93 protein-coding genes and 6 pseudogenes (2 of these 99 only partly in view) are annotated in these 115,343 nt (G+C 40.6%); 40 read left to right on the top strand and 59 right to left on the bottom strand.

What is annotated here, in order from left to right; all coding sequences use genetic code 11:
* A protein-coding gene (gene prfC / locus CAL6303_RS14070) for a peptide chain release factor 3 (protein WP_015198469.1) crosses the window boundary here: on the bottom strand, nucleotides 1-1,487 show its 5' portion. 139 nt of this gene lie to the left of the window's left edge; only the first 1,487 of its 1,626 coding nucleotides appear in the window; the start codon lies at nucleotides 1,485-1,487; its stop codon lies beyond the left edge, outside the window.
* Between the two features lie 132 nt (nucleotides 1,488-1,619).
* Here prfC and CAL6303_RS14065 point away from each other — a divergent pair, with 132 nt between their 5' ends.
* From CAL6303_RS14065 to CAL6303_RS14050, 4 genes are all read left to right on the top strand, one after another.
* A complete protein-coding gene (locus CAL6303_RS14065; RefSeq protein WP_015198468.1) occupies nucleotides 1,620-1,961 on the top strand; it encodes a DUF4870 domain-containing protein in 342 nt (113 codons plus the stop codon).
* A gap of 550 nt (nucleotides 1,962-2,511) precedes the next feature.
* Nucleotides 2,512-3,495 (top strand): porphobilinogen synthase, encoded by a 984-nt coding sequence (gene hemB / locus CAL6303_RS14060; RefSeq protein ID WP_015198467.1) that lies wholly within the window; start codon nucleotides 2,512-2,514, stop codon nucleotides 3,493-3,495.
* Nucleotides 3,496-4,310: 815 nt separating this feature from the next.
* A complete protein-coding gene (locus CAL6303_RS14055) occupies nucleotides 4,311-5,090 on the top strand; it encodes a PIG-L deacetylase family protein (protein WP_015198466.1) in 780 nt (259 codons plus the stop codon).
* A 220-nt stretch (nucleotides 5,091-5,310) separates the two neighbouring features.
* Complete coding sequence (locus tag CAL6303_RS14050) at nucleotides 5,311-6,423, top strand: glycosyltransferase family 4 protein (protein WP_015198465.1); 1,113 nt, start codon at nucleotides 5,311-5,313, stop codon at nucleotides 6,421-6,423.
* A gap of 102 nt (nucleotides 6,424-6,525) precedes the next feature.
* Here the strand turns inward: CAL6303_RS14050 and CAL6303_RS14045 are convergent, their stop codons facing one another.
* From CAL6303_RS14045 to CAL6303_RS14025, 5 genes and pseudogenes are all read right to left on the bottom strand, one after another.
* The gene (locus CAL6303_RS14045) at nucleotides 6,526-6,999 is read right to left on the bottom strand and encodes an ArsC/Spx/MgsR family protein (RefSeq protein ID WP_015198464.1); all 474 of its coding nucleotides are present in this window, start codon (nucleotides 6,997-6,999) and stop codon (nucleotides 6,526-6,528) included.
* A gap of 12 nt (nucleotides 7,000-7,011) precedes the next feature.
* On the bottom strand, nucleotides 7,012-7,596 hold the full coding sequence (locus CAL6303_RS14040; protein WP_041739595.1) for a cupin domain-containing protein: 585 nt from the start codon (nucleotides 7,594-7,596) through the stop codon (nucleotides 7,012-7,014).
* Between the two features lie 183 nt (nucleotides 7,597-7,779).
* Nucleotides 7,780-8,256 (bottom strand): hypothetical protein, encoded by a 477-nt coding sequence (locus tag CAL6303_RS14035; protein ID WP_015198462.1) that lies wholly within the window; start codon nucleotides 8,254-8,256, stop codon nucleotides 7,780-7,782.
* A 116-nt stretch (nucleotides 8,257-8,372) separates the two neighbouring features.
* Nucleotides 8,373-8,960 (bottom strand): heme-copper oxidase subunit III, encoded by a 588-nt coding sequence (locus tag CAL6303_RS14030; RefSeq protein WP_015198461.1) that lies wholly within the window; start codon nucleotides 8,958-8,960, stop codon nucleotides 8,373-8,375.
* Between the two features lie 95 nt (nucleotides 8,961-9,055).
* Nucleotides 9,056-10,453, bottom strand: a pseudogene (locus CAL6303_RS14025) (cytochrome c oxidase subunit I); the annotation flags it as partial.
* A 471-nt stretch (nucleotides 10,454-10,924) separates the two neighbouring features.
* On the opposite strand from CAL6303_RS14025, the gene CAL6303_RS14020 reads away from it, so the two are divergent.
* Together CAL6303_RS14020 and CAL6303_RS30370 are read left to right on the top strand one after the other, a co-directional pair.
* A complete protein-coding gene (locus CAL6303_RS14020) occupies nucleotides 10,925-12,469 on the top strand; it encodes a S8 family peptidase (RefSeq protein ID WP_015198459.1) in 1,545 nt (514 codons plus the stop codon).
* A gap of 310 nt (nucleotides 12,470-12,779) precedes the next feature.
* Nucleotides 12,780-12,920, top strand: a complete 141-nt coding sequence (locus tag CAL6303_RS30370) for a hypothetical protein (protein ID WP_015198458.1) — start codon at nucleotides 12,780-12,782, stop codon at nucleotides 12,918-12,920.
* A 269-nt stretch (nucleotides 12,921-13,189) separates the two neighbouring features.
* Here the strand turns inward: CAL6303_RS30370 and CAL6303_RS14010 are convergent, their stop codons facing one another.
* Nucleotides 13,190-14,179, bottom strand: a complete 990-nt coding sequence (locus CAL6303_RS14010; protein ID WP_015198457.1) for a hypothetical protein — start codon at nucleotides 14,177-14,179, stop codon at nucleotides 13,190-13,192.
* 362 nt (nucleotides 14,180-14,541) lie between these two features.
* Nucleotides 14,542-14,753 (bottom strand): annotated as a pseudogene (locus CAL6303_RS31730) (IS4 family transposase); the annotation flags it as partial.
* A 51-nt stretch (nucleotides 14,754-14,804) separates the two neighbouring features.
* Between CAL6303_RS31730 and CAL6303_RS31645 the strand changes: the two are divergent.
* Both CAL6303_RS31645 and CAL6303_RS29295 read left to right on the top strand, forming a co-directional pair.
* Nucleotides 14,805-14,918 carry a DUF5615 family PIN-like protein gene (locus CAL6303_RS31645; RefSeq protein WP_321572278.1) on the top strand — a complete coding sequence of 38 codons (114 nt, stop codon included), beginning with the start codon at nucleotides 14,805-14,807 and terminating at the stop codon, nucleotides 14,916-14,918.
* Between the two features lie 112 nt (nucleotides 14,919-15,030).
* Nucleotides 15,031-15,841: pseudogene (locus CAL6303_RS29295) on the top strand (IS5 family transposase).
* Nucleotides 15,842-15,896: 55 nt separating this feature from the next.
* On the opposite strand, the gene CAL6303_RS13990 reads toward CAL6303_RS29295, so the two are convergent.
* From CAL6303_RS13990 to CAL6303_RS13975, 5 genes are all read right to left on the bottom strand, one after another.
* Nucleotides 15,897-16,277, bottom strand: a complete 381-nt coding sequence (locus tag CAL6303_RS13990) for a transposase (RefSeq protein WP_015198456.1) — start codon at nucleotides 16,275-16,277, stop codon at nucleotides 15,897-15,899.
* A gap of 137 nt (nucleotides 16,278-16,414) precedes the next feature.
* Nucleotides 16,415-17,875, bottom strand: coding sequence for an Asp-tRNA(Asn)/Glu-tRNA(Gln) amidotransferase subunit GatA (gene gatA / locus CAL6303_RS13985; RefSeq protein WP_015198455.1), 1,461 nt, complete (start codon nucleotides 17,873-17,875; stop codon nucleotides 16,415-16,417).
* Nucleotides 17,876-18,908: 1,033 nt separating this feature from the next.
* Complete coding sequence (locus CAL6303_RS13980; RefSeq protein WP_015198454.1) at nucleotides 18,909-19,739, bottom strand: metallophosphoesterase; 831 nt, start codon at nucleotides 19,737-19,739, stop codon at nucleotides 18,909-18,911.
* Between the two features lie 156 nt (nucleotides 19,740-19,895).
* A complete protein-coding gene (locus CAL6303_RS30360; protein ID WP_158333155.1) occupies nucleotides 19,896-20,033 on the bottom strand; it encodes a hypothetical protein in 138 nt (45 codons plus the stop codon).
* 475 nt (nucleotides 20,034-20,508) lie between these two features.
* Nucleotides 20,509-22,860 (bottom strand): WD40 repeat domain-containing protein, encoded by a 2,352-nt coding sequence (locus tag CAL6303_RS13975; RefSeq protein ID WP_015198453.1) that lies wholly within the window; start codon nucleotides 22,858-22,860, stop codon nucleotides 20,509-20,511.
* Nucleotides 22,861-22,897: 37 nt separating this feature from the next.
* Here CAL6303_RS13975 and CAL6303_RS29945 point away from each other — a divergent pair, with 37 nt between their 5' ends.
* Nucleotides 22,898-23,092 carry a hypothetical protein gene (locus CAL6303_RS29945; RefSeq protein ID WP_144051054.1) on the top strand — a complete coding sequence of 65 codons (195 nt, stop codon included), beginning with the start codon at nucleotides 22,898-22,900 and terminating at the stop codon, nucleotides 23,090-23,092.
* Nucleotides 23,093-23,228: 136 nt separating this feature from the next.
* Nucleotides 23,229-23,861, top strand: coding sequence for a hypothetical protein (locus CAL6303_RS13970; protein WP_015198452.1), 633 nt, complete (start codon nucleotides 23,229-23,231; stop codon nucleotides 23,859-23,861).
* 143 nt (nucleotides 23,862-24,004) lie between these two features.
* Here CAL6303_RS13970 and CAL6303_RS13965 read toward each other — a convergent pair whose 3' ends face one another.
* Nucleotides 24,005-25,012: an NAD(P)-dependent alcohol dehydrogenase gene (locus CAL6303_RS13965; RefSeq protein ID WP_015198451.1), complete on the bottom strand. Its 1,008-nt coding sequence runs from the start codon at nucleotides 25,010-25,012 to the stop codon at nucleotides 24,005-24,007.
* A gap of 192 nt (nucleotides 25,013-25,204) precedes the next feature.
* Between CAL6303_RS13965 and CAL6303_RS13960 the strand changes: the two genes are divergently transcribed.
* Together CAL6303_RS13960 and CAL6303_RS13950 are read left to right on the top strand one after the other, a co-directional pair.
* Entirely contained in the window at nucleotides 25,205-25,873 is a 669-nt protein-coding gene (locus tag CAL6303_RS13960) for a TetR/AcrR family transcriptional regulator (RefSeq protein WP_015198450.1), read from the top strand.
* A 537-nt stretch (nucleotides 25,874-26,410) separates the two neighbouring features.
* A complete protein-coding gene (locus CAL6303_RS13950; protein ID WP_015198449.1) occupies nucleotides 26,411-27,514 on the top strand; it encodes a cellulase family glycosylhydrolase in 1,104 nt (367 codons plus the stop codon).
* Nucleotides 27,515-27,577: 63 nt separating this feature from the next.
* Here CAL6303_RS13950 and CAL6303_RS31725 read toward each other — a convergent pair.
* The 12 genes and pseudogenes from CAL6303_RS31725 to CAL6303_RS13895 all read right to left on the bottom strand — a co-directional run.
* Nucleotides 27,578-27,685 (bottom strand): annotated as a pseudogene (locus CAL6303_RS31725) (hypothetical protein); the annotation flags it as partial.
* 227 nt (nucleotides 27,686-27,912) lie between these two features.
* Nucleotides 27,913-29,100 carry a SpoIIE family protein phosphatase gene (locus CAL6303_RS13945; protein ID WP_015198448.1) on the bottom strand — a complete coding sequence of 396 codons (1,188 nt, stop codon included), beginning with the start codon at nucleotides 29,098-29,100 and terminating at the stop codon, nucleotides 27,913-27,915.
* Nucleotides 29,101-29,505: 405 nt separating this feature from the next.
* Entirely contained in the window at nucleotides 29,506-29,976 is a 471-nt protein-coding gene (locus tag CAL6303_RS13940) for an ATP-binding protein (RefSeq protein ID WP_015198447.1), read from the bottom strand.
* A complete protein-coding gene (locus tag CAL6303_RS13935) occupies nucleotides 29,977-30,975 on the bottom strand; it encodes a sugar transferase (RefSeq protein ID WP_015198446.1) in 999 nt (332 codons plus the stop codon).
* Nucleotides 30,976-31,034: 59 nt separating this feature from the next.
* Nucleotides 31,035-32,258 (bottom strand): ISAzo13-like element ISCasp1 family transposase, encoded by a 1,224-nt coding sequence (locus CAL6303_RS13930; protein WP_015197703.1) that lies wholly within the window; start codon nucleotides 32,256-32,258, stop codon nucleotides 31,035-31,037.
* Between the two features lie 90 nt (nucleotides 32,259-32,348).
* The gene (locus tag CAL6303_RS13925; protein ID WP_015198445.1) at nucleotides 32,349-32,840 is read right to left on the bottom strand and encodes a glycosyltransferase; all 492 of its coding nucleotides are present in this window, start codon (nucleotides 32,838-32,840) and stop codon (nucleotides 32,349-32,351) included.
* On the bottom strand, nucleotides 32,837-33,292 hold the full coding sequence (pssD, locus tag CAL6303_RS13920; RefSeq protein WP_015198444.1) for a PssD/Cps14F family polysaccharide biosynthesis glycosyltransferase: 456 nt from the start codon (nucleotides 33,290-33,292) through the stop codon (nucleotides 32,837-32,839). Before pssD ends, CAL6303_RS13925 begins: the two co-directional genes overlap by 4 nt.
* A gap of 19 nt (nucleotides 33,293-33,311) precedes the next feature.
* Nucleotides 33,312-34,367 carry a glycosyltransferase family 2 protein gene (locus tag CAL6303_RS13915; protein ID WP_015198443.1) on the bottom strand — a complete coding sequence of 352 codons (1,056 nt, stop codon included), beginning with the start codon at nucleotides 34,365-34,367 and terminating at the stop codon, nucleotides 33,312-33,314.
* Nucleotides 34,368-34,715: 348 nt separating this feature from the next.
* A complete protein-coding gene (locus tag CAL6303_RS13910) occupies nucleotides 34,716-35,702 on the bottom strand; it encodes a glycosyltransferase family 2 protein (RefSeq protein ID WP_015198442.1) in 987 nt (328 codons plus the stop codon).
* The gene (locus CAL6303_RS13905; protein WP_015198441.1) at nucleotides 35,699-36,976 is read right to left on the bottom strand and encodes a lipopolysaccharide biosynthesis protein; all 1,278 of its coding nucleotides are present in this window, start codon (nucleotides 36,974-36,976) and stop codon (nucleotides 35,699-35,701) included. The genes CAL6303_RS13910 and CAL6303_RS13905 overlap by 4 nt, the downstream gene beginning before the upstream one ends.
* Nucleotides 36,973-37,971 (bottom strand): glycosyltransferase family 4 protein, encoded by a 999-nt coding sequence (locus CAL6303_RS13900; RefSeq protein ID WP_015198440.1) that lies wholly within the window; start codon nucleotides 37,969-37,971, stop codon nucleotides 36,973-36,975. Before CAL6303_RS13900 ends, CAL6303_RS13905 begins: the two co-directional genes overlap by 4 nt.
* The gene (locus CAL6303_RS13895) at nucleotides 37,968-39,029 is read right to left on the bottom strand and encodes a polysaccharide pyruvyl transferase family protein (protein WP_015198439.1); all 1,062 of its coding nucleotides are present in this window, start codon (nucleotides 39,027-39,029) and stop codon (nucleotides 37,968-37,970) included. Before CAL6303_RS13895 ends, CAL6303_RS13900 begins: the two co-directional genes overlap by 4 nt.
* A gap of 741 nt (nucleotides 39,030-39,770) precedes the next feature.
* On the opposite strand from CAL6303_RS13895, the gene CAL6303_RS13890 reads away from it, so the two are divergent.
* Nucleotides 39,771-41,183 carry a GumC family protein gene (locus CAL6303_RS13890; protein WP_015198438.1) on the top strand — a complete coding sequence of 471 codons (1,413 nt, stop codon included), beginning with the start codon at nucleotides 39,771-39,773 and terminating at the stop codon, nucleotides 41,181-41,183.
* A gap of 37 nt (nucleotides 41,184-41,220) precedes the next feature.
* Complete coding sequence (locus CAL6303_RS13885; protein ID WP_015198437.1) at nucleotides 41,221-42,567, top strand: hypothetical protein; 1,347 nt, start codon at nucleotides 41,221-41,223, stop codon at nucleotides 42,565-42,567.
* A gap of 473 nt (nucleotides 42,568-43,040) precedes the next feature.
* Here the strand turns inward: CAL6303_RS13885 and CAL6303_RS13880 are convergent, their stop codons facing one another.
* The 10 genes from CAL6303_RS13880 to CAL6303_RS13835 all read right to left on the bottom strand — a co-directional run bounded on the left by CAL6303_RS13880 (nucleotide 43,041) and on the right by CAL6303_RS13835 (nucleotide 61,331).
* The gene (locus tag CAL6303_RS13880; protein WP_015198436.1) at nucleotides 43,041-45,716 is read right to left on the bottom strand and encodes a DUF4114 domain-containing protein; all 2,676 of its coding nucleotides are present in this window, start codon (nucleotides 45,714-45,716) and stop codon (nucleotides 43,041-43,043) included.
* A 414-nt stretch (nucleotides 45,717-46,130) separates the two neighbouring features.
* Nucleotides 46,131-46,595 carry a PepSY-like domain-containing protein gene (locus CAL6303_RS13875; protein ID WP_015198435.1) on the bottom strand — a complete coding sequence of 155 codons (465 nt, stop codon included), beginning with the start codon at nucleotides 46,593-46,595 and terminating at the stop codon, nucleotides 46,131-46,133.
* 15 nt (nucleotides 46,596-46,610) lie between these two features.
* On the bottom strand, nucleotides 46,611-48,155 hold the full coding sequence (locus tag CAL6303_RS13870) for a sensor histidine kinase (protein WP_015198434.1): 1,545 nt from the start codon (nucleotides 48,153-48,155) through the stop codon (nucleotides 46,611-46,613).
* 76 nt (nucleotides 48,156-48,231) lie between these two features.
* On the bottom strand, nucleotides 48,232-49,098 hold the full coding sequence (locus CAL6303_RS13865; protein ID WP_015198433.1) for a hypothetical protein: 867 nt from the start codon (nucleotides 49,096-49,098) through the stop codon (nucleotides 48,232-48,234).
* Nucleotides 49,099-49,559: 461 nt separating this feature from the next.
* On the bottom strand, nucleotides 49,560-51,914 hold the full coding sequence (locus tag CAL6303_RS28535; RefSeq protein ID WP_015198432.1) for a choice-of-anchor I family protein: 2,355 nt from the start codon (nucleotides 51,912-51,914) through the stop codon (nucleotides 49,560-49,562).
* 305 nt (nucleotides 51,915-52,219) lie between these two features.
* Nucleotides 52,220-53,725 (bottom strand): pentapeptide repeat-containing protein, encoded by a 1,506-nt coding sequence (locus CAL6303_RS13855; RefSeq protein WP_015198431.1) that lies wholly within the window; start codon nucleotides 53,723-53,725, stop codon nucleotides 52,220-52,222.
* A 123-nt stretch (nucleotides 53,726-53,848) separates the two neighbouring features.
* Nucleotides 53,849-56,044: a pentapeptide repeat-containing protein gene (locus CAL6303_RS13850; RefSeq protein WP_015198430.1), complete on the bottom strand. Its 2,196-nt coding sequence runs from the start codon at nucleotides 56,042-56,044 to the stop codon at nucleotides 53,849-53,851.
* 286 nt (nucleotides 56,045-56,330) lie between these two features.
* The gene (locus CAL6303_RS13845) at nucleotides 56,331-58,400 is read right to left on the bottom strand and encodes a glycosyltransferase (protein ID WP_041740563.1); all 2,070 of its coding nucleotides are present in this window, start codon (nucleotides 58,398-58,400) and stop codon (nucleotides 56,331-56,333) included.
* 188 nt (nucleotides 58,401-58,588) lie between these two features.
* The gene (locus CAL6303_RS13840; RefSeq protein WP_015198428.1) at nucleotides 58,589-59,986 is read right to left on the bottom strand and encodes a calcium-binding protein; all 1,398 of its coding nucleotides are present in this window, start codon (nucleotides 59,984-59,986) and stop codon (nucleotides 58,589-58,591) included.
* Nucleotides 59,987-60,290: 304 nt separating this feature from the next.
* Nucleotides 60,291-61,331, bottom strand: a complete 1,041-nt coding sequence (locus CAL6303_RS13835; RefSeq protein WP_015198427.1) for a calcium-binding protein — start codon at nucleotides 61,329-61,331, stop codon at nucleotides 60,291-60,293.
* A gap of 1,512 nt (nucleotides 61,332-62,843) precedes the next feature.
* On the opposite strand from CAL6303_RS13835, the gene CAL6303_RS13830 reads away from it, so the two are divergent.
* The 6 genes from CAL6303_RS13830 (at nucleotide 62,844) to CAL6303_RS13805 (ending at nucleotide 73,447) form a co-directional block, all read left to right on the top strand.
* Nucleotides 62,844-65,870, top strand: coding sequence for a peptidase domain-containing ABC transporter (locus CAL6303_RS13830; protein WP_015198426.1), 3,027 nt, complete (start codon nucleotides 62,844-62,846; stop codon nucleotides 65,868-65,870).
* Between the two features lie 194 nt (nucleotides 65,871-66,064).
* Nucleotides 66,065-67,663 carry an HlyD family efflux transporter periplasmic adaptor subunit gene (locus CAL6303_RS13825; RefSeq protein ID WP_015198425.1) on the top strand — a complete coding sequence of 533 codons (1,599 nt, stop codon included), beginning with the start codon at nucleotides 66,065-66,067 and terminating at the stop codon, nucleotides 67,661-67,663.
* A gap of 422 nt (nucleotides 67,664-68,085) precedes the next feature.
* Complete coding sequence (locus CAL6303_RS31165; RefSeq protein WP_015196004.1) at nucleotides 68,086-69,255, top strand: transposase; 1,170 nt, start codon at nucleotides 68,086-68,088, stop codon at nucleotides 69,253-69,255.
* Between the two features lie 294 nt (nucleotides 69,256-69,549).
* Complete coding sequence (locus tag CAL6303_RS13815; RefSeq protein WP_015198424.1) at nucleotides 69,550-71,100, top strand: sensor histidine kinase; 1,551 nt, start codon at nucleotides 69,550-69,552, stop codon at nucleotides 71,098-71,100.
* Nucleotides 71,078-71,746, top strand: coding sequence for a response regulator transcription factor (locus tag CAL6303_RS13810; RefSeq protein ID WP_015198423.1), 669 nt, complete (start codon nucleotides 71,078-71,080; stop codon nucleotides 71,744-71,746). Before CAL6303_RS13815 ends, CAL6303_RS13810 begins: the two co-directional genes overlap by 23 nt.
* A gap of 1,344 nt (nucleotides 71,747-73,090) precedes the next feature.
* Nucleotides 73,091-73,447, top strand: a complete 357-nt coding sequence (locus tag CAL6303_RS13805; protein ID WP_015198422.1) for a response regulator transcription factor — start codon at nucleotides 73,091-73,093, stop codon at nucleotides 73,445-73,447.
* A gap of 1 nt (nucleotide 73,448) precedes the next feature.
* On the opposite strand, the gene CAL6303_RS30350 is transcribed toward CAL6303_RS13805, so the two are convergent.
* The gene (locus CAL6303_RS30350; RefSeq protein ID WP_158333153.1) at nucleotides 73,449-73,607 is read right to left on the bottom strand and encodes a hypothetical protein; all 159 of its coding nucleotides are present in this window, start codon (nucleotides 73,605-73,607) and stop codon (nucleotides 73,449-73,451) included.
* Between the two features lie 119 nt (nucleotides 73,608-73,726).
* On the opposite strand from CAL6303_RS30350, the pseudogene CAL6303_RS29285 reads away from it, so the two are divergent.
* Nucleotides 73,727-74,533: pseudogene (locus CAL6303_RS29285) on the top strand (IS5 family transposase).
* A 473-nt stretch (nucleotides 74,534-75,006) separates the two neighbouring features.
* Here the strand turns inward: CAL6303_RS29285 and CAL6303_RS13790 are convergent.
* Entirely contained in the window at nucleotides 75,007-75,525 is a 519-nt protein-coding gene (locus tag CAL6303_RS13790; RefSeq protein ID WP_015198421.1) for a DsbA family protein, read from the bottom strand.
* On the opposite strand from CAL6303_RS13790, the gene CAL6303_RS31160 reads away from it, so the two are divergent.
* Together CAL6303_RS31160 and CAL6303_RS13780 are read left to right on the top strand one after the other, a co-directional pair.
* Entirely contained in the window at nucleotides 75,524-76,693 is a 1,170-nt protein-coding gene (locus CAL6303_RS31160) for a transposase (protein ID WP_015196004.1), read from the top strand. The genes CAL6303_RS13790 and CAL6303_RS31160 overlap by 2 nt on opposite strands.
* Before the next feature lie 68 nt (nucleotides 76,694-76,761).
* Nucleotides 76,762-77,247, top strand: a complete 486-nt coding sequence (locus tag CAL6303_RS13780) for a DUF4079 domain-containing protein (RefSeq protein WP_015198419.1) — start codon at nucleotides 76,762-76,764, stop codon at nucleotides 77,245-77,247.
* 49 nt (nucleotides 77,248-77,296) lie between these two features.
* Here the strand turns inward: CAL6303_RS13780 and CAL6303_RS13775 are convergent, their stop codons facing one another.
* Both CAL6303_RS13775 and CAL6303_RS13765 read right to left on the bottom strand, forming a co-directional pair.
* Nucleotides 77,297-79,969 carry a cation-translocating P-type ATPase gene (locus CAL6303_RS13775; RefSeq protein WP_015198418.1) on the bottom strand — a complete coding sequence of 891 codons (2,673 nt, stop codon included), beginning with the start codon at nucleotides 79,967-79,969 and terminating at the stop codon, nucleotides 77,297-77,299.
* A gap of 249 nt (nucleotides 79,970-80,218) precedes the next feature.
* A complete protein-coding gene (locus CAL6303_RS13765) occupies nucleotides 80,219-80,575 on the bottom strand; it encodes a Crp/Fnr family transcriptional regulator (protein WP_015198416.1) in 357 nt (118 codons plus the stop codon).
* A 427-nt stretch (nucleotides 80,576-81,002) separates the two neighbouring features.
* On the opposite strand from CAL6303_RS13765, the gene CAL6303_RS13760 reads away from it, so the two are divergent.
* Both CAL6303_RS13760 and CAL6303_RS13755 read left to right on the top strand, forming a co-directional pair.
* Nucleotides 81,003-82,955: an ATP-binding cassette domain-containing protein gene (locus CAL6303_RS13760; protein WP_015198415.1), complete on the top strand. Its 1,953-nt coding sequence runs from the start codon at nucleotides 81,003-81,005 to the stop codon at nucleotides 82,953-82,955.
* On the top strand, nucleotides 82,952-84,058 hold the full coding sequence (locus tag CAL6303_RS13755) for an ABC transporter permease (RefSeq protein WP_015198414.1): 1,107 nt from the start codon (nucleotides 82,952-82,954) through the stop codon (nucleotides 84,056-84,058). Before CAL6303_RS13760 ends, CAL6303_RS13755 begins: the two co-directional genes overlap by 4 nt.
* A 57-nt stretch (nucleotides 84,059-84,115) precedes the next feature.
* On the opposite strand, the gene CAL6303_RS30770 is transcribed toward CAL6303_RS13755, so the two are convergent.
* Nucleotides 84,116-84,346: a phage integrase N-terminal SAM-like domain-containing protein gene (locus CAL6303_RS30770; RefSeq protein ID WP_255348464.1), complete on the bottom strand. Its 231-nt coding sequence runs from the start codon at nucleotides 84,344-84,346 to the stop codon at nucleotides 84,116-84,118.
* Between the two features lie 165 nt (nucleotides 84,347-84,511).
* Here CAL6303_RS30770 and CAL6303_RS13745 point away from each other — a divergent pair, with 165 nt between their 5' ends.
* The 3 genes from CAL6303_RS13745 to CAL6303_RS13735 all read left to right on the top strand — a co-directional run bounded on the left by CAL6303_RS13745 (nucleotide 84,512) and on the right by CAL6303_RS13735 (nucleotide 87,409).
* Entirely contained in the window at nucleotides 84,512-86,470 is a 1,959-nt protein-coding gene (locus CAL6303_RS13745; protein WP_015198413.1) for an AAA family ATPase, read from the top strand.
* Nucleotides 86,471-86,699: 229 nt separating this feature from the next.
* Nucleotides 86,700-87,017: a DUF433 domain-containing protein gene (locus CAL6303_RS13740; protein ID WP_015198412.1), complete on the top strand. Its 318-nt coding sequence runs from the start codon at nucleotides 86,700-86,702 to the stop codon at nucleotides 87,015-87,017.
* Complete coding sequence (locus CAL6303_RS13735) at nucleotides 87,017-87,409, top strand: DUF5615 family PIN-like protein (RefSeq protein WP_015198411.1); 393 nt, start codon at nucleotides 87,017-87,019, stop codon at nucleotides 87,407-87,409. Before CAL6303_RS13740 ends, CAL6303_RS13735 begins: the two co-directional genes overlap by 1 nt.
* A gap of 51 nt (nucleotides 87,410-87,460) precedes the next feature.
* On the opposite strand, the gene CAL6303_RS30345 is transcribed toward CAL6303_RS13735, so the two are convergent.
* The 3 genes from CAL6303_RS30345 to CAL6303_RS13725 are packed head-to-tail and all read right to left on the bottom strand — an operon-like array spanning nucleotide 87,461 to nucleotide 88,207.
* Nucleotides 87,461-87,601 (bottom strand): hypothetical protein, encoded by a 141-nt coding sequence (locus CAL6303_RS30345; protein WP_015198410.1) that lies wholly within the window; start codon nucleotides 87,599-87,601, stop codon nucleotides 87,461-87,463.
* 46 nt (nucleotides 87,602-87,647) lie between these two features.
* On the bottom strand, nucleotides 87,648-87,980 hold the full coding sequence (locus tag CAL6303_RS13730) for a DUF5615 family PIN-like protein (RefSeq protein ID WP_015198409.1): 333 nt from the start codon (nucleotides 87,978-87,980) through the stop codon (nucleotides 87,648-87,650).
* Nucleotides 87,977-88,207: a DUF433 domain-containing protein gene (locus tag CAL6303_RS13725; RefSeq protein ID WP_015198408.1), complete on the bottom strand. Its 231-nt coding sequence runs from the start codon at nucleotides 88,205-88,207 to the stop codon at nucleotides 87,977-87,979. The genes CAL6303_RS13730 and CAL6303_RS13725 overlap by 4 nt, the downstream gene beginning before the upstream one ends.
* Nucleotides 88,208-88,550: 343 nt before the next feature.
* Between CAL6303_RS13725 and CAL6303_RS13720 the strand changes: the two genes are divergently transcribed.
* From CAL6303_RS13720 to CAL6303_RS13675, 11 genes are all read left to right on the top strand, one after another.
* On the top strand, nucleotides 88,551-89,423 hold the full coding sequence (locus CAL6303_RS13720; RefSeq protein ID WP_015198407.1) for a hypothetical protein: 873 nt from the start codon (nucleotides 88,551-88,553) through the stop codon (nucleotides 89,421-89,423).
* Between the two features lie 252 nt (nucleotides 89,424-89,675).
* The gene (locus tag CAL6303_RS13715) at nucleotides 89,676-90,254 is read left to right on the top strand and encodes a PspC domain-containing protein (RefSeq protein WP_015198406.1); all 579 of its coding nucleotides are present in this window, start codon (nucleotides 89,676-89,678) and stop codon (nucleotides 90,252-90,254) included.
* Between the two features lie 61 nt (nucleotides 90,255-90,315).
* Nucleotides 90,316-90,516 (top strand): hypothetical protein, encoded by a 201-nt coding sequence (locus CAL6303_RS29930; protein WP_144051052.1) that lies wholly within the window; start codon nucleotides 90,316-90,318, stop codon nucleotides 90,514-90,516.
* 69 nt (nucleotides 90,517-90,585) lie between these two features.
* Nucleotides 90,586-90,846, top strand: coding sequence for a hypothetical protein (locus CAL6303_RS30340; protein WP_015198404.1), 261 nt, complete (start codon nucleotides 90,586-90,588; stop codon nucleotides 90,844-90,846).
* 171 nt (nucleotides 90,847-91,017) lie between these two features.
* Complete coding sequence (locus CAL6303_RS13710; protein ID WP_015198403.1) at nucleotides 91,018-91,836, top strand: CPBP family intramembrane glutamic endopeptidase; 819 nt, start codon at nucleotides 91,018-91,020, stop codon at nucleotides 91,834-91,836.
* Between the two features lie 131 nt (nucleotides 91,837-91,967).
* The gene (locus CAL6303_RS13705; RefSeq protein WP_238178459.1) at nucleotides 91,968-92,399 is read left to right on the top strand and encodes a DUF1772 domain-containing protein; all 432 of its coding nucleotides are present in this window, start codon (nucleotides 91,968-91,970) and stop codon (nucleotides 92,397-92,399) included.
* Nucleotides 92,400-92,502: 103 nt separating this feature from the next.
* A complete protein-coding gene (locus CAL6303_RS13700; RefSeq protein WP_015198401.1) occupies nucleotides 92,503-93,150 on the top strand; it encodes a DUF6064 family protein in 648 nt (215 codons plus the stop codon).
* 373 nt (nucleotides 93,151-93,523) lie between these two features.
* Nucleotides 93,524-94,372, top strand: a complete 849-nt coding sequence (locus tag CAL6303_RS13690; protein WP_015198399.1) for a DUF6920 family protein — start codon at nucleotides 93,524-93,526, stop codon at nucleotides 94,370-94,372.
* A 204-nt stretch (nucleotides 94,373-94,576) separates the two neighbouring features.
* The gene (locus CAL6303_RS13685) at nucleotides 94,577-95,476 is read left to right on the top strand and encodes a DUF3267 domain-containing protein (RefSeq protein ID WP_015198397.1); all 900 of its coding nucleotides are present in this window, start codon (nucleotides 94,577-94,579) and stop codon (nucleotides 95,474-95,476) included.
* A gap of 21 nt (nucleotides 95,477-95,497) precedes the next feature.
* Complete coding sequence (locus CAL6303_RS13680; protein WP_015198396.1) at nucleotides 95,498-96,622, top strand: ABC transporter permease; 1,125 nt, start codon at nucleotides 95,498-95,500, stop codon at nucleotides 96,620-96,622.
* A gap of 15 nt (nucleotides 96,623-96,637) precedes the next feature.
* Complete coding sequence (locus tag CAL6303_RS13675; protein WP_015198395.1) at nucleotides 96,638-97,933, top strand: HlyD family secretion protein; 1,296 nt, start codon at nucleotides 96,638-96,640, stop codon at nucleotides 97,931-97,933.
* Nucleotides 97,934-98,261: 328 nt separating this feature from the next.
* Here CAL6303_RS13675 and CAL6303_RS13665 read toward each other — a convergent pair whose 3' ends face one another.
* From CAL6303_RS13665 to CAL6303_RS13625, 9 genes and pseudogenes are all read right to left on the bottom strand, one after another.
* Nucleotides 98,262-98,477: a hypothetical protein gene (locus tag CAL6303_RS13665; protein WP_015198394.1), complete on the bottom strand. Its 216-nt coding sequence runs from the start codon at nucleotides 98,475-98,477 to the stop codon at nucleotides 98,262-98,264.
* Nucleotides 98,478-98,594: 117 nt separating this feature from the next.
* A complete protein-coding gene (locus tag CAL6303_RS13660) occupies nucleotides 98,595-99,353 on the bottom strand; it encodes a hypothetical protein (protein ID WP_015198393.1) in 759 nt (252 codons plus the stop codon).
* A gap of 30 nt (nucleotides 99,354-99,383) precedes the next feature.
* Nucleotides 99,384-99,596 (bottom strand): annotated as a pseudogene (locus CAL6303_RS13655) (DUF3891 family protein); the annotation flags it as partial.
* Complete coding sequence (locus CAL6303_RS13650) at nucleotides 99,577-100,683, bottom strand: iron-containing redox enzyme family protein (protein ID WP_015198391.1); 1,107 nt, start codon at nucleotides 100,681-100,683, stop codon at nucleotides 99,577-99,579. The gene CAL6303_RS13650 and the pseudogene CAL6303_RS13655, both read right to left, overlap by 20 nt.
* A complete protein-coding gene (locus tag CAL6303_RS13645) occupies nucleotides 100,673-102,190 on the bottom strand; it encodes an FAD-dependent oxidoreductase (RefSeq protein WP_015198390.1) in 1,518 nt (505 codons plus the stop codon). The genes CAL6303_RS13650 and CAL6303_RS13645 overlap by 11 nt, the downstream gene beginning before the upstream one ends.
* A 644-nt stretch (nucleotides 102,191-102,834) precedes the next feature.
* On the bottom strand, nucleotides 102,835-103,656 hold the full coding sequence (locus CAL6303_RS13640) for a potassium channel family protein (protein ID WP_015198389.1): 822 nt from the start codon (nucleotides 103,654-103,656) through the stop codon (nucleotides 102,835-102,837).
* Entirely contained in the window at nucleotides 103,653-103,964 is a 312-nt protein-coding gene (locus tag CAL6303_RS13635; protein ID WP_015198388.1) for a chaperone modulator CbpM, read from the bottom strand. The genes CAL6303_RS13640 and CAL6303_RS13635 overlap by 4 nt, the downstream gene beginning before the upstream one ends.
* Nucleotides 103,961-104,905 (bottom strand): DnaJ C-terminal domain-containing protein, encoded by a 945-nt coding sequence (locus CAL6303_RS13630; RefSeq protein WP_015198387.1) that lies wholly within the window; start codon nucleotides 104,903-104,905, stop codon nucleotides 103,961-103,963. Before CAL6303_RS13630 ends, CAL6303_RS13635 begins: the two co-directional genes overlap by 4 nt.
* 99 nt (nucleotides 104,906-105,004) lie before the next feature.
* Nucleotides 105,005-106,771, bottom strand: coding sequence for an ABC transporter ATP-binding protein/permease (locus tag CAL6303_RS13625; protein ID WP_015198386.1), 1,767 nt, complete (start codon nucleotides 106,769-106,771; stop codon nucleotides 105,005-105,007).
* A gap of 274 nt (nucleotides 106,772-107,045) precedes the next feature.
* On the opposite strand from CAL6303_RS13625, the gene CAL6303_RS31155 reads away from it, so the two are divergent.
* Nucleotides 107,046-108,215 carry a transposase gene (locus CAL6303_RS31155; RefSeq protein WP_015196004.1) on the top strand — a complete coding sequence of 390 codons (1,170 nt, stop codon included), beginning with the start codon at nucleotides 107,046-107,048 and terminating at the stop codon, nucleotides 108,213-108,215.
* A 69-nt stretch (nucleotides 108,216-108,284) separates the two neighbouring features.
* On the opposite strand, the gene CAL6303_RS13610 is transcribed toward CAL6303_RS31155, so the two are convergent.
* From CAL6303_RS13610 to CAL6303_RS13585, 6 genes are all read right to left on the bottom strand, one after another.
* Nucleotides 108,285-109,406, bottom strand: coding sequence for an Acg family FMN-binding oxidoreductase (locus tag CAL6303_RS13610; protein WP_041740552.1), 1,122 nt, complete (start codon nucleotides 109,404-109,406; stop codon nucleotides 108,285-108,287).
* 11 nt (nucleotides 109,407-109,417) lie between these two features.
* Nucleotides 109,418-112,087, bottom strand: a complete 2,670-nt coding sequence (mgtA, locus tag CAL6303_RS13605; RefSeq protein ID WP_015198384.1) for a magnesium-translocating P-type ATPase — start codon at nucleotides 112,085-112,087, stop codon at nucleotides 109,418-109,420.
* Nucleotides 112,088-112,369: 282 nt separating this feature from the next.
* Nucleotides 112,370-113,101 carry a ZIP family metal transporter gene (locus tag CAL6303_RS13600; protein WP_015198383.1) on the bottom strand — a complete coding sequence of 244 codons (732 nt, stop codon included), beginning with the start codon at nucleotides 113,099-113,101 and terminating at the stop codon, nucleotides 112,370-112,372.
* A gap of 134 nt (nucleotides 113,102-113,235) precedes the next feature.
* Complete coding sequence (locus CAL6303_RS13595) at nucleotides 113,236-114,348, bottom strand: ferrochelatase (protein WP_015198382.1); 1,113 nt, start codon at nucleotides 114,346-114,348, stop codon at nucleotides 113,236-113,238.
* A 105-nt stretch (nucleotides 114,349-114,453) separates the two neighbouring features.
* Entirely contained in the window at nucleotides 114,454-114,780 is a 327-nt protein-coding gene (locus tag CAL6303_RS13590) for a hypothetical protein (protein WP_015198381.1), read from the bottom strand.
* A gap of 299 nt (nucleotides 114,781-115,079) precedes the next feature.
* A protein-coding gene (locus CAL6303_RS13585; RefSeq protein WP_203225951.1) for an HdeD family acid-resistance protein crosses the window boundary here: on the bottom strand, nucleotides 115,080-115,343 show its 3' portion. It continues 159 nt past the right edge of the window; the window shows 264 of its 423 coding nt (coding positions 160-423); its start codon lies beyond the right edge, outside the window; its stop codon occupies nucleotides 115,080-115,082.

Genomic DNA, 115,343 nt, shown 5'->3' with positions numbered 1-115,343 from the left:
GTAGTGTTGAATAAGCGACCGATTTTTTCCAACACTTCCCAACCACCATCCACCCATCTAGCCACAGTGTAGGGCAAGATGTCCAAAATTGTTTCTACACCATACTCGTTTTGTAAGCGAAATTGCACCACCTCAAATTGTAATTGTCCCACTGCTGCCAAAATCGGCTCTCGTTTAGCTTCATCCACCGAGTACATAATTTGCACTGCACCTTCTTCCCGCAACTCCGAAACACCTTTTTGGAACTGCTTGAATTTGGAAGGATTAGGATTTCTCAACGTTGCAAATAATTCTGGAGAAAAGTAAGGTATCCCTTCATACTCCAATTTTTGCCCGGTGTAAATCGTATCCCCAATGGCAAACACCCCCGGATTATTTAAACCAATTACATCCCCTGCGTATGCTTCATCAATAGATTCCCGTTCTTGAGCAAACAACTTTTGGGGTCTTGATAACCGCACAGCTTTTCCAGTACGGGCATGATTTACAGTCATATCTTTTTCAAATTTACCCGTACAAACACGGATAAAAGCCACTCGATCTCGGTGCTTCGGATCCATATTTGCCTGCAACTTAAACACAAACCCCGAAAACTCCGGGTATGTAGGGGCAACCTCTCCCACGGTGCTGCGGTGGGTACCAGGTTTAAGTGCATAATCCAAAAAGTAGCGTAGAAATAACTCCACACCAAAATTCGTCATGGCACTACCAAAAAACACAGGAGTCATTTTCCCTGCATGTACCAAGTCCAAATCTAAATCTCCCCCAGCACCTTCCAACAGTTCCAGGTCATTTTTTAGTTGAAAATAAAGATCCTCATCCAAAAGCTGTTCAATTCCGGCATCTCCCAAATCCACCACCGTATTCACAGCTTCCTTACTACCATGAGCGCTACGCTCAAATAAGTGGATTTGTTGTTGATGGCGATCATAAACACCCTTAAATCTATCTCCCATCCCTATGGGCCAGTTTACAGCATATGTCTGTAAACCCAACTCCTGTTCAATTTCATCCAACAATTCTAGCGGTTCACGCCCTGGACGATCTAATTTATTGATAAAGGTGAAAATGGGAATCCCCCGCAACTTACACACCTCAAATAACTTCCGCGTTTGGGGTTCCAAACCCTTTGCAGTATCAATTAGCATCACCGCATTATCGGCAGCAGCCAATGTTCGATAAGTATCTTCACTAAAATCTTGGTGCCCAGGTGTATCCAATAAATTGATTTGGCACTCTTTATACTCAAACTGCAACACAGTCGAAGTAATGGAAATTCCCCGTTGCTGTTCCATTGCCATCCAGTCAGAAGTCGCTTTCTTTTGTGCCCTTCTTGCCTTTACAGCCCCAGCTTCGTGAATCGCACCTCCATATAATAGAAGTTTTTCGGTTAATGTTGTTTTCCCCGCATCAGGGTGGGAAATAATCGCAAAATTGCGCCGCTTTTCCACCGCCTGACCAATCTCTATCTCTAGTTCAGTTGACATAAATGTATTTGCTTGCTGTTAACTAACTTAACTTAATTTTTTCCAACTTAGGTAGGACTTTTAATCTTAAGGCAACAAGGGTCATGATAGGGTTTTTATAGCAATAAAATCTAATTCAGAAGGAAGACAACAATGTACGACAAGGATAAACGTAAATTATTGTCAGCACTGTGTCATGGTTCGATCTTTTTAAGTACTCTTTTCGTTTCTGTTGGCATCCCCATTTTTATCTTTTTTACATCTGATGATCCAGTCGTAAAGGCAAACGCCCAAGAATCAATCAATTTTCACCTGAATGTTTGGGTTTACGGCATAATTTTGAGTGTATTAATTTGGGTGACTCTTGGATTGCTTGTGCCACTTGCCGGACTTGGTTTCCTATTACATTGGGGGCTAACTCTATTAGCACTTTTTCATGTTCTTAGTGATACCGAAAAACCATTTCGTTATCCATTCATTTTTCGCCCATTGTAAGGTGAAACCTCTGAAAAACTTCGCTTCATTCTGTCTCACATCACCGGGGTAATTATGTAAACTTTATTTGGATAAAATAGTCATATTCCCGATTAGCAATCAACTGTAACCCGATTCACCGTCATTTCTCATCATTTATCATCTAAGTTATATGGCAAATAGAATACTTCTGTTTCAAAGCCATCTAACTTTTAACTACCGCCAAAATTCCGATGGGAGCAAATTTTAAATAATAATAATCATTATCATTCATCGCGGGTAATAAACTCTGAAAAAAGTGATAAATTACCCCAGATGATCCCTCCTGATTTGATTTTTTATTTCATTAATTGAGAAGCTACAGACATTGTTTAATATTCTTAATGTCATCTTCCGATAAATCTTTGCTTCCAAAGCTGTAAAATACAAAATTGCCCCACAACACTAAATAGTAGTAGGGCAACGGACAGTTAAGCGCTGCTTGTAGTCTGGCTGAGGCAAGCTTAATTTTTACCTACTTCTGTGACGCTTTGTGTTGTGTCCATTTGCATTTTTGAATTTATAAAACTTTATGTTTCCTACTCATCGTCCTCGTCGTTTACGTACCCATCCTCAACTTCGCCGGATGGTACGTGAAAATGTTTTGACAACAAACGATTTAATTTATCCACTATTTGCCGTACCGGGCGAAGGAATAGCAAACGAAGTCAAATCAATGCCCGGAGTTTATCAACTTTCTGTTGACAAAATAGTTGAAGAAGCGAAAGAAGTTTACGACTTAGGAATTCCGGCAATTATTTTGTTTGGAATTCCGGCTGATAAAGATGTCGATGCTACAGGTGCTTGGCATGATTGCGGAATTGTTCAAAAAGCCGCAACCGCAGTCAAAAATGCAGTTCCCGATTTAATTGTGATTGCTGATACTTGTTTATGTGAGTATACAAGCCATGGGCACTGTGGATACTTGGAATTGGGCGATTTAACTGGCAGAGTTTTAAATGATCCAACCTTAGAATTACTAAAGAAAACCGCTATATCCCAAGCCCAAGCAGGTGTAGATATCATTGCCCCATCAGGAATGATGGATGGTTTCGTGCAAGCAATTCGTAGTGGTTTAGATGGGGCTGGTTTCCAAGATATTCCTATCTTGTCATACGCAGCAAAATATGCATCAGCCTATTATGGACCATTTCGGGATGCCGCTGAATCCACACCGCAATTTGGAGACAGAAGAACTTACCAAATGGATCCTGGTAATACCCGCGAAGCCATCAAGGAAATTGAATTAGATTTAGCCGAAGGTGCAGATATGCTGATGGTAAAACCAGCATTGGCTTATATGGACGTAATTTGGCGCGTCAAGGAAGCAAGTAACGTTCCAGTGGCGGCATATAATGTGTCAGGCGAATATTCTATGGTCAAAGCAGCCGCACTTAATGGTTGGGTTGACGAAGAACGCATAGTATTGGAGACTTTGACTGGGTTTAAGCGGGCTGGCGCTGATATGATTTTGACCTACCATGCTAAAGATGCAGCACGGTGGTTAAAGTCATAAAAATCACTTCCCCGACTCCTAGATAAAGTCGGGGGTCTATACATTGTTACTTATCACACATTTAACTACTAGTTATTTATTTCTAATCAATACAATTTTAGACATTTATACCTTCTATATAATTTGTATTCTAGACATCATCTAGTAATGTCTTTACCAAAACTTTTATATTTGCATTGAGTCCTCAAAGGTCTATTGAATAAGCTTTAGGATATATTTTTTGTTTCGAGCAAAATTATTTTTTGGCTAACTATATAAAATTCTGGTATAAAAACTTGCTATTTATTTTGAGATGGCTTATCCTTTATTTTGGAAAGATGATTCAGTATAAACTCTTAGTAATTAGGAGCTACTCTATCTATGTTATTTCTGTGAAAATAGTGTGAAATCATCGTGTTTTATACGTAAAATCACTAATGAATGTTAAGCTACATATGTAGTAAATACCAGAAATAGGTGAGATAGTTAGCAGTAACTATTGAGTAGCTAGTAGGGTAAAACCGCTTGCAGACTAGGAGGATGAAAATTTTTTTCATGGTAACTGCCTCTACCTTTAGGGTTCCGTTGTGTAAAACCCACGACTGTACTGTAGTGATTTTGATTAACAATACAAGTGTGTCGTAAGGTACCAACTAGCCGCTGCCTTACGATAAATTCCCGTTGACTCAAAAACCTAAATTATTACGTAGTCATAACACAGCATACTTAATTTTTATTTTACAAATGCCACCTAAGTGGTCTACCGCATTTCATTTCTATTTTTCCTCCCCTTGATTCAAAATTGACAGAACTACTAAAGTGCTATTGGAATCTCTATGAATATCAAAAAAATTTTAAAATACTTCCAACAATTAATTCCCAGCAGTTGGCTTGAAGGTATGCAACATCTACATTCCAGCTTAATATTTGAATGGATTTTACATAATGGCAGTCAGCCGCTGGCATTGAGTCAAAAATCAGCGATGGTATTTTCTCCTCACCAAGATGATGAAACCTTCGGTTGTGGTGGAATTATTGCCCTAAAACGAGAACAAGGTATACCAGTGGTTGTGGTGTTCATCACAGATGGGCAAGGTGGAGGTGTTGCCAATCCTGCTTCCCAAAAGACAATTGCTGAAATTCGTAAAGAAGAGGCATTAACTGCATTAAGTATTTTGGGTGTGGAATCTTCAGAAATTTACTTTATGGAAAAGCCAGATGGGACTTTACCCTATCTAGAAAATAACGACAGACAACAAACTATTGAACAGATAGCTATGCTACTTGAAAGGCATCAACCGGAGGAGGTTTATGTACCTCACCGCAAAGACTGTCATCGTGATCATGAGGCTACCTATGAATTAGTCAAGGAAGCAGTAACGAAAGTAGGCAATAAAGTTGAGTTTTTAGAATATCCTATCTGGTTATTGTGGAGAGCGCCACTATTTATTTTGATCAAATTACAGGATATTAAGGCAGCCTACAGTTTATCAATTACATCTGTTCAAGATAAAAAGAATAGAGCAATCAATTCATACTGTTCTCAGATTGATAGTTTACCCCATAATTTTATTAAACGGTTCTTGGGGACAAATGAAATATTCTTTAGATCCTAGCTTGGATTGATTACAAAGAGAAACCTCATACCAAAACCTCTCTACAGTGTGGTAATTGGACAAATTCTGTTTTTTGTGTGCTGCTGTGGCTGTGTTTACCAATAGTTTTTAATTTCAAGTATTCAGAATTAATCCAAATATATCTCCTTCAAACTCTGCTTGATGAGAGTCAAAGTTTAGTCATACCTAAAATTATTCATACTTTTAATAGGAAACACAAATGCGCGTACTACACCTAACTAACCATATCCAAGAAATTGGTAACGGAATTGTCAATGTGGCAATGGATATAGCTTGTTTGCAAGCAAAAAGCGGTCATAATGTTGCGGTTGCATCGGCTGGGGGAGGATATGAAAAATTACTAGCAAGGTATGGTATTCAACACTTTCCATTAGATCAATCGAGAATGCCACTGAATATGCTGAAGGCTGTTGGACGTTATCGAAGGATAATACACGAATTTCAACCCGATATTGTCCATGCACATATGATGACAGGAGTTATACTGGCAGGAATTTTTCGGACAAGTTCTGAATATGGTTTAGTTTCTACTGTACACAATGAGTTTCAGCGTAGTGCAGTTTTGATGGGATTGGCAGATAGGGTGATTGCAGTCAGTGCTGCTGTTGCAAATTCGATGGTGCGACGTGGGATACCCAGAGAGAAGTTACGGGTAGTCGCTAATGGGACTTTGGATAGTCCTCGTCGTTGTGATATTCGTGATTGTGAACCAGTTTCTTTAAAGCGTCCAGCTATTACCACTGTTGCCGGGATGTATAGCCGTAAAGGGATTGTGGAGTTAATTGAAGCGTTTGTTAAAATTGGTGATGATTTTCCCGAAGCACATCTTTATTTAGTGGGAGATGGTCCGGAACGTTTAGATTTTGAGGAAATAGCTCAAAAAACACCTTTTGCAAATCGGATTCATTTTGAAGGGTTTCAGACGGAGCCACAGCGTTATATGCTGTCATCTGATGTTTTTGTTTTGGCTTCCCATTGTGAATCTTTTGGGTTGGTGCTGACGGAGGCAAGGGAGGCAGGTTGTGCGATTATTGCTAGTGATGTCGATGGTATTCCTGAGACTTTGGATAATCGGCAGGCTGGTGTTTTGGTACCAGCGAAGGATAGCGAGGTTTTGGCAAAGGCTATGTCAAGGTTGTTGAGTAATCCAGAAGAATTGGGAGAATGGAAACACCGAGCAAAACAAAATCTAGAAAGGTTCAGTGTGATGAGGGTAAGTGATGAAACATTGGATGTTTATTGTGATTTACTTAAGAGATCCAATGGAGTGTCATTGGTTAATAGGGTAAGTGCGTCGAAGTTGAGTGTGTAGTTAAACCTCGTTAACCCCTTGGGATGAGCGTAAACGATATTAGACTAAGCCCACTTGTGCGGGCTTAGGTTGGTGTATGGTGAGCAATAAATTACTAAATCCCTAATGCTTACATTTTCCACCCTCGTGGTGGTGTTCATGTTGATGTTCGTGATTGTGTGAACAACCTTGTAAGTTTTGGGTGAGTAATTCTGCGGCGATTGCAGCTTGAGATTCATCCACTGGTTTTAAACCGATCCAAGCATCAAGACTCTCTACATCAAATCCTACCTCACGGCGATCGCCTACTTGGATTAAGGGGCGACGAATCAATAAAGGATCTTGCAACATCAATACTAAAGCTGTGTCAGCATCGATTGTTTCGGGAACGATTTCCCCAGATTTTATTTTGGATGCGGATTTATTAAACCATTCGGAAACTGGTAGGGAACCAAAGAAGGAACGAAGTTTTTCTGCTGTCCAGGCTTCTGATAGTAAGCTGTAAGCTATAACGTCATGACCTGCTGTTGCTAATAGTATTTTTTGTTTGGCATTGCCGCGACAACCAGGTTTTTCATAAAAAATTACTCTTGCCATGGTGATTATTCCTTAAAAGTGTTTGGTGGTGTTGGTTTCGAGGTCAAATTCAAATCTTTGGCTAGGATTTGTTTCACCGTAAATGTTGAAGGTTACTGTTGGTTCGTCACCAATTGCTTCGATGCTGTGGATAGCCTCAGGTGTCAAACTGATGATGTCTCCAGGGTTGAGGATGATTTCTCCGGTTTTTTGGAGTTTTTGATTGGGGTTTTGCTGCCAAATTGTGTTTTTTTCTTTTCCTTGGAGTACAGCGATTACTGCCCAGGTTCCGTGGTTGTGAATGTTGGATTTGATTCCTGGTGCAAAGGTGACTGTTTGCACGGTGAGGGGAAATCCTAGTTCGTCGTATAGTTCGAGGACTGATGTTCCTGTTTCTGGTGATGCGTTTAGATGTCTGGTTTTAATCCAGTAGGAGTTGAGGATCAGTTTTCTAACTAGTCGCCGAATTTGGGGTAGATGGTTGGTTTGGTTGAGGGTGTCTTCGATTTCGGTGAGGAAACGGTAAAATCGATAGTTTTCTTGGAGGAGATTCCATTCGCGTTCTGGGTTGCTGGGTTGGAAGTTTTGCTTGGTTACAATCCAGTCTTGGTTTTTCATGGAATAAAGAGTTTTAACGCAGAGTGACGCAAAGGGAAGCGCTGAGGAGCGCAGAGAGAAGAAAGAGGAGAGGAATATAAGAGGATTTTTGGGGATGTAGAGAGGAGACATGTTGCACCTCTCTTTGTATTTTATGAAGATGCTATCTTAATTATTAATTTATCATTATTTTTCTCTGATTGTTTATTCGTCTTCTTCGGGTGGACGTGTCAGTATATCAAATAATATTGCGGCGCTGGAAAATTCGTTGGTGTTATCTATTTCTTTGATTTGGGCACATATAAGTGTGGCTTTTTCTAGTTGTCCGAGTTTGGCTAGGCTCATTCCAGCGGCGGCGTAGGCGTGGAGATAAAATCTAATTTGAGGGTTTTCTTTGCCTGATGTCAGTATTGGTTTTAGTTGTTGCCAATCTAATGGTAGTTTTTCGGATTGTTGAATTTTTTTTATTACTTTGTTGGCGATGTTTAAGGACATTGAATAGTTGTTTTTATAGTAGAAGTATCTATATGCTGCTACTAGGAGATCGGTGCAGTCTTCGGTTTTGGCTAGGGCTTGATTGATGTATTTTTCGGATTCGGCTGTGTTTTGCCAGTTTTCGGCAGCGAGAATCAGGAGTTGTTTGATTTCTGCTGGTGCTTGGAACCAAGAGTATTTATTCATGGTGAAGGTGGGGGAGTGAGGGAGTGAGGAAGTGGGGGAATATGGGGGAGTATTTATTATTTCCCCTTGTCTCCCTGCTCCCTGCCCTCTGCTCCTTTGCTGCGCTCCCTGTGTTCTTAAAATTTGCTGAGGATGTACAGGAGGGTGAACAAAATAATCCAGATGATATCGACGAAGTGCCAGTATATTTCTGCCATTTCGATACCAGTATGAGCGCTGGAACTATAGTGTCCTGTACGACGCGATCGCCATAAGACTCCAAGTATTAATAATATGCCGATGAAGACGTGTAAGCCGTGGAATCCTGTCATCAAGTAGAAGCAGTTAGCGAACAAATTGGTTGTTAAGCCATATCCCAGGTGCATATATTCGTATACTTGTCCACCCAGGAATACTATCCCCATGACGGCTGTGAGGAAGTACCAAAATCTCATGCCCCAAACGCTATTTTTTTTGATGGCAACATCTCCTAAATGGATGACGAAGCTACTGGAGACGAGGATGATGGTGTTGATGGTGGGTAGGTATAATTCGACTTCGGTTCCTGTGGGGGGAAAGGTGACGGTGGTTCCTTTGTAGAAGAGGTAAGCGGCGAAGAATCCACCAAACATCAAGGATTCGGACATGAGGAAGGTTAATAGCCCCAAGACTCGGAGGTCAGGGTGTTCCTCGTGGTGGGATGTATTTGTTGTTGCTACTGTCATATTTTCTTTGTGAGAATCTAATTGTTAAACAGTTATCAGTTAGAACGGAGGCTTTGTTTAGTTCTGTTCACTGATAACTGTCCACTATTAACTGATTACTGATTCAATCGTAATTCGGCTTGATGGGCATCGTATAACATGCCGTATTCGTAAGGTCCGTGGGTAACTACGGGGAGTTCTTCCCAGTTCTCAATAATTGGGGGTGATGCGGTTGTCCATTCTAAGGTGAGGGCATCCCAAGGGTTATCTCCGGCTAGTTTGCCTTTTGTCCAACTGTAAATGGCGTTGATGGCAAAAGGTATAACTGAGATGCCGAGGATGATGGAACCAACTGTACAAATTTGGTTCAAGGTGATGAATTGGGGGTCATACATGGCAACGCGACGGGGCATTCCTTGAAGTCCCAGTTCGTGCATGGGTAGGAATGTCAGGTTGGTGCCGATGAGGGTAAGAATAAAGTGGAGACGACCGAGTTTTTCGTTCATCATTCTTCCGGTCATTTTGGGGAACCAGTGGTAAATACCAGAGTAGATACCGAAGACGGAACCGCCAAAAAGTACATAGTGGAAGTGGGCAACGACGTAGTAGGTATCGTGAACGTGAATATCAAAGGGGGCAGTTCCCATTGTGACTCCGCTTAATCCCCCCATGACGAACATGGAGAGTAAACCGAGGGCAAATAGCATGGTGGTGGTGAAGCGGATTTTACCACCCCACAGGGTTGCTACCCAACCGAAGATTTTTACACCTGTGGGGACGGCAACAATTAAGGTGGAGATGGTGAAGAACATCCGCATCCAACCGGGGGTACCACTGGCAAACATGTGGTGAACCCAGACGAATAAACCCACGACGCAGATGGCTAAACTGGAGTAAGCGATCGCTTTGTAGCCGAAAATGGGTTTTCTCGCATGTACTGGGATAACTTCTGACATGATACCGAAGATGGGAAGTATCATCAAGTACACGGCTGGGTGGGAGTAAAACCAGAATAAATGTTGGTAAAGGACGACGTTTCCACCGTTTTCTGGTTTGAAGAAGGATGTGCCGAAGTTGATATCAAATAGTAATAATACTAAGCCAGCGGCTAAGACGGGTGTCGAAACGAGGGCAAGTATGGAAGTGGCTAAAATCGCCCAACAAAACAACGGTAGTTGATCCCATTTCATACTGGGGACTTTCATCTTCCAAATGGTGACGACGAAGTTCAAGGAACCCAAAATTGAGGAGGTTCCCACCAAAACAATCGCCAAAATCCACATGCTTTGGGCATTGGGGGCAGTAATTAAGCTCAAAGGTGGATATGCAGTCCAACCTGATTGGGAACCACCAAAGAAGAAGCTACCAAGTAAAAGTAGTCCAGCTGGGGGGTTTAGCCAGAATGCGATCGCATTCAGCTTTGGAAACGCCATATCCCTGGCACCCAACATCAAAGGTACTAAATAGTTACCAAATCCACCAATGGCACTAGGGACAATCCATAAGAAAGTATAGCTGTTTAGATGCCGTTATATTTATGCCCATATCAACTGCCTTGTTAAATCCCCATTACAAAACATACTTATTACTCATTACTTATTACTCATTACTTATTACTCATTACTTATTACTCATTACTTATTACTCATTACTTATTACTCATTACTTATTACTCATTACTTATTACTCATTACTTATTACTCATTACTTATTACTCATTACTTATTACTCATTACTTATTACTCATTACTTATTACTCATTACTTATTACTCATTACTTATTACTCATTACTTATTTTTTAATATAGTGTCCAAATATCCTTAGAATCAGCAACTTGTATTTATTTTGTAGAAATAATAGCAATTTAATATTTATTTTCATAGTAATTATTTCTTATAGCAGAAATAAAATAGAAAATATTTATCTTATCAAAACAAGGTGAATGGTTTCTGCTGTATAGAAATATATTTCAGAGGAAAAAGCTATGACATTAGATAATACTGGTGATAATTTCTCTGTTAGTAAAACCTTAAACTATACGAACTTATCTTTAAATGATAACTTTAATATTAACCCTGGATATAGTTTAAGATATACTTCTCGAAGCAGCCACCATTCAGACATTTCCACACAACAGTATAGTTCTAAAACTGGTTACGGTGGAGTTAATGCAGCGGCGGCTGTTGCCAAAGCAGCGGGTAAAGATACTTTCGCAGATACCCCCAATTTAGGTGGTGATTATTGGGGTGTAGATACTGTTAAGGCACCGGAAGCATGGGCAAATGGATATACAGGTCAAGGTGTAATTGTTGCAGTATTAGATACTGGGGTTGATCATAACCACGAAGATTTAAAAAATAATATTTGGAAAAACACTAAAGAAATTGAAAATAATGGTGTTGATGATGATGGTAATGGATACGTTGATGATATTTACGGATGGAATTTCGATAGTAATAACAACAATACTTTAGATAAAGATGGACATGGTACCCATGTTTCTGGAACGATTGCCGCTGAAAAAAATAACAAAGGTTTAACTGGTATTGCCTATGATGCCAAGATTATGTCAGTTAAAGTTTTGGATGATGAAGGTTCTGGCTCCTACGATTCTATTGCTGGTGGAATTCGCTATGCAGTAGATAATGGAGCAAAAGTAATTAATATGAGTTTGGGTGGTGGTGCTAGTAGTAAGACTTTAGAATTAGCAATCGAATATGCTAGTGCTAGAGGTGTAATTGTCGTAATGGCAGCAGGAAATAGTGGGGGTTCATCACCAATTAATCCTGCTAGCTATGCAAATAAATATGGAGTTGCAGTTGGTGCTGTGGATAGGGATGGTAGCTTGGCTAACTTCTCAAATCGGGCTGGAAGTAATCAATTAACTTATGTGACAGCTCCAGGAGTGAGTATTTATTCAACTCTACCTAACAATAATTATGCATCCTATAGCGGAACTTCTATGGCTGCTCCCCATGTTGCGGGTGTGGTTGCGCTGATGCTAAGTGCAAATCCCAATTTAAGTGATGGACAAGTAAGACAAATTCTCGCAGAAACATCAGTTAGTTCTTCAGAATCCAATAATCCTGGATTTGATTTTGATGATATATTCAGTGGGTTTAATGGATATAATTTCCCATTCTCTAATTTTGGGAATGAAACTCAGCAGGGTTATTTTGGCGAGAAATATACTAGTGGTTTTGGTAACGAAAACCTAAAAAGTTCTAGCAGTAACTGGGTAGTGAATTCTCAGCTTTCGAGAATCCAAGATGAAAACGTTAGCAAAACAGACACGGTTTCATTCGATCCTAATCATAATGGTTCTACATCTCCCAGTAATGGAGTTTCGGTCGTCACACCTCGGTTAGCACCATATTGGAATCAGGAATCTGGCTCATCAGATTACAATATAATTTCCATGACGAATGCTGCTGATCCCCTTGATCCCAAAGAATTTATGAGACGCTATGAGGAAGCGATGGCTCCTTATCAAGATATGTTTCGTTTTTTCAACTATAGCGGTTCTTAACTGGTAGTCTGTCAATTTTATTTTGACGAATCGCTAACCGCTGGAAGTATGGTTTTACATCCTCCCCACCTTACTTCCTTGTAGCTTGCTTCTGCGAAGTAGTAGGTGGGGATTCTGAGGTTGCAGAGCAACTGTAACCACGCCAAACACTTTACCAAAATACTCAACCCATTCGCGGAACAGTGACCAAGAAGCGTCACTAATCGATTGGGTGCGGCTCGTGTCATGATACTGTATTCTGATAAAGAGTAGAAACAAGAGTATTGTTATCAAAGGCTTTAAAGCAATAATCCCAAAAAAAGACAGACTCATGTTTCTTAACACAGAGTCAATTTTTGGAGGTGGTATATGGAAGCGTCTACGATTAACTAAGGGAGAAAAACGTAATTTCAAACGGATGGCAACGGTCGCCTCAGTTTATAGTAGAATGCTCGAAACCCCTGATTTATAGGTGAGAAGTAGGGGTAAGTGTGAAAGGTTACGTTACTAATTGGGTACATTGCAGTTTTTATTTTACAAGCAGAGAATAAAACCCTAATCTCCCTACCATCGAAGATTTGACAATTGTATTTTTGAGGTACATGAAAAGGGAGCATCCACTTTCGGCGAATAGACTTTTTTATGTCAACCGTATACGAGGTTTTTTGGAGTATAAGAATTATGTTTCTTTCAAAAGTCGATGCTCCTAATGAAAAACTGGGATTGGCAATTTCAAGAGACCTAAAAACTCTCACTTTTCAGTTGAGAGTTGGATAAATTATTTTTTTTAGCAGGAATTTGAATTTGTAAAATAGCGCCTTTTGTGTAATTACTAATATGAGATAAAAGACCGTAAATAAAGACGGCAATTCCAAGCATCTCTAAGGATTCTTCTAAGGTCATTATAGCTAAATAAGAAGTAAAACTACCTTGATTATCGACAATATAACCACCAATTAGCTCGCAGCCAATACAACCAGATAGATAAATACATCCTGCAATTAAAAAGTGGTTTCTGGTTTTATGAGGAAGATTGATAATAAACTTCAAAAATATTAGTAAAAAGATTAATACTCCAATACTACCGGGAATAACCCAAGCAAAGTATAGAAACCCACTCGTCTTATGCAAAGCCTTCACTGGGTTCATCATTTTTTCATGCAGACTTACTAATTCATCAAAAGAGAGAAATAAAAATATAACTCCCAGCCATTGCCAATAGTAAATATAGGAGTCATTCATCCTCTTTTTAAGATAAGCGATAGTGCCGAGAATCATGGCTGCAAATAGTAGTGCCAAGGCAGAATAAACTGCAGGAAAGGTTAATTCTGAATCGAGATAAAATAGATTCGATATACCATCTCGTAAAAAGAAATCGGGAGTGATTTTTTTGATAATTTGCGTGATCAGATGGGTGACAACGAAGAAACTGATAATTTTCAACATGATTCCAAAAACAAGTTTTGGGGAAAAGTTAAAATGAAGTAAATTATTAGTTGAATTCGCTTGTAATTTTGCATCTTGATTTTGCAATTCCGAATAAATAGAATTATTTTTGAGATAGATAATTGTTTCCGGTTTTATCCAACCTCGATCGATAAAAATTTCTTCCAGGTGCTTACCGCTGATTTGATTTTGCTTGATTGCCTCTCTTAATTGCTCTTCGCTAATCAATCCTGCCTCTACTAATTTGTGTGAGAACTCTTCTTCTATCATTTTATTATTAACCATTTTTAATATTGAAGACTACCTTATAATTTGTTTATTTGAGATGAAATTAATCAGGTAGATGCAATGAAGATAATTTATTGTTTTGCGATCGCGTTCTCGATAGATGCAAGATGCCCTAAGTAAAATACTCAGTGAAAATCGAAAATTGACTATCCTATACGGAAGCTGCTTCGCATTTACGTCACAATACACCCTAAAATGCAGAACATTCTGAGCGCAGACTATGCAGACTACGCCAACAAAATTTCTATTTGATTCCTATTTTTATAGTTAAATTTAGGTTAAGAGTATATTATAATACGACTTATCTTGATCTAACATGAGAATTTTCTCATGAAGCTCTGAGGGGACGACGAAATCAGCTAAAACATAGATTCTATAAGCTTCATAGCTCTTAGACCTTGTTGATAATACTCCGCTTATTAGTATTTAATATCATTAATTCTGTAGTTAATTCTATACAAATATGCTGGAAATTTACCCAAGTTTGAGCATATAAGCCAACATAAAAACTACTATGTCTTCGCTCTGTACCATTATACTCTTTAACGCGAGAAGATATAAAAGCTTGTATTGCTTATGCGGCTGACCGTGAACGTCGGCTGATGATTTCGACCTTATCAGCATGAAATTAGTGTTTGATGAAAACTTATCCCCTAAATTATCCACTCCCTTGAGCGATATTTTTCCAGGCTCGCTTGATGTTAGGGATGTAGGCATGAAAGCAACAATGTGTTAAATACTACTTAAGTTTTATCATTTCATTGATTTTAGTTAGGGCGTGTCATCAGTTAATGTAAAGAAAGATAAAGTAAAGTAAAAATCGACCAAACTACAAGGATTTGCTCGCCATGACAAGCCGCCGTTATGCCCTACGAGATGATCAGTGGGAGAGGATAAAAGACCTATTACCAGGACGAGAAGGTCATGTTGGTGGGACAGCCAAAGACAATAAGCTGTTTGTGGAAGCTGTATTATATCTATCGATATCGAGCTGGTATCCCGTGGCGGGACTTACCTGAAAGGTTTGGGGATTTCCGAGTCGTACATACTCGGTTTAGTCGATGGAGTAAAAGTGGGGTGTGGCAACGAGTATTTGAGGTGTTAGCCCAAGAAGCAGACAACGAGTATGCGATGATCGATTCTACAATTGTCCGCGCCCACCAACACAGTGCGGGCGTAAAGGGGCGGCAGCTTTCCGGGGGCAACTGCCCCCGGAAACGTGCCTTGGGGATGCAGACAGTCAAGCAATTGGACGTAGTAAAGGCGGGTTGAGTACAAAGATACATGCAGTGGTGGACGCTTTGGGTAACCCCTTTACTCTTTCATCTGACACCAGGACAAGCCTGTGACCTCGATGGTGCGGATGTGCTGCTGCCCCAGACGAAGGCTGACACAATATTGGCAGATAAAGGATACGATGCTGACGCACGAGTCATTGAGGTTTTGGAAGCGCAAGCTAAGACTGCCGTCATTCCCTCCAAACGTAACCGTACTAATCCGCGCGATTACGATACAGACTTGTACAAAGCCCGTCACTTAATCGAAAACTTTTTTGCCAAACTCAAGCAATACCGTGCTATCGCCACCCGCTACGACAAACTCAAAGTCAACTTTCTGGGTGCAATTTACCTTGCTGCTACTGTAGTTTGGCTCAACTGATGACACGCCCTAGAAAATCTGCGTTAGCGTATAGAACCCATTTGATATCTTTTTTCTAGCTATTAGCTAGTCTTCTGAGCATCAATCTGATAAAATAAAGCTTGAGCTTGGCATTGGCACGAGCGAGTGTCCGGTCAAAATTTTTGACTAAACTTTTACATCGCTCTACCCAAGCGTTTGACCTTTCGATTACCCATCTAGCGGCTACAGGAACAAATCCAGATTTTCCATTGGCTTCTTTTTCGGCTTTCGATGGCTTGGGTGAGAGTTCAAATTGAATTTTGGTCATAATTTGAGGGTAAATCTGCTCCAGAGCCTGGGTAAGCTTATCAGGGTGATAGCCATTATCTACGAGGATGGTAATCTTAGGTAGCTCAATCGGTTTGGATTTGAAATAATCGATGATATAAATACAGTATTTTTGTTTGTTTTTCACGCTAAAATAATACTTCTAGTTTTATACTGAGTATTTTAATTTAATGGGTTTGAAAAAGGCTAGGTTGAAGCCGTTTATTAAAATCTGTTGCTATCCATCCCCAGGCTATAGAGCCGTGGGGAATTGAGCAAAATCACTTAAATGATTTTGGGTGACTTTGAGTGCCAATCGGTTGATTGCTCATAGGCGTAAGCAACTTGAAGTAATTGCTCTTCTTTGAGAACATTACCAATTAACTGTAAACCAATGGGCATTCCTTGACTATCAAAGCCGCAAGGAACACTTATAGCTGGTAAACCGGCTAAGTTGACAGGAATTGTCATCAAGTCAATGAGGTACATGCTTAGGGGATCTGTGGTTTTTTCTCCGGTTTTAAATGCGGTGCTAGGTGCTGTGGGGGAAATCAAGATGTCAACTTGCCCAAAAGCGTTTTCAAAGTCTTGCTTAATTAGTGTTCGCACTTTTTGGGCTTGGAGATAATAAGCGTCGTAGTAACCCGCAGATAATGCATAGGTACCAATCATAATTCGGCGTTTGACTTCAGCGCCAAAGCCAGCGGCACGGGTACGGGTATACATCGAAAGGAGGTTTTCGGCATCTTCGGCGCGGAAACCATATTTTACACCGTCGTAGCGTGCCAAGTTTGCGGAAGCTTCACAGGGGGCAATAATGTAGTAGCTGGGTAAACCGTAGCGGAAACGAGGGCAGGAAATTTCTTGAATTTCGGCACCCATGCTTTTAAAGTGTTCAATTGCTTGGTTCACAGCTTTCGCAACTTCGGGGTCTAAACCTTCGCCAAATGTTTCCTTGATGATGCCGACTTTGAGTTTACCGTGAGATTTGAGATCGGGGCGTAAATTAGCTGTGTAATCGGGAATTTCCACTTTAATACTAGTAGAATCCTTGGGATCGTGTCCTGCGATCGCATTCAGCAACAAAGCCGCATCTTCCACACTACGGGCAAATGGTCCAATTTGATCTAATGATGAGGCAAAGGCGACTAAACCGTATCGTGATACTAATCCATAGGTTGGCTTCATTCCCACAACTCCACAAAATGAAGCTGGTTGACGAATGGAACCACCTGTATCCGAACCTAGGGAAACTACACATTCTTCGGCTGCTACTGCTGCGGCTGAACCACCTGAAGAACCACCAGGAACCCGCGATAAGTCCCAAGGATTTGCTGTTAAATGATATGCAGATGTCTCCGTGGAACCACCCATGGCAAACTCATCCAAGTTAGTTTTACCCACCATCACTGCATTCGCATCAAATAGCTTTTGGGTGACGCTAGATTCGTAAGGGGGAACAAAATTTTCTAAAATTCGGGAAGCACAGGTGGTAGTAATCCCCTTAGTACACATGTTGTCTTTGACACCAATGGGAATACCTGCCAACATGCTAATTTCTTCACCTGCGGCAATTTTGGCATCTACTTGTTTGGCTTGTTCCAGTGCTTTTTCGGCAGTAATGGACAAAAAACTCTGGATTTTTGATTCTACAGCTTGAATCCGATCTAACGCTTCTTGGGTTATTTCAACGGCTGAACGTTCTTTTTTGACTAGTTGTGTGTGTAATTCGCGGATGGATACCATGTGATTTCCTGTAAATAGGGCTGAGTGTTGGATCTGAAGTAAGAATAAAAATAAATATCTAGTCTTGTTCTTTGGGAAGCCTAGGATAATTTATCAGAAATTGACAATAATGCAACTTGGAAATAATTTATTTGCTCCAAATGACTGATTTTAATATAGGTTGGGGTGTTTTGCTCAAATAGCTTACACAGCTAACCTATAGTTAATCATTGAAGTGATTGCTCTTACATTTATCAAGTAGATTGTCCTTGTATTGCACAATATTAACAGGTATGAACATTATTTAAATAAGCGATCGCATTCTCGAATCAGGGTGCTAAGTTAAGAACAGACACAGAGAAGTTTAATTTATCTGACCGAATACAAAGTGTAAGAGCCTTGTGTCACCCGCTCTACATCAAACGCGATCGCATAGCGTCTGAGAATCACAGTTCTAGCTGCATCCTGTACATAACGTGTTTTCGTCTCAATTTCATGTTTTTGTTTTGGAGGTTATTAAAACGCACAGCCAAGAATGCCTGCCTAGCTGCAAAAATGGATGCTAAATTTTCTAACCAAAAAGTGATTCTCGATGGAAGACACTACGCAATCGTCCAAAGTAAACCTTAGTTGAACTAGCTTTTCCACAAAATTTTAACTCTAACAAAATCTAATCTATACTTCATTTACCGCTAAATGCTACTGATGGTTATCGCTCGTAGCTTTTAGCGGTTATGATGTTTTAGCCTGAAGAGAACAGGGAAGAACTAGGGAAAACGTCAATGCCCTTTTGTGCTCAGTGCATCGCGCGGAGTCTTTCCGTTTCCTCCCCCTGCTCCTTTTGACCGAAAATAATGGGATACGGTGTACACACAACTTTTGAATTCCCTAGATTTTCTATAATCCCACGCCCGCCAACGGTTGAAACCCACCGCAGTCGCTACAACGGGGGGTAGACGCGAAGCGGCTGTTGGCGTTCGCCCTACAGCCCTGCGGGCATCCTACGGCGGCTGAGGCTTCGCCACGCAGTGACTCCACAACCTACAATTAACAGTTAACTGATTAAAGTAATAATCGTCACTTCAGGTGGACAAAACAAACGTCCAGGTGGATATGTCCCCAAACCACGATTAACATAAAGTTGATTTTGCCCAACTTGGTGAAAACCTTGCGACCATTCCCAATGTTTGACTACTTTTGCACAACCCCCGCGTAAAATTGGCACATATCGCCGAATTTTTCGAGGTATTTTCCTGACAATTTTATTGTAGTAAATTACCGCAGGACCTAATCCAGGAATAATAATTTGGGAACCGTGGGTGTGACCAGAAAGCTGTAAATCGACCCGCAATTTTTCCATAAATTCTGCGGTGTCGGGATTGTGAGATAAGACAATACGAGGAATATTTGGGTCTATTTGAGTCAGTATATCTGCTGGTTTAAATTCTCTAGACCATAAATCAGCTAGTCCTACCACAGCTAATTCTTTTCCTAAAGGGTAAGCTACTTGATTCCACAGAACTTGAATGCCAATACTAGTAAAAGCGTTAGTGACAGTGGAACGGGAATGCTTAAAATAGCAATCGTGATTTCCAAGGGATGCAATGATCCCAGAACGAGACTGCAAATGTTTGAGTCGTGTAGCTAATTCGTAAGCTGGTTTTGGATCATCTGTCACATAATCCCCAGTTAAAAGTACTAAGTCAGGGTCGGCTTCGTTGCTGAGTGCGATCGCATTCTCCAACATCTTCTCAGATAACCGTAGACCATCGTAATGTAGGTCAGACATCTGTACCACTGTCGTACCTATCAACGAAGCTGGTAAATCCGGAATTTTTACCGTTAACCTCTCTACACTCAATGATCCAGACAATAACAAAACCATAGCTCACTATTCCTCACAGCGGGCGCTACCAGCTTACCAAATCATTATTAACGTTTACTTATGATTCATCATAATTTATTGAAAACTTTATTTTTACGGATAAAACAAGTATCAATATTAACTTATTGCTGGAGTTTAGAACAAAAAACCCAGTAACTAGGCAATAAGTAGGTGGGTGTTGAAAATTGTAGTTAAGACGTTGGGTGCCAAAACCCTTGTAGAGCGGGTCATGGGTGGCGATCGCAACCCAACATGAATGGAAGAAACTTGCGCTGTAAGAAAATGAAAAAGCACGGTTTTATAGGCTTTTCAGCGCAAGTTCCTTAGAAGACGCAAAATTTTGCATCTCTGTATCCTTCAGAATTAACGGGACAGACCAGTAGTAGTCTGTCAATTTTATTTTGACGGTTATATACACATCCACAATCCGGTAGAGACGTAGCAGTGCTACGTCTCTACAACCGTCATTTTTATTTTGACAGACTAGTAGGGGTAAGACTTTGAAGCTAATTTACATTACGTTACATGGCGGAAAGTATTTTGGGGCTTCCGTCTCCAAAAATAGTTTCCAAGAAGTTGTGTTTATTTACACCTACCTGACTTTAAAATAAAAGTTCAATGGGCAAGATGCCTATTCCACAAGATATGTATATTATTTAATTGCTAATCCTTATAGTGCTTCATATTTCTGGGAAGAGTTAGGGTCATTTTTTCTGGAATTGGGTAGTTTTCTTGATATAGAGTTGCGATCGCATCAAAATAAGAATATCTATTTCACATCCCAAACTTTAATAACTTGATTATTATTGAGATTGAACCATTCCCCCGCAGCTAGTTTTTTACCATCAGGACTCCAAGATACGCGCAATGTGTGAGGTAAATTAATCCCAATAGTTGTAATCTCTTTCCCTGTAGATACATCCCACTGTTTAATTGTTTTATCTTGACTTACCGAAGTGAGGGTTTTGCTATCATCCGACCAAACCACATCTAAAACTGCGCTACCATGTCCAGTGAGGGATTTAACGAATTTTCCTGCTGTCGCATCCCAAATTTGAATCGTTCTGCTAACATCCGTTGTGGCAATAAATTTACCATCCCGACTCCACGCGATCGCACGAAACATATTACCAGTTTCACCACCACCAGTACTCAAATTTTCGACTTCCAAACCTGTCAAAGTTTTGCTTAATTTCCCAGTGGTGACATCCCAGAGATTCATCTTATCGAGATCATATCCAACTATAGTTTTACCGTCTGGACTCCAAGCGAATGTATGATAAATATACTTACCATTTATGGTTTTGAGTAATTTACCTGTGGCTGCATCCCAAAGTCGAATATTCGTTTTCCCTGAATTTGCCAGGATTTTACCATCAGGACTCCAAACTAAATTATCCCCTTCACCTACATCAATGGTTCTGATGGATTTACCTGTAGTTGCGTCCCAAATCGTGATTTTCACCCCACCGTATTGTATCTCGTCAGCTAGCAGACTTGAATTACCCGAAACTTTCTTCACGATTTTTTCCCTACCACTAGTAGCGAAAGTTTTACCATTTGGGTTCCAAGCGATATTTGCTACCGCCATTTTTTGATTTTGACTGAGGGTATTAAGGGATTTACCTGTAGAAGTATCCCAAAATTTAATTATGCCACCCTCTTCTTCACTAGCATCAGAGGCAATAATTTTACCATCTGGACTCCAAACCAAACCTGTAATCGAAGATTTATGAGCAGGAAAACTAATTTTTTCGCCGATTTCTTGGTCTTGAATTAATTTATTCTCAACTAAATTATTCAGATCGAAATTCCAAATTTTAATGGCATTATCATACTGACCTCTCGATGCCAAAATTTTGGTTTGGGGGTTCCACCTGATATTTACAATTCCATTATCATGACCAAACAAAGTTTTGAGTCGTTTACCCGTAGTCACATCCCAAATTTTGATAGTATTATCCATCCCCACAGAAATCAGAATTTTACCATCTGGACTCCAAGTAAAATCAGTAACAAAAAAACCATGTCCGTATAGGGTTTGGGATTTACCTGTAATCATATCCCAAATAGTGATTTTTCCTTCCTGTCCTCCAACAGCAAGTTTTTTCCCATCATGACTCCAAACCGTACTAGCAGCATAAATTTCAAAAATTTCCCTGATCCGTTTTCCCGTATTGATATCCCAAATAATCGCACCACCGATATTAGTGGAAACCAGTTTTTTGCTATCGGGACTCCAAACAAAATTGGTAATACTCGCAGTGGAAGTTCCAAAACCGTGGTCAATTGTTTTGATTAACTTACCTGTAGAAACATCCCAAATTTTAACTATACTTGGGTTTGCAAGCGCAAGCGCTTTTCCATCCGGACTCCAAATGTTTTCTATTCTTTGAACTTTCGCATCATATTCGGTAATTGTTTGCAGTAATTTACCTGTGGAGATATTCCAAAGTTGAATTTTTTCGTCTTTACTCCAAACTGCAAGCGTTTGACTGCGAGGGTTCCAACTCATCATCGAAATTTTGCTTTTATTTCCAGTCAGGGTTTTGATTAATTTAGCTGTCCCAACATCCCAAAGTTTAATTGTGTTATCAGGTTGTGCAATTGCAATTGTTTTACTATCGGGACTCCAAACCCAAGATAAATCAGCAGCTTTACCGCTATAACCGCTAATGGTTGTAATTTGTTTACCAGTACTAACATTCCAGAGTTTAATCGTTTTGTCTGCACTTGCAGAAGCAAGAATCTTATCATCAGGACTCCACGAAACAAGGTTAACTAAACCATTGTGTCCACTCAGGGTTTTGATTAATTTATTGGTGATGGTATCGTGGATTTGAATCCTATTATCCGGACTTGCCAACGCAAGGGTTTGATAATCCCGACTGATTGCAAAATTTGTTTTTGGGTTTCCATTTTTATCGTTATACTCAATTGTTACTGGCTTTATTTGTTGGGAATTAGTTGTCATTGCTTGGGAAGTTCGAGTATGATTTTTTTGCTGTTGGGAAAGTCCATGAACCTGACAAGCTGCGGTGATAATCAGCATCATTAAGCTAAGTCCAAGGGTCAGATTTTTGGAAGAGCGAGTCAGACTAGTAAATTTACGTAAATTCATGTTTAATTCGATATTGAATAAGTTAAATAGGAATTAATTGTCAGTAAAGGATAGTAGTGGCGATCGCAATTCAACCGCTTACCCATCTATATTTCCCGGAATTTCCCGGAATTTCAGGGGTGTGCAAATTCCTCTCGATTTTTTCATCAAATCTGGGACAAAGCCTACTCCGCATTTGGTACTCCAAATCGGTGTAGGTAGTTTACCTCTTCCAAAACTTGCATACTTATAAATTCCTTAGAAATATATAACCTCTACAAGCCCAAACCCAATTTATCCAGATCAAAGTCCGGAAAATAGTTGAATAAAGTTGATTTAAAATCTAGTCGCTATGAGATTTAATAACAAACAGGTGAATAAATAAACTCATGCAACGCAAAAAATCCTTGCTTTTGAATTTTGTCTTCGTGTGTTTACTCGCATTCTTGATGATTCGCGATCACTTACCAAGTCCATACTTTGAATTATCTATTATCACGAAAGATAATCAATCAATTACTGTTCCATCCCATTTAATTTATTGCCGCTTCAGTCAAAATTTACACTGCGAAATTCCCATCATTCGTCAAAATTTGGTGATCGAAGAAGTTGAACCTTCATATTTGAAGTGTAGAGCCAGATTAGGCAAACAAACACCTACCTGTCGATGGTCACACGCATCGGCACTGGAATATATTGAAATTGAAAGTTTAGAATTAACACCAATCGAAATTGCCGCATTCAAGTATTCAATCAAACCTTTCCCGACTGCGCGAATCTTTGACGATCCAGCCGTAAATGTATCTTTATTAGCACTTTTGTGGGGACTTCTATCAGTATGGAGTGTGTTTAATGTGGTGAATTCTGTATTTTTTTACTCGCGGAGATTTTTTCCAGATCAAAATGATCAAACTAAGCGTATAACTCCAGAGTTATTGGCTGCGATCGCGGGATTGGGAATAATCATTTTTTTAGCGTTCAGTTTTCTCTTCTTGATAATGGTATTTGGGTATGTGGATTGATTGATTGGTTGATTAATTGAAAATTGCATCCGAAAAACTGCTAACTAGATATTGATCGCCGAACGGCACTCATTTGCCTATCGGAGATAGTCAAGTTTTACTGTGCTTTTTTAAAGGGAAAGTAAGGCACACCAATTGCAGGATTACACATCAAAACCAATTGCCACTTTTCCCAGCACTTGTCGCTGTTCTAACTGGTGAATTGCCGCAGGAACTTCCCTCAAGGGATAGACTCGATCGACATAAGGACGAATTTTACCAGCTTCGATTGCATCTTTTAACACGATTAAATCGCTTTGGTTGGGTTTGCAAGCCAGAAATTTGATTTTTCGACCACCAACTTTAGAAGTAACGAAATCGAGAAACATGGCTTGAAATAATCGTATTATCGAACCACCAACTACAACGAGAGTACCTGAGGTTTTCAAGAATGGGAAATAATCAAAAGGCGAATTGTAGGCAGCATTATCGAGTATCAAATCATAGTAGTGCTGTTTTAATTTAGACTTGGCTTGAGTTGAATTGCAAACATAATCCGCACCAATCGATTTCACCATTTCGACTTTGCCAGCACTGCATACACCAGTCACCTCAGCCCCAAAAGCCTTGGCAATCTGGACTGCAAAAGAACCCACACCACCGGAAGCGCCATTTATCAGTACCTTGTATCCTGACTGAATTTGTCCCACATCCCGCAGTCCTTGGAGGGCAGTCAGGGCAGAAACGGGAACGGTTGCAGCCTCTTCAAAACTCAAATTATTGGGCTTGAGCGCGATCGCAGTTTCGGACGCGCATACATATTCGGCAAACGCACCAAAGCCCGATTCCGATAAATCGCCAAACACGGGATCGCCTGGTTGAAACTGGGTCACATTTTTCCCCACGGCTTCCACTTCCCCGGCGACATCGCAACCCAGGATTTTAGTTTGAGGCTTGCGTAACCCCCCGTAAATAAAGCGTATAAAAAACGGCTTGCCCCGCATCAAATGCCAGTCACCAGCATGGACGGCAGCACCACGAACCTTAATCAGCACAGTGTTATCTGATACAACTGGTCTATCGACTTCCTCCATTTTCAACACATTGGTAGAACCATATTCATACTGGGCGATCGCCTTCATTTTTTGGACTGTTAGATCGGGATTTTTCATTGGCTTTCAGGGTTATTGCTTGGGTGTTTTCTCGACTAAAGGAGCATCTGACTCAAAAATCAGTTGCACCCAAATTTTGCGCTTAATATACTTTTGGCTTACACTGTAAGTTTAGCTTACGGCGTAAGTTTGTCAAGATAAATAATTTAAGATTGACTTCAGGCTAGAAAAAATTCATATAACCGGGATGAAATGGAAAAAACGAGTAACTCAAAATCGCTGCCCCCATTGCCTTTGAGTCGGGAACGGGTGTTGCAAGTTGCGCTGCGGATGGCAGATGGGGATGGGATTGAAGCGCTGTCGATGCGGAAAATTGCCCAGGAACTCAGTGTCAAAGCAATGTCGCTGTACAATCACGTTGCCAATAAGGACGATATCTTGGATGGGATTGTTGATATGGTGGTTGCGGAAATTGAGTTACCTGACCCAAAAATTGATTGGAAGGCAGCTATGCGGCAACGGGCTATTTCGGCACACACAGTATTGTTGCGTCATCCTTGGGCTGCAATGGCGATAATGTCGCGGGTGAATGTGGGGTCAGCAATGTTGCGCTATGTTGATGCGACTTTGGGATGTTTGCGTGAAGCCGGTTTTTCCTTCGAGACTGCCGATCATGCCTGGAATGCGATCGACAACCACATTTATGGGTTTACGCTCCAGGAGTTAAACTTTCCCTTCGAGCCTGGGGAGTATGCACAACAAGCAAAAAACTTTATCTCGTTTATCCCTCCAGAGAAGTATCCCTACATGAATCGACTTGCCCATCACGTCATCGAAGGTCGATATGATGGTTTGCATAACTTTGAGTTTGGATTGGATTTGATTCTCGATGGTTTGGAACGGTTGCGGGAAAGGCAATAAAGCGGTAAATAGGAATATATTTTCAGGAATACAAAAAAAATTCTGTATATTCCTCCCGTAAAGGCTGGTTATAGGTCAAAATTCGGTATAACATCCGAAATAGGGGTTTAAAAAAGGATTTTTCCGTATAATTACGAAAGAAAGTAGCTGTAATGCTTGATATATCAGGATAAAAAAAGATTATATGTACTTTTTCAGCAAGCCCTAAATAGTTAGCCTTCTCAAGCAAACACATATTTTCTGTACCGTTTGGCAAATAGGCGAATGGCGGCGAATCCATGAGCATTCTGATCAGCCCTTTGCTAGCATGAGATTTACCCATCCTCTCGCTACAACTACTTTGGCTCAACATGTTCAACTCGATCACCATGACAGTTCCCCTTGCATTTGAAGCAAAATCCCCTGAGATTATGCCTACTGCCTACTGTCTTGTCATAACGACAATTTTCAACACCCACCTACTTACTTAAAAGAAGGCTAACAACCGACATATCAAAATATTTAAAAATAAATACTAAATAAAACCAAGAATAACTTATGAAACGTCGTGAATTTTTAACTTTGGCTGGAGTTGCTTATGCTACAAATTTGTTATCCCCCTTTGAGGCTATTGCTAAACCATTCAATCGCCAAAAACCGATTCGGCGCAATACTTTTTATACAAAAGGTAAGTTCTTATACGACTCTCTAGGAAACAAAATTATTTTACGAGGAATTAATCTACCCTTACTAGATGATTGGAATTTTCCTCAAACCGATAAACTCACAGAATTAGCCAAGACGGGAGCTAACGCTGTTAGAATTCAATGGTATAAGAACTATGGTCAAGCCGATCGCCCTAGTTATTCAATTGCAGATTTGGATAAATTTCTGACTAGATGTAGAGCCAACCGTATCATTCCAATTGTATATCTGGCAGATTTGACCTGTAAATCCAATGTAAATTTACTAAATAGCGAGTTAATTCCCTGGTGGACATCCAAACCCGTTTTGAGTGTACTTAAGAAACATCAAAAGTATCTCATTATTAACCTTGCTAACGAATTGGGTGTTTATCGTTGGTCAAATAATCCCACAACTGCATTAAACTCATTTAAAGATACTTACAAAAATGCGATCGCTAGAATCCGTCAACACTTACAAGTTCCCATTATGATTGACGCACCCGATTGCGGTACGTCAATTGAGGTGTTTACAAAGATCGGCAAGGAATTAATTAATAGCGATCGCTCGCGCAATCTTCTATTTAGCTGTCACGCTTATTGGGCTGGTTATAATGGGATGCTACAACTTAAACCTGCGCTCGATGCTAATTTACCGATAGTTTTCGGTGAAATTGCCAATAAACAAGATGAAAACATTAATAATTCAACTTCATACTGCTATTATGACCTTGATGGTACTGGTAAAAACCATGCTCCCAAAAATAATTTTACCTATCAAAAATTGTTGCCGATTCTAAAACAGCAGCAAATTGGTTGGTTTGCTTGGAGTTGGTGGAAAGATAGATGTACAGAGCGACAGATGGCAGAAAACGGTGATTTCTCAAACCTGACACCCTACGGAGAAGATATTGTGAATAATTCTGTTTATGGTTTGAAAGTGACAGCAAAGAAATCGAGCGCTTTTGGATTGATTTAAAGTCCACGTAGGATAACTTCAACCACAACTTGCTCAGTAGTTTTTGGATAATTGCAATCGCACTCAAAAATATATTACTCTCTTTCTAGAATATCTTGCGCTAACCAAATCATTCCCCGCAGAAACAATCAATAAATCATTTCCACCACCACCGTAAAGTGAATCATTCCCAGTAAAACCATCAAGAGCAAATAACTAGGTTGAAGTTAGAATCTCAGTGTCTAAAGACGCTGAGAGTGTCAAATTCAGGTATTAGCTTACTTACATCATCGACTGCTTCCTAGGCTCAGACATATCCAACATTTCTAAGAGTGCTGGAATGACGGTAATTTCAATTTTCTCAAATCTTGTGAGAAATCCGGGTAATGCATCATTAGCTATTTAGCACTACCATCCTGTCAACAACTATGATTAAAGTTGATTTCTATTAATGAACAGTCATCTATAAAAGCTTTACTACCTGTTGAGGTTTCTATTGCTTCTAAAATATGGTCTAAGCCCAATTTAAATGGTTGATTATATGCAACTAGTAAATTAATGAAACCGTTTAAATCCCATAAGCTACCATCAGACTGTTCAACTTCATAAACTCCATCGCTGAAAACATAGAGTTTACTCGGATCTTCAATCTCACATATAGCATTGCGATATTCGGCTTCTGCAAACGCTCCAATTGGTTGACCTGGGGTAACTAAGTGTTTGATCTCTAAACTTGAGTGAGCAGTTTGAGAAAGTAGTAAAGCCGGAGGATGACCAGCACTAGCATAGGTTAATTGAGAAGAGCTTCGGTCAAAAACTCCATACCAGATCGTAAAGTATTGGTCATTTTGCTTCTCCATTTGAAATATCTCATTCAAGTTCTGGAGAACTTCCGATGGTTCATAAAGACTGGCTTTGGGAAGAGAATGCGATCGCAATAAATTATGCACCGAAATTGAAGGAAGAGCTGCGGCTAATCCATGTCCAGAGACATCAAGGAGGTATATAACTAGGTGATTTTCATCTAGCCAGTAGTAATCAAAGCAATCACCACCCAATTGATTACAAGGTAAAAACTTGGAATTAATTGTGATTAACCCCGACATTGATTCCGGAAGAATAGATTTAACGTAATCAGCAGCTTCATTTAACTCTGTCTCTAAAAGCTGTTTTTGGATATGTAGATCCTCAGCTAATTGTTGAAGTTTTTGATTAGTGTGATATAGTCTCAGTCCAGATCTTACTCGTGCTTTTAATTCATTGATCTCAATGGGTTTACTCAAGAAATCGTCTGCACCCGTGTCTAAACCTTCAACCCGATCTTCCACAGCTTTACGTGAAGTCAGCAGGATAAAAAACGTTGTTGATAGCAGTGGTTGAGATTTAATTTGGCGACAGACTTCTAAGCCATCCATTTCTCCCATTTGCCAATCACAAATAATCATAGCTGGACGTAGATGTTTAGCTTGCTCTAATCCCTGTTCACCATTTGAAGCAACAATAACTTCATATCCTTGATCTTGAAGGGTCTTTTTTAAAATGAGTTGAAGAACTCGGTCATCATCAATCACTAAGATTTTGATTTTAGAATCAGTTATCGTAGCCATTTTTATAAATATTACTGTAGTAATTTAGAAGCAATTTTAATTGAATAACTAAGTAGATAGGTAGGTAGGAAAAATTATCGTTGTGGGGACTGAGTAGTGAGTAGTGTTAAGGGTTTAAGCTAAGTTTGTATTCTGTTACATATTTCTGTTTATTTCTAACCATCTACTTATTATAATTTCTGATAAAGGAAGTTTTATAGACTAATACGGCAATTATCCGCAGTAGACATACAGTAGCTTATCAGAAAGTAGTAAGCTATAGTTAGAGCTAAAAGCCTGATTTTGCATAGGTTGGGTTATAGCTTACCCTGGTGGAAAGAAACCTCTAGAAAACTTAGAAAATTTGATTTTACTCTGCGATAAGCAAGTTACGCAAAGCCTCAACCGAATTTACAAGTATCCTCCTTAAAAAACTAAATTTTTCCTTAGCAATAAGCAGTTTTTATTTCCTATTCCACAAGTATAACTAATAGTCCAGTGATAGTCTCTTTGGAGCTTAAGGAAAAAGATACAGCCCCAATGTTTATCACGATTTAAAGGATTAAATGCCTGATCTCCTGTTTCTTGGCTGAGATCTTCTAAAGCTGCTTCTAAATCAAAAGGATCACCTTGATCCCAAATACGAATCTGGAAATATTCATGGCAAATTTGTACTTCTAGATCGACAGGAGTTTGAGGACTAAGGTGGCTGTGAGCATGGCGAACCACATTTGTAAAGCCCTCAATCAAAGCAGTTTGTGCTTCTACCCACAATTGTTCGGGTAAAAATGAGCAGTTCAATTGATCGAACCATTCCACAACTGTTATCATCGCATCTAAATCACTGGCAACTTGTAAGCTAGAGTTACGGATTAATAAATCTGTTTCCGCTGACATTTACATTGCCCCTGAATCCTTATTAAACACAACCATAATAGTTTTGAATATGAGCTTGAGATCATAGACTAAACTCCAGTTTTTCTGGTATCGCAAATCGAGTTCGATAACATCCTCAAAGTTACGAATTTTTGAGCGACCATTAGTCTGCCACTCACCAGTAATTCCAGGTCTGACATCAAATCTTTGCCAATTACGAATTTCATACTGTTCTAGCTCATCTGGGGTTGCTGGTCGAGTACCAACTAAACTCATATCTCCCATCAGAACATTCCAAAATTGCGGAAATTCATCTAAACTGGTCTTGCGAAGAAAGTGACCAATACGGGTAATGCGTGGATCACAATCACTTTTGAAAAAAGCGCCAGATGCTTGGTTTGTAATAGTAGCTTTAAGGGCTTCAGCATCAGTCACCATCGAACGAAACTTCCAGATGCGAAACCTTTGTCCCATCCAACCGCAACGAATTTGGCTAAAAAGTATGGAACCTGGACTATCAAGTTTAATAGCGATCGCAATCGGCACAAATAACACTCCAGTTATCATTAACCCAATGATGGCACCCACAATATCAATGGCACGTTTCATCGGCGATCGCACTGACGGATGAGTTAAGGGTGGACGCTGTTCAGTTTTGCGGTTTGCAGTGGGGATAATAGCCTCGGTGTTGGGTTCAATGTTAAATATTTTCTCCAAACCAACCAGAGAAAAAGCTAATTTAACTTGAGAAGTAACACTCCAAAAGATTAATTTGATATTTTTCGTCTGTGCAGATTTGTGGTTACTAATTAATGACCCAACACCACTACTATCGATAATTGTGGTTTTGCCAAAATCCAAGATAATTTTTGTGATCGTGTTGTCTTCTACTAAAGTTTGAAAATACTTCCGAAAAGAAACAGCCTCGATCACAGTTAATCTAGGAGGCAAATGTACTAATAGAACACTACCTTTACGAGTGGTATCTAGGGATATTATTGTCTTGGAATGAGAAGTCATAATTTTTATATACCTACTGAAAGTTCTGGTAAGGAGTCGTGTAAAAATAAATTGATAAACTACGTTGAATTTCTAGGGCTAATTTGATAGTTCCATTCACCATGAAAAGTATCTTTTGTGATGGCAATAGCATTGAAGTCTTCATCGGATACTTTAATACCTATTTGATACTGATTTGGGTCTACTTGTGCGTGAACTGTTAAGCCATGTTTTGTACTTGTATTACCAATCAAGCTTACAATCACCATTAAGCTATCCAAGGGTCGTCCTCGCCAGTTTTGAGAAATATGGCAGAATAATCGATGCTCGATTCGATTCCATTTGCTAGTTCCAGGTGGAAAATGGCAAACGTGAACAGTTAATCCTGTTTGCTCCGCAAACTCTTGTAATTTCAGTTTCCAGAGGCGGCTACGGTAGCTATTACTACCTCCGCAATCGGCTGTAATCAGAAGATGCTGACTATCTGGATATAATGGTTTTCCCATATTGAACCACCAATTCCGTATTGTCTCGACTGCAAACGATGCTGTGTCGTGGTCAATACCTACACTTACCCAAGCTTGATTATGTTGTAAATCGTATACGCCGTAAGGTATTGCTTTGCCTAACTCCGGGTCAACAAAGTCGTGAACTTTGACTTGAGTGGGTGACGAAGAAGGTTCCCACTCCACGCCAGAATTTTTATAGTTACCGATTAATTCTTTCTTCTTTGTGTCCACTGAAATTACTGGATGTTTCTGATTTTGGAACTGTCGTACAGTTCTATTAATGTGAACAAATTGCTGGTCTCTGTCAGGGTTATGTTTGCCTTCCTGAGTTTTGCGATTTCCTTGTAAGCTATAGCCCATACTTTTAAGTAAGGTTGAAACAGTTTTGCTGCATACCTTATGTCCCATGTTTTTTAACTCTGAAGCTAGTTTTGCTAAACTCTTACAACTCCAACGCAGGGGTGATTCTGGGTCTCCACGGCTTGTTGGTTCTACCAAAGAGTCTAAATCTTGCTTTAAAGTTTTATCTGCCATCGTCAATTTTTTACGTCCACCACCACGACTGCGTATCCTTGCCGTTTGCGTCGGATTTTCACTCGACAAAAGTAATTCTTCTATGCCTGAGCGAATGGTATTTTGACTTAAACCTGTTGCCTCTGATACTGCTGTAATTCCCCCATATCCTAACCCCAAAGCCTCTGTTCCTGCCCAAATCCTACGTGTTCGTTCATTTAAGTAAGGGCTTATTTCTCTGTATTTTTCTCTAATATTGATTACTGCACCCTGTTTGCGCATGATTTTTATACTGTCTTACTGTTGACATAATCCAGCATAAAATTTATTGGCAACCACTTGTTTGCTATCTTGAAGTTACGCAACTTATTTTTACATAACTCCTAAGGATTCACCAAAGCGAGATTCTAGACTATTGCATAGTGCGATCGCACTAGCAGTAGACACATCAGAAATGGAGACTTTTTTTGGAGTCTCGATAAATCGCACTAAATCTCCTGGACACCAAGCAATGGGTACATTCAGTTGTGATAGTGCTAGAGCTAGTTCGACTTGATGCTCATCAACATGTTCACCAAATCTCTGACTACGAGCCGCTAAAATGTAAGGCTTATCTAAAGAATCTAACAAGAGTAAAGTTCCTTCCCCACAATGAGCAATCACTATTCGCGCTTGCTTAATCAACTCCTGAAATTTGTCTTCTTTGATGAGACGATAAACCTTAGCACCAGCAGGTAAAACCGTGCAAGTTCCATACTGCACTACAACTTCTTCTTGAATCAGTTCACTTTGTAGCAAGACCTCAATCCAAGACATGAGGCGATTAAAAGGATATTGTTCTGTACCGACTGTGACTAAAATCATACACTTTCCTGAGGAATTATAAGTTCAGCTTGAGGATAACGGGTTTGCAGTTGTGCCCATTGCACATATAGGACGCTCAAAAAAGGTAAAACTAATTTGGCAGATAAACTCAAAGTATGAATCCGAGTTACAGATTCAATAAATGCTGTTTTGCTACCAAATAATTTGCCAATAATCAGAAAGGGAACAGCAACACCTGCTCCTGTTGAGATGATCAGTTGTGGTTGAGTTTCCCTGATCACCTGAAAAGCCAGCAGCAGATTTTTAAACAAATTGGGCAAATTCCGATTGGTAGGACTATAAGCCCAAAACACTGTTTCTTCTGCCAAAGAAGCCTCTGTGGTTGCAGTTTTAAAAGTCACCCAAACTCGTTCATGCTGTTCCCAAAAAGGACGCAATTGCTGAAGACCTTTAAAATGCCCACCCGAAGAACAAACTAGTAAAACTTTCATTAACTTTTTCCCTTCATATTTATGAATTAAATACTTCAGAATTCATCGGCTTGAATTCTGATTTCTGCTCATGCAAAATACGTCGCTGTTGATTTGCTCCAGTAATTTGCATCATTAATTTTTCTAAATTCTGATACAAAAATTGCGGTAGAATCCATAAAAGATAAGCAGCACCAAAAGAAATAAATGTACGTTGAGGTTCTTCTACAAAAATCCGCCAATATATTCCTACAGCTTTGTGCAAGAGGTTAACGGCAATTTTTGGCGCTCGCTGTCTGGTTGCTCTTCGGGCTAAGTATCGTAGTTGATAAGCTCTAGCTTTGTTTCCCCATAGGTCGATAAACTGAGGATTATAGACCTGGGTTTTGACGAGAATTTGCTCCCAAGATTCATATTGTTTGAGAACATTAGCTGACAAACCACCCATATTCACCCGATAGAGGGTGAGAGCTTCGGGTATACCTTCTATTTTCCAATTAGTTTGCAGCGCAATTCGCAGCCAACACTCAATATCTTCAGATTGACGAAAGCGATCGTCAAAATAAAAATCTTCAATTTCGCCATAAAGATTCTCTTGGAACTTAATAGCTTCCAAAACAATTCGACGAATCACCACCGATGACCCATTACTAATAGGATTGCGACAGAATAAATATTCTGGCGTAATATCTGTTAATTTAGGCATCTGATAAATTCCCAAAGGCTCACCTTGGTCATCAATAAAGCTAGAGCGGGAAAAACTCACCCCAACTTCAGGCGATCGCTCAAAATGCTGAATATGTTTGGCTAATTTCTCCGCTAACCACAGGTCATCACTATCAACAAAAGCTAAATATTCCCCCTGCGCGTGACGAATACCAGTGTTTCTCGCTCCTGCCAATCCTCGATTTTGTTGCTGGATAATCTTGATGCGGGAGTCATGAAACTGCTTACAGATATCAATGCTGTTATCTGTACAACCATCATCAACAATGATCACTTCAAAGTCATCATAGGTTTGTGCAAGAACAGACCGTAGCGTCGCCGCCACCGAAGATTCCGAATTGTAAACTGGAATAATTACAGATAATTTCATAATTCCTAATACTCGCCAAAGGCGAGAAGCAAGCTACGTATTTGTAATTCAATAAGAAGGGAACGAGAAACAGAGGTTTCCTTTTAGGTATACTGAAAACGGTTAGAAATTGGACTTTTAAAATCGCTATTAGCTTTGATTAGTAAGGTTTTAGCTAATCGCTAACAGATGGAAGTATAAAACTAGTAGTCTGGCAAGGTAAGTTTGCTTGCTGGCAGGGACTTGGGTTGCCCGCCTTGGATGAAGAAAACACCTCTTTCCCCCCTGCCTCTCTTCTCCCCCTGCCCCCCTGCTTGCCCTACCCGGCAATCTTGGGTTGGTCGAGTACAGGGGATCTTTTACACATACTCAACTATGACTTTCTACACGATGGATACTTTCCTCAACAGGGGAATGTCTCTGGATGAGAAAAACCTTCTCAAGTATCAACATCCCAAACACCGCAACCAAAGTTAATAAAGTCCGCCGAGTTTGATAGAAAAACAATCGCCAATCAGAATGCAAAGCACGGCTGATAAAATCAACTCCCACTTTTGCAGGTAATTTCAGACGAAAAGCCCGCCGAGCTAAATAACGTAAATGTATAGCCTGAGCTAAAGCAAAATGCTGCTCAACCAATTGGGGTGCATAAATTTTCGCCTTCTGCACAAGTTGATTCCAGCCTGCTTCCATCTGATACAACTGAGCAGACAGCCCACTGGAACTGGTACGATATTGAGTCAACACTTGGTTAATACCTACAATTTGCCAATCACTAGTGCAAATTACCCTAAGTAGCCATTCCATATCCTCGGAGTAGCTCATATCATGGCAAAAGCCTCCTACTTGACTAAATACTTCTTTGCGGATAACCCAATTAGAAGTAGTAGTGGTGGGGTTTTCTGAAAGGAAATATTCGGATTTTAAATGAGTTAAACGACCACTAGAAACCTGTCCACTTGGTTCACCCGACGGATTCAGTATTTCTACTTGGGCAAAGCTAACCCCTAAATCAGGATTGGACTGTAAATGTTCCAGATGTATGCATAATTTTTTAGGTAGCCATTGATCATCAGCATCCAGAAAGGCGATGATTTGACCTTGGCTGTTTTCCACTCCTTGGTTACGAGCAGCAGATACGCCCTGATTCACTTGGTTAATTAGATGAATACGGGTATCTCTTTGTTCATATTGTCTGACAACCTCAACTGTGTCATCCGTAGAACCATCATTAATGATTAGTAGTTCCCAATCGGAAAAAGTCTGGTGTTGCACAGAAGTAATTGCTGCTGGTAAAAATTGTGCAGCATTGTAGGCGGGTATCACTACTGATATCCTTGGGCTATTTGTGATCATCCTTTAGCCTCCTGTAAAAATTTTGGTAGGGTTTGCCTTGTAGCCCAAAGGGTATATAGGGGCTGTAGAATCAGGTGAGTTGCCATGACAGCAACCGCAGCTCCTAAGATACCCCACTGGGTTCCTACCCAAATAGCAATGGCTAGAAAAATAGTGAATATGATATTCCAGCGCAATTCAATTTGCGTCTGACCAAAGGCTCGGAACATCAAAGAGGCTGCATCAGCAAAGGGGCGAGATAGGGCTGAAATACAAATCAAAATTAAGATGGGTACGGCTCCACGCTCAACCCATTTCTGCCCAAATATTAAGGGAACATAAAAGGGAGCTAAACTGGATTGCAGCACCACCAGAGGCACAATCATCATGGCTATTTTGCGTAGGCTTTGCAGATAGCGTTGAGCAAATAAGCTAGGTTGAGAGTTCAGATTGCACAGATCCGAAAATAGGGATACGCGAATGGCATTAATGACGCTCAAGCTAATTCCTAAACCAGCATTAAAGGCGAAGTAATAAACCCCTAAAGCTTGCACACCGACAAACCGACCAATTAAGAGATAATCGACGTTTTCCCGAAAGATGGTGAGTAACTCGACTCCCAAAATGCGGCTGGCAAAGGAGGTAATTTGTTGCCATTTATTAAAGGAGAAAGATTTAGTCATCCGCCAAGGATGATATTTAAACGTGAGAATAATCCAGATGGGAGCCACCAAAAATTTCGGTAAAACGATCGCCCACATTCCCATGCCAGATAAGGCTAAAATCGCTGTCAGAACGTTATCTGTGGAAATTTGAACTAAACTGATCAAAGCCAAAATATTCAAGCGATTTTCTCTACGAATCAGGGCTGTTTGCACCATCGCTAGAGGATAGATCAGGTAGGTGATGGCAATTAAACAGATAGGAACAATGAGATGGAAATTACCGTAGAATTGGGCGATCGCTAAGGATACTAAACATTGCAGGGTGAAAAGAACCAAAGCAATTAACCAATTCAATCCATAAGCTGTACGGCACAACTCTTCAACCTCGGATGCATCCGCCTGGATAATTTTGTCTGCAATACCATTGCGGGTAAATACCCGAATAAAGTCGTGAGTCATGAGGACAATGGCAGCGAGTCCATAGTCTTCAGGACTGAGCAACCGGGCGAGAATCACGGTAGTCACCAGGCGGAATACCCGAATCACTAATTCGGAAGACCCCATCCAGCCAATGTTGCGGACAAATCGGTCTTTTTTGAAAGCAGCTAGAGCCTGAGCGATCGCTTTCATATTACTTCCTCTAGCAACCCTTGCCAATTAGATAAATAAGTCTCCCAAGCGGTGATTGCTGAGGCTTTTCCTTCTTGTCCCATCTGTGCTAATTGGACAGATGGTAGAGCGGCTAATTCTTGAATTGCTTTAGCTAGTGCTACTGGGTTTTCTACTGGGATCAGTCGTCCACAGCCTTGCATCTGTTCACTCAAACCATCCACCGCAGACGCAATAATCGGTTTAGCTGCCGCCCGAGCTTCTAAACACACATTACCCCAAGGTTCCCAACGGGAGGGAATAACCACAGCATCACAATGACTCAAAAAAGCAGGTACATCATCAATGCGACCGACAAATTCAATATCAGGGCAGGTAGCAGCTAATTCTTTTAACTTGGCTTCGTCTGCTCCACTACCACCCAGTTGTAATGTAATTTGGGAATCAGGAAGTTGTTTGACTGCTTCAATCAGAATATCAAACCCTTTTTGCCAACAAAAGCGTCCATAGGCTCCTAACACAAATGGTTGATTTGCAACTCTGGGTTTGGGGGAAACAGCTAAGAATTGATCAACCATCCGCGAAGACTGAATCAGGGCAATCCTATCAGGCGCAACTAATTTATTTTTCTGCATCCATTGCTGTTGTCCTACAGAAACAGCAATGACGCGATCGCACATTCCATAAGTCAGTTTGAGCATCCCATGAAACCGAGCCACTGAGGGAACATTAAAGGCTTCAAAGCTGGCTGAATAATGGTGTTCATTGACAATTAACTTGGATGAACGCTTCAGCTTCCAGAGGGACAACAACCCCCGCCAAGAGGAAGCTGCATGAACCACAATTACATCAGGTCGCTGTTGTCTGACAATAAATGATGCATCTGACAAAGGTGCGATCGCAAACTCAAATTTTTGTGATAGATGGGACATTTCTAAACTTTTTAAAGTGGCTTTGATGCCACCAGTCCAGCCCATACCCTGACCACCCACCAGATGACAAACTTTGGCTTTCATTTTGGTACTACTTGGCTATAGCATGTTTGGAAGTCTTGTTTAACCTGTTGACGAATCGCCGCATCGTCAAAGGTTGCATCAGCGGTGGCAGCGATCGCATTTATATCTGTATGTGGGTTGAACTCTTCCAAGCTGCACCCAGGGATTCCCAACCGTTGGGTTAAATCTTTGCCCTTATTTGAGTAGTACAAATTAAAAGGAACTTTACCACTAGCTAAAGCTAGAACTGCTGTGTGATAGCGAATGGCAACAATCAAACGACAAATTGCCAATGCTCCCATTACTAGTTGCCAATTGGGCAATTCATGAGTGACGACAAAGGGATTAAAAATCTTGAGTTCTGGAACTTGGCGAGCGATTTCTTCTGCCACTGCTAAGTCATTATCAGCACCGTAGGCTTGAGATTGAATCAGCAATACAGGTTGATATCCCTGTTTGTACAAGTTACGACTAAGAGTCACCAGTTGAGTTTGAAACTGCTGATTATCATGGCTATACATCGAGTCAAAAGCACGCAGAGAAATCAATGCAGCTGAGTCTGGGGAAATATCTAGAGCTTGTAAAACCTGTTTTGCCCTGATCTTCGCCTCTTCAGTGACAGAGAGACTAAAGGCGACATCAAAAGACAAAATTGCCTTTACTCCAGCTTGGATTAAACGTTGATGGCTTTGGACATCCCGAACACAAACAGCAGCTAAACGCCGCCAAAAAAATGCCAAAGCCTGGAAACTCAAACCGTGACACGAGCGCGGAATTGACTGTCCAAACACAAAAGTATGCCGAGGCGATCGCTGCAATTGCAAAAGATTTTTAATAAAAGCTTTCGTGATCAAACCTTCGCGGGCATTATTGAAAATATCGCCACCTACACTGATATAGGCATTACAAGTTCCTATCTGTGGCAAAATTTGCAACCCAGGAATATAATTCGGTTCTAAATCTTGAAATTGAGCTACTACTTTAGCCTCAGATACTAAGGCAGTCAGAGCGGTATAAATTGCAGCATCACCAATATTTAAAGTTGAATAAGTATTTAGCAACCCTATTGTATGTCCCATATTTGATTAACAAAATGATTAAAAATCATGACAATCAATGAAAAAATGCACAAAACTATCAAATTTTGCTCAATCAATAATAAATTTATATTTTTTTGAAATTGTCAATATATTTGATAAGTATTCAAATCAAAAAATAAATTCCTAGAAATCCGGTTTGATTTTTGAATGAGTCTTTCCGGAACAAGATAGCTGCATCAGCTTTTGAACCTTGGTGTATATTCACAATCTAAATATAAATTCTCTATTACTATTTTGTTTATAATCTATCATTAGTATGAATGTCGAGCTTTACACCCAATTTCACCTCCAAGATAATCTGAAAAGACGACAGCCGTAAGTCTGATAATTTACTAAAAATGCCTAAAATTCAAGCTTGTCTGTGTATTTGATTCATCTTGATATTAAGATTTTTTGGACATTTATTTAAATTGGATATAATGTTGTGATCATAAAAAACATGCTTCCATGAACATAATGTATATTTTGTATGTGTTCAAAAAGAATGTTTTGTTTGTCTTGTATATGTATTAATAAAGCTTTATTTTTGCCTATGTATCTAAATAGAATGCTTGCCATTATTGATTGCCGTTTTTACAAAAAGTAAAATATATACATAATTTTTTTCAATCTAACCAGTTCAAACAATTCTGATGTTTCAAATTAATAAGATTTTTATTAATCAATATTATTTCTATTCTGACACTCGATTCAAACGCTCCTATTTGGTATTTATATTCCATGAGATTTGTTAAGGGTTCGCAACAGGTGTTGATTGTCAAAATATTAGAGGTCAAAAATTTAATCACTGGTCGTTGGCTTCGCTATATTATTCTTGCAGGGTTAAGCAATACTTTGATTTGGGGATCATCAGTCCAGTATTTAAAAGTCACCAAACCAAGCTATACCAGTGAGTTTGCTCTACTTTTAAGTGGTGCTAGTTCTGGCGTTAATGTTAATTTACCAGGAATTGGTCAGGCAACATCTTCCAGCGTTTCTTCTCTCGGTAGTTCTACTTATGATGCTCGGTCTAATTATGAATTTATTTTTACTAGTGATGCAGTGATCAAAGCGGCTTCTGCGATCGCCAAAATTCCGCAAGATCAATTTGGTAAACCTCGCATCAAACTCATAGATAACACCACCATCATGCAGTTTGAACTCACTGGTAAAAGCCCAGAAGATGCACACAAGAAATCTCTAGCTTTGTATCAGGCTATGGTGAACGAAACTAATACCTTACGAAGCGGAGAAATCACTCAGCGTCGGGAACCTACAGAGAAAATCTTCCTTACCACCCAGCAAAAGCTACAGGAGGCTCAGAAACAGCTATCAAATTATAAAATGCGTTATGGTCTGAGTTTTCCTGAACAAGTAGGTAATTTATCTTCCAACATTGAGCAGTTACGCCGACAGCTAGCAGAAACTAAAGCCCAAGAAGAACTGACAAGCAAACGTATACAAGAGCTTGTCAGAGTTCTCGGACTATCTCCCCAGGAAGCTGCCGATGCTTTTTTTCTCCATGCAGATCAAGTCTTTCAACAAAATCTCAAAGATTATAGTCAAGCTGCATCAAAGCGGGAACTTTTACTGGCTGATTTGACCTCTAATCATCCCAATGTGGTGAATGAAAGCAAACGACAGGAAGCAACTCTAGCAGCTCTACTGCAACGCAGTGAGTATATATTAGGTAAACCAATAACTATATTTAAACTTAATCGTTTAGCTCTGGCTTTAAATGGGTCAAGCCGGGATGCATTATTCCAGAGTTTGGTATCTTACAACTCAGAGGCACAAGGACTAAAAGCTCAGGCAAAAGCACTAGATGTAGAAATTAATCAGTTAGAGAAGCGCTTAGATACCCTCTCTCAACGAGAATCTAGCCTGGACAACTTGAAGCGCGACGCACAAATAGCCGAAGCAACCTTTGCCTCTACCCTCACCAAATTAGATTTAGGACAAGGAGATATTTTTTCAGCTTACCCCTTGATACAGATGGCTGTAGAGCCTAGTTTACCAACTGAACCGACAACTCCCAAGAAAGGCTTAGTGCTGGCTGGAGCTGCAATGGGTTCTGTATTTTCTACTCTTGGTATGTGCTTGATCTGGATTCGTAAACCCTGGATAGATAAATTATCCAAGTGGCTTTCCTGAAGGTACAAGTTGGGGAACACTGAGAAAGTAAGAACTAATGAAAAAAAAACAAATCAATCAAGATACAAAAGACAAAGATGATATCCAGCCGCAAAACATACCAGAAAAAGTAGTTTGGTGGGCGATCGCCAATACTTATTTTATTTGGCTTGTTGGTGGATTGTATGTTGTTGGCGCTATTATGGGTTGGCTACTTTTACTATTTCTAGTAATTAAAATCCTGGCTCAGACTAAAGACACCCCAGTTGAGGAAAAAATTTCTATCTCCTGGGTGATCTGGCTTTGGGTAATTGGAATGATATTCATGGAAATCGCATTAATTGGTGGTCATGTAGACTATAACCTACCAACTAGTTTGATTATTAAATCTTCTATTGGCTGGGCTAAAGGTTGGGCTGCACTTGCTCTCTATCCTTTAGCTGGATGCTTAAATATTCGTCCCCAATTAATTTATCGAGCTGTTTGCATTGTCGGTTTTCATACCCTGTTGATTACCCCGTTTTTACTTTTGGCTCCCTCTTTACATTTACCCCAAGTTCTTTATGTTTCACCACTAAGAGCTATAGGAGGTCCAGGTAATGAATTTTTTGACGTACCTTTCTATGAAATTGATGGTAGCACTGGTGACTTACGTTGGCGGCTTTTTACCCCTTGGGGACCAGCATTGGGTTTTGTTGGTAATGTGAATTTTATGTTGGCATTGCAAGAAAAAAATCAAAAATGGCGCTACTTAGGATTAATTGGTTCGGTGCTGATGTGCTTTGTTTGTAAGTCTCGTATGGCTCAACTTTGTATTGTAGTTATTCCTTTATTAACGTCTGTTTTATCTGGTATGAGCCGACCACGGATACTAATTGGAATGGGGTTTGCAAGTTATTTGGGTGGTATTTTCTCCCCCTCTATAATTATGGCTATTGATAATTTTTGGGAAGGTTTCAAAGCTGCACGAGCAGCTTCTACAAGGGTACGTATGGCATTAAAACGAATTGCTATATATCGTTGGCATACTGAAGCCCCCATTTGGGGACATGGTGTGGTTGAAGATGGTCCCCACATTGTGGAATATATGCCCATTGGTTCGCACCATACTTGGGCTGGTGTATTGTTTGTCAAAGGTATTATCGGGTTTATAGCCCTTGCTGTCCCAATGGCTGCAAGTTTTATTTATTTATTAATCAAGTCAATGAATAAGGAATGCCCGACAGCTAAAGTTGGCTTGAGTATTGTGATGATTCTTTTTTTATATGCGAATGGCGAGAATTTGGAAATATTAGTGTATTTATATTGGCCAGGTTTAGTAGTAATGGGTATTGGCTGTCAAGAAACCCCAAATTCAAAATATTTGCAAACAAAAGATACAAAAAATATAGAGGAAGCTACATAAAATTTTCATTGATTACAGTATTTTTACGTTCCTTCAATTCTCTAAAATAATGCTACATAAGAAAAAATCAGATTTAATGATTTGAACGGGTTTTCAATGCCAAGTTATATCCAGGCGAGGATGATTTGACAAGCAACAGACTCAACTTTATCGACTATTTTAATCAAACAATGACTAAATCTTTAAGGAACGCGAATTTAATAACCTGCACTTTTCGATTAAGCTTGAAATGGTGGGTTAAGCTCCGCTTTTCTTGTATACCGCAAGGCTTGCACTTTATTTAATCCACATTCCTAAGAGTTCCTTTTTAGACAAATAGTATATCCTAACCAAGATATCCACTGCTATAATTAAAAAGCTCGATTTGACGTTTTTCAAAACTTTTGGTGAAGTAAATAAGCGCGGTTTCTTTCGACTCAAGACAAGAATGTTTCGTATTTCAACTGAAGAAACCGCGTTTCGTTCGTTAGAGCTTACCCTAGATTAGTATTATTTGAGAAAAAAGTATTTGTCAAAGTAGCTCCATTATTAAAGTAGTTAACAATATCATTTCCTATTAGTGTATCCACCCAGTTATGATAGTTAACCATGATATCTTTGACGTTGGTGATGCCAATACTCTTAGCTCCTTCAACGCTAATCACAAAATCGTTGTAGTCTCGATTAGAACCTCCATTAAGAGAAAGATCTTCAAAACCAATAATTGTTCCTTTAGTTCCTGTAAGTACATCTCCCACTTGTACATCATGGTTTAAATTAACCGCCGACATAGAGAAGAAAGGTCTGTTATTATTTTTCAAACTTTGTCCAGTTAAAACATCATTAAAAGTTTTATTAGAAGCGAGAACAAAACCAAAAGTATCTCCCTCCTTCATCTGATAAGTTTTCTTCCCTTGATATGCTCCATCATTAAAGTCTATTTCCCAGTCTAGAATGCCACTATTGTCACTGAAAAGCGCACCCTCTTCAGCATCTTTGACTACAACATAACCATCTGTAGAATTACTACTGGCGCGGCGAATAGCTTCTCTGATGAAAGCATCTGAGCCAGCTTCATATATATCCATACCTTTGAGGCTAAAAATGCCAATTTCATCGGTGTGATGACCACCACCATCGTAGAGTAGGTCGATTTTTACTTGACCTGTTGAATCGACTTGAAAGACACCTTCATCAAAAACAGCCCGATTTGAATATTTGAGTAATTCTTTTCCTACTTCTGTAGCACGCCAATTGCGATCGGAGTTAGAGAAATCATCTATTGACTGAGTGATTCCTGTAGCACCTTTGATTTGGAAAACGAAATCGTTGTAATCGCGGTCGGAAGTAGACAAACCTGTAGGAATATCTTCAAAAGCAAAAGTTCCGCTACCATCTACACTTACCATTTGTCCACGACCCATCCTAGGATTCGCTTCGGGAATGGAGAATAGAGGTACCTTTCCATATTGCACCATAGAGCTGGCGCTACTTATGCCCTTAAATGAGTTAATCTCTTTAACAGTGGTATTGGGGACGAGCATGAAGGCAAATTTATCACCTGCATCCATGTTAAAGGTTTTAACTCCTAAATATTTTGCACCATCAGAATTAAAATCAGGTTCCCAAGACAGTTTTGCACTAAACCGTGCCGCTTCAGTCGGGTCATTCGCCAAGACATAACCTAATTTAGAATTGCTGAGAGCGCGTGTCGTGGCTTCTTTGATAAAAGCTTCCGAACCAGGTTTATAATTCTCCATTCCCTTGAGACTGAAGACGGCAAACTCTCCTTTATACCAACCGCCATCAAAAAGAAAGTCAAAAGTTACCTTACCAGTTTCACCAACTTCAAACACTCCCTCACTATATGTAGAGCGGTTTGCATATTTGAGCAAGTCTTGTCCAGTAGAGCTAGTTCGCCAATCCCGTTGGGAATTAATTTCAGCGTTCATCTCAGGGATGTTGTTACCGTTGAGTCCTTTGGCTTGGAAAACCAAATCATTGAAATCTTTATCTGCCTTACCAGAGCTAATACCGACATCTTCAAATGCTAGAGTGCCATTTTTATCTACTGCAACTAGCTGCTTTTTATCGGTAGAGAAAATAACTTGTTTACCTGCTTGAGCAGTAGCGTAGGGTTGGCGATAAATCTCATCAAAGGTAGTATTTTGTACTAGCATAAATGCTACCTCATCCCCAGCATCCATCTGGAAAGACTTAATTCCCTTATACTCACCAGCGTTAAAGTTAGGTTCCCAACTCACATTACCGTTAAAGCGCGATCCTTCCGTGCGATCGCTAATCAGAATGTGACCCTGTTTCGAGTTACTTAAAGCGCGAGCTGTGGCTTCTCGTGTAAACTCTGCAGAACCTGGTTTGTAATTTTGCATCCCTTTGAGGCTAAAGACGGCTAACTCTCCTTGATACCAACCGCCATCATAGAGATAGTCAAATTGAACTTGACCAGTACCATCGACAATAAATGTACCCGATTCAAACCGAGAACGGTTAGCATATTGTGATAATTCCTGCCCAACTTGGGTATTTAACCAATTTCGGTTAGAGTTAACAGAATCTTTGAGAGCAGGTGCGATCGCTGTTGCACCAGACACCTGAACAACCATATCGTTGAAATCATTATTGGTTGGTTTTAAGGTATTAATATCTTCCCAACCGAAGGTATTTCCTTTACCAGTAATATCTGTGATTTGGGGTGCAACTTTTCCGGTGATTGGATCTACTGAACCAAAAGAAAATAGAACTCTGTCTGTACTAATGGAGGTACTTTGAGAAATCTTAGCTACCGTAGTATCGGTGACTAACATCATCGCAAATTTGCTTCCTGCCTTCATCTCAAATGTCTGGAGACTCTTGTAAATACCGCCGTTAAAATCTTTTTCCCAGGACATTTGATTATTCAGGTCGCTGAAACGAGCGCGATCGCTTTCATCCCGTACCGCTATATAACCCTGTTGAGAATTGCTGAGAGCACGTTTAGTGGCTTCACGAATAAATTCTGCGGAACCCACCGCCATATTTTCCATACCTTCAAGGCTAAAGATCGCTAGTTCTCCCTTGTTCAACCCTCCATCATAGAGATAATCAACGCTAACTTTACCTATAGCATCAACAGTGAAAATTCCATTGTTTAAATTAGAAATTGTAGTCATGGCAGTTTTTTTGAGTGATTGTAAACCTCTTACTTAATATTTTTTTCTTTTTATACAAAATAATTAACTGTACTTATACTGTTTTTTATATATTTTTTTTGTTTGTTAAACTTTATACAAACATTTTATACAGGTATCAACTCAATGCAGGAAAAACCACTGAAGATAGATAAGGTATCAATAAATAATGTGAATAAAAAAAGAAAGGTATCCGCTCATCGGTACAAGCTGCATCCCAGGAGTTGTACTTTGAGGAGTGTCATGGGAAAAGCGCGAATTGGACAAACCCTCAATCATATAGGTTTGATTGACAACATTTTATAGAACCAGCGGACGAAGCATTATTCTATGAAATAAGTTAGGATATTTATGAGACTGCAAAAACATAAAAAATAAATCTAAAATTGTTCCCTATTAATCCTCATACAAATCAACAATAGGATTACCTTGGAAATCAAAATATACTTCATATTCCCTTTCCCCATCTGTAATATCTGCTTCGTAAAATAAGCCTTTGGATGTAATTTCAATTTCGTATTTGGTAATAATGAAATTGGGATATTCTTTTTTTATTTTTTCTAAAACGGTAGATGGAAATTTTTCCTTAGACACCAAATATTCGGTTTCTAACCATTCACCAGTAACAGAAAACTCTGCCTCATATTCAGTACCATCTTCAATAAATACTGCCTCATAACCGTAATGAGTTCTCTCCCAAGTGTGGGGAACGTCAGAATATTTAGCTCTAAATGCTTGTTCTACAACTATGGGGACAATGATATTTTTTTCCTGCTCACTAAAACTATGACTATGAATATGACTATGACAAGCGGCTACAAATATTAGTATTGATACCTGAAAAACTCTGAATATAGTCACCGCTGTTAATTATCCTTATTGCCTATTGTGTGATGAAGTCGCTTCTGGAGGTAAAATAAGAATAAATTTAGCACCTTTACCCAGTTGACTGATAAGCGTTATTTCCCCTCCGTGAGCTTCTACAATTGCTTGAACTATAGATAATCCTAAACCAGAACCCTCATATCGGCGGCGACTGTTTATAGCACGGGCAAAACGCTCGAATATTCTTTTTTGTTCGTCCTGTGGAATACCCTCTCCGGTATCTCGTACCCAAAACTTAACTTTACCTTGATGAATTACCGAACCAAGAGCAATTGTATCAGTCGGTTTAGTATATTGGGTAGCATTTTCTGCTAAGTTCATAATAGCTTGAGTTAGGCGCTGGCGATCGCCAACTATTTTACCTGTTGCCACTGCTTCTAGCTGCCAATTACGTTCTCCCAAAGCTTGAGCTTTGGCAAATATCTCTTCGGTAAAACTATTGATATCAAATGTTTGTAAATGCAAAAAATTCGGATGCTCCACCTTAGCAAGTAGAATTAGGTCATTAACCAATCGTTTCATCCGCTCTAATTCATCCATCACTAAGGCTAAAGTTTCCTGTCTTTCTTGAGGATCATCTCCCATCAACTCCAGATGACCATGAATGATGGTAATTGGTGTTCGCAGTTCATGTCCAGCATCGTTGAGAAAATCTCGCTGGCTGGTGAAAGCGACTTTTAATCGATCCATCATTTCATTAAAAGTAGCTGCCAACTCGGCAATTTCTCCTTCTCCTTTGACGGTGATGCGTTGATTTAAATCAGATCCATTAATACTGCGAGCAGTTTGTGTTAATAAGCGTAGAGGTGCGAGAATTTTTCCCGAAGCAAACCAACCCAAAACTAAAACCAAAAATAATAGACTTGCAGCAACCTGAATAATTACACCCACAGCTTCCAATACTTCATTTCGTTCACCCGCTGTGGTACGTGCAATGACAAATACCCCGATGATTTTGTCATTGATCATTACAGGTTGAGCAAGATAAATAATACTGCCGACACTATTACTAGAAGTTACCTTTTCACCTTCTTCTGGTTTAGTTAACTTTGCCCAATCATTAATAATTTTTGAATCTATGCTCAGTTGTTTTGGTCTGGCTCTAGGGCTAGATTTATAAAATCTTCCTTTCATTAGTGCAATCAGATATGTATCGTCTTCTGGAAGCTGATTGCCTAAAAAGCCATCAAAAAATTCTTCTAACTCTTCTTCGGAAGATGGGGGTTTTAGCAGACGTTGATCTGCATTCCGAAGTAAATTAGTTTCAGTGTGCTCCTTACCTTGTATATGATGTTTCTTGTCTGTGCCAACTAATTCGTTAAATACATGCATTTTTTCCGTTGTCTCGCTATAAACACGGGTATTAACTCGTGCGTATAGCAACCCACGAAATGCGGGAACAAAAACCACAAAAGTCACACCAAAGACGAGAATATACGAGAAGAGAATGCGGGTACGAGCGTACCACATAAAGCCTTTAAACTTCTTTGTATATCCTTTGATTGCTAATTGTTTGTTTTCATTATTGATTGACATTAATGGAAATTAGTTATGGGGATACTGGCTCAAATTCACTAATATTATACAGTAATGCCACTAATACTCAATTATTTTAGCTGACTGATAAAGCTATTTTTCTCCCAATTAGACTGATAAAGCCCGTACCAAAATGCTGAATTTCTAAAAAGTTTGCCTGTTGTGCTACTGTTTTGTAGATTCTAAATGTCTTCATAATACTTAAGGTGGCAGCACTTTCTAAGGGGCTGACAAAACTAGTATCTCGATCAAGAAAATGCTTTTGCTTTGCCCAATAAGCCATTTGATTGGCATTTAGAAAGTAACAACCAGAATGGGGATTTAAAGCACGATTAAATGTGATTGGCATTCCCATTATTTTGCCTTTAAATTCTGGCTGTTCTTGGATATTTTGAAAAGGTGCGGTTACTCTTGGCAATAAATCGCCATCAATATAGGCTTTAGCGGTAGAATTATTTACGGAGACTTCATAACGATTGGGTTGTAGTAAACTGATATCACCAGCTTGTTGGGTGAACCAATTTAATTTTACAAAAAACCAAGGGTCTTGAATCATTAAATCATCTTCGAGAAAACAGTAATAATCATATTTGCCTAAATTATCTCTCAGCACAGCTTGACATTCAAATCCTAATAACAAAGGCTCGGCTTGAGTTGGATAATGGCGATAAAAATGGGATGGTAAAGGTAGTTGTTCGAGGAGATGACAATCTTGAGTAGTGCAAATAATAATATCGAGCTTACTCTCTTGGGACTGATTTGCCGGAACAGCTAATCTTTGACCGATATTAATAATACTTTGGGATTTGCCAAATAGCTGATGCAAATTAGTAATGCTTTGAGTTAAAGCATGTACACGGGGTCGGTGATCTTTCCTTTGGGAAGCGTGTTTTCCTTGGTTATCTGGTCGAAAAAAGTGGGCGATGGTAAAAAGTATCCGCATTTTATTAACCTTAAAATCAAATCATTTTTTTGCTCGTAGTTGCGCTTCATCGTTATGGATGCATAGCGCGAAAGCGCAACTACAAGGCAATTTGCTACATAGTTATTTTCCCATTCACCTACTTATGCTGACACCAATTTTCAGGTAAATGAACCACAAATAGACCTCTCTCCATAGACGCGTAGCGACTTCCCGCTAGGGTACCTCTCTCCTAGGAGGAGAGAGGCTTTGATTTTCTCTGGGGGTTAGGTCTAGGCTGTTGACTTTGTTGGTTTTTAGGCGATTTTGTGGAAAATTATTCGTGTTCTTTTTTGTTTGTGGAAAAACGGCTGGAACAGCCGTTTTTCCACAAAAGTAGTCAACACACTTTCTGCATGAACCCTTATGGGCAAAAGGGTACAAAGTTTACAGCCTAGGTTAGGTCTCATAATTGTGGTCTAAATACATGAAAACTGCTGTAATTAGAAGATAAAGTCTGTAGCATCCACATTGGTGGCTGTGAAGTTTGCGAGGGTAATGGTATCTGTACCAAAAAGGGAACTGGAAATATCTGTGTTTGCACCATTTTGAGTCACCGTTAAAGATCCAAAGCTAGTTGCAAATGCAGTGAGGTCTATTTTGTCTGCATTATTGCCAAAACCATTTATGCGATCGCTTCCAAAAACAGATGCAAAAATAAAGGTGTCGCTTCCTGATTCTCCACTCATGGTGTCGTTACCAGCACCACCTGTTAGGATATCAGCACCGCTACCACCTGTTAGGATATCAGCACCGCTGCCACCTGTTAGGATATCAACACCGTCTCCACCTGTTAGGACATCATCGCCGTCTCCACCTGTTAGGGTGTCAGCACCGCTACCACCAGTTAGGTTATCATTGCCGGCACCACCTGTTAGGTTATCAGCACCATCTCCACCCGTTAGGATATCAGCACCATCTCCACCTGTTAGGATATCAGCACCGCTACCACCAGTTAGGTTATCATTGCCAGCACCACCTGTTAGGGTATCAGCACCGTCTCCACCTGTTAGGACATCATCACCTGCACCACCGAATAGGGTGTCATTGCCACTACCCCCGGAAATTGTGTCACTGTCAGCGCCGCCGTAGATGATATCATTTCCATCACCACCGGAGATGTTATTTGCACCAGACTCACCAAACAGCAAATCGTTGCCGCTATTTCCAGTAATGGTATCATTGCCAGAGCCACCATAAATGACATCATTTCCATTACCACCAAAGATGCTATCGTTTCCTCCCAAACCGTTGATAAAGTCGATTTGATTAGAGCCGTTTAAAGTTTCTCCCTGTTGAGTACCAACAATACCATTCGTATCGTTGGGTGCGATCGCATAAGTTGTGGTGCTACCGCTAATTTCATTGGTGACGACTAATAGGGGTAAACCAGTGGGACTATCGGCAGCGGAAACGAAGGTTAAACCTTCAGGTCCCAAGTCCCCTGCGGCTGCTAGTTGAACGTTTTGGCTAAAGTCGCGGTTGTTGAGGTATTGAACAAATTGGGGGCTAGCAGGGTTAGTGATGTCGTATACCATCACCCCACCGATACGTTCCAAGCCGATGAAACCGTAAGTGCGATCGCCTATTTTCCCAACTGCTATTCCTTCTGGTTCGGGACCTTTGTTGTCGCTGCGGTTATCGAATGTATTGTTGTCGTTACTGGCATTAAAATTGGTCGGAAATAGCTGGGCGGTAATTTGCTCAAAGTCGTCACCACTATCGTAAACTAAGTTACCTTGGCTATCCCGAATCGAAAAGGAGCGAGTCCCGTAAGCATAAAGCTTATCATAGTCACCATCCCCATCTGTGTCACCATCGATACTGGAAACGCTCAAGCGACCAAGGTTTGCGTCGAGTTTTAAGGTAGCAGCATCAGGGAAAACCGTTGGATCTAAGGTAAGATTTCTCATGCTGACGTTTTCGCCTCGGTCATCCCCTTCGTTTGCAGTGACGTAGTAGTTCTGACCATTCGCGCTGAAAGTAGCGATCGCATCCGGCATATACATCCCGGAAACTGGCTGTGTATTAATATTTATGGCACTATCACGATCACTAGCATCAAGTCCATTCCCCACTAAGCTGTGATCTTTCAAGCCTAATGGTTGCAGTGAGGTAACTGTAGCGGTGGCAATATCAACGACAGCAACAGTGTTATTTTCCTGCAATGTCACATAAGCAGTTTGTCCATCGGGAGAAACCGCAATATATTCTGGTTCCAAATCCTGTGCAGCAGTCCTTCCGGCAAAAATCCGGACACCATCTGCCCGTAATTGAGTCTCTAAACCGTTAAAGCTGGTGAAACCTGCTGTAGCAACGTTAGCTTGGGTAAGATTACTAATTCCACCTGACAAGTCAATAACACTAATCGAACCTTCAGGATCAATAGTACCGGGTTCCCCTTCATTGGCAATTAGTACTTTACTGCCATCAGGGGTAAAGGTTAACATGTCCGGCAAGGAACCCACTTGTACATCTTTTAAGTAAGTACCATTGGTATCGTAAAAAACAACCTTGCCGGGGTTAGTTTTATCCACAGCTTCCACAGCTACTGCAAGAGTGCCATTTTTGACAGCAACACTATTGGCAACAGCACCGAGAGAACCAACAACAATTTGACTAATTTTGCTGGGACTTGTGGGGTCACTGAGATCGATAATATCAATGGTAGCAGCTTGGGCATTGACTATAAACAGCCGCTTGGATGTAGGATCATAAGCTGATATTTCCGCAGCACCTTGGTTAAATACTCCAGTTGTATATCTACCTAGTTCTGTGAGTTTAATTGTGTTTGCCATATTGATGTGATGTTGTGCTATATCAGATAAGTAATATCACTTATCCTGAACAAGTTAACAACAAAATTATTTTGTCAAGCTATTAACCTGTCAAGGATGGATATCAATCCAAGGTGCTTCCGGTTGATTACCGACCTTCGGTCGAGGGAATAGGGAACGTTTGTGTGTTAATTTAACCGGACTTGAGATTACAGCTATTTTCAGGTAAATAGACCAGGCTGTAGGGGTTTAGCATTGCTAAACCCCTGCGGTTGATGTGGTTCAAATAGTTGAAAACTGCTGTAAATCCCTAAAATTGCTTAAAATTAGAAGATAAAATCAGTAGCATCAACGTTAGTGGCAGTGAAGTTTGCCAGGGTAATGGTATCTGTTCCGAAAATTGAACTGGAAATATCTGTGTTTGCGCCATTTTGAGTTACCGTCAAAGCCCCGAAACTGGTGGCAAATGCTGAGAGGTTAATTTTGTCTGCATTATTGCCGAAACCGACAATGCGATCGCTTCCAAAGCCAGATGCAAAGATAAAGGTATCGTTACCAGCACCACCATTCATGGTGTCATTACCAGCACCACCAATTAAGGTATCATTTCCACCTGCTCCAGTCAGGTTATCAGCACCAGCACCACCAATGAGGGTATCAGCACCGGCACCACCATTCAGGTTGTCATTACCAGCACCACCATCGAGATAATCATTGCCAGTATCACCAGTTAGGGTGTCGTTACCACCATTACCAAAGATGTTATCGTTTCCGGTTGTGCCTGTGAGGGTGTTATCAAATTCATCCCCAATAATTAAACCGATGGAATCAACAGCGATCGCGCCTGTGAGATCAGCACCAAAAAAGTTAGCATTGGTAAAATTAGTTTTCGATAAATCGGCGTTAGTCAGGTTTGCATTGGTGAAATTCGCACCAATAGCAGTTGAATCGGTGGTGAGTACCCCAGTTAGATTAGCACCCGTGAAGTTGGCATTTGTCAAGTTAGCTACTATGAGGTCAGCATTAGTCAAATTAGCTTGGGTGAAATTTGAGCCACTTAAATCAGTTTGATCGAATTTGACATCTGTGAGGTTAGTGACTGTAGTACCAGAAGCGCTAAAATTTGAACCGCTCAAAACCGCATCATCTATTTGCGCGCCACTTAAATTCGCACCCCGAAAGCTGAGATTGGCAGTTTGCCCAGGAGCCAGAGGAGCATCACTAAAAGAAACACCACTGAAATTCGCCAGGTCAAAAATAGAGTTTTGCAGAGTAACATCAGTGAAGTTACTTAAGCGAAAGTCTGCACCAGTAGCATTGACGTTAACTAGAAGAGTTGCTTCTAAAGTCGCTCCTTGGAGGTTGGTATTTGTCAGATTTGCCCCGGTAAAGTCAGCCGCTTTCAAATTCGCCAAAGATAGGTTCGCACCTGTAAAGTTCGCACCTGTAAGATTTGGACGCTCAGATTGCTCACCACTGAGATTCGCTTCTCGCAAATCTGCATTGGTGAGATTGGCATTTGACAGGTTAATACCTGATGTGTTGATTTTGAATAGATTTGCCTGTCTCAGGTTTGCGCCACTGAAATTGACATTCTGCAATGTTGCCTCAGAGAAATTAGCTACTGCGGGAAAGTTGGTATTTGGAGCAAAGACAGCATTTGAAGCATTGACATTGCTCAGAAAAGCTGCTGAGAAGTTAGTACCTCTAAGCTGTGTACCAACGAATTGCACATCTGTGAGACTCGCTGCGACAAAAGTGGAACCATTTATGTTTTGTCCGTTAAAGTTATTACCTGTCAGAACTTGACCGTTAAAGTTTTGATTTTGCATGTTAGACACCTAAAAAAATTTAATTGGTTTGAAAATGTAGAGACGCAATACATTGCGTCTGTGTCTTCCAAAGGGTATGTTGGGTGAGCAAAGTCGAACCCAACAAAGCCATTGGGTTATTAGTTAAAAAATGAAATCCCCAGCATCAAGGTTGGTAGCGGTGAAACCTGCCAGGGTAATGGTATCTGCACCAAAAACTGAGCCGGAAATAACTGTAGTTCCCCCAGCTTGATTAATTGTCAAAGCGCCGAAACTGGTAGCAAATGCCGTCAGGTTAATCTTGTCTCCACCATCGGCAAAACCATTTATGCGATCGCTTCCAAAGCCGGATGCAAAGATAAAGGTGTCATTGCCATCACCACCATTCATGGTGTCATTGCCTGCACCACCAAGAATAATGTCATTGCCAGTAGCGCCAGTGATGGAGTCATTACCTAAACCACCATCGAGATAATCACCGCCACCACCACCAAGCAGGATATCATCGCCATCCAAACCATAGAGGGTATCGTTACCCGCAAGTCCACTGAGGGTATTGTTGCTGGCATTACCCGTAATAATGTTGGCAAGTCCGTTACCAGTGCCGTTGAGGGCTGTACCAACCAGGGTGAGATTTTCTAGGTTATCGCCCAGGGTGTAGTCAAAACTAGACTGAACTGTATCTGTACCTTCATTGGCATTTTCGGTGATGATATCTGCTGCACTACTAATCACATAGGTGTCGTTGCCCAAAGCACCAGTCATCACGTCATCACCTGCACCACCATCCAGCACATCGTCCCCTAAGCCACCACTAAGGGTATCATTGCCATCACCCCCACTGAGGTTGTTATTGCCATCGTTACCTGTAATGGTGTTGGCAAGTGCGTTACCAGTACCACTCTGGGCTGTATTAATTAATGTTAGGTTTTCTACGTTGTTGGTTAAGGTGTAGCTGGCAGCGCTAGAACGGACAGTATCTATACCTGCGTTGGCATTTTCGATCACATTATCACCAGTAGCATTGACGATGTATATATCATCACCAGTACCACCAAGCATCCTGTCATTACCATTACCACCGTCAAGGTAATCGTTACCAGCACCACCGTTTAAGGTGTCATTGCCAGCACCACCAAATAAGGTGTCAGCACCATTACCACCATTGAGGTTGTCAGCACCAGCACCACCATCAAGATAATCATTGCCATCATTAGCATTGAGGACATCGTTGCCACCATTGCCAAACAGGTTATCACCGTTGTTGGTACCTGTAAGGTTGTTATTACCACCATCTCCAAGATACAAGCCAATAGCATCAACCGCGCTCGCGCCTGTCAGATTAGCCCCAAAAAAGGTAGCATCGGTAAAGTTACCTTTAGACAGGTTCGCATTACTCAAATTGGCATTGGTGAAGTTTGCACCACTTGCGATCGCATCGGTGGTGAGTACCCCACTCATGTCAGCACCAGTAAAGTTGGCATTGGTGAGGTTAGTTTTAGATAGGTCAGTATTTATTAGTTTGGCACCACTGAAATTGGAACCAGTGAAATCACTATCAACTAATTTGGCGCTTGTGAGGTTTGTAGCTGTAACTGTACCATTAGTAGCAACATATGCACTAAAATTACTACCAGTTAAAGTCGCATCATCTAAAACCAAGTTGCTTAAATCAGCACCACGAAAGCTCGCATTCACTGCTTGATTTGGATTGAATGCTTCTACATCACTGATAGAGACACCACTGAAGTTTGCTAAATCAAAGGTAGAATTTTGGAGAAGCAAATCTGTGAGTTTGGCTTGTCGAAAATCGGCACCAGTTGCATTCACATTGACTAAGAGAGTTGCCTCTAACTCTGTTTCTTGAAACTTCGCATTGGTGAAATTTGCCCCTGTTAAATCCGCAGCTTTTAACTTTGTTTTAAATAAATCTGCTCCTGTAAAGTTCGCTCCCGCTAGGTTTGGTCTGTCAGACTGTTCTCCACTGAGATTTGCTTCACTCAAATTGGCATTAGTTAAATTGGCATTGGATAAGTTAATAAATTTGGTGTCAATTAATGATAAATTTGCTCCAGTTAGATTTGCTCCACTGAGGTTGACATTTTCCCATTTTGCCTTAAACAAATTAGCTGGTGATGGAAAGTTAGTGTTTGTCGCAAAAACAGCATTGGACGCATTAACGTTGAACCAACTTGATTCTTCAAAGTTAGTGCTTCTAAGTTGTGTACCTACAAACTGTACTCCTGTAAGGGTCGTTTTAAAAAAGTTAGAACCGTTTAAGTCTTGTCCATTAAAGTTATTTCCATTGAGGTTTTGATTGCTAAAGTCTTGGGCTGCCATTGAATAGATACCTCTAGATTAATTGAGTAAATTGAAAAACTTTGATGCTGAATATCAACTAAAGTTGTAGAGCGCGTCAGCTAATACTTCGATTTTGAAAACTTGTCACTGACGCACCGTACAAACTACAGTTTTATTTTCGGGTTATTAAGACTTACGCATTGACAACACATCTTTCGTAGGGGTTTAGCAGTGCTAAACCCCTACAACGTGGCTATATCTAATAATCAAGCCACAAGTAGTCAAAGTCTTTCTTAAAGAAGTCGGGGATCTGAATACCCACGACTTAAGCTGATTTTTTGATTTCTAATGGTTCTTTAGCAGCTAGAGGTTGAAGCTGTTCTTGTAACCAAGTGGAAAAAAGTTCATTTAACAACTTCTGTTTCACTGTTTCGTCTAATTTGGCTGGTAAAAGTTTTTCTAAGCGGACAATTATCCACAATTCACCGATACGAGTTGGAGGTGATAACTCACCTGGCTGATTAATCGTGAGAATTTGAGCTAACTTTGGATGGGGTGATGACAGAGGAACAGGACCAATTAAACCACCTGTAGAAACTTCTGAACCTTCAGAATATTGTCTTGCTAATTCTGCAAAAGGTTGTTCGTTTTCTAAAAGGCGAAAATAAATTTCTCGTGCTAAATCTGCATCTTTCAGTCGAATTAAGGAGTAAATAACTTGGTCAAGTTGTGGTTTGCGTTGACGGAAATAGGGTTCTAACTTATTACCCCAAGTTGCTGTTTGAAACTTCTCAATTCTGAGTTTACGAGTTGCTAACTCGATGAATTGTGCCTCCGTTAATCCTTGTTTTTGTAACCAATCTTGGCGTATAGTTTCGGATGTTAATTGATGTTTTTGACAAAATTCCTCGTGACATTTAGCTGACTCTTCAGCAGTACAGGTAAAAGGTGCGATCGCCTGATCAATTACAAGCTCTTGTTTGAGCTTAGGCAACATTTGATACTGAGTTAGCAATGGCACTATTTCTTGGGCTGTCACCTTGCGATTGTTAACCTGTAAAACTTCCATAGATGTCTCTATGCTTGTTTCGGAGTCTTGGTACTTACCATTAACACCGTTATCTGTAATTAAAGATACATTTGAATCGATTGGGATAACGCTACTTGGGAATACTAATCTAGTATTCTGTTCCTGCTGTTGTATCCATTCCAAGTGTTTGGGTAATAAAACTGATAAATTATAGTATTTTTCAATGGTTTCTCTGGCTTTAGCGCGAATTTCCGCCATTTTATCAGGATGGTTCAATGCTTCCTCAATGCGATCGCATATCTCCTGGGGTGAGAAAAAGTCGGCTAACAAACCATTTACCCCGTCTTGAATGACTTCCATCACCGGGGCAGTTCTCGAAGCAACCACCAAGCAACCTGTGCAAAGGGATTCTAGTAACGACCAAGATAAAACAAAGGGACGGGTTAAATAAACATGAGCGCTTGATGCTTGGAGAACTTGCAGATATTCTTCGTAGGGTAGCCAACCTGTAAAATGGATGCGACTTTGATCGATGGGGAATTTCTCCAGCATCACATCTTTATAGGTTTTACCATCAGCCAGTTTTTTCCCATAAGCTACCCGATTTTCCCCTACAACTACCACATGACAATTTGGTCGTCGCTGCTGGAGTAAAGATACTGCCTCCATAAACTGCGGAAAACCTCGATAAGGTTCCATTCCCCTTGTAGCGTAAGTGACAATTTCATCCACATGGGAAAGATCGAGTTTTTTGCTTGCTAAAACTAGCTTTGCGCCTGGTTTGGGGCGGAAAAAATCAGTATCAATCCCATCATGCAGAACATTAAGTTTACCAAGATATTCTGAAGGGAACTGTTGACGCTGCCAATAGGTTGGAGACAGACCGCGATCGCAACTATATAAATCTTGCAAAATTGGCGCATTCTTGATGCGAATCCGGGCTTCATCGTCATAACTTAACGGTTCACTAGGGTCAAAATCTGCATCGGAACCATGAGCGTGATAAAACCACTCGAAATAACATAAAAATTTAGCTTGAGGGAAAATATCTTTAATAAATAAAGTGGGACCCCAACCAGAATGACCATAAACCACATCAGGTACAAATCCCCTGGCTTTTAGCTGCTCTGCCATCCGAAATACAGCCTGACCTTGGAGAACCGCATTTTCCAAAGGTCTCACATAGTGATGAGTTTCCGGTCTAGCTTCCCGTTTTGCTTGATAAAAAACCTTGTTAACACCAGGTAAGCTTCCTTCACGACGAGTGGTACCAAAAAAAACTTGGTTACTACTGTCTTTGGCTAAAGCTGTGGCTACATGCCTAAACTGAGCCGGAAAATTAGGATGTAAAAATAATATTCTCATGGCAGTTTTAAAATTGCAAAGATTTCTCTCCAATTCTTCCATTTCAGAAGAACTGGAGATTAAAATAGTCTGATTCCGAAGAGTAGCAAAAGCGAATTCTGACGACGCTGCTACCCTCCGGTCTGTGTGGCAATATATCAGGTGCGTGCTAGGTTGTTACCAAGTACAATCCTGTAGTTGTCCATGCTTTAAGCAAGAAAATCAGCTGCCGTAATCAGGCTGGAATTAGTATTCAATACAGTTGCAATCAATTCACCAGTTTCTGTAACCGTAATAGTCGTACTGTTACCACTGCTACCAATTGTTAGCGTTTCAAAGGCGAAATCGTACTCGAAGAAGTCAACACCATCCTGGAAGCCTTGAATGACATCACCAGGAGGAATAATTTGGGGAGGTTCACCTGGGTCTGGGGGTTCGGGGATAAATCCTGTGTTGGTTAAGATATATACATCAGCACCATCTCCACCAATCAATGTATCGGCTGCGGTTTGGTCTTCCAGGTCTTCTCCACCACTGAGAGTGTCGTTTCCAGGTCCACCCAAAACCCGATCTACGCCAATACCACCATCAACTAAATCATCAGCACCTTGACCGTTAATGGTATCGTTACCTGCTCCACCTAAAACGGTGTCATTACCGCCTCCACCAAAGAGGGAGTCATTGTCTTCTCCACCATCGATGAAGTCAGCTTCAGCACCACCAGTGATAGTTTCTAGACCAGCACCACCGAAGAATGTGGTAGAACCGCTTTCATCAGTAAGGACATCGTTACCATCTCCCCCATCAAGGGTATCAATGCCAGCACCACCACTGATGAAATCATTACCGCCAAAGCCAAAGATTGTGTCGTCACCCTCACCACCTAGCAGGGAGTCGTTAGCACCACTCAAGCTCTCGCCGTCGCCTTCAATTAGGTCATTTCCAGCACCACCCAAAATGGTGTCAGCACCAGCAGTACCTAATGTATCATCTCCAGAGAGGAAGTCATCTCCCTCGCCACCATCAAGGCTGTCATTCCCAACTCCACCATCGATGGTATCATTGCCAGCACCACCCAAAATGGTGTCATTGCCACCAGTACCTAAAGTGTCATCTCCAGAGAGGAAGTCGCTACCATCTAAGCCGGAAATAAAGTCACCATCGGCTCCACCTTCGAGAGTGTCACCTTCAGTAGCGTTATTGCTACCAGTTATGGTATCTGAACCTGCTCCACCGTTTCCGTTGCTCTTACCATCAGGGTTATTAGCAAATGTCAAAATGTCATTGCCATCTCCACCTGATAGTTCATCCTCGAAACCACCAACGAGGGAATCGGCACCAGCACCACCATCAAGGGTGTCTTTACCTTCACCACCATCGAGGGTATCATTGGCAGCACCACCCAAGAGGTTGTCATCACCAAGTTCACCAAAAAGTCTGTCGTTCCCGTTACCACCATCGAGGGAGTCTGAACCTTCTCCACCAAAGAGTCTATCAGCACCGTTTAAGCCATTGAGAATATCATCTGCCTCAAAGCCTCTGATGGTATCATTGGCATTAGTCCCTTGGAGGGTATCAGCATTCGGAGTTCCGTTAATTACTGCCATATTTGTAGATTCCTATTTCAGAACACTATTTACAACTGAGAATGTGCGGATGCACAATACAAAGTCTGTTTTAACTCTCACTATATTTTCCCCCTCTCTCAAATTTGAGAGGGGGTGTCAAAGACATAGCGAGAAGACGTAAAACACTTTTGGTACTTTTGGTAAATTTAGTCAAAATAGTATTCATTTTGATTAGCCGTTTGGTAGAAGACCTGAATTTAATGAAAACATGATGGGAAATCTTTGCTAGAGACGTAGCAGTGCTACGTCTCTACATTTTTATCGAGATGTCTATTTAGAAAACTTAGAAAACAACAATGTCATTTCTGGTAATCGCCGGATTACCAGACAATTGAGCGATTGCTACCTGAGATGCACTACCTGTACCATCTACGTCGAAGTACAACGTACCAATGCTGGCATCATAGATGAATCTATCGGAAGCATCATTAGCTAGGGAACCAACAAAGAATTGAGCTACTGTAATTGCACCAGCAGTTAAACCACCACCGAAACCAGCAGCAGAAACCTGAATCGTATCGTCAACGATTGAGAAATCTGTGATGTTGTCAATGCCTTCGGTGGAAGCATTGAAGGTAAAGTTATCAACACCAATTCCACCAGTCAGGGTATCGCTACCAGCACTACCGATTAAGTTATCATTACCACCTCCACCTCTGAGGATATCGTTGTCATCCCCACCATTGAGAATGTCATTACCTGTTCCTCCATCAAGAAAGTCGTTACCCAAATCTCCTTGGAGAGTGTCATTTTCAGTTCCACCATTCAAGCTATCATCACCAGTGGAACCACTGAGAAAATCAGCCCCTGCATCGCCATTGATGACATCAGTTCCATCTCCACCTAGAAGAGAATCATTGCCATTCCCGCCCCTGACGATATCATCACCAAAGGAACCATCGATAGTGTCATTTCCATCTCCGCCAATGAGAGAATCATTGCCGACTTCGGTATCGAGTAGAAGTGTTCCACCTATGGAGTCATCTCCAGCACCACCAACAATAGTATCGTCCCCATCTTGACCAAAGAGTCTATCATTCCCTTCGCCACCATCAATAAAGTCGTTACCGTTATCACCATTGATGAAGTCTATACCAGCACGACCAAAGATGCGATCGTTGCCATCTTCCCCGAAAAGTTGGTCATCACCTGTTCCACCATCGATGGAATCTTCACCATCATCACCAAATACGGTGTCGTTTCCTGCGTTGCCTATGAGGGTATCATTGCCGTCGTCACCAAAAATTTGATCATTTCCACCTAGAGCATCGATAAGATCGTCACCACTAGTTCCAAAAAGTGTGTCGTTACCTGGAGTTGGCATATCTAAATTAAGTTTGATTTATTTGCTGATTTGTTGGTTGATGCGTTGAATACATGGAAATACCGAAAACATGGCTAGTTTTAGCTAGGGGAAAACATGCCTCCCGAAATACTAGGCACGGCGGAAATAAAGCTACCATTAAAGAGAGCCGAAAAGCTAGAATCCGATCTTCAATGCCTCTAAAGAATGCAGAGTAAATACACAATTAGAATATTTGTCAAATATTTGAGCTTCCAAATATCTACTCTTGCAGTCTTGAAGCATATCTTCCGATCAAAATGTTGCCAATTTGGCAGAAGCTATGGTAATCTTAAAAAGTCGATAAAGTGAAAGATAAAATCAATATCTTAGATTCACAAAAACAAAGTAAGCTAACCATGACTTACTATTTGAATACTTCAGTCAAACCAAATACAAGCCCCAAAAAGTCAAAACCTAGATGTGTTTCTTAATTCTTCGCATTTATGTCAGATACGCAACCCCTTCAGCAAGTGTTTACACTGCCTGCGCTGTACCTGCATTAAATTTTTGATATCGACACCTTAACAAACTTAAATTCCCTTGCGACTTTTTTCAAAACTTAAGATATCTGGTTACTTTATTCTCTAGTCAGAGAGATTTGTATAACCAAAATATCCCACATTTGTCTGTTGGCACATCAGGACGATGCGTTTTACACCATCCGATATACCCTACAAATGGGTAAGTTTATTCATTTGAGATAGTCTAGTGTCGATTTTTACTTTTTTAATTTGGGTAAAAATTGCTTAGACAACTGTTACTAGCACAACGGAAGTCAGGGGAACTTAAAGTTATTTTGTCTACATTCAAAATATAGTTGCCTTGATTTGGCTTGTCAATGCAATAAAGATGAGAGTTTTCTCATAAATCACAATAACACTTGACAAATTTTAATTTACAGAGATTTTTTGTCACAAAAACTAATTATAGATATTTAGACAACATCAAGTAATTATATTAACCAAGTATTTAATAAGTATCAAAAAACAAAAAGTATTTAAATATATAGTTTTAACATAGATACTTAGTAACAAGCTGCTGTTAAATAATTAGCCATAAATCTTGATATATCCTATTTTGGGAAAATCTATGTCTGCTGATATCTAAAAATACGGAAGTATAAACTGTTGCATATATCTATCATTGAGATAAATTTTCATACTGACAACTATACGAATCAAATAATATAGTCTATTGTATTAGTTGTCCCTATAGCTGACTTTGACCCCTCACCGTCTAATTGACTAGATGAGTCGCGCATACTTTTGTTTCAGGCTAGCAAGATAATTGAATGTTAGTACCAGGTCATCTTCCTGTAATCATAAAAACTGTATGTTGTGAATCTATCTTGAGATAGATGATTTATTGTTTGATTTGTATATCTAATACAGAAATAGTCATACCCAATACAAACCCCAAAAGTTCTTTCCTCGCGTATTTACAGACCCCAAGTCCAAACTAATTTCAATAAACTACAGTCGGAAAATTGGTATGTCTGTTTCTACGGATTTTTTTGCAAACTTTATTTCCAAGCTTGAAGGTTTTGATCAATTACCAAGTCAGGTAATGGCTAACTTATTAGAAGATTCTCATCCTACTCGCTATCGTGTAGGGCAGAAAATTCTCGGAAAAGATATAATAGCCGATCGCATCACCATCATTTATGAGGGAAGGGTTCGCTTATTAGCACATGATCCTCGCACTCAAGTTCCAACAACTTTAAGATTTCTTGAATCTGGAGATGTTTTAGGTGAAGTTAGTGTGTTGCGATCGCTTGGATGTGAAACTGCGATCGCATCCAGCGAAGTTACATGTTTAACATTCGATTCGAGTAAATACTTGGATTTACTTTCCAGATATCCAGCTTTTGCAGAAGTTCGCAAGAGTCGCTGTCACTTACTGGAAATATTTGAGATTCTGGGTGTGCAAAAAGAGATCACAGCAAACGCTGGAGTAAATCTGAAGGAACTCGCGCAAAATGCATTCTCACGAGCAACGGTACATTATTTAGCACCCGGAAAAACTTTACTCAGTCAATTAGATAGTAAATTAGATAGTAAAAGGGTTTGGTTTGTTAGTAGTGCAACCATCAAAAATTTATCTCCTGGTTCTCCAATAGAACTACTTAATGGTGAACAACAATTTGAGGTTACAGGAAAACATCCAACACGTTTAATTGGTTTATATCCATCAGATTTATTAATCCCAAATAACAATTACCAACCGCATCAGATCCAAGATCATCACAGCAGCAGATTAGATGAAATCGAGATTCCCTACGCATCAGCAGAAGAGTCAACCAAAAATTTCCAAACTGTAGATAATAACCGGAAAATAAAATATCCTTTCTTCCACGGTAAGGGACAGTTAGATTCTGCGATCGCTTGTTTTCAAATGGTATCAAAACATTTGCAAATGCCATTTAGACGAGAAATGGTGAATCGTGTTTTAAATGATAATAATAAACGTCAAGGAAGCATATCTTTTCAGCTTTGTGCTTATCTGGCAGAATTAATCGGATTGAAAGCACAACTAATTGATGTATCTTTAACTTTAAATAGCATTACCCGAATCCCCACACCCGCTTTAATTCGTTATGAAGATAACTTTGTAGTTTTATATGAAGCTAACGAAAAAGTTATAGTTTTAGGAATACCATCTGAAGGTATTCAGCGTTTCAAACCCAAAGAAATACTTGCTCAATTAGAAGCTCAATTAGAGGTAGAAGAAACTAATTCTCAACCTCGAATCAGAGTATTATTACTTAATTCAACTAAAACCACACCCAAACAGCGCTTTGGTTTAGAGTGGTTTACCCCCTATCTGTTGCGCTACCGTCGGGTACTAATAGAAGTCTTTTTGGCTTCATTTTTCGTACAACTGGCAGCATTAGCAAATCCTCTAATTATTCAGATCATTATTGACCAAGTAATTGTCCAAAATAGTGTTAGCACTTTGCATATTTTTGGAACTTTACTCCTAGTTGTTGGTTTTTTTGAAGTTGTCCTCACCACACTCAGAACCTATCTATTTGTTGATACCACCAACCGCATAGATATGGGATTAGGGTCAGAAATAATTGATCACTTACTTCGTTTACCTTTAAGTTATTATCAACGCAGACCAGTAGGAGAACTATCTACCCGGATTAACGAATTAGAAAATATTCGTAAATTCCTAACAGGTACAGCTTTAACTGTAGGTTTAGATGCTGTATTTTCGGTGATTTATATCATCGTCATGTTATTTTATAGCTGGCAGTTAACTCTAGTCGGTTTAGCTACCATACCTGTATTTATCATTTTGACTGTTATTTCTTCCCCCATAGTGAGGAAGCAGTTACGCGAAAAAGCCGAAAGAAACGCTGAAACACAATCATACCTAGTTGAGGTAATTTCCGGCATTCAAACAGTTAAAGCTCAAAATATTGAATTGCGATCGCGTTTTTCTTGGCAAGAACGTTATGCTAATTACGTATCAACTGGCTTTAAAACTGTCATTACTTCCACCCTAGCAAATTCTACAAGTAATTTTCTCAATAAACTCAGTAGTTTATTAGTGTTGTGGATGGGAGCATATTTAGTAGTTCAGGGAGACTTAACTTTAGGAGAATTAATTGCTTTTCGGATTATTTCTAGTTATGTCACCAGTCCGATCTTACGTTTAGCACAACTTTGGCAAAGTTTCCAAGAAACCGCTTTATCATTAGAGCGTTTAAGCGATATTGTTGATACACCACAAGAAGCAGAAGAAGACCGTAATAATATTCCCTTACCTACCATTTCTGGTAAAGTTCGTTATGAAAATGTTTACTTCCGCTTTAAAAGTGATGGTCCTCTACAACTTTGTAATGTTAGTCTGGATTTTGAGAGCGGTGAATTTATTGGCATTGTCGGACAAAGTGGTGCCGGAAAAAGCACTCTGACAAAACTTTTGATTCGATTATACGAACAAGAATCTGGTAGAATTTTAATCGATGGATATGATATATCCAAAGTTGAACTATACTCACTCCGACGACAAGTGGGATTCGTCCCCCAAGATACACTGTTGTTTGAAGGTACAATTCAAGAGAATATTGCCCTGACAAACCCTGATGCAACAACGGAGGAAATTATCGAAGCGGCTAAAATTGCAGTTGCCCATGACTTTATTATGGACTTACCTAACGGGTACAATACCAAGGTCGGTGAACGGGGAGGTTCCTTATCTGGTGGGCAACGACAGAGAATAGCGATCGCACGTTCTGTTTTACAAAGACCAAAATTATTGGTCTTAGATGAAGCAACTAGTGCATTAGACTATATCACAGAACGACAAGTTTGTCTGAATTTAGCCAATGCATTTAAGGATAGTACGGTCTTTTTCATTACTCACCGCTTGAATACTGTCAAACATGCAGATAAAATCGTTGTCATGGATTCTGGAAGGGTAATTGAGCAAGGAACACACCATGAATTAATGGCAATGGAAGCTCATTATTCCTACCTCTATAATCAGCAAGAAATGAACTTGTAATTCTGATTATTTTATATTTAATCACTAACAATTAATAGTGCATGTTCAATATAATTAGTAATGCCAATTATATTGAACAATGCGCTTAATCAAACCTTCTTGATTCGCGTCTCTGCGTAAAAAATAACCTCTGTCTCCTGTCTTGTCATAACGACAATTTTCAACACCGACCTACTTAATATTTTCCTATTATCATGACTAAACTAGATACAGAACAACTCAATAGTAGATACAGTAACGGTAAGTATAAAGATACAGCAAAAGCTTTAGAATCGCAGATATTAACCACCGAATCTAAAACTTCCAAACCACTGGTAACTAAATCACCTGTAATTAATTCCCAAGACTCTAAATTTGAACAATCTGTTGTATTACGTCAATCTCCTGTTTGGTCTCGTGCCATAATGATGACTATGATGGGTATAGCTTGCTTTGGCATTACTTGGGCTTGTTTTGCTAAAATTGAACAAGTAGTTCCAGCAACAGGACAATTAAAACCTGAAGGTGCAGTCAAAGAAATTCAAGCACCAGTAGGTGGAGTTGTTAAAGATATCTATATTAAAGATGGACAACAGGTAAAAGCTGGAGATTTGTTGCTAATTTTTGATTCCGCTGCAACGGATGCAGAATTAGGTTCGCTGCAAAAAATACGTGATGCATTGATGCATGAAAATCAAATTTATCGTCAGCTAAGTCAAAATCCTGCTGCTATTAGAGAAAGTGAATTATTAAAAACTTCCTTAGCAAAAGAAACTACTTCTCTATTGAAAAATTATACAGCTTTACTAACAGAAAACAAATTACTGCGACAAGAACTAGAAAACTCTGGGAATATGATTGGTTTAAAGTTAGATGAGCAAAAACGTCTAGCAACAACAAAAACTGAATTAGATACTCGTGCAGCAGCAGGACGATTAGAAGTTGAACAAATCAAGAAAAAACTAGCACAAACTGAATTTCAAATTCTTGATACAAAAGCTACCTTAGCTATTGAAGAAGAAATTGTCGGTAAACTAAAAACATTATCAGAAGAAGGAGGCATTTCAAAAATACAGTATTTACAACAACAGAAAAAAGTGCAAAACCTCAAAGCACAATTATCACAATTTTCAGAGGAAAAGCAACGTCTGCAACTTGATATTGAACAAGGACAGCTAGAATTAAAAAATACCGTTGCTGCTTCTAACAAAAACAATTGGGAAAAAATTACTAACAATAACAAGCAGATTGCCGAGTTAGAAAGTCAATTTACTAAGATTGTGTTAGAAAATGAAAAGCGACTAGCTGATGTAAATAGTAAAATCTCCCAATCAAAAACTAATATCAAGTATCAAAAACTTCATGCACCTGTATCTGGAACTATTTTTGACTTACAAGCCAATAATCATGGATTTGTCACCAGACAAAGCGAAAAACTATTTTCAATAGTGCCAAATGATAGCTTCATTGCCGAAGCATTTATCACTAATAAAGATATTGGTTTTGTGCGAGAAGGAATGAAAGTCGATGTGAGGATAGATTCCTTTCCTTTTAGCGAGTTTGGTGATATTGAAGGAGAAATAACTTCAGTGGCTTCAGATGCATTACCACCAGATGAGACTCATCAATATTATCGATTCCCGATCAAAATAAAATTGAATAAGCAATCACTAAATGTGCAAGGTAAAAATATATCCTTGCAATCGGGGATGTCCATCACAGCTAATATTAAATTACGCGAAGAAAGAAGTGTAATTAGCTTGTTTACCGAGTTATTCACCAAACAAATCGAAACTTTGAAAGAAGTTCGTTAGCTTATCACCATGCAACATCAACAGATCCTTTTCAAACATCCTCTAAGAGGGTGTTTATAAAATGAATATTACAGCTATTTTCAGGTAAATAGACCACGCTGTAGGGGTAAAGCGCATTGCTAAACCCCTACGATTAATGTGGTTTGTGAGTAGGGTGTGTTACGACTACGTAAGGATTTGAGTGGGAGTTTGTCATAACGCACCAACTACCTGGTGCGTTATGACGCATTTAGATTGTTGTTAAAAATGAGTACAGTTGTGCGTTTACACAACGGAACCCTAAAGCGGGGGGAACATCCACACTGGTTTTTGCCCTGACTGCCTGACAGAACTCTGAAAAGCCTAGCAAAATCAAGGATTTTAGTAAAAAAGGTCGAGAGACATGAGATGGTAAAGTTACCAGACTTCTACCAAAAAATACCATGTCAAACTCAACCCAACTTTATAGTCAGGTATTAGGATACTTACGTCAATACAGTACCTACCGTGATTTGCGTCATTTAAAAACTCTTGCTTGGATGATTAATGGGCTGATATGTAGTGGTCAGTTAAGTTTGAGCGCATGGGAACCATATGTAGACAGTTATGCCAAACAAGCTCAAAGCTACGAGCGCAGGTGGCATAGATTCCTTGAAAATATAAGGATTAACGTTGAAAAAATATACTTGCCATTGGCATTGTTGGCACTCAAAGACTGGGAAAAACATCGATTGTATTTGGCATTAGATACAACTATGCTTTGGAATCGTTTCTGCATGATTCACATCTCAGTGGTGTGTTGTGGGCGAGCAATCCCTTTATTGTGGAGAGTATTGGAACATAACAGTGCAACGGTTGCATTTAAGGAATACGAGGTGATGCTACGTAAAGCTAGGTGGTTACTACGCCGTGATTCCGATATTATGATACTTGCAGATAGGGGCTTTGCAAATCATGATTTCTTGAGTTGGTTGCAAAAAAGCAATTGGCATTACTGTATACGTATCCCAAGTGATACATGCTTGCATGGAGTTAGACGTTACCCAACACATGTAAAATCAATTTATCCAAATCGAGGACAAGCAGCTTTTTATCGTAACGTTGGACTGTGGCAAGATTGCCTAATTCGCTGTAATTTGGTAGTCGCCTATCCAGAAGTGGTATCCGAGCATTGGGCAGTTGTTACAGACGAAGAGCCAGCTTTAAAAACATTGCATGAGTATGCTTTGAGGTTCTGCGTAGAGGAACTATTTCTGGACAGTAAATCAGGTGCATTTGAACTCGAAGATTCTCGCATTCGTGATGCCGAATCTTTGGAGAGATTGTATTTGATTGCCGCCTTAGCTTTACTTTACAGTACAACCCACGGCATGGCTGTACAAATTGCTGGTTTACGTACTTGTGTTGACCCCCACTGGAATCGTGGTTTAAGTTATCTCAAGATTGGTTTGCGCTGGCTCAAAGGTGTTATTCACAAGGGACGACAATTACTCACCCCAATTCCTTTGTTATCACAAGATCCTCAACCAAGTTTTGCCTCCAATAAAGCTCGTCAAGATGACAATCTCGGAATATGCTTTTCTCGAATTTACTCCTTTAATTCCTGGGTTTGACTGCTTTTCAAACAAATCTGTCAGGCAGTCAGGTTTTTGCCTCCCCTACAATAATTTTCTTTTTTATTAATAAACACCCTCTTAATACTTCTAAATCATGATTTTATATTTTTCTATACTAGAATATAAAGTATAAAATACATCATAAAATAAATTTTAGGAACTATACCTCCTGCCTGATGGAAATAAGTCAACTCGGAAAATGTTTAATTTAACGGCATTGAACCATTAAATTAAACTCACTATCCCTCCCCAACCTGCTTCGCTGAGGATGGCGTATCTCGTGAAACAAAGATGAAAATCGACAAATCGCAGCACCGATTGATAAAATACCTCCATAATTATCTCCAGCTTTTTGGTGAGGCTCGCACGCAAATTTTGCTTTGGTATGCGGGGTTAATGTTGGTTTTTGTCACTTTTGCCCTACCAGTGGTGCGTCAACGTTTGTTCGTGCAGGTTCAGAAACGGGTGAAGGATGAGTTGATAGAGGAAATCAGCGAGTTTAAAAATATCATTAATAAAGGTTTTAAAAGCTTCGATGCGGAGGATGCTGAACAATTACGTCGTCGTAACGAAACAATTAATTGGGAACCTCCCCAAAACCTCCAACAATTAAAGCAGGTATTTGATGTTCACCTCAGTGACGAATTGCCCGACGACGATGTTTTTTATATTGCGATTCTCAATGGGGAATTTTATAAATCTACACCCATAGCTTTGCCCACTGAGATCGATCGAGATTCGGAATTGATGCAGGGTTGGAAGAAACTGCAAAAAACTTCCGAAAGGGAAATAGAATTTGATGATGAAGATATTGTTAGCGTTCTTTATATCGCAGAACCAGTAATTATCAATGGGAAAATTATGGGGGTTTTGATTCTAGCCCATACTAGCGCAGGAGAACGGCAAGAAGCGAACGAAGCCCTGCAAGTTGTTGTGGAAGTAATGACTGTGGGGCTAATTGTTGCCCTAGTTTTGGCATGGCTGGCAGCAGGACGCATCCTCGCTCCCCTACGGATACTAACGCAAACCACCCAGGAAATAAATGAAGCGGAATTGACAAAACGTATACCTGTGAAAGGTGGAGGTGAAATTGCCCAGTTAGCAACTACCTTTAATGGGATGATGGATCGGCTAGAGGTAGCTTTTGCGGCACAACGAGATTTTGTCAATGATGCTGGACATGAATTACGAACCCCCATCGCAATTATTCGCGGACATTTAGAGTTAATGGGGGATGAACCCCACGAGCAGGAGGAAACCATGGCAATCGTCATGGATGAACTTGATCGCATGACTCGATTTGTTGATGATTTAGTTTTACTGGCAAAGAGCGAACATCCGGATTTTTTACTGTTGGAAAAGGTGGATATTAGTGTGTTTACGGAAGAATTGCTCAATAAAGCAAGGGCTTTGGCACCGAGAAATTGGGAATTAGATGGAATTGCCAATGGCGAAATGTGGGTTGATCGGCAAAGATTGACTCAGGCAGTTATGAATCTGGCACAAAATGCTACTCAGCATACTCAGCATGGTGGTAGCATTTTTATCGGTTCAGGGGTATCCAAAAGCAAAGTCCGATTTTGGGTGCAGGATGGGGGAGAAGGTATTGCACCTGACGACCAAAAACGCATATTTGAAAGGTTTGCCCGTGCGGCAAAAAGTCGTAGACGTTCAGAAGGTGCTGGTTTAGGACTATCGATCGTCCGAGCTATTACTCAAGCTCATGGGGGTAAAATTTACCTTAAAAGTGCTTTGGGAAGTGGTTCTACCTTTACGATTGTCTTACCATTAATACCCTTGAAACAGGAGGTTGCATCCGATGAATCGAATTCTCATAGCTGAAGACGAACCCCGCATTGCTGCTTTCATTGAGAAAGGGTTGCGATCGCATGGATTTACCACTTCTGTGGCAATCGATGCTCAATCTACTGCTGATATGGCAACTGGTAGTAGTTATGACTTATTGATTTTAGATTTGGGATTGCCTGGTAGGGATGGATTGGAGATTTTAGAACAATTACGGGGACAAGGAGAAATCTTCCCGGTAATTATTTTGACTGCTCGTGATGATATTCAAGATAAGGTTGCAGGTTTTGAAGCTGGTGCGGACGACTATTTAACCAAACCATTCCGCTTTGAAGAGTTGTTGGTGCGGGTAAAAGCCAGGTTGCGAAATGCTACTACAAGTCAAACCCAGGAAGAGATGGTGCTGAGGCTTGGTGACGTGATTTTGGATCTGCGATCGCGTAAAATCAAGGTGGCAGGACAAGCGATCGAATTACCAGCACGGGAATTTACCCTGGCTGAAACTTTTTTTCGCAATCCGGGACAGGTTTTGAGTAGGGAACAGCTATTAGATCGGGTTTGGGGCTACGATTATGATCCAGGTTCTAATATTGTTGATGTTTATGTCGGCTATTTACGTAAAAAATTAGGTAGTAATTTAATTGAAACCGTTCGAGGCATGGGTTATCGTTTACGCGCATGAGTTTGGAATTTATACTTTCCCAGATGAAAAATTTCTCATCTTATATTCATAGTGTTTTCATCAATAAGCTAGATATTTATATTTAGTACCTTTCTCCCATCCCAATTAACCCTGCACCTAAAGTTTTCAATTTATCGCAATTGAAGCTATAAAAACGGGAATTATTAAAATGGTTTTGTTGAAAAGTACAAAATGCTGTTGTTGGTAAATTCAATCGTTTTTTTAAATTGTGTTTCGTTTGTTCCCTATTGATGTCTTAGCAAGTTTTACCAACTCCAGCACCAATAACATCACACCCATCAGCAATTTAATTTTTAATCAATTACTGAGATATGATTGAAGAAGGTAGGCAGTAATGTCTATCTTTTTTCTTATTAGGACTTAGGGAATTGGCAGATTTTCTCTCGTAGCATGTCTGACAACACGCTTCATTATTTGCTACTTTTTATCAATTCGTAAGTCCTGTAATCCTTAATTTTTTTAAAGTAACTTCAATAAATTATAAATCTTCTGACTTTTCGTAATAGTTCGCAATACTTTCGATATCATTTTAGACATTTCAAGTAAAAACTACGAATATATTAGATACAAAATACTTGTTAAATAAAATACTTTTATTTAACAAGTATCGTTTATCATAGGATTATGGATAATCATGTCTATAATTAGGGCTTGCTGATTAAAGCTATAACCTTTGCCAAACAAGGGTTTTAAGCATTGTTGAACCAGACAAGTGCAAGGTTATGGCATTTAGATGCTCAAAAACCATGCACTTTGGAGAAAAATCGCGGGGTGAATTTTAGATCTAACCTCTAAAACCACCATTATTTAAGCTGTGTGGCATCTAGATTCGCTTTGTAGCTTTTTTCAGCAGACCCTAATTAGGATCTGCTGTATAGCCCTTTCGGGCATCCAAGAAACGCGTAGCGCAGCGTTAGGTGTAAAAGTCAAAATTCTTCTAGTGGGGGTAGGGAACTCTTAACAGTTTTACGCTTATTTTTTCCGTTTTTTGTACTCAAATAAATCTGAATGCAAGTTTTTTAAACCTCAAACCCTGACTGCCTGACATTTTCCCCGGAGAAAAAATCCCGAAAGTGTTGATAAATAAATGTTTTATAGTTATTCAGCAAGCCCTAATTAAGATGGTGCTAAAGATAAGCCAAAAGTCTTGTTTCATCTGGTTTCCAGCCTAAAAGCTGGCAAATATTCAGGACAAGGGCTGTATCTTAACTTAGTGCCATTCGTCTATAATGTTTATTCTGCAACTAATAATCAAGCTCTTAAACGAGCATAATTAAAACTAAAAGATCCCATAGTTATATACTCATAAATATATAAAAAATAATGAACCGCATACTGATTGCCGAAGATGAAGAGCGTTTAGCTGCATTTATGGAAAAAGGATTTCGCAAAAATGGATTAATGACGGTTGTTGCATCTGATGGAGAGGAGACTTTACAAAAATTAAGCGACGAAGTATTTGAAATCTTGTTACTCGATTTAGGTTTGCCAATTAAAGATGGTTGGACAGTTTTACAGGAACTTCGCAGTCAGGGTAAGGATTTACCGATTATCGTTGTCACCGCTCTTAGTGACGCTCGCAATCGAACTACAGCATTAAAGTTAGGTGCAAATGATTATTTAACTAAGCCATTTAAATTTAGCGAGTTGTTGGAAAAAGTTCAATCATACCTGAGTTAAGTTAATTTGTTGACATTATTAAACTTTTGATTATTGATTGAATCAAAAAGTGCGAAGCTTGCGCGACGTAACTCGTTCGCGTTTGCGAAAATGCTTGAATCAAACGTGCGATCGCTTGCGCTGTTTCTTGGATGCTAGAATGGCTTTTGTCAGTTCGCATTTGTCATAACATTATCAAACAACTGCAAAATCAGTATATTGCCTAGGGCGTGTCATCAGTTAATGTAAAGAAAGATAAAGTAAAGTAAAAATCGACCAAACTACAAGGATTTGCTCGCCATGACAAGCCGCCGTTATGCCCTACGAGATGATCAGTGGAAGAGGATAAAAGACCTATTACCAGGACGAGAAGGTCATGTTGGTGGGACAGCCAAAGACAATAAGCTGTTTGTGGAAGCTGTATTATATCGATATCGAGCTGGTATCCCGTGGCGGGACTTACCTGAAAGGTTTGGGGATTTCCGAGTCGTACATACTCGGTTTAGTCGATGGAGTAAAAGTGGGGTGTGGCAACGAGTATTTGAGGTGTTAGCCCAAGAAGCAGACAACGAGTACGCGATGATCGATTCTACAATTGTCCGCGCCCACCAACATAGTGCGGGCGTAAAGGGGCGGCAGCTTTCCGGGGGCAACTGCCCCCGGAAACGTGCCTTGGGGATGCAGACAGTCAAGCAATTGGACGTAGTAAAGGCGGGTTGAGTACAAAGATACATGCAGTGGTGGACGCTTTGGGTAACCCCTTTACTCTTTCATCTGACACCAGGACAAGCCTGTGACCTCGATGGTGCGGATGTGCTGCTGCCCCAGACGAAGGCTGACACAATATTGGCAGATAAAGGATACGATGCTGACGCACGAGTCATTGAGGTTTTGGAAGCGCAAGCTAAGACTGCCGTCATTCCCTCCAAACGTAACCGTACTAATCCGCGCGACTACGATACAGACTTGTACAAAGCCCGTCACTTAATCGAAAACTTTTTTGCCAAACTCAAGCAATACCGTGCTATCGCCACCCGCTACGACAAACTCAAAGTCAATTTTCTGGGTGCAATTTACCTTGCTGCTACTGTAGTTTGGCTCAACTGATGACACGCCCTAGTCCTATTATGTAGAGCAACAGAGATATTCCCAATAGAACCAAGCGTTTATCTAATAAAAGTGGTTTTTTCATGGGTGCATTTTGATTGAGATAGCTGCGCTCGCCGTACCCCTCCGGGGAAGCAAGCTACGCGTAGCGTCTCGTAGAGAAGGCATCGGGTCTTTCAATAAAGGCAAGATTCCTAACACCAGGATTGTTCTCCCGGAGGATTGTGCAGTAACTCCCGAATATTGGCTTCAATGACTCGGTAGCCGACATTGCCGTTGAGTCTCTGCCGTCCTTCATTAAAAATTAGGGTGGGGCTGACTGTAGGCTGTTGACTTTGTTGAAAATTGGGCGATTTTTGGTACTTTTGTTCGTGGCGTTTAATATCTCGTTAAAACCCTATCAAAATCAAGCTTTCAGCCATCGTGACTATCCACGTTTTTTGCATGAATGAAATCCCGAAAAAGTCACAGAGTCAACAGCCTAGGCTGACTGTAACTGTATGCTCTTTGACTAATTCAAAATCCTTGGATAACTCGGCATAAGCCTCACCACTATCGATCTGAGCTTGGATAGCTGCGATCGGCAGTTTTAACTCCTCTGCAATGCCAAATTGCACTTTGCGGTCAGAAATATCTGCCAGTTGGGTAAAAAATGCCTCCCGAAATGCCCAGATTGCTTTTTCAAATACCTGTTGATTTTGCTCTACTAAACCCTTTTTTTCTAGTAATTGAATTGCATGGAGAAACAAATGAGAGGATTTGGATGAAAACGGTGTAACCTTAGTCCAAATATCAGGATGAACGCTGATGTGATCAAACTTTTTCGCAACCTCCTGGACATGATTGCTATATCCTTGCAATCCCCCTTTTTCTCTCCATCGGCTGACTGCCTGACAGAACTCTGAAAAGCCTAGCAAAATCAAGGATTTTAGTAAAAAAGGTCGAGAGACATGAGATGGTAAAGTTACCAGACTTCTACCAAAAAATACCATGTCAAACTCAACCCAACTTTATAGTCAGGTATTAGGATACTTACGTCAATACAGTACCTACCGTGATTTGCGTCATTTAAAAACTCTTGCTTGGATGATTAATGGGCTGATATGTAGTGGTCAGTTAAGTTTGAGCGCATGGGAACCATATGTAGACAGTTATGCCAAACAAGCTCAAAGCTACGAGCGCAGGTGGCATAGATTCCTTGAAAATATAAGGATTAACGTTGAAAAAATATACTTGCCATTGGCATTGTTGGCACTCAAAGACTGGGAAAAACATCGATTGTATTTGGCATTAGATACAACTATGCTTTGGAATCGTTTCTGCATGATTCACATCTCAGTGGTGTGTTGTGGGCGAGCAATCCCTTTATTGTGGAGAGTATTGGAACATAACAGTGCAACGGTTGCATTTAAGGAATACGAGGTGATGCTACGTAAAGCTAGGTGGTTACTACGCCGTGATTCCGATATTATGATACTTGCAGATAGGGGCTTTGCAAATCATGATTTCTTGAGTTGGTTGCAAAAAAGCAATTGGCATTACTGTATACGTATCCCAAGTGATACATGCTTGCATGGAGTTAGACGTTACCCAACACATGTAAAATCAATTTATCCAAATCGAGGACAAGCAGCTTTTTATCGTAACGTTGGACTGTGGCAAGATTGCCTAATTCGCTGTAATTTGGTAGTCGCCTATCCAGAAGTGGTATCCGAGCATTGGGCAGTTGTTACAGACGAAGAGCCAGCTTTAAAAACATTGCATGAGTATGCTTTGAGGTTCTGCGTAGAGGAACTATTTCTGGACAGTAAATCAGGTGCATTTGAACTCGAAGATTCTCGCATTCGTGATGCCGAATCTTTGGAGAGATTGTATTTGATTGCCGCCTTAGCTTTACTTTACAGTACAACCCACGGCATGGCTGTACAAATTGCTGGTTTACGTACTTGTGTTGACCCCCACTGGAATCGTGGTTTAAGTTATCTCAAGATTGGTTTGCGCTGGCTCAAAGGTGTTATTCACAAGGGACGACAATTACTCACCCCAATTCCTTTGTTATCACAAGATCCTCAACCAAGTTTTGCCTCCAATAAAGCTCGTCAAGATGACAATCTCGGAATATGCTTTTCTCGAATTTACTCCTTTAATTCCTGGGTTTGACTGCTTTTCAAACAAATCTGTCAGGCAGTCAGGATTAATTCTCCATAGCTAATTTGGAAATACCTATTATGAGTTCAGAAATTTTAGCGGCTCTCAAGCCCTATCTCAGCTTTTTTCACCCTATTACTATGTGGATCTTGCTGGTTGTTGCACTCTATGTCATGTACCTGGGTGTGCAAGTCCGACGGACGAGGCTGGCTAACGGAGATATCAAAAAAGAATTGGTGAAGGGTCGGTTCGCCATCCGCCATCACCAAATTGGTTCTATCCTCCTGGCATTGATGGTAATGGGTGCGATCGGGGGGATAATGGTAACCTACTTTAACAATGGCAAAATCGTGATTGGCCCTCATCTATTTGCTGGCTTAGGGATGGTGGGATTGATTTCTACTTCTGCGGCGTTAGTTCCCTTTATGCAGAAGCATGACTGGGTTCGTAGCATCCACGTTTCGCTGAATCTTATTCTGCTGGGATTGTTTAGCTGGCAAGCTGTGACGGGGGTGCAAATTGTGCAGAAGATTTTGAGCCAGATGATGAAGAATGTTGCAGCGTAAGTATTATTCACGCTACAGATTAAAGAGTTCTATTGAATGCAGATGTAAATCAAAGATTTTCTGGGATAGGTTTTCTTGATTTGGATTGAATAATTCGTTGGGGTCGATTGAGAAACTTTAACTGTTCAAACCAAAGCAGAGCGATCGCCCCACCGCCCAAACAAATTGCCAGGTCAATTGGGTGTAAGAAGGAGAAGCTAAACAATTGACGCAAGAAGGGAACATACAACACGAAGGCGAGAAAAGCCAGTCCCCCACCAATCACCCACCAAAGGGCATTATTGGGAGATTTCAAGATTTTGAGGCTGAGGCGAGATGAAGAACTTTCGCTCAAAATTAGTCCTAAATTTGCTAAAATCAACGTCGTGAAAGTTAAAGCACGGGCATCAAGTTCACCTTGTCTGCGATATAGTGCAACCACAAAGACGACGAGAGCGATCGCTAAAATCCCTAACCCTTGTAGCATTGCCAAAGCCAAAGTCTTCTTACCAAATAATGGTTCTTTGGGGTTGCGGGGAGGACGCTGCATCACCGTTGCTTCTGCGGGTTCGGCTTCTAAAACAATTGAGCAAGCTGGATCAATAATTAAATGTAGAAAGGCAACGTGAACGGGAAGTAATACTAACGGCAACTTAAACAAAACTGGAATTAAAGACATCCCAGCAATGGGAATGTGAATCGCCAGCAGATATGCCATTGCTTTGCGGAGATTATCAAAAATTCGCCGTCCCATTTTCACCGCTTGCACGATGGACGAAAAATCATCATCTAATAACACTAAAGCTGCAGACTCACGAGCAACATCTGTACCTCGCTGTCCCATCGCAATCCCAATTTGGGCAGATTTGAGCGCAGGGGCATCATTCACACCATCCCCAGTCATGGCGACGACTTCACCCTGGGATTTCAAAGCATTAACTAACCGCAGTTTTTGTTCGGGAACAGCGCGTGCAAAGATGTTTGTACTTTGAATGCGCTGCTGGAGTTCAAGGTCACTCATGAGATCCAATTCTGAGCCTGTGAGAATAGCTCCCATTTGCATCAATCCAATCTGACGGGCAATAGTTTGAGCCGTTCCGGGATAATCACCCGTAATCATGACTACTCGAATACCTGCGGTATAACACTCTTGAATCGCCGCCGCCACATTTGGACGCACTGGATCAGACAGTCCTACCAATCCGAGAAATTGAAAAGGAAAGTCATGTTGCTCGTCGGGTAAATGATGCGGATTGAGCGAGGGATGAGGCGGTAAAAATGGGGGCGGTGCATCAACAAGAGAGGCTTTGGCAACCCCTAATACACGCAATCCTTGATCTGCCATTTCACTGATTTGGGCTGCAAGAATTTTCTGCTGTTGGGGGGTGAAATGACAGAGATCCGCGATCGCTTCCGGCGCGCCTTTGGCTGCAATTTCATACTGTTGTCCGTCAGCTGATTGCCAAACGTGAGACATTGCCAATAGCTGGGGTGAAAGCGGATATTCTCGTAACAGTATCCAATCGTTATGCAGATGTTCAGTATGTGCGAGATAGCGATCTCCCAATTGCTTAAATGCTTTCTCCATCGGATCAAAGGGATCTCTCTGACTCGCCAAAATGCAAAACTCGACTAATTCATGAAATGCTTCGGGGAGCAACTCGCGTAAATGCAATTCCAAATTATATGGGTGGGGGTTTTCTGCCTGGTTGTATGCGAATAGCTGTTGTACAGCCATCTGATTCAGGGTTAGTGTCCCAGTTTTATCCACACACAGAACCGTTGCAGAACCCAAGGTTTCCACGGCGGAAGCACGACGAGCTAAGACGTGTTTCTGAGAAATGCGCCAAGCTCCTAATGCTAAGAAAATCGTCACGACAACCGGAAATTCATTCGGCAAAATTGCCATCGCTAAGGTAATACCCGCAAGGAATCCTTTAAGCCAATCTCCTCGCGTGATTCCATAAATCACTACAATCGCCACACACAACAATAAAGCGATACCAAACAAACGGCTCACCAACCGAGTCATTTCCTGTTGTAAGGGAGTCGGTTCTGGCTTGACTTTTTGCAAAGCGTTGCCAATCTTGCCCATCTCTGTTTGAGCGCCCACCGCTTGGACTTGAGCAATTCCCTGTCCTTGAACTACTAAGGTGCCAGAATATACAAAGGGCAAATCATCGCCCCCTGGACGTGCCATTTCTACAGTACAGGCAGCAGCAATTTTACGGACTGGTAAGGATTCCCCGGTTAATAATGACTCATCGGTTGAGAAATTTGTGCAAGATAACATCATTGCATCGGCAGATATGCGATCGCCTTCTGCTAGAACTAAGATATCTCCCCTAACAACTTCTCGCCCCGCAATCCGTTTTCGCTCACCATCCCGAATCACCAAGGCGCGAGGACTGGAAAGGTCGCGCAAGGCTTCTAGGGCATGTTCGGTTTTACCTTCTTGGTAAAGACTGATCCCTGTGATGAAGAAGACGAAACCCAGTAAAATCATGGCTTCCTGTAGGTCGCCTAAAATCCAATAAATGATACCACCACCGACCAATAACAGGAAGATCGGATCTTGAACGGTTTCCCACACAAACGATAAAATAGTGCGAGAGCGAGCCGAGGGGAGTTCATTGTAGCCTTCATCTTTGAGCCGAGCGATCGCTGTCGCAGACGGCAAACCGTTCGCTTCTTGCTCAGATAAGTCAGCTACAGTATTGAGATGCTGTGCATGTTCAACCATAATTCAGTTTTTTCCTATAGAGAACTCCACAAAAAGAAATGCTCCTAGCTCCAATAACAGTAAGTCTTGTCATCCCGCTCTGATAAATACGGTAGATAGCAATTGCCTCTGCACGTCCCCTGGATTCGAGCCAAATTCGATTGATTGCAGGAGAAAGTGTTGGATTTCGCTCTTTAATGAATTTCATTATATTTAGTCAATTGGTTGTATTGAAGATTACAGCATCTAAGTGTGGCTTTACACCAGATGCTATAAGCGACTCAGACGCTTTGAGTAACTTTTCATCACCTCTACAGCAAACATAGGTGTTTCCTGAACGGCAAAGAGAAACTCTCTCTCATCAAGAAAAACCAGTTTGCTATTTACCTTGGCGATCGCTGTATAAGTTCTATTTTTGACTCCTACAAGTACCCCCACGTCAAAAACTTCACCCGTTTCAATGGTTTCTACAATTTTGCCATTGACTAATATATCTACCTCTCCTTCGAGAATGCCATACATTTCATCACCAAGCTGTCCTTCTTCAAAGATGACTTGTCCTGCGGAAAATGCTTTAGGAACAGATTTTTTTTGAAAAATACTGACTGTTAATATAGGATTTAGCATGAGATAAACCTCAAAATTTTTGTGTTTAATGTGTTTAAATTTAATCTTTAGATAGACAACAGGCAATAGAATTTTAGTTTATTTTATTTTTTACCAGACTTTGATTTTATTATGCCGATTTACTTACTTTCTGTTCATCAACTCCCAAACTTCACAGAATTTCTTATCATTACCCTAAATTCCAACTAAAGCATAAATAATCAAATATTTCTTATATCTTTATAGGTAGATAATTTAAACATTCTCTATTCCTTTTGAATGTTTTATTTATGCACAGAGTATACATATATAAAAAATATAAATCAAACAAGATACTAGCTATAAAACTTTATATTTGTTATTAACAAAATCAGGGAATATAAATGGATATATGAATAAGTATTTGGATTGAGTATTTGTTTTTATTCCTTGAGCAAGGTTTTAGCCTATGAAGCTTTCCCATGAGTTAATTCCTGCTGCTTCTCTAAACTTAAATGAGGTGACAATCGACGTTCGGGGACTCTACAAACACTATGGTAAAACCATTGCAATTCGCGGACTCGATCTGCAAATCCGCCGTGGCGAATTGTTTGGATTGATTGGGCCTGACGGTGCAGGTAAGACAACCACATTCAATATTTTGGGTGGCGTGATGGAAGCAACCGCAGGCGATGCTAAAATTCTGGGATTACCTGCCCGTGATGCGCGAAATTACACTGGATATCTCACTCAACAATTTTCTCTTTATCCTGATCTGAGTGTGGATGAAAATATCTATTACAGTGCAGGATTACGACTTGTCCCCGAAAATCAACTTGAAGCGCGACGCACCAAATATCTTAAGTTGATGCAACTCGATTCATTTGGCGATCGCCTTGCCGGTCGTCTTTCTGGTGGGATGAAGCAAAAGTTAGCTTTGTGCTGTGCATTAATTGCTGAACCGCAAGTATTATTACTGGATGAGCCAACAACTGGAGTCGATACCATTGCTAGGCGTGAGTTTTGGGACATTCTGGCTGGATTAACTGCCCAAAATATTACCGTACTGGTTGCGACACCTGATTTAGATGAAGCCGAACGCTGCGATCGCGTGGCATTAATTTACAACGGACAAATTCAGCAAATGGGTTCTCCCGCAGAACTCAAGGGGAATTTAGGCTTGCATCGCTTGATTATCCGCACTTCGCAGCTAATTCAAGCAGAAAAAGCACTGATTGTCACAGGTGAAATTGTAGAGGTTTCCACATTAGGCGATCGCATTGAAGTTTTGGTGAAAGATGTGAAATCGGGAATTGCCTTTGTGCGCGATCGCTTGACTCAAAACAATGTACAGTTCGAGGAAATTCAACCAGAATCACCCACACTAGAGAACGTTTTCACCACACTGTTACGCCAAAAAGGTTCTGTACCAAAATCTCTGGCATTTCCGCGAGTCAAAAGCTTGGCAATATCTGAACCTGCAAAGGCGAAAATAGCCATCTCTGCACATAATCTCAATCGCGTTTTTGGTTCTTTTCACGCCGTTGTGGATTTGAATCTTGATATCCGCTATGGCGATGTTTATGGACTTCTGGGGGCGAATGGAGCCGGAAAAACCACCGCTATCAAAATGCTGTGTGGACTATTACCAATTAGTTCTGGCGAAATTTCCCTGGCTGGAGAAACAGGCAATCTTCGCAGTGCAGAATTGCGGCAACGCATCGGCTATATGAGTCAGAAGTTCACCCTCTACGATGATTTAACAATTCTGGAAAATTTGCAGTTCTATAGTGGGGTGTATGGCATTCCACCCCGTCAGCAGCGAGAAAAAATTAGTTGGGTGTTATCCATTTCGGGATTAGAAGGACAAGAACATTTACTGACAAGACAACTTCCCGGTGGATGGAAGCAACGGGTAGCATTTGGTGCATCCGTCATCCATGAACCGGAAATTTTGTTTTTAGATGAACCAACTTCGGGCGTAGATGTTTTAGCACGTCAGCAATTTTGGCAATTGATTAATGATTTTGCTCGACATGGGACAGCAATTTTGGTGACAACCCATTATATGAACGAAGCGGAACAATGTAGCCGGATGTGTTTTATGGTTGCAGGGCGGAAAGTTGCCGAAGGTTCTGCCAGTGAGATTAAAGCCGCACAACCTGGTCAATTATTTGAGTTAAAAATTGGCGAACTCCAAGGAAGTTACGATCGCTTACGGCAATTTCTCGAACCTTGGCGTGTCTCCATTTTTGGCGATCGCCTCCACGTTGTTCTCGATCATCCTACCGCAGAACTGCCCCAAGTGCGGTCATATCTGCAATCGGCAAATCTCTCTCTTACAGATATTCAACCCATGCCATTTTCCTTAGAAGATGCGTTTATTGGGGAAGTGCAACGAGCCGGAGGTGCGCCGCCATGATGATTCGCCGCATTCGCAATCAATTATTCAAAGAATTAGAGCAGTTTGTGCGCGATCGCTTAGGTGTTGCCCTCGCCTTCATTTTACCTGTAATTGCCCTGCTAATTATTGGCTATGCAATTCGCCTGGAAGCGAAAAATATTGCTCTGGCGGTGCGGGATCTCGATCAGACAAGCTTCAGCCGGAGTTATGTTGAACGACTATACGCCACCAATTTATTTGTCCCAGCACAATGGCAAGGCGAACGCTTTCCCGATGCGATCGACCGGGGAACGGCTCAAGTGCAAGTCACCATTCCACCAGACTTTACTGCTGAGGTACAAGCAGGAAAAACTGGAAATCTGCAAGTTGTGATTGATGGCAGTGATGTGATCAACGCACGGGTAACAAGATTGGCGATTCAGGGAACAACTTTGTCAGTTGTACAAGCCCAACTCGATAAAATTGCTGACTCTGTTGGTGTAATTTATCAAGTGCGACTCTGGTTTAATCCGGGACGACAGGAATCATTATTTATTGTACCTGGAAGTTACGGAGTGATTTTAGCCATCTTTCCGCCGTTGTTGATAGCGATCGCCTTAGTGCGAGAAAAAGAACAAGGGACAATTCTACAGCTTTACGCCTCTAGCCTCAGTGCCTCGGAACTATTGCTAGGTAAATCCTTGGCATATACCCTCGTGGGATTGGGAGAAGCTTTAATTCTGTTTATTGTCGGTTTTTTGTTGTTTCAAGTGCGCGTGATTGGTGATCCCACCCCCTTAATTATTGGTACTCCCATATTCATCTGGGTAAGTGTACAACTCGGATTAATCATTGGCATTTTCACTACCACCCAAAGCGCGGCTGTACAAGCGATCGGCACAATTAAAGTGCTGACTGCCTTTTTGCTGGCAGGATTTTTGTTTCCCCTCAATACAGTGCCGTTTCCATTTTCGATTGCTTCCTATTTAGTTCCCGTGCGGTATTACATCGAACTTTGTCGGGATGTATTTGTGCGGGGTTCAGGCTGGTTTGGCACTTGGCATCTCATCGGTGCTTTGCTGCTTTTGGGAATTGTCGAGTTTGCGATCGCTTGGTGGGGAATGCGACGAATGCAACTATAGAGAAACTTAATTAAAAGTTGATGTACGCCAGATAATTTTTGAATGATTGACAAAACTTCATTTTTGTGTAATTGTCGCTGGTAAATATTTAGATTTTTTAGCACGAACCGCATCAACCTTCAAATCTAAATCTTGTTTTAATACCTCTTTGTAGAGACATAAAACGGCATGAAGTGTTTGGTTTGGTGTTGATGCAGCAACATTTTCGTTAGCCGCAAGATGGGTTAAAAATTCTTCAATTTCTGCACTTCCCATATCTTTCTGGTCACGCTTATTATGGAAGAGGATATAACGTCTAATCTAGTAAATATAAGTCTTTTTTGTTTGGTAGGAATAGTGCTTAAGCCTGATAACATCTTGCACCTGTTCTAATAACTTTTTGGGGCGTTGCTCCATAGGATGTTGTGCGGTAAAATTCCGCATAATACTCTAAATAGGGAATTCTCAAACATTATGAGATTGTCATTTCTCAAGATTCACAAATCAATAGCTTCTTTCCCAGAAACGGAACTACCAAATTTCGTAGTTCTCACAGGGGTGAATGGCGCAGGGAAGAGTCATCTGCTAGAGGCAATTGAAAATGGCTCAATGCAAATTGACGATATAGTAGTAAATAATCAAACACGCCCTATTCGTCGCTTCGATTGGACGAACCTTATTCCACAAGATACAGGTGCTTTTGCGCCTTACCAAATTACTCAAGAAAGATATGGGTTTTGGAATGAAATTTCTCAACATATAAAAGAATTTCGTCCCCAGATTTCTCAAACTCTTCAGCAATTTAATAGATCCGACTTAGATAATCTTAAGACGCATGAAATCATAAGCCTCACACCAGAAAAGTTGATTTCAAGAGGTAGCAACTCAGAACAGGCAAATCAAATTTGTCAAGCGATTCAAAATGTAGCTTCTTCAGTAAATCAAAACGTCACCAACAGATTTATACAAAACGATCCAATCAATCGACGACGATTGGTTGATCTCTTTCAGAGTAATACTAATATTCCCCTATTTGCTTTTGAAGAAGATGACTTTTACAATTACTTTCCCAGAAGTTGGCAACCTGTTGACATGTTTCAGCAGTCATTTGGCAGACTCTTCGCGGACTATCAAAGGAACTGGCTCAATAATCGCCTTAGGTTCGTGGCAAATTCTGAAGGTGAATCTGTTAGCTTCTTAACTGAGGAGGAATTCTTAGACAAATATGGAGAACCACCTTGGGAATTTGTAAATAGTGTTCTTGAAACGGCAAATCTCGATTTTAGGATTAACCAACCACCGAAATATGAAGATCGACCTTACGAGCCAATTCTCACTGATAGAATCAGGAACTCACAAGTAAAGTTCAATGATCTGTCTTCAGGCGAAAGAGTTTTGATGTCTTTTGCATTGTGTCTCTACTATGCAGGGGATCGTCGTCAAATTGTAGATTATCCAAAGATTCTATTATTTGATGAAATTGATGCTCCTTTGCATCCCTCAATGACTCAATCTCTTTTACGAACCATTCAAGATGTGCTGGTCAATCGCCACGGGATTAAGGTGATTTTAACCACACATTCACCTTCAACAGTAGCTCTATCACCAGAGGAATCTTTATATGCGATGTATAAAGCTGATCAAAAGCGGATGCAAAAGAGTACAAAAGATAAAGCCCTATCTATCCTGACTACTGGGGTTCCAACTTTAAGTATAGATTATGAGAATCGTCGCCAAGTATTTGTTGAGAGCCAATATGATGTTCGATTTTATGAGCAATTGTACGAAAAGCTAAGAGAGCATTTAATTTCTGAGGTATCACTTAACTTCATCGCATCTGGAGTTGGAGGAAACGGTAATTGTGATCAAGTAAAAAATGTTGTCAATCAATTAGAAAAGGGAGGTAGCCGAACAGTTTATGGAATCATTGATTGGGATCTAACTAATTCTAGTAACGAACGCATAAAAGTTATTGGAAAAGAAAAACGTTACAGTATCGAAAATTATATTCTTGATCCAGTTCTTGTGGCAGCTTTACTTCTGCGAGAAAAGTGGATAGAACGTAGTGAAATTGGGCTTAGTCAGCATGAAACCTACATCAATTTTGCCACATTCGATAGCACTCGACTTCAAGAGATCGCTGATTTTGTAGTAAATAAAGTGAAAGTTGATTTGCTAGCGTTAGAAGATGAAACATTGCCCTGTCAATACCTCGGTGGACAAATCATCAACTTGCCTAAATGGTTTCTTCATACCCAAGGGCATCATTTAGAGGCGACCCTGAAAAATGTCTTTCATAAGCTGAAGCGGTTTCAAAAAGAACCTGACTTAAAATTAGAGATCATAGCGAAGGTAATTGATGATGTGCCGTCCCTTATTCCATATGATTTTGTTCATCTGTTTAAAGAAATTCAAAACATTGAAATAGGTTAAAAACCATGCTAATCCTACATTTTATAGCTATATTGACCTTAAGGATTGGGGATCTGAAGCTTTTGGTCAGTCGATGCTCTCAAAAAGAAAAATTGTATTTTCAACTTTAGGTGAGGACACAGAATTTGCATGAACTTTTTTGAGGGATTTTCCCACAAAGTCCACACAATAGGATAGTTACTATAAAATTTCAAGTTAGGATGAAATAAGCGAGAGAGATTTTGTTGTTATGAATAAGAGGACTCAACTGCTCGAAGTAATTGCAGCTTTACCAGAGGAATTAGTTGACCAAGCATTAAATTACGTGCAAATGTTGCAAAATCCGATTCAGATTACACCTGGAGTTTGCGGGGGACAAGCACGAATTAGAAATACACGAATTCCCGTATGGACTTTGGTAGCATATCGTCAACAAGGTGCGCCGGATGAAGAATTATTGGCAAATTATCCTGGATTGACTGCGGAAGATTTAAGTGCAGCTTGGCATTACTACGAACAAAATCCTGAACAAATCGATCAAGAAATTGCCCAAGATGATTTAGTTTAATGGCATTACAATTTTACTCAAATGAAAATTTTCCGATCGCAATGGTAAACTTACTCAGATCGGAGGGACACGATGTATTAACTTCCTACGAAGCAGGTCAAGCAAATCAAGGGATTCCTGACGATGTTGTTTTGCAGTATGCCACAGCGACAGGTCGCATTTTGATTACGGAAAATCGTCAAGATTTTATCGATCTACATCGCACTGCACCAAATCATGCTGGCATGATTATTTTTAAACACGATCGTGATTATGCTGGGAAAGTCAAGGCAATAATTGATTTTTTGGATGAGGATAGTCGAACCTTAGAGAATCGTTTGTTGCGGGTTATGAAGCAAAATATAAAAGCAGTTGGACAGATTTTTTTCGTACAAGAGTATGGTAAAAGTTGATTGCGATGCCCTTGGCAACCACTTTGTGGTATCGCCGATTTTTAAATATATCTAATTCCTGAATCGTCTTTGCTTTGCTGCTTTTGGAGATTTTAGAGTTTGCGATCGCTGCTTCTGTAAACGCAAATCTCGATTCAAAGATTCTTCGTGGGTAGGCTTAACTTTTTTTAATATCTCTAGTAAAGTAAACATTTATTTGCTTTACTAATAATTCTGTAAGTATGTCATCCTTTACTAATTATGAGAGGGCAAGCAATGATGAATTTTCATCTTCATAAAATAATTTGATCATGCTGAACTCCCTACGCAGTAAATTTTCAATTTGTAAGGTAGAACAGTTTCCAAGTCTAAGCCAGATGACTTTTGGGGGATTCCCAAACACTAAACTCAGATCGTGCATATCAGCATCTTTCGAGACGATCATCAAATCATTGTCTTTTGCATAATTCCAAACTATCGGGTCTATTGTTGCTTTCATACCTACATCCCTAACATGAAGCGAGCCTGGAAAAAGATCGCTCAAGCGGGTGGATAATTTAGGGGATAAGTTTTCATCAAACAGTAATTTCATGCTGATAAGGTCGAAATCATCAGCCGACGTTCACGGTCAGCCGCATAAGCAATACAAGCTTTTAAATCTTCTCGCGTTAGATCGGGAAAATCATCAAGAATTTCTGCTTCGGTCATCTCGGAAGCTAGGTATTCAAGCACCTCATAAACTGTAATTCGCAAGCCACGTACACAAGGCTTACCACCGCGTTTATTGGGTTCGATTGTGATGTAATTTCTGTAATTCATAGGTGGCTGTGCATTTTTGCCAATCTATCTGATCGTACCATGTATTTCTGTTCAAAACTCGATAATTATGGAATGGAACTGTTGGGATATTTTGGTTGGTTCAATCCCTGGGGTAGATTCAGGTAGAGCAAATTTCATTTATTATTAGCTCAGTTTTAGTGTTAGCGATGCCCTTGGCAACCACTTTGTGATATCGCCGATTTTTAAATATATCTAATTCCTAAATACTAATGCTGAATCGTCGTCGCTTTGCTGCTTTTGGGGATGGCTGAGTTTGCGGCGAATGCAACTATCCAATGAAGCGAATTCATCATGATTCTTGTAATTACTAAGGATAAAATCTATGAAATGGCAACAATTAATTCTGGCTTTTATCGCCAGCATCAGCTTAATATTTGCAGGTAATGCCCTAGCACAGACTGACATCAATATCAACAATACCAACCTGATTCGCTTTGGTGGTAGCGTCACCGTACCAGAGAATCAAGTTGTGGAAAATGCCTTGGCTTTTGGGGGGAGTGTGACAGTATTGCCTAATGCCAGAGTTTTGGATACTGCGATCGCATTTGGCGGGGATGTCATCCTGAGAAAAGGAGCGCGGGTTGAAGCTGATGCTTACTCCTTTGGCGGCAAAATCGTACAAGAAGAAGGTGCGATCGTTGGTGGTGAGCGTACTACATTCAGCGATAGACATGGGATGATGGATGGTTCCAATCGAGTCAGAATTAGCTTCTTCGCTCAGTATTTCTTCAATGCCATTTTTAGAATTAGTGCCGCCGTAGTCGCAGCTATTCTCGGACTGATTATTTTAAATACTAGCCCACAGTTTATACCAAATTTAGCGACAAAGTTGCGTCAACACCCCGGTTTAACTGCCCTATGGGGACTGGGGGGAATTGTCGGCATTATCTTTATGAGTGTGTTTCTAGCAATTACGCTTATTGGTATTCCCTTGATTCCACTACTAAGCCTGACTGCGATCGTTACTTCTCTAGTAGGATCATTAGCTGTGGCAGTTTTTGTTGGTCAAAGCCTAGTCAGTAATCGTAATTGGTCGTTACAGCAGCAGTTTTTGGTAGGTTTGGCAGTCGTGACTATTCTGACCCTCATTCCATTTTTCGGAGGGTTAATAGTTTTCCTAGTCAATATGTTCGGCTTGGGTGTCATCTTGCTGTGGAAACTTGGTAGAGAAAAACCTCAAATAGCGACTGAGTGAGGGCATTCTCCTGACTTTACTTGTGGCTACGGATCAGGAGATTGAGTTACAAATCCCATCTATCATTTGACCTTATTTAACGTGAGTTCGATGGATTTGGAATAACCCCTCTCCAAACCTCTCCCCGTGTCGGGGAGAGGCTTAAAACCCTTATTTTTTCACTCAATTCTCCACTTTTAGCCCCTTCCCTTGTAGGGAAGGGGTTGGGGTTAGGTTCCGTCGAACTCACCTTATTTAAGTTTAAGAAAATCTATGATTTACTTGCCTTTGATTTCAATCCTGTTGCTTATTGGACCAGCACTTGCAGCTATCTCCATGACGCGATCGCTTACCACCCGTGGACATTTATTTTTGTTGAGTATATGTATCCTCTACGGAATTTTTCCATTCCTAGTCACTTGGGGAGGGATGGGTTTAGCTGAACGCTTTGGTTGTTCAGCAGAAGCAGTTCGCTTTATTTGTCCGTCCTCATCTTGGCTTGGAGACGTGATTTCGGGAATGTTCATGGCTCACTGGCTGGCGATTTTCGCTATTCCATCAGCCATTTTCGGTGCGATCGGACTCCTGATTTCTTTGATTCTCAAGGTCAAGCGATCGCAGTCCAATACTCCCGTCATACCAAGGGCTATATTTTATCGCAGTCGTCATAAAGTTTTCGCAGGCATGTGTTATGCCCTTTCTCAGCTATGGAATTTACCAATCATGGGTGTCCGAATTGTTACCGTTATTTTAGCGATCGTCATCCCTGGATTTATTTTTCTCTACTTTTGGTGTTGGTTGGCATTCCCCATCGAACCGCGATCTCAACAACCTGTAGGAGAACAATCATGAGTCTACGCAAAGATCATCAAAATTCTCACCACCCAAAAACCACCTTTGCGGGACAGTTAGTTTGCCCCCATTGCCAAACGGCTTTTCCCATTACGTGGCGGCGATATTGGGCGGCACCGATGGGAGATTATCGCTGTCCCAAATGTCGGCAGATGTTCCATCCTATAACGATTTTACAACCGTGGGTATTGATCATCATCATTGTCGCCACGACGCTGGTTGGAATCGTTATTGCTTTGTTCGGCGCTTAAGTCTTTCTTAACATCTGGCTGGGCGCGTCTCTCATTGTTAACTGAAATTCAGTGTTGAAAAAAATTCTGCATTGGTACTTATGAAATATTTCAAAGCAATTTTCTTTTTCCTGATCACATGTTTCAAAGCAATTTTCTTTTTCCTGATCACATATGTCTTAGTTTCGGCATTTTCTGGACTGATCATCTTCGCTATTTTATCTGGCAAATTCATGATCTATGTGGGTTACAGTCCTGATTGGCGTACTTGGATAGGAAATATCTTGGGTATCTTGGCTGGCATCTATGCGGCGAAAGTAGCACTTGATCCAAAACCAAGGAAAAACAAAAATAGAGGGTAAGGAAGCTTTATCATGGGTCAAAAAAATTAAGTGAAATAAACTATTATGAATAACCTAAAACTTTCCGGTGTATTACTCTTTCTTGCTGGTTAATTTTACAGTTGAAAAAATTAGATTTTTGAAAATTACAGAGATAATATTTTTTACAAAGAGTTAAGGAGAAATAAAAATATGAAACAAAAGAAGCAATCACTTAAGCAAATCGGACTTTTTCTACTTTACACTTTTTCCATAACATGGTTATGCTGGCTAATTATCATCATTGGAAACAGATATTTTAATACTCTTTGGTATGGGGAGCCTTTATTTTGGATATTGGACGTAATTGGTAGTTTGGGTCCAGCTATTAGTTCTTATATTATTTATCGACAGTTCAATGAAGATTTTGGTGAAGAATCTTTTGTTAAGTATATCTTTGGCAAAAAAATAGATACAAAAGTGTGGCTGATATTTGGATTATTCTCACTCTGGCGTTTATTTATAATTTGGATCGCTTTTGGAATTAATAAGCCTATATCAATTCTATCTATAATTATTAATTTGCCGCTACTTATCCTTTTCGGTGGATTAGAGGAATTAGGCTGGCGGGGGATTTTGCAACCTAAATTAGAAAAGTTGGTTAATTATTTACCTTCTGTCCTTATTGTGGGAATTATATGGAGTATATGGCATTTGCCATTATGGTTTATCAAAGGGACAGTCCAAAGTTCATTTCCCTTTGGATTATATTTATTTTCAGGAATCATTTTAACGTCCAGCTTTACAACTATTTATAAATACACAAATAACTTATTTATCTGTGTATTAAGTCATGCCTGGTTTAATGGATGTATTGGGTTAGCTTTATATATAGGTAATAATGGAGCATTGCAGCTAAATTTAAATTGGAAAGTAATTGTTGTTTTTTCCATTGAGCTAATAGTATCAGTCATTTTAGGAATAGCATATAGTCGCAAAAAATCCCTTTTGTCTAGTTATGCCATCCGATAGTTACGCGGCATTTCATTACATCTCTAAAATAAGGTGTCGAGATGCATGTTATGGGGCAAAGCAAAATGACATTTCTACGAGCGTGGCGATTCATCACACTCATGCTAGCTTCGTTTAGTCTTAGTTTGTCTATGACACATTTGCTAGAACTGCCGCAACGAATGCAGTTTGATCAGCAACTTTGGGTTAGAGTCACGGTTTTTGAAAATGTTTATAAGTTGTTTGGCTCAGTTGGCGCAGCTTTTGAAATTACAGCAATTTTGACAGCAATTGTGTTGGTATTTCTTGTTCGCAAATGTGGTTCAACCTTCTACTGGACATTGATCGGAGCAATTTTCTTAGTGTTGGCATTTGTGAGTTGGATAATGTTTGTTGCGCCAATGAATGCTGAATTTGCCAAATGGTTGACGAATCCCATTCCAGCAGATTGGAGACAGTATCGGGATCAATGGGAGTATGCACACGCAATTAACGCCTTGATCAAAATTATTGGGCTAAGTTTGTTGGTGATCTCTGTGCTTGTAGAAACGCCGAAAAAGAGAGTGATCCATTCTGAACAATAATAAGGGTTGTTTATATCTGGTAGATGCCCACCTCAACAGTATTAGGAGTATTAGGCGGACTGCTGTGGAAGGGAAATTAGAAACAGTTAACTGCGAGGAAAACATGAGAAAGTTACTTAAAATCCCTTTGACCACCGAACAATTTTTTCAGGTTTTCGAGAAATACAATCAAACTATATTTCCGATGCAAGCTGTACTAATTTTAGTGGCGATCGCATCGGTTGTACTGGTAGTAAGTCGAAAACCATTTGCAAACAAAACCATTTCGGGCTTACTCGGTTTCCTCTGGCTATGGGCGGGTGTTGTTTACCATTTGACTTTTTTTACAGAAATCAGTCCACCCGCTTATCTTTTCGGCGCGTTGTTCGTTTTTCAAGGCTTGTTATTTTTATACGAAGGTGTAGTGAGAAATCGTTTGAGTTTTCGCACTAACCAAAAATTTTACGGCATTCTCGGCGCGATTTTTATTGTTTATGCCCTAGCAATTTATCCGTTAATCGGCTATGCGCTGGGGCGAATTTTTCCGACATCACCGACATTCGGCGTACCTTGTCCAACAACGATTTTTACATTTGGCTTGCTGCTCTGGACAGACAAGAAAATTCCGTTAAGTTTATTAATTATTCCAGTTTTATGGTCGATTGTCGGAACCTCAGCGGCTTTGAGTTTCGGGATTAAAGAAGATTTCGGATTGTTCGTCGCGGGAACGCTCGGAACGACTTATATCATTTGGCGCGATTTAACACCTTGAGAATAGAGAGGTAATATGGAAAGTAACACCAAATTGATACTAATTAAAGTCGTTCATACTTTGATATGGATTTTCTTCAATTTTGTGATTTTCTATATGCTTTATGCCGTGATAGCGAATAAACTCGATTTCTGGCTCTGGATTGGTTATGGATTTGTATTTTTAGAAGGGTTAATTTTACTAACTTTTAAATCCCACTGCCCACTAAATCTGCTTGCCCGAAAATACACAAATTCCACAAAGGACAATTTTGATATTTATCTTCCCAGTTGGGTGGCTAAGTATACGAAGTTAATCTATATAACTATTTTTGTAATCATTTTTATCATCACCATTTATCAAATTCTGAATCAACAAACATTAGGTAAGTATCATGTTAATTAAATGGATTGTAATTATTGGTGTTTTAATCGTAGTCTGTACTGGGCTTGCTGTTCTCTATGGTAGCGATCGCTGGCGGTCAGAAACCCATAGTTTACGTGCCAAGTTAACCAGTGGACGGCGGATAGTTCAGCCGAAAATCTATGATCCAAAGGAAATTGCAGATTTACCAGCACCAGTAAAGCGGTTCTTTCAGACGGTACTCAAGGACGGACAACCGATCGTGGCTGTAGTTAAACTCTCTCAGCAGGGACAGTTCAACATGAGCGAAACTGAGAACAAATGGAGTCCGTTTACTGCCACTCAACTTGTGACGACTCAACCTCTGGGTTTTGATTGGGATGCCCGTATCCAGATGGCTCCAGGAGTTAATGCATTTGTTCATGATACTTATCTCTTAGGAGAAGGCAGCTTACACGCATCATTACTCGGTCTTTTTACTGTTGCAAAAATACCTAGTACACCTGAAGCGAACCAAGGTGAATTATTGCGTTTCTTTGCTGAGGCTCTTTGGTATCCTACTGCTCTATTACCTAGCCAGGGAGTGCTATGGGAAGCAATTAATGATACCTCTGCTCGCGCTACTTTGACGGATGGTGCAACAACTGTCTCCGTTGTGTTTCAGTTTAATGCTGAAGGGACGATCGATACGTTTCGGACTGAGGCTCGTTATCGTGACAAGCTGACTGCGATGCCTTGGGGCGGACGATTCTGGGAATATTCGGTTTGTAATGGGATGCTGATTCCTTTACAGGGTGAGGTGGGATGGGAGTATCCAGAAGGCACTCGGCTTTATTTTAAAGGAAGAACTACAGAGATTCACTATGAGTTTGCGTCTTGATAGACTGCAATCAAAACAAACATCAAAATCAAAATACTGGAGGCAATTATGACCAAACAAATTTCTCTTAATATGCTATGGGATTCAGCGACATCCAAGGAGCGTGTGTTATTAAATTCAAATCAGAAAACCCTATCTGAGAAAATCTATGATATTCAGAACCTTCCTCTCAACATCTGAACAACTGCAATCAGGGTTCAAATTATGAATACGGCAACTCGTAATGAGCCAATTTATGTATTTCGTTTAACTCCAGCAATATTACTGATTTGGACTACTTTAAGTTTATTCCTGTTCATAATAACAGCATCTGGTGCCAGTTGGTATTACGCCATCATTCATAAACAAACAGCATCTTTCAGTATCAAAAGTGCTGAAGGTGGAGCTTGGCAAGGAATTATTGGCTTGGTGGTTTTGCTTGCTATTACTTTTGTCACCACTATTATTCATGAATTAGTGCATGGAATTGCATTTGCTACCTTTGGTGGTTCGCCACGTTATGGATTAAAAGTTAAATATTTCTTACCCCTTGCTTATGCCACTTCACCTGGTAACATTTTTCGCCGTAATGCTTTTATTATCATTAGTTTAGCCCCGTTGGTAGTTATTGATGTTGTGTGTTTGCTGATGATAGCAATTTTTCCCCAAGCACCTTGGTTAATTTGGGTAATTGCATTCAATACAAGCGGTGCAATTGGCGACATCTGGATAGCAGTACAATTACTACGTTGCCCAAAATCAATTCGAGTTGAAGATAGGGAAGAAAGCATAGCAATTTATGCACCTCTGAATGTGACTCGCCAAGAACTTCCTTTTGCTATAACTGGTAAAAATAGATTTAGCTCAAGTATAAAAAATGTGCTTAATATTGCTTTTATGACTTTTGCATTAGTGCTGATTTCTGGTTTTTTGCTAGTGCCAATACTGAAAATATTAGAAATTCCTTCATTTGTGATCGGCAATAATTATTTTTTGATTATACGTTGGGAGAATACTACAAAAGGATTTGGCTTTGAGTTTACCTTTTTATATTTTGTAATAGTTATTTTTATATTACTGTTACTAATTTCCTTCACTAATATGCTTAAACGACGACATTTCTAATAGTAATTGGAGTTAACACTGATGATAAATCGCCGTCTATTGGCTCTGTTAATCAAAGAAAGCACTGAACTATTGCGTAATCGCCAACTGGTTATTTTTCTCACAATCGCCCCGATTATTTCAATGGTGATTTTTGGCTATGTGATGAATTCCAATGTGACAAACTTACGGCTGAGTATTTTGGATCAAAATCAGGTGGCAATCAGCCGAGATTTTGTGGATGCGTTTACTGCAAATCATGTGTTTCTTGCGACTCGCCACACCAACAGTCAACAAACTCTCACTCAACAAGTTGAGCGGGGTGAAGTCGATGCTGGATTAATCATTCCACCTAGTTTTGATCGGGATTTGCTGCAAACTGGGAAATCAGAAGTTCAGGTTGTGGTAGATGGGATTAACGCCTACAGTTCGGGACTTGCAAAGGGCTATGTCAGCCAAATTACAACTCGATTTAACTTAGATTTACTCCAACGCTATCAACCTGTATCAACTGGGCTAGAAATCCCCGTTCAAACTGAAATGACGTTGCGCTACAATCCCGGAATGCTTGATAGTTGGTTCTTTGTTCCTGGTGTGCTGGGGGCAATTATTACCTTAAGTGCCATTCTGGCTGCGGCTGTGGAAGCGGTTCGAGAAAAGGATCAAGGAACACTAGAACAGTTGTTGATGACTCCAGTTGCATCAACTTATATTTTGATTTCTAAAATTGTACCGATATCTGCTTTACTCACAGGCACATTGCTGATTTGTTTCCTCGTTGCTCACTGGGTTTTTGCCTTACCTTTTCGCGGAAATTTATTTTTATTACTGCTATTTTCTATTATCTACATTCAGATTGGTGTTGCCATTGGACTGGCAATTTCCACATTTTCTGAGAACAAATTGCAAACAATTTTGATTGGGATATTTCTCAATATTCCCATTATTTTATTAGGCGGGGCGGTGACGGCGGTGAATAGTATGCCGCTTGTATTTCGCTGGATTGCCCAAATTAATCCGCTTTATCATTACTTGATCATTCTTCGCAGCATTCTTCTTAAAGGTGCAGGTTTGGAAGTTTGGGGTTTAAATGCGATCGCCATGATTGTATTTGCAGCCGTGACAGTTCTGGTGAGTGCAAATCGTTACCGTAGTCAATTAAGTTAACTCAGGGTGTATTTTATGTCACATACAGTTGATTCTTCAAAACCTATTACAATTCCTCAAAAATCTGTTACAACGGCTCAAAAGCCTGACGAGCCAAAAATTCCCACTCCGAAAAAACCCCGACGCTGGTTGTGGATTTTGGGCGGGACTGTGGCGATCGCATCTGTCGGCTTTGGAGTCTGGTATGGGTTTTTTCGTCCCCAACCTGCAAAGATGATTCAATTCAATGGACGGATTGAAGGCTATGAAACCGATGTCAGCACCAAGGGCATTGGTCGGGTGGAAGAAGTTACTGTGCGAGAAGGAGATACAGTCAAAAAAGGACAATTATTAGTGCGTCTTAGTGATGAAGAACTACAATCTGAACTGAGCGCAGCTACAGCCCAGGTAAATGCGGCAAAACAACGAGAAGCTTACGCCCGGTTACAAATCTCTATTCTCGCAGATCAACTCGCAGATGCTAATCTGAATTTACAGCAATCCCAGGGTGACACCCAAGGTAAAGTTGCGGAAGCTAACGCCCTTGTCTCAACTGCAAAGGCTGTTGTGAAACAAGAACAAGCACGAGTCCTCGAAGCACGGGCATTAGTTGAACAGGCGCGGGTAGATCGTGATCGCTATGCCCATCTGGCGATTGAAGGAGCTGAAACCAAACAACGCTATGAAGTGGCGCGAACCGTTTACAATACTGCCAAAGCCGCTCTGCAAAGCCGTTTAGCTGCCGTGGAAGCCGCACAAACAGCCGTTAATATTGCTCAGGGAAAATTGACGCAAGCACAAACCACAACCCTGAATCCAGGGCGACAACAAACTAATGTCAGTCGATTTCAGACACAAGCACAACAGGCACGCAACACAATAGCAGCCGCCCAAGCTGATGTAAAAACTGCCCAAGCAAATCAACAATTGATTCAAAGTCGCTTGAACAATCTGACGGTGAAAAGCCCGATTGATGGCGTTGTTACGACACGCAGCGTTGAACCTGGTACAGTGGTTTTACCATCGCGCCCCTTGCTGAGAGTTGTAGATTTGAGTCAAGTTTATCTGCGGGGGTTTATTCCTGGTGGGCAAATTGCTCAAGTTCGCGTCGGACAACTTGCCAATGTTTATTTAGATAACGATCCCAAACACCAAAAATCTTTTAAAGCAACCGTTACCGCTATAGATTCTAAAGCCTCCTTTACCCCAGAGAACGTTTATTTTCAGAGCGATCGCGTGCAACAGGTATTTGGTGTAAAACTGAACTTAGAACAACGAGAAAGACTAGCAAAACCAGGAATGCCTGCGGATGGAGAAATTCCCTTGCATTAGGCATCCAGCCCAGTCAAGGTGGTTCCGCTTCAGTCTTATTACCTAACGCGACTCGGCAAAGTGCTGTCGAGTCTTGGCAGCGATTTGATGATCCGTCATCTTGTCAACTGTTTCAATGCCTACGACGCGCTTACCGAGGTTATTTTTTTCAAGACGTTCTTTGAGTTCGTCCTTTGCCTCACCCGGTCTCAATATCAGAATAGACTCTGCATCATGAATATATGCAATCACTGCATCATAGTAAATATTGAGTTGTCCTCTAAAATTTCTCTGGAGGCTATCATCTGCGGGTACTTGATGTTGTCTGTCAGCAGCTATAGGAGAGGTTTTATACCTGAGCAGTTGGGATTAACATCCACCCTGCTTGCCTCAAATTTTGGCAGGTGCTAAATCCCTTAGACCCATCGGCAATGGGATAATCAGGAACCTGATACTGGGGACACGCCGTATAGGGTAGCCAAGGATCGAAAGAACGCTCTCTTAAATGTAAAATTAGTTGCCCCTCATTACCTGAACTAGATAGCCAGCACATTTGACCAGACATTGGCGACTCCTTGTTGATTAAACATTGATTAGAAATTGCAAGGTTGATAGAATTCTTTCAAATTGGCGGGACTGTGCCAAAAGAGATTTTTTACGCGAGGAAAAGATTAAAAAGGTTTCACAAAGCGGTCATTATTTTAATCAATTCCGCAGATATATCTACTTTAAGGTTATGCTGTTTTTTGAAGAGAACACCTGCCAAAATATACATATTTTGGGAATAGAAAGCTTTGCGATGCTCACGTAGTTCTATCATTCTCTGTTTGACCTTGGGTTGGCTGCTGTAATATCCAAAGCTCATGGGTGAAGCGATAAAATCCTCCACATGATAACCCTGGGTGATGGCATATTCAATAGTTCCTACGGGATCGGAGTAAGCAGAAATCATCAACATTGCACTTTGACAATCCAGAGAAAGGAGTTGCTTAGTTATAGAAGATCCATCTATTCCACCATGCAAAGCGGGAATATATAGATCGTTGTTAATTGCTGGCAGATAAGGAGGATTAGAAATCAAATAGTTTTCTTCAGATTGCCAATCTTTATTGAAAAAGCAAGAATTATGAACAACATATTTATGACTAAGGTTATAGCGTTCAATCCGATATTGTGCTAACTCACAAGCTTGAGAATTTAATTCATAGCCATTAATCAAGCCATTAAATTGACACTTTAATAAAGTATTGATGACTGGACTACCATCTCCTGCGCCAAATTCGACAATGGAAGTGAAATCTTCACAGACATTCAAAACCATTCTTTCTATACATTGGGAATAAAACTGTGATTCTTCAGGACAGAAGAATATCTCTTGAGGCACATAACCCGCTAGATCGGTTTTAACTATCTTTTTTGAGTTTAATAAAGACTTACTCATTTAAACCTCTTTGATTGTGACTAAATGTCTTAAGGTAAAATCCAGGGGAGCGCCACTTTCGGTTAAATTATTACCTTTCCACTCTTTTTCTAGATCATCATGATGGGAGATTGCCGCAATGGTTTTGTAAAAACGAACAGGAAAATCAGCCCGCCGCCAATGACCACCCAGTTGAGCAGCTAGTAAAGCATGGGCGCGATGATAGATTACATCCCATCCGTCTTTAGTCAGATTTACGATCATAGATTTTCTCTAATGAAGAACTGGAATGTTGAATTAGAGCCATAACTGCGGCTGCGGCGCGATCGCCTATTAGCTTCTCTTGGTCATAGCCTAGTATTAATTCCCAAGCATCATTTGGATATTTATCAGCTAAAGGTAAAGCAACATCTGTTAGCATCCACTGCCCATGTCGTTCATCTTCACGAATGTGCAACTCCCAATAGCCCATAGCTGCATCTGAAAGCTGCAATCTTTTTGCTGCTAATCTATAGTCGGTATAAATTGTAGGTCCCGCTATCTCAAAATATGTGAGTCCACCGTTATAGCGGAGAAAATGCCGTTTTCGCTCTGTTAGTAAGAAGTTGTGATTGATACTTGCGAGAACTTGCCAAGGTACAAGATCAAAATAAGCTTCTGGTTCAGTTTTTAGACCTAATTCAGCCATCATTTGGGCAAAAAAAGTAGAGTGCTTGCGTGATAGACGACCGTTACCATACTCTTCTAGCAGTACGCGAAACAAAGTTGTCTGAATTTCGTTACTTACACCTCCCAAAATCCGCGAAAGACGACTGGCTTCTACCAGTCCATCCAAGGACGCGATCGCTAATAGCAACCGATAGCCCTCTAAACTCAGTTCTTCTTGGAGATAACGTTTTGCTGCTGTTAAAGGGGGATTTAAGTCTAAATCTGCTCTTTCTTGCAGTGCTTGTTTAACGTTTAAGGATTGTATTTCTTCAACATCTAATTGGGTCAATTCCCATGCTTGCCAAGCTGACTCAATGCGATCGCGTACTCCTGCTAAATAAGTAGAACGCTCATTTGTATAGGACTCTAAAGCGTCATACCAAAATAGATTGAGTCGATTGATTCGATAAAGCACCCGTTGTAAAAACCAGTTTGCTAACTCAGCTTTTGAGTTTTCGGTGAATGCCTCTGTTAATGCTAAAGAGAGAGATTCTTCAAAATCTGTAATTAGGTTAGGTTGTCTTTTTACCTGTTCATCTAAATTTTCCAGCTTTAGAAGCCGATTAAATTGTTGCTCTGCCTCTTCATAACTAGATATCCAGGCAATTGGCAATTGGCTATCTACGCTTACCTTAGTCAACATTTGGCATCTCCAAATCTTTAACAGCTGGTCCCTGAATTATCTTGCCATCACAGCTAAACCGAGAACCATGACAAGCACAATCCCAACTCTTTTCGGCATTGTTCCAACTGACAATACAACCTAGGTGTGTACACACCGCAGAAACAGCATGAATAGTTCCTTGCTCATCTCGGTAAGTGGCAACCTTTTCCTTATCAATAGTTAGTAATTTACCTTCACCCTTAGCAACCTCAGCAAAAGAATTAGACTGAAGACCTTTGAAGCGGTCGCTAACCCAGCGAGTTGCCACATCAATTCCTTGTTTGACCGATTGTGGTGTCAAAAATGGAGTTGCACGGGTCGCATCATATAATTCTGCGTAGAAATTTTCTTTTCCTAGAATTAAGTCCGAAAGTAACATTCCCGACATTGTTCCCTTAGACATTCCCCAGAGACTAAATCCGGTGGCAACATAAATGTGGTGATTGAAAGGAGTAAGTTTACCAATGTAAGGCAGCTTATCAAAGGACACCATATCTTGGTTTGACCAACGATATTCAAAGGTTTCAATGCCGAAGCGATCGCGTGCATAATCTTCTAGCTTTTGGTAACACTCTTCGGTATTCGTAACTGTCCCAACCTTGTGTCCTTCACCACCAACCAGCAAAAGTAAACCTCCATCGTAGGGAGTTGTACGAATGGAATGGGAAGCCTCACCACTGCCGATATACATCCCTTGGGGTGCTTTCGCCGGATCGATACGAGCGCCAACGATGTAAGACCGTTCAGGGTAGGTTTTAGCGAAGAAGAGTCCTTGATCTAAAATCGGTAAATTAGTTGCTACAATTACATCTTGGGCATTGATGCTTCCTCGATCGGTAACAACTTGACAGAGATTATCTTCTTCAACCTTTTCAACTCGTGTATTCTCAAACAAATGGCTGCCATTCCCAGGAATATTTTTGGCGAGATGTAGAAGATATTTGCGAACATGAAACTGAGCCTGGTTATCTAATTTGATGGCTCCAGTAATCTTAAATGGTAGTGATGTTTCTTGAACAAAGGCGGCGGGAAGTCCGAGTTTCAGAGCAGCTTTCACTTCATCTGTGATTTTATCTAGCTCGTCATCTGGCTCTGCAAATGTATAGGAACTTTGACGGCTAAAATCACAATCAATTTGCTCTTCTTCGACAAATGCGGCAACGCGTTCAATCCCTGCTAGATTTGATTCCGCGTAAAGCCGTGCTTTTTCCTCACCGATTTGTTTAATTAAATCAGCATAGATCAGTTGATGTAATACAGTGAGTTTGGCAGTGGTATGACCAGTTACTCCTGTCACAATTTGCTTGGACTCAATTACAGCAACTGTCTTTCCCGCTCGTTTTAGCAGCGTCGCAGCGGTTAGTCCAACAATGCCACCTCCAACAATGGCAACATCTACCGAAATACTATTTTCAAGCGAAGGATATGTTGTTTTAGGAGTTGAATCAATCCAAAATGAAATTGGTTTGCCAGTTAAAGAATTCATACCATTCAGCTATTTTCTTTTTACTACTGTAGATTAGAATTAAAGTATTCAAATCTCATCTATAGCTAGAAACAGTTTTGATTAGAATATTATCTATAATTGGACAGACGCGAGTGAATTATAAACAGTGAAGTGATTTGCGTCAAAGAGACCTCGTTGTTTCACGGCGAACTACAAACCCCGCTTTTTTGAGGGCGATGATGATGCCCTCTTTTCGGTTTGGCTCCACCCCGGCAAAGACATTTGTATGTTGTACTCGATGCATCAAGCGGTATTCAAATAGGCATAAAGTAAAATTTGGGCTTTCAAATGCAAAATTTTTTTTGATGCTGTTAAGTGTTCGGGAAAAAAATACGGTAATAGGACTTACGCATTAACAGAAAAATCAAAATAGGGGGTATGGTTTTCAGCGCTTAAAGCTTATTTTTCTGTTCCCCATCAAGCGATAGAAACCAAGAAAGGGTAATTTATAAAAGGAACCGAACAACGTATTAACCGTTATACACAACATAGCCCTTTTGTACAGTGCGTAAGTCCTAGGTAAGATTCGCTGTCTACCAGAATTCTGAAACCCAGCCACATCAGACCAAACAAAACTGAACTTATTGAAATAGTTCGTAATGACGCTCTCTACGCCGAGCAAGTTATTGATCTAAATCTCGTCGTATTAAAGCTTGAATCTCAGTTCGCAGTGCGGTAATTTCTGCTTGCATTGCTTGAAGTGATTTTGCACTTGCTAGTTCTGCTTGATTATTCTCAGTATCTTGACCCACAAATAATGTTGCCAGGGTTGCAGTCACATAACCACTTGTAGCAAACGCATACAGTGCCAGGAAAAAGCATAGTACTCGACCTTCTGCCGTTTTCGGAAAGTAATCAGAACCGATGGTGGTCATTACCATTGCCGTCCACCACAGCGCAGTACCATAGTTGATGATAGTGCCATTAGGAAGTTCGCGCTCAAACGCATAAATTCCAGCTGCACCAATTAGGGTGACAATCACGGTTAATCCCGCCACATAGCCAAATCCTCGTCTACCAATACTGGCTGCTAAAACTCGCATTCCTTTGTTGGTTCGTGTCATCACTCGCAACAACTTTAACCCTCGAACCCCATGAACTGATTGCAAAGACTGTATTAATGGCACAATCCGAAAGATTCGCAGCGCTGGAATCAACAGCGAAAAAGCGGTCAACCAGTTATATCTGAGGTAGGACATTCTGTGAGGAGCAAGGAGAAATTTGATACCAAAATCTATGATAAAGGCGAGCCAAATTACGGTAGCGATCACTTCTAGCAGAGGATTCAGTCCCCAAACTAGCTCAACGATAAATAGCCCTAACCAAGCAAAGCCAAGCACCAGCATGGGGGTTTCTAGCCAATTGTCCCACTGTTGCAGCACCTCACTACGCTCTTGTTGGCATAGCCTCTCAGTATGAGACTTTAAGGGTGGCTTTGACCTCATAAAGGCTTTTCTTGATGAGACTGATACATTTTGACCATTGCCCGTAATTGGGCGATTTCTGTCGCCATATCTAGCACCATTGCGGCTCCAACTAAGTTTAGTCCTAAGTCTCGACGCAACCGTTGAATCTGAGCAATTCGCGCGATCGCATGGGAATGCAACATACTGCCAATTGGTTCGATTATGCCTAACTCAACATAAACCTGTAAAACTGTAATTGAAGTCTCAGTAACCAATGCGGCATATTCAAAGCTGTAAAGTTGCTCACCATCGAGGGAAACCACGGTTTTTGAAAGGCTGAAGGTCATAACTTAATCTCCTCTAACTGGACACGGGGGTTAAAGCTGGTATTTGCCTTGATTTTTTCGTAGTATTCTTCCTCAATTGGACTCAGGTCTTGCGGTGTGACAATTTGAAGTTTGGCAAATAAGTCACCTCGTCCCCCTTTTGGCAATGTCCAACCTTTACCGCGCAGTCTCAGCGATTGCCCCGAACGCACCCCTTTGGGAATTTTCATCGTCACGCTGCCATCGGGGGTTGGTACTTTGATTTCTGCCCCTAAAACTGCTTCATCAGGTCGAATTGGAATGTCACAAACCAGATTATCGTCCTCAAATCGAAAGAAGGAATGTGGTAACACTTCGATAGTTAGATATAAATCGCCATGCTGTTGAGAGAATGGACTCGGACGACCTTTACCTTTGATGCGAATTCGGCTTCCTGATTTTGCCCCTGGGGGAATACGAACATTGATGGTTTCGTTATCCAGTTGTAGACGCTTCTGGACACCGTGGAATGCCTCAGAAAACGTGAGTGCGATCGCAGCTTCCGTATCCGGTGCAGGAGCTTGAGAACGAAATCCATCATTAAAATTATCAAAGCCACCAGTGGAAGTTGTACGTCTCGATCGACCTAGCAGATCGTTGATAAAGGAATCAAAGTCTCCATATTGATCGAAGTTGCTCGTCGCAGTATTATTTCTGCTAGGTGGTGGTGCTTCAGTGTAACCAGGATGATTCCAGTGCTGACCAAACTGGTCATACTTTTGCCGCTTTTCTGGATCAGAAAGCACCTCATTTGCCTCATTGAGGTCTTTGAACTTTGCCTCTGCGTCTTTGTCTCCAGGATTGAGGTCAGGGTGATATTTGCGGGCAAGCTTACGGTAATCTCGTTTAATTTCTTCAGGGGTTGCAGTTTTGCTCACTCCCAGAATGGTGTAATAGTCTTTAAAATCCGTTGCAGTAGGCATGATTGACCTCTCAAAGGTGAGTTATTCTGTCGTGGGTACACCATAAATTTTCATAATCCAGCAGCTTCAAAGCATCTGGTTGGCGGTGCTGAAATGAATTTACGTCTCCTTGGCAAGATTATTAGAAGTCACAGTAGGCAAAGAGTTTGAGGTTGTTAAAGACCATGTTCTATCAGTAGTAAAGTCTAAAATAGACTGATGATAATTGCTGAGACTTTCTCGATGTCCAACACTCAAAAATGTCATACCAGAGTCTTTTAGTTGTTGATATAAATATTTTTCATTCTGAGGATCGAGGGCGCTAGTGGCTTCATCCAAAATGGCGTATTTAGGTTTATTGAGCAGTAAACGCGCAAAAATTAGCCGCTGCTGTTCTCCTAAAGACAATACCTGTGTCCAGTTTTGTTCGGTATTGAATCCACCATGAGTTTGCTCTAGATTGGGTAAATTTACCTGAATCAAAATTTGCCTCAGTTCTGCATCTTCCACTGACCTATCGATATTTGGGTACAGCAGTTGATCCCGTAAAGTCCCTAAAATCATGTAAGGTCGCTGCGATAAAAATAGTATTTCTGTCAGTGGTGGGCGTAAAATTATACCTGTACCGGCATCCCACAATCCGATGATTGCCCTCAGCAAGGAACTTTTGCCACAGCCGCTAGGTCCTCTCACCAACAAACCCTCACCTGTTAATAGTTTTACAGATAGGTTCTCAATCAAAATTCTTTGATAGTTAGGGGTTTGGAGTGTGATATTTTCTAATGCTAAACAATTTTCCAGAGGAGAGGGTGCATCAGTGGCAATTTCAGTTTTGATGGTTGGCTGTTCAGTACCATCAGGCTGGTTCACAGTTGAGTCGGTAGTCTCCAAAAACTCTAAAAAACTGTATAAACGTTCAACACCTGCGCCAAAATTAGCTAGGGACTGAAAGCGTGAGACAATTAGGTTGAGGGAGAAAAAGACCCGGATGAAAGCTCCTTGTGCCTCGGTGACTTTACCAACTTCTAACTCACCAGCAAAAATGCCAGGTGCCACGACAATGGCAGGGAGAATAAAGGGAATAAATTCATAGGCATTAGTTAATATATTGAGATTTAGTTCCCAAAAAATTAAGCGTTTGAAGTTGTCAAAAACTTCTGAGAATTTGCCTCGAATTCGATCAGATTCGTACTGCTCTCCCTGGTAGAATGCGATCGCTTCCGCGTTCTCTCGTACTCGCACCAAGCTAAACCGGAAATCAGCCTCTTTTTTCAGCCGTTCAAAGTTAAGTCGCATTAAGGGCTTGCCAAATACCCCAACTGTTGTCAAGGTGCCAACCAGGGCATAGAACACCAAAAACCAGATTAACGGTTGAGAAATACCCCACAGCACGCTGCTAAAAGCACCAATCGCTAACAATGAATCAACTACTGCCAACAGCAATGCTAGGGACTCATAGGTAAAGCTTTTGACATCTTCAGTAATCCGTTGATCGGGATTATCAATTTCGGCATGGTCATAATTTAGATTATAAAATGCTCGATTTTGGAAATAGCGATCGCTAAAATAGTTTGTCTGCCATTGCCGCCATTGTAAGCCCAAGCGATCGCGTAAATAAACATAGCCTGCATAGAGTGGGGCATAAATAACTAATGTCCCTGTAAACACCAGAATCGTTTGCCAAAATCTCGCTTCATCTTGGGCAGATAGTGCCGAGATTAGCACGCCTCGCTTGTTGTTGAGCAACACACTCAGCCCGGTGTAGCCCAAAGACAGCAGAATGACTAACAGCAGTAGTCCGCGTGCATACCATTTTTCATCGCTCGACCAGTAAGATTTAGCGATCGCCCAAAACTTTTTAAGTATAATTAAGTTAAATCGTTGCATTAATTATGAACCATACAAAGTTAATCAGCTATTCAAGATAAACTCAGAACAGCATTGAAACTGCAAAACTCCCAATAAACGTCAATATAGACCAATTTGTATGTTGAGTTTGATATACTTCAGGAATAGTTTTTTAGCGATACCTACGGCGGGCGGAGCCATCGCCCTGACTGCCTGACAGAACTCTGAAAAGCCTAGCAAAATCAAGGATTTTAGTAAAAAAGGTCGAGAGACATGAGATGGTAAAGTTACCAGACTTCTACCAAAAAATACCATGTCAAACTCAACCCAACTTTATAGTCAGGTATTAGGATACTTACGTCAATACAGTACCTACCGTGATTTGCGTCATTTAAAAACTCTTGCTTGGATGATTAATGGGCTGATATGTAGTGGTCAGTTAAGTTTGAGCGCATGGGAACCATATGTAGACAGTTATGCCAAACAAGCTCAAAGCTACGAGCGCAGGTGGCATAGATTCCTTGAAAATATAAGGATTAACGTTGAAAAAATATACTTGCCATTGGCATTGTTGGCACTCAAAGACTGGGAAAAACATCGATTGTATTTGGCATTAGATACAACTATGCTTTGGAATCGTTTCTGCATGATTCACATCTCAGTGGTGTGTTGTGGGCGAGCAATCCCTTTATTGTGGAGAGTATTGGAACATAACAGTGCAACGGTTGCATTTAAGGAATACGAGGTGATGCTACGTAAAGCTAGGTGGTTACTACGCCGTGATTCCGATATTATGATACTTGCAGATAGGGGCTTTGCAAATCATGATTTCTTGAGTTGGTTGCAAAAAAGCAATTGGCATTACTGTATACGTATCCCAAGTGATACATGCTTGCATGGAGTTAGACGTTACCCAACACATGTAAAATCAATTTATCCAAATCGAGGACAAGCAGCTTTTTATCGTAACGTTGGACTGTGGCAAGATTGCCTAATTCGCTGTAATTTGGTAGTCGCCTATCCAGAAGTGGTATCCGAGCATTGGGCAGTTGTTACAGACGAAGAGCCAGCTTTAAAAACATTGCATGAGTATGCTTTGAGGTTCTGCGTAGAGGAACTATTTCTGGACAGTAAATCAGGTGCATTTGAACTCGAAGATTCTCGCATTCGTGATGCCGAATCTTTGGAGAGATTGTATTTGATTGCCGCCTTAGCTTTACTTTACAGTACAACCCACGGCATGGCTGTACAAATTGCTGGTTTACGTACTTGTGTTGACCCCCACTGGAATCGTGGTTTAAGTTATCTCAAGATTGGTTTGCGCTGGCTCAAAGGTGTTATTCACAAGGGACGACAATTACTCACCCCAATTCCTTTGTTATCACAAGATCCTCAACCAAGTTTTGCCTCCAATAAAGCTCGTCAAGATGACAATCTCGGAATATGCTTTTCTCGAATTTACTCCTTTAATTCCTGGGTTTGACTGCTTTTCAAACAAATCTGTCAGGCAGTCAGGCCATCGCCCTCTACCGAAATCAGAGTTAGTTTAGTTTCACTTTCTATTGCGTATAAATTCATCAACGGGTCGTCTAAGTGAAACCGACGGCGGATAATTCTTCAAATAACCTGTACGTAAGATAAATTGAATATTTTCGTCAATCCCAATGGATTGATTCAGCGTTTGCCGCGTTGATACTTCTTCCAATATCTGTGTCATCGGATGAATAGCGATATTTTTTTCTCGCACTTTTAGGAAAAGTCGCTGCATTTTTCGACCAGTTTCGAGCAATGTAGCTACTGAATTATCCCTGCTGGTGATTAAAATCCAACCTGCTGATTCTGATACTTCCTTTTTAATCTTATCAATACCTGTCTCTCTAAAATCATTTTTCATCACATTATCTTTGTTGTAAAAATTCCGCACTATCCAGCCAGAAATTCCTTCTATTTCCATACCTGCCGTTGTCAGCCCATCACGATGTTTATCAGCATCTTTACTAGAGAATCTGATCCAGTCGGCTAATTCTTGCTGCGCTGGGTTGCGGTAGGCTTGAAGGCGGTTAGCAACGATAGTTTGTTCGTTTATAAATTGACTTTTTTTGCTGGTGGCAGGTAGATAATGAATAAATTGTGGTTCTGAATTTATAAGATATTTTAGATCTTCTTTTTCTAATACATCACTTAAAAAATTGGAGCGAACCGTTCGACGGCTTTTAATTTTTGCAATATCAAAAGTATTTTTTAACTCTTCTTTAATCAGCTTTACTTCCATTACTTGTTCATCTTGATTCGTTTTAGCTAGTAAATTATAATTGCAGCCGTAGCCAAAGGAACCAGCGGCATATTCCAGATTTTGAATGAACGTGCCAATTGATAAAATTGTTTCTCTCTGAGTTGGATCAACAGCAGGTAACCATTTACTTTTATCGTTGCCGATAATCCAATGATAAGGTTCAAGATATTGGACAAACCACGGCTGTGTATTGTGACCACTTGGCGCAAGCGAGGCGAGAAATAAAATCTCTTTTTCGTCCGGCTTAAGAATTTTGTTGTTATCATCTGCTGGTTTTATATCCGCCCTGACAAGATTACTTTTATCGCTGAACAAATAAGTTGTTGTACCTACTGCAATTGTTGTCCCAGCAGCAATGGTGATGAATTTTTTTCTGTTCATAATGAGCATTTTTAGGTATAACCATATTTCTTGATGAACCAAGTTTTGACAAATTGAGTTAATACGCAATAGCAAGTCAGAATGGCAGCTAACCAGAGAAAGTAAACGGCTGGCAAGGGAACAAACCCTAAACTAGACGCGATTGGAGAAAATGGTAGATACATGCCGACTCCCATCACGGTGGCGGTGATCAGCAGCATGGGTAAAGAAGCCCAACTCTGGAAAAAAGGTATTTTAGCCGTGCGAATGACATGGACAATCAGTGTTTGAGTCATCAGGCTTTCTACAAACCAACCCGTTTGGAACAAAGCTTGATTGTCTACAGAGGTTGCTCCAAAGACAAACCACATTAGGGCATAGGTGGCATAGTCAAAAATGGAGCTAATCGGACCAATGAAGATCATAAATCGCCGAATATTACCAATTTTCCACTTCGGCGGCTTTACCAGGTCTTCTGGATCTACATGGTCGAAGGGGATGCCCGTTTGTGAAAAGTCGTAAAGGAGATTATTGATCAAGATCTGCACGGGCTGCATCGGTAAAAATGGCAGAATCGCACTGGCACCTAAGACGCTAAACATATTGCCAAAGTTAGAGCTAGTGCTCATTCTGATATATTTGATAATGTTGGCAAAAGTCTGGCGACCTACGATTACCCCAGATTCCAAGACCAATAAGTTTTTTTCTAGCAAAATAATGTCTGCCGACTCTTTGGCAATATCGGCTGCCGTATCCACTGAGATGCCTACATCTGCTTCCCGTAAAGCGGCTGCATCATTAATGCCATCTCCCATATATCCCACAATGCTGCCTTTTTTCCGCAGCACCTGAATCACTTTGGCTTTTTGGGTTGGCGAGAATTTGGCAAAAATGGTTGTGGTTACAGCAACTTTGGCTAATTCCTCATCCGATAAAGATTCAATATCGCTCCCTAATAGGACGTTTTGGACAGGCAGGCTCACATCTTTACAGATTTTACGAGTAATGATGTCATTGTCCCCGGTCAAAATTTTTACTTCGACTCCATTACGCTTAAGTGCTTTAATTGCTTGAGCAGCTGACTCTTTGGGCGGATCGAGAAACGCAATGTTACCCAACAGCACCAAATCACTTTCATCGGCTACGGCGTAATGTGCTTGCTCTGGTGGCATCACTTTGTATGCCACTGCGATAACTCTTAACCCGTCGGAATTTAGTTTTTGTTGTAAGTCAGCAACCTTAGTATGGACTGACTCATCCATCGGCAAAACCTTGTTATTGACTTTGAGTTGGGTACAGACTTTGAGGACTTCTTCAACTGCGCCTTTGCAAATTAGGACGTGCTGTTTTCCCATTTCTTCGACGACAACAGACATGCGACGACGCACAAAGTCAAAGGGAATTTCATCAAATTTCTGGTAGTTTTTCTCAATATCTAAAGCTTCAAGTTCTTGGCTGTGATTGAGAACGGCGACATCTAATAAATTTTTTAAGCCAGTTTGGTAAAAGCTATTGAGATAAGCATATTTGAGGACATCTGTACTTTCTTGACCGTAGGGATCTAAGTGCCTCTGTAAAACGATTTTATCTTGGGTTAAAGTGCCTGTTTTGTCAGTACAGAGAATATTCATGGAGCCAAAGTCTTGAATCGCATCGATGTTTTTGACAATCACCTTTTTGTCAGACATAGCGATCGCTCCCTTTGCCAAATTTGCCGTGACAATCACAGGCAGCATTTCTGGGGCAAGCCCCACTGCAACCGATAACCCAAATGTGAACGCCTCGATCCAATTGTGTTTAAATATGCCATTAATCAGAAAGACGAGGGGAGCCATGATCATCATAAAGCGCAATAGCAGCATAGTTACGCCATTCACCCCTTTGTCAAAACTGGTTCGCACTCTGCGTCCGCTGACGGTTTTAGCCAGTGATGCCAGATAAGTATGACTCCCCGTTTCTACAACAACGGCGGTTGCAGAACCGCTGACTACCGCAGTTCCCATGAAACAGAGATTGATTAGTTCCAGTGGATTTTTCTCTTTATCATCCGGGAGGTCTACGTGTTTTTCAGCGGGTAGAGACTCTCCGGTGAGGGTAGATTGACTAAGGAATAAATCGTTCACGGCAATCAGCCTAACATCAGCGGGAATCATATCTCCGGCTGAAAGAAAGATGATGTCACCTGGTACTAGCAGCTTCACTGCAATTTCTTTTCCGGCTGTTATTCCCTGCTTCGGCGCAGCATCTTTAATAGCATCCTTGCGACTCACCGTTGCTGTTGCGCTGACCATTTCCCGCAGCTTCTCGGCGGCTTTGTTCGACTGAAATTCTTGTGAAAACCGCAGCAACCCGCCAAAAATTACCATGGTAGTAATAATCACAGCGGCTGTCGCACTTCCTGTTAATAGTGAAACGATCGCTAGAACAATGAGTAAAAGCGAGAGAGGATTCGTCACTGTTTTTAGCAGTTGGATATACCACGCGATCGCTTTTTCACGGGCGATCTCATTCAGCCCAGACTTGTTTAATCGCCGCTTGGCTTCAGCCTCATTCAGCCCCTCCAGAGAAGTATCCAATAAGTGCAGAACCTCATCAACATCACTCTGGGCGATATCAAAGAGCGCTTTGGATGAATTTACAGATGTGCCAGATTCAGGTTTAGGTTGTTTAGATGAATTGGCAGTCTGGCTTAACGTTTTCATAAAAATAATGCTATTTGGATTATTGAATTTGGGATTTATGGTTTTTTGTTAGTTAACGATCAGAAAATGAAGAGGACAAAACCCAGCAAAATCAAGACTTCCTGTAAACCACCTAAAATTCAACAAATAACTCCACCCCCGACGAGTAAGAGAAAAATCGGATATTGAATGCGATCCCAAGCGATCGCCCAAAGGTTGTACACCTGCTACGCAAACAACTAGAGAAACCAGAATTCATTTTTCCTCTGAAATAAAAATAGGTCAATCCTAGAATAAAGACAGCTATTCAAGATAAGCTGAGAACAGCATCGAAAGTGCAAAACTTCCAATAAAAGTCAACATAGACCAGTTTGTATCTTGAGTTTGATGGGCTTCTGGAATAATTTCTTCAGCGATCGCCACCATCAACGCACCTGTTGTAAAAGCCAGCACAATAAGCTTGGGTAGATCAGTCTGTCCGCGCAATCCCCAATAACCCAGGGTTGTTCCCAACCAAACCGGGATAATAAAGGCAGCAAGTAACAAAAGTCGCTGTGTGCGCGGCATTTTCTGACTCTTAAACGCCGCATTGGTCACAAATCCTTCGGGAATGTGAGCCACAACCCTCGCTGATGCCAACACTACCCCTAAATGAGGCGAGATCGTCAAACTGGTGCCAATCATTAAGCCGTCACCAAATAAGTCGATTGCAATGCTCAGAAAAATCGCTAAACTCACGGTATTAATATCTATACCGCGTAGTCGATTCTTACTTAACTTTAGAAGCTCATTAACCCATATAAAAAACGCTCCACCTAAAAATAATGCTAGGATCGTCGCCCAAACAGGTTTAGCGATTAGGACTCTAGGTATGAGTTCGCTAGATGCGATCGCTAACAACACCCCAGCCGTAGCGTGCAGCGCAAGCCCTAATGTTTGCTTTGATGTCGGCAAGGTTTCAGCAATCATTGCGCCAATGAAGTTACTGACAACGGGCAGAGCTGATAGTGTTAGAGCAAATAGAAATTCCTGCATAGATCAGGCTCCGCTAGTCGTAACATAATCTTTGATGCTTGATAGATTGTGATGAAAGGCAAAAATACGAGTATTTTTTTATGCAAATTTTCTTAAGTAAATCCCACACTATGGTTTTTAAGCTATTTCAAAGTTCAGTCAAAATCAAGTCTTCTAGTTTGGATCTGCTCGTGGTGTTGCGGCACTGACAGCATGGCTTCAATATCAGGATTTGCCCATTCTGCTGCTATTTTCAGAAAATCAGGATCGTCATTAACACAGCCAAGTTTTGTGTAAGTCACCGTGGGATACTGACGCTGTAAATATTGAATTGCATCCTCCACATCAAGAATGGTTTCATAATTATCTGTCACCCAGCCAAGCGGTTTAAACACAATAACTTGCGCCCCTGCTGTAATCAAGCTTTTTGCAGCTTGTTTCAGATTAGGCTGTGACCATTTGATCAAAGGCATATCATGATTTACCCAACCGATGGAAACTAGGGGATATTGATGCTGCAACTGTGCTTGGACACCATCGTAAAGGGTTTGTCCATCAATTACCCCGGTTAACAGTCCTTGCGCTTTTTCTGGACCCCCGTGAACTGTTAATATAATGCCAATCTGAGACTCAATGAAACGACCAGCGAATAGCTGATTCAGAGTTTCCTTAGTCCGACGCACCAGCAAATCAATATAGGCAGGCTCAGTTGCAAAAGCTGAAATATATCGAATTGCTTTAAATGGATAATATTGAGGCTCATTCACAGATCCAGTTGCGGCAATAACTTCATTGACTTGCTCGACAGCTATTTTACCCGTGAATGCAGAATCGACTACAAGCATTGGATAAATCAGCAAATTCTCAAAACCTTGGTCAATGATATCTGCTACAACTTCTTGCACAAAGGGTTGACAGAAATAAAACCCTTTGAACACTTGCACCTGATTTCCCCATTGGTGTTGTAACTCTTTTTCAATACCAAGACGCTGTTTTTCAAAAATATCATTTTCGGGCGACATGAAATGATGATGCTTGACTCCAAAATTGTATAAATCTTGAAGTGCGAGAAACCAGCCAGCAAGAGGATATAGCCATTCTGGAATCGGCACAAACTGAGATGCAATGTACTTGGTTGCAGCTTGGTTATAAACACTCAAAGCGCGGTAAGATTGCACTTCACCATACCCTGCAAGCAAAACGGCAACACGTTCATTATTTTGCATTTCGACGGGCTGTGTTGCTTGAGATTGATGACTAATAATCATTGCTTTAAGCCTAAGTAATGGTTCATTTCATTCGTTATGAGTGGTTAGTGGTGGTCAGAACCCCGACTTTTTGAAAAAGTTGGGGTTCTCGCAACCCATCAATAACTAATGGGACAGATCAATAGATTGTTTTTGTTTTTTAGAAGTATGCTGCATATGAAACCACATATAAATTCCTGTAAAAAGTAACACGAGTAAGCCAATAGCATTCAGGAAGGGATAAATGAATTCTAAATTAAGTGCGCCAAAGTTTCCCTTGTGCCAATCTAATAACCAGTAAAACCCATCTTTTTTGCCTGCCAAATCAACGATCTGAAAAATAGTTCCTGTAATAGTTGTCAGCAATAAAGGCAACAACATGATGGGAGCAAGTATGCTGTGAAGATGGCTAATATATTGAAAATAGTGGCTATGATTTTTGGAGGTTGTCATAAAATAATTTCCTTGATGTGCGGGTTGATGAAAAATGAGTTTAGTTTAAAAAAATCACCACGAATTGAGTGCCTGCAACTGTGGCGTTTTTTCAATTGATGGGCTTCCATGCGTGTGCAATTCCATTGCCTAGACTTACTGTAAAGCGCGGCGCTGTCAGGAATGCAGAGTTAGCATCCAAACTCCATCGAATAAAAGATTGATTCCAATGAAAGTGCCAATCAGCCAAACTGCACTAAACGGAAAGTTAGACCAAATGAAAATACCGAAAATAACGCCGATGATTCCACTCACAAGCATTAATCCCCAGTTAGATGAAATCCGGCGCATTTGAAATGCGATTCTCCATATGGAGAGGCTTCGCCAACGCCACTTGAATCAGGCCTTGCACAAAAATGGTAATACCCAACACTAACCCCTTGAAACGGATTTACCACCAAGAAAATTCCAGATAGGAGATACAAAAGACCTAGAATCAGCTTCCCAATAACTTTACCTGCACCTCTTGATTGAAAAGCATAAGCAATTTGAGTAATTCCAGCAAAGATAAATATCCAGCCAAA

Source organism: Calothrix sp. PCC 6303 (assembly GCF_000317435.1).
Taxonomy (GTDB): Bacteria; Cyanobacteriota; Cyanobacteriia; order Cyanobacteriales; family Nostocaceae; genus PCC-6303.
This window is presented reverse-complemented; position numbering and strand designations above follow the sequence as displayed.

Bases quoted from the DNA above. Each gene is read 5' to 3' on its own strand.
- CAL6303_RS14065 (WP_015198468.1), top strand. From the start codon at position 1,620: ATGTACGACAAGGATAAACGTAAATTATTGTCAGCACTGTGTCATGGT.
- hemB (WP_015198467.1), top strand. From the start codon at position 2,512: ATGTTTCCTACTCATCGTCCTCGTCGTTTACGTACCCATCCTCAACTT.
- CAL6303_RS14055 (WP_015198466.1), top strand. From the start codon at position 4,311: ATGAATATCAAAAAAATTTTAAAATACTTCCAACAATTAATTCCCAGC.
- CAL6303_RS14050 (WP_015198465.1), top strand. From the start codon at position 5,311: ATGCGCGTACTACACCTAACTAACCATATCCAAGAAATTGGTAACGGA.
- CAL6303_RS14045 (WP_015198464.1), bottom strand. From the start codon at position 6,999: ATGGCAAGAGTAATTTTTTATGAAAAACCTGGTTGTCGCGGCAATGCC.
- CAL6303_RS14040 (WP_041739595.1), bottom strand. From the start codon at position 7,596: ATGAAAAACCAAGACTGGATTGTAACCAAGCAAAACTTCCAACCCAGC.
- CAL6303_RS14035 (WP_015198462.1), bottom strand. From the start codon at position 8,256: ATGAATAAATACTCTTGGTTCCAAGCACCAGCAGAAATCAAACAACTC.
- CAL6303_RS14030 (WP_015198461.1), bottom strand. From the start codon at position 8,960: ATGACAGTAGCAACAACAAATACATCCCACCACGAGGAACACCCTGAC.
- CAL6303_RS14020 (WP_015198459.1), top strand. From the start codon at position 10,925: ATGACATTAGATAATACTGGTGATAATTTCTCTGTTAGTAAAACCTTA.
- CAL6303_RS30370 (WP_015198458.1), top strand. From the start codon at position 12,780: ATGTTTCTTAACACAGAGTCAATTTTTGGAGGTGGTATATGGAAGCGT.
- CAL6303_RS14010 (WP_015198457.1), bottom strand. From the start codon at position 14,179: ATGGTTAATAATAAAATGATAGAAGAAGAGTTCTCACACAAATTAGTA.
- CAL6303_RS31645 (WP_321572278.1), top strand. From the start codon at position 14,805: ATGAAATTAGTGTTTGATGAAAACTTATCCCCTAAATTATCCACTCCC.
- gatA (WP_015198455.1), bottom strand. From the start codon at position 17,875: ATGGTATCCATCCGCGAATTACACACACAACTAGTCAAAAAAGAACGT.
- CAL6303_RS13980 (WP_015198454.1), bottom strand. From the start codon at position 19,739: ATGGTTTTGTTATTGTCTGGATCATTGAGTGTAGAGAGGTTAACGGTA.
- CAL6303_RS13975 (WP_015198453.1), bottom strand. From the start codon at position 22,860: ATGAATTTACGTAAATTTACTAGTCTGACTCGCTCTTCCAAAAATCTG.
- CAL6303_RS13970 (WP_015198452.1), top strand. From the start codon at position 23,229: ATGCAACGCAAAAAATCCTTGCTTTTGAATTTTGTCTTCGTGTGTTTA.
- CAL6303_RS13965 (WP_015198451.1), bottom strand. From the start codon at position 25,012: ATGAAAAATCCCGATCTAACAGTCCAAAAAATGAAGGCGATCGCCCAG.
- CAL6303_RS13960 (WP_015198450.1), top strand. From the start codon at position 25,205: ATGGAAAAAACGAGTAACTCAAAATCGCTGCCCCCATTGCCTTTGAGT.
- CAL6303_RS13950 (WP_015198449.1), top strand. From the start codon at position 26,411: ATGAAACGTCGTGAATTTTTAACTTTGGCTGGAGTTGCTTATGCTACA.
- CAL6303_RS13945 (WP_015198448.1), bottom strand. From the start codon at position 29,100: ATGGCTACGATAACTGATTCTAAAATCAAAATCTTAGTGATTGATGAT.
- CAL6303_RS13940 (WP_015198447.1), bottom strand. From the start codon at position 29,976: ATGTCAGCGGAAACAGATTTATTAATCCGTAACTCTAGCTTACAAGTT.
- CAL6303_RS13935 (WP_015198446.1), bottom strand. From the start codon at position 30,975: ATGACTTCTCATTCCAAGACAATAATATCCCTAGATACCACTCGTAAA.
- CAL6303_RS13930 (WP_015197703.1), bottom strand. From the start codon at position 32,258: ATGCGCAAACAGGGTGCAGTAATCAATATTAGAGAAAAATACAGAGAA.
- CAL6303_RS13925 (WP_015198445.1), bottom strand. From the start codon at position 32,840: ATGATTTTAGTCACAGTCGGTACAGAACAATATCCTTTTAATCGCCTC.
- pssD (WP_015198444.1), bottom strand. From the start codon at position 33,292: ATGAAAGTTTTACTAGTTTGTTCTTCGGGTGGGCATTTTAAAGGTCTT.
- CAL6303_RS13915 (WP_015198443.1), bottom strand. From the start codon at position 34,367: ATGAAATTATCTGTAATTATTCCAGTTTACAATTCGGAATCTTCGGTG.
- CAL6303_RS13910 (WP_015198442.1), bottom strand. From the start codon at position 35,702: ATGATCACAAATAGCCCAAGGATATCAGTAGTGATACCCGCCTACAAT.
- CAL6303_RS13905 (WP_015198441.1), bottom strand. From the start codon at position 36,976: ATGAAAGCGATCGCTCAGGCTCTAGCTGCTTTCAAAAAAGACCGATTT.
- CAL6303_RS13900 (WP_015198440.1), bottom strand. From the start codon at position 37,971: ATGAAAGCCAAAGTTTGTCATCTGGTGGGTGGTCAGGGTATGGGCTGG.
- CAL6303_RS13895 (WP_015198439.1), bottom strand. From the start codon at position 39,029: ATGGGACATACAATAGGGTTGCTAAATACTTATTCAACTTTAAATATT.
- CAL6303_RS13890 (WP_015198438.1), top strand. From the start codon at position 39,771: ATGAGATTTGTTAAGGGTTCGCAACAGGTGTTGATTGTCAAAATATTA.
- CAL6303_RS13885 (WP_015198437.1), top strand. From the start codon at position 41,221: ATGAAAAAAAAACAAATCAATCAAGATACAAAAGACAAAGATGATATC.
- CAL6303_RS13880 (WP_015198436.1), bottom strand. From the start codon at position 45,716: ATGACTACAATTTCTAATTTAAACAATGGAATTTTCACTGTTGATGCT.
- CAL6303_RS13870 (WP_015198434.1), bottom strand. From the start codon at position 48,155: ATGTCAATCAATAATGAAAACAAACAATTAGCAATCAAAGGATATACA.
- CAL6303_RS13865 (WP_015198433.1), bottom strand. From the start codon at position 49,098: ATGCGGATACTTTTTACCATCGCCCACTTTTTTCGACCAGATAACCAA.
- CAL6303_RS28535 (WP_015198432.1), bottom strand. From the start codon at position 51,914: ATGGCAAACACAATTAAACTCACAGAACTAGGTAGATATACAACTGGA.
- CAL6303_RS13855 (WP_015198431.1), bottom strand. From the start codon at position 53,725: ATGCAAAATCAAAACTTTAACGGTCAAGTTCTGACAGGTAATAACTTT.
- CAL6303_RS13850 (WP_015198430.1), bottom strand. From the start codon at position 56,044: ATGGCAGCCCAAGACTTTAGCAATCAAAACCTCAATGGAAATAACTTT.
- CAL6303_RS13845 (WP_041740563.1), bottom strand. From the start codon at position 58,400: ATGAGAATATTATTTTTACATCCTAATTTTCCGGCTCAGTTTAGGCAT.
- CAL6303_RS13840 (WP_015198428.1), bottom strand. From the start codon at position 59,986: ATGGCAGTAATTAACGGAACTCCGAATGCTGATACCCTCCAAGGGACT.
- CAL6303_RS13835 (WP_015198427.1), bottom strand. From the start codon at position 61,331: ATGCCAACTCCAGGTAACGACACACTTTTTGGAACTAGTGGTGACGAT.
- CAL6303_RS13830 (WP_015198426.1), top strand. From the start codon at position 62,844: ATGTCTGTTTCTACGGATTTTTTTGCAAACTTTATTTCCAAGCTTGAA.
- CAL6303_RS13825 (WP_015198425.1), top strand. From the start codon at position 66,065: ATGACTAAACTAGATACAGAACAACTCAATAGTAGATACAGTAACGGT.
- CAL6303_RS31165 (WP_015196004.1), top strand. From the start codon at position 68,086: ATGTCAAACTCAACCCAACTTTATAGTCAGGTATTAGGATACTTACGT.
- CAL6303_RS13815 (WP_015198424.1), top strand. From the start codon at position 69,550: ATGAAAATCGACAAATCGCAGCACCGATTGATAAAATACCTCCATAAT.
- CAL6303_RS13810 (WP_015198423.1), top strand. From the start codon at position 71,078: ATGAATCGAATTCTCATAGCTGAAGACGAACCCCGCATTGCTGCTTTC.
- CAL6303_RS13805 (WP_015198422.1), top strand. From the start codon at position 73,091: ATGAACCGCATACTGATTGCCGAAGATGAAGAGCGTTTAGCTGCATTT.
- CAL6303_RS30350 (WP_158333153.1), bottom strand. From the start codon at position 73,607: ATGCGAACTGACAAAAGCCATTCTAGCATCCAAGAAACAGCGCAAGCG.
- CAL6303_RS31160 (WP_015196004.1), top strand. From the start codon at position 75,524: ATGTCAAACTCAACCCAACTTTATAGTCAGGTATTAGGATACTTACGT.
- CAL6303_RS13790 (WP_015198421.1), bottom strand. From the start codon at position 75,525: ATGGTATTTTTTGGTAGAAGTCTGGTAACTTTACCATCTCATGTCTCT.
- CAL6303_RS13780 (WP_015198419.1), top strand. From the start codon at position 76,762: ATGAGTTCAGAAATTTTAGCGGCTCTCAAGCCCTATCTCAGCTTTTTT.
- CAL6303_RS13775 (WP_015198418.1), bottom strand. From the start codon at position 79,969: ATGGTTGAACATGCACAGCATCTCAATACTGTAGCTGACTTATCTGAG.
- CAL6303_RS13765 (WP_015198416.1), bottom strand. From the start codon at position 80,575: ATGCTAAATCCTATATTAACAGTCAGTATTTTTCAAAAAAAATCTGTT.
- CAL6303_RS13760 (WP_015198415.1), top strand. From the start codon at position 81,003: ATGAAGCTTTCCCATGAGTTAATTCCTGCTGCTTCTCTAAACTTAAAT.
- CAL6303_RS13755 (WP_015198414.1), top strand. From the start codon at position 82,952: ATGATGATTCGCCGCATTCGCAATCAATTATTCAAAGAATTAGAGCAG.
- CAL6303_RS13745 (WP_015198413.1), top strand. From the start codon at position 84,512: ATGAGATTGTCATTTCTCAAGATTCACAAATCAATAGCTTCTTTCCCA.
- CAL6303_RS13740 (WP_015198412.1), top strand. From the start codon at position 86,700: ATGAATAAGAGGACTCAACTGCTCGAAGTAATTGCAGCTTTACCAGAG.
- CAL6303_RS13735 (WP_015198411.1), top strand. From the start codon at position 87,017: ATGGCATTACAATTTTACTCAAATGAAAATTTTCCGATCGCAATGGTA.
- CAL6303_RS30345 (WP_015198410.1), bottom strand. From the start codon at position 87,601: ATGTTTACTTTACTAGAGATATTAAAAAAAGTTAAGCCTACCCACGAA.
- CAL6303_RS13730 (WP_015198409.1), bottom strand. From the start codon at position 87,980: ATGAAATTACTGTTTGATGAAAACTTATCCCCTAAATTATCCACCCGC.
- CAL6303_RS13725 (WP_015198408.1), bottom strand. From the start codon at position 88,207: ATGAATTACAGAAATTACATCACAATCGAACCCAATAAACGCGGTGGT.
- CAL6303_RS13720 (WP_015198407.1), top strand. From the start codon at position 88,551: ATGAAATGGCAACAATTAATTCTGGCTTTTATCGCCAGCATCAGCTTA.
- CAL6303_RS13715 (WP_015198406.1), top strand. From the start codon at position 89,676: ATGATTTACTTGCCTTTGATTTCAATCCTGTTGCTTATTGGACCAGCA.
- CAL6303_RS30340 (WP_015198404.1), top strand. From the start codon at position 90,586: ATGAAATATTTCAAAGCAATTTTCTTTTTCCTGATCACATGTTTCAAA.
- CAL6303_RS13710 (WP_015198403.1), top strand. From the start codon at position 91,018: ATGAAACAAAAGAAGCAATCACTTAAGCAAATCGGACTTTTTCTACTT.
- CAL6303_RS13705 (WP_238178459.1), top strand. From the start codon at position 91,968: ATGACACATTTGCTAGAACTGCCGCAACGAATGCAGTTTGATCAGCAA.
- CAL6303_RS13700 (WP_015198401.1), top strand. From the start codon at position 92,503: ATGAGAAAGTTACTTAAAATCCCTTTGACCACCGAACAATTTTTTCAG.
- CAL6303_RS13690 (WP_015198399.1), top strand. From the start codon at position 93,524: ATGTTAATTAAATGGATTGTAATTATTGGTGTTTTAATCGTAGTCTGT.
- CAL6303_RS13685 (WP_015198397.1), top strand. From the start codon at position 94,577: ATGAATACGGCAACTCGTAATGAGCCAATTTATGTATTTCGTTTAACT.
- CAL6303_RS13680 (WP_015198396.1), top strand. From the start codon at position 95,498: ATGATAAATCGCCGTCTATTGGCTCTGTTAATCAAAGAAAGCACTGAA.
- CAL6303_RS13675 (WP_015198395.1), top strand. From the start codon at position 96,638: ATGTCACATACAGTTGATTCTTCAAAACCTATTACAATTCCTCAAAAA.
- CAL6303_RS13665 (WP_015198394.1), bottom strand. From the start codon at position 98,477: ATGTCTGGTCAAATGTGCTGGCTATCTAGTTCAGGTAATGAGGGGCAA.
- CAL6303_RS13660 (WP_015198393.1), bottom strand. From the start codon at position 99,353: ATGAGTAAGTCTTTATTAAACTCAAAAAAGATAGTTAAAACCGATCTA.
- CAL6303_RS13650 (WP_015198391.1), bottom strand. From the start codon at position 100,683: ATGTTGACTAAGGTAAGCGTAGATAGCCAATTGCCAATTGCCTGGATA.
- CAL6303_RS13645 (WP_015198390.1), bottom strand. From the start codon at position 102,190: ATGAATTCTTTAACTGGCAAACCAATTTCATTTTGGATTGATTCAACT.
- CAL6303_RS13640 (WP_015198389.1), bottom strand. From the start codon at position 103,656: ATGAGGTCAAAGCCACCCTTAAAGTCTCATACTGAGAGGCTATGCCAA.
- CAL6303_RS13635 (WP_015198388.1), bottom strand. From the start codon at position 103,964: ATGACCTTCAGCCTTTCAAAAACCGTGGTTTCCCTCGATGGTGAGCAA.
- CAL6303_RS13630 (WP_015198387.1), bottom strand. From the start codon at position 104,905: ATGCCTACTGCAACGGATTTTAAAGACTATTACACCATTCTGGGAGTG.
- CAL6303_RS13625 (WP_015198386.1), bottom strand. From the start codon at position 106,771: ATGCAACGATTTAACTTAATTATACTTAAAAAGTTTTGGGCGATCGCT.
- CAL6303_RS31155 (WP_015196004.1), top strand. From the start codon at position 107,046: ATGTCAAACTCAACCCAACTTTATAGTCAGGTATTAGGATACTTACGT.
- CAL6303_RS13610 (WP_041740552.1), bottom strand. From the start codon at position 109,406: ATGAACAGAAAAAAATTCATCACCATTGCTGCTGGGACAACAATTGCA.
- mgtA (WP_015198384.1), bottom strand. From the start codon at position 112,087: ATGAAAACGTTAAGCCAGACTGCCAATTCATCTAAACAACCTAAACCT.
- CAL6303_RS13600 (WP_015198383.1), bottom strand. From the start codon at position 113,101: ATGCAGGAATTTCTATTTGCTCTAACACTATCAGCTCTGCCCGTTGTC.
- CAL6303_RS13595 (WP_015198382.1), bottom strand. From the start codon at position 114,348: ATGATTATTAGTCATCAATCTCAAGCAACACAGCCCGTCGAAATGCAA.
- CAL6303_RS13590 (WP_015198381.1), bottom strand. From the start codon at position 114,780: ATGACAACCTCCAAAAATCATAGCCACTATTTTCAATATATTAGCCAT.